This window comes from Kutzneria chonburiensis (assembly GCF_028622115.1).
In the GTDB taxonomy this organism is placed as follows: Bacteria; Actinomycetota; Actinomycetes; order Mycobacteriales; family Pseudonocardiaceae; genus Kutzneria; species Kutzneria chonburiensis.
In genome coordinates, this window is sequence record NZ_CP097263.1 from 9022307 (window position 1) to 9134652 (window position 112346).

At 69.5% G+C, this 112346-nt stretch carries 111 protein-coding genes and 3 pseudogenes (2 of these 114 running past the window's edge); 63 read left to right on the forward strand and 51 right to left on the reverse strand.

Translation table 11 applies throughout. From position 1 onward, the window contains the following. The 3 genes from M3Q35_RS41975 to M3Q35_RS41985 all read left to right on the forward strand — a co-directional run. Positions 1-1477, forward strand: the 3' portion of a protein-coding gene (locus M3Q35_RS41975; protein WP_273944681.1) for an FGGY-family carbohydrate kinase. The gene continues 8 nt to the left of window position 1, outside the view; 1477 of the gene's 1485 nt are visible here — the last part of the coding sequence; its start codon lies off the left edge, out of view; the stop codon is at positions 1475-1477. Between the two features lie 294 nt (positions 1478-1771). After that, on the forward strand, positions 1772-2839 hold the full coding sequence (locus M3Q35_RS41980; protein ID WP_273938144.1) for an MAB_1171c family putative transporter: 1068 nt from the start codon (positions 1772-1774) through the stop codon (positions 2837-2839). Between the two features lie 148 nt (positions 2840-2987). Continuing rightward, positions 2988-3656, forward strand: a complete 669-nt coding sequence (locus tag M3Q35_RS41985) for a DUF4232 domain-containing protein (RefSeq protein WP_273938145.1) — start codon at positions 2988-2990, stop codon at positions 3654-3656. Positions 3657-3736: 80 nt separating this feature from the next. On the opposite strand, the gene M3Q35_RS41990 is transcribed toward M3Q35_RS41985, so the two are convergent. The 3 genes from M3Q35_RS41990 to M3Q35_RS42000 are packed head-to-tail and all read right to left on the reverse strand — an operon-like array spanning position 3737 to position 7202. Then, positions 3737-5173 (reverse strand): benzaldehyde dehydrogenase, encoded by a 1437-nt coding sequence (locus tag M3Q35_RS41990; RefSeq protein WP_273938146.1) that lies wholly within the window; start codon positions 5171-5173, stop codon positions 3737-3739. Continuing rightward, positions 5173-5604, reverse strand: coding sequence for a hypothetical protein (locus tag M3Q35_RS41995; protein WP_273938147.1), 432 nt, complete (start codon positions 5602-5604; stop codon positions 5173-5175). Before M3Q35_RS41995 ends, M3Q35_RS41990 begins: the two co-directional genes overlap by 1 nt. Continuing rightward, on the reverse strand, positions 5601-7202 hold the full coding sequence (locus tag M3Q35_RS42000; protein WP_273938148.1) for a GMC family oxidoreductase: 1602 nt from the start codon (positions 7200-7202) through the stop codon (positions 5601-5603). The genes M3Q35_RS41995 and M3Q35_RS42000 overlap by 4 nt, the downstream gene beginning before the upstream one ends. Before the next feature lie 317 nt (positions 7203-7519). Here M3Q35_RS42000 and M3Q35_RS42005 point away from each other — a divergent pair, with 317 nt between their 5' ends. Beyond that, positions 7520-9010, forward strand: coding sequence for a glycoside hydrolase family 28 protein (locus M3Q35_RS42005; RefSeq protein WP_273938149.1), 1491 nt, complete (start codon positions 7520-7522; stop codon positions 9008-9010). A 155-nt stretch (positions 9011-9165) separates the two neighbouring features. On the opposite strand, the gene M3Q35_RS42010 is transcribed toward M3Q35_RS42005, so the two are convergent. Next, positions 9166-9597, reverse strand: a complete 432-nt coding sequence (locus tag M3Q35_RS42010; RefSeq protein WP_273944683.1) for a nitroreductase family deazaflavin-dependent oxidoreductase — start codon at positions 9595-9597, stop codon at positions 9166-9168. Between the two features lie 125 nt (positions 9598-9722). On the opposite strand from M3Q35_RS42010, the gene M3Q35_RS42015 reads away from it, so the two are divergent. From M3Q35_RS42015 to M3Q35_RS42065, 11 genes are all read left to right on the forward strand, one after another. Next, positions 9723-10424 carry a TetR/AcrR family transcriptional regulator gene (locus tag M3Q35_RS42015; RefSeq protein WP_273938150.1) on the forward strand — a complete coding sequence of 234 codons (702 nt, stop codon included), beginning with the start codon at positions 9723-9725 and terminating at the stop codon, positions 10422-10424. Then, the gene (locus M3Q35_RS42020; protein ID WP_273938151.1) at positions 10421-10813 is read left to right on the forward strand and encodes a TIGR03668 family PPOX class F420-dependent oxidoreductase; all 393 of its coding nucleotides are present in this window, start codon (positions 10421-10423) and stop codon (positions 10811-10813) included. Before M3Q35_RS42015 ends, M3Q35_RS42020 begins: the two co-directional genes overlap by 4 nt. A 365-nt stretch (positions 10814-11178) precedes the next feature. Beyond that, positions 11179-11775 carry a helix-turn-helix transcriptional regulator gene (locus tag M3Q35_RS42025; protein WP_273938152.1) on the forward strand — a complete coding sequence of 199 codons (597 nt, stop codon included), beginning with the start codon at positions 11179-11181 and terminating at the stop codon, positions 11773-11775. Positions 11776-12062: 287 nt separating this feature from the next. Further along, positions 12063-13289 carry a class I SAM-dependent methyltransferase gene (locus tag M3Q35_RS42030; RefSeq protein WP_273938153.1) on the forward strand — a complete coding sequence of 409 codons (1227 nt, stop codon included), beginning with the start codon at positions 12063-12065 and terminating at the stop codon, positions 13287-13289. Further along, on the forward strand, positions 13286-14062 hold the full coding sequence (locus M3Q35_RS42035) for a sugar phosphate nucleotidyltransferase (protein WP_273938154.1): 777 nt from the start codon (positions 13286-13288) through the stop codon (positions 14060-14062). The genes M3Q35_RS42030 and M3Q35_RS42035 overlap by 4 nt, the downstream gene beginning before the upstream one ends. Beyond that, a complete protein-coding gene (locus M3Q35_RS42040; RefSeq protein WP_273938155.1) occupies positions 14059-14709 on the forward strand; it encodes a PIG-L deacetylase family protein in 651 nt (216 codons plus the stop codon). Before M3Q35_RS42035 ends, M3Q35_RS42040 begins: the two co-directional genes overlap by 4 nt. Positions 14710-14714: 5 nt before the next feature. Next, positions 14715-15740 carry an NAD-dependent epimerase/dehydratase family protein gene (locus tag M3Q35_RS42045; protein WP_273938156.1) on the forward strand — a complete coding sequence of 342 codons (1026 nt, stop codon included), beginning with the start codon at positions 14715-14717 and terminating at the stop codon, positions 15738-15740. After that, entirely contained in the window at positions 15737-16990 is a 1254-nt protein-coding gene (locus M3Q35_RS42050) for a DUF4910 domain-containing protein (RefSeq protein ID WP_273938158.1), read from the forward strand. Before M3Q35_RS42045 ends, M3Q35_RS42050 begins: the two co-directional genes overlap by 4 nt. 8 nt (positions 16991-16998) lie before the next feature. Next, positions 16999-17994, forward strand: a complete 996-nt coding sequence (locus M3Q35_RS42055) for a hypothetical protein (RefSeq protein ID WP_273938159.1) — start codon at positions 16999-17001, stop codon at positions 17992-17994. Beyond that, positions 17981-19447, forward strand: coding sequence for an oligosaccharide flippase family protein (locus tag M3Q35_RS42060; protein WP_273938160.1), 1467 nt, complete (start codon positions 17981-17983; stop codon positions 19445-19447). The genes M3Q35_RS42055 and M3Q35_RS42060 overlap by 14 nt, the downstream gene beginning before the upstream one ends. Before the next feature lie 13 nt (positions 19448-19460). After that, entirely contained in the window at positions 19461-20339 is an 879-nt protein-coding gene (locus tag M3Q35_RS42065; RefSeq protein ID WP_273938161.1) for a glycosyltransferase family 2 protein, read from the forward strand. A 221-nt stretch (positions 20340-20560) separates the two neighbouring features. Here M3Q35_RS42065 and M3Q35_RS42070 read toward each other — a convergent pair whose 3' ends face one another. Beyond that, positions 20561-21694, reverse strand: coding sequence for an acyltransferase family protein (locus tag M3Q35_RS42070; protein ID WP_273938162.1), 1134 nt, complete (start codon positions 21692-21694; stop codon positions 20561-20563). A 177-nt stretch (positions 21695-21871) separates the two neighbouring features. On the opposite strand from M3Q35_RS42070, the gene M3Q35_RS42075 reads away from it, so the two are divergent. From M3Q35_RS42075 to M3Q35_RS42085, 3 genes are read left to right on the forward strand one after another with little or no spacing between them, the layout of a single operon-like run. Continuing rightward, positions 21872-22660: a hypothetical protein gene (locus M3Q35_RS42075; protein WP_273938163.1), complete on the forward strand. Its 789-nt coding sequence runs from the start codon at positions 21872-21874 to the stop codon at positions 22658-22660. Positions 22661-22666: 6 nt separating this feature from the next. Next, on the forward strand, positions 22667-23371 hold the full coding sequence (locus M3Q35_RS42080; RefSeq protein ID WP_273938164.1) for a YveK family protein: 705 nt from the start codon (positions 22667-22669) through the stop codon (positions 23369-23371). A gap of 1 nt (position 23372) precedes the next feature. Continuing rightward, positions 23373-24785 (forward strand): O-antigen ligase family protein, encoded by a 1413-nt coding sequence (locus M3Q35_RS42085; RefSeq protein ID WP_273938165.1) that lies wholly within the window; start codon positions 23373-23375, stop codon positions 24783-24785. An 87-nt stretch (positions 24786-24872) separates the two neighbouring features. On the opposite strand, the gene M3Q35_RS42090 is transcribed toward M3Q35_RS42085, so the two are convergent. Next, positions 24873-25565, reverse strand: coding sequence for a right-handed parallel beta-helix repeat-containing protein (locus M3Q35_RS42090; RefSeq protein ID WP_273938166.1), 693 nt, complete (start codon positions 25563-25565; stop codon positions 24873-24875). Positions 25566-25671: 106 nt separating this feature from the next. On the opposite strand from M3Q35_RS42090, the gene M3Q35_RS42095 reads away from it, so the two are divergent. Beyond that, on the forward strand, positions 25672-25938 hold the full coding sequence (locus tag M3Q35_RS42095) for a hypothetical protein (protein WP_273938167.1): 267 nt from the start codon (positions 25672-25674) through the stop codon (positions 25936-25938). On the opposite strand, the gene M3Q35_RS42100 is transcribed toward M3Q35_RS42095, so the two are convergent. From M3Q35_RS42100 to M3Q35_RS42140, 9 genes are all read right to left on the reverse strand, one after another. Beyond that, on the reverse strand, positions 25871-26419 hold the full coding sequence (locus M3Q35_RS42100) for a dTDP-4-dehydrorhamnose 3,5-epimerase family protein (RefSeq protein WP_273938168.1): 549 nt from the start codon (positions 26417-26419) through the stop codon (positions 25871-25873). The genes M3Q35_RS42095 and M3Q35_RS42100 overlap by 68 nt on opposite strands. A gap of 11 nt (positions 26420-26430) precedes the next feature. Then, the gene (locus M3Q35_RS42105) at positions 26431-27246 is read right to left on the reverse strand and encodes a glycosyltransferase family 2 protein (protein WP_273938169.1); all 816 of its coding nucleotides are present in this window, start codon (positions 27244-27246) and stop codon (positions 26431-26433) included. Positions 27247-27297: 51 nt separating this feature from the next. Further along, a complete protein-coding gene (locus M3Q35_RS42110; RefSeq protein WP_273938170.1) occupies positions 27298-28476 on the reverse strand; it encodes a glycosyltransferase family 4 protein in 1179 nt (392 codons plus the stop codon). After that, entirely contained in the window at positions 28466-29797 is a 1332-nt protein-coding gene (locus tag M3Q35_RS42115) for a nucleotide sugar dehydrogenase (RefSeq protein ID WP_273938171.1), read from the reverse strand. The genes M3Q35_RS42110 and M3Q35_RS42115 overlap by 11 nt, the downstream gene beginning before the upstream one ends. A 65-nt stretch (positions 29798-29862) precedes the next feature. Further along, complete coding sequence (locus M3Q35_RS42120) at positions 29863-30912, reverse strand: GNAT family N-acetyltransferase (protein WP_273938172.1); 1050 nt, start codon at positions 30910-30912, stop codon at positions 29863-29865. Continuing rightward, positions 30912-31826, reverse strand: a complete 915-nt coding sequence (locus tag M3Q35_RS42125) for a glycosyltransferase family 2 protein (RefSeq protein WP_273938173.1) — start codon at positions 31824-31826, stop codon at positions 30912-30914. Before M3Q35_RS42125 ends, M3Q35_RS42120 begins: the two co-directional genes overlap by 1 nt. A gap of 52 nt (positions 31827-31878) precedes the next feature. Beyond that, a complete protein-coding gene (locus M3Q35_RS42130; protein ID WP_273938174.1) occupies positions 31879-32547 on the reverse strand; it encodes a polysaccharide deacetylase family protein in 669 nt (222 codons plus the stop codon). A 67-nt stretch (positions 32548-32614) separates the two neighbouring features. After that, complete coding sequence (locus M3Q35_RS42135; protein ID WP_273938175.1) at positions 32615-33526, reverse strand: NAD-dependent epimerase/dehydratase family protein; 912 nt, start codon at positions 33524-33526, stop codon at positions 32615-32617. Between the two features lies 1 nt (position 33527). Beyond that, a complete protein-coding gene (locus tag M3Q35_RS42140) occupies positions 33528-35021 on the reverse strand; it encodes a sugar transferase (RefSeq protein WP_273938176.1) in 1494 nt (497 codons plus the stop codon). Positions 35022-35471: 450 nt separating this feature from the next. Here M3Q35_RS42140 and M3Q35_RS42145 point away from each other — a divergent pair, with 450 nt between their 5' ends. After that, positions 35472-36464, forward strand: a complete 993-nt coding sequence (locus M3Q35_RS42145; protein WP_273938177.1) for a glycosyltransferase — start codon at positions 35472-35474, stop codon at positions 36462-36464. Here the strand turns inward: M3Q35_RS42145 and M3Q35_RS42150 are convergent. The 3 genes from M3Q35_RS42150 to M3Q35_RS42160 form a co-directional block, all read right to left on the reverse strand. Continuing rightward, positions 36455-36640 (reverse strand): hotdog domain-containing protein, encoded by a 186-nt coding sequence (locus M3Q35_RS42150; RefSeq protein ID WP_379794579.1) that lies wholly within the window; start codon positions 36638-36640, stop codon positions 36455-36457. The two genes, M3Q35_RS42145 and M3Q35_RS42150, sit on opposite strands and share 10 nt — an antisense overlap. Positions 36641-36646: 6 nt before the next feature. Next, the gene (locus tag M3Q35_RS42155; protein WP_273938178.1) at positions 36647-37771 is read right to left on the reverse strand and encodes a PucR family transcriptional regulator; all 1125 of its coding nucleotides are present in this window, start codon (positions 37769-37771) and stop codon (positions 36647-36649) included. 127 nt (positions 37772-37898) lie between these two features. After that, complete coding sequence (locus M3Q35_RS42160) at positions 37899-39110, reverse strand: DUF6801 domain-containing protein (RefSeq protein WP_273944684.1); 1212 nt, start codon at positions 39108-39110, stop codon at positions 37899-37901. Between the two features lie 198 nt (positions 39111-39308). Between M3Q35_RS42160 and M3Q35_RS42165 the strand changes: the two genes are divergently transcribed. From M3Q35_RS42165 to M3Q35_RS42240, 16 genes are all read left to right on the forward strand, one after another. After that, positions 39309-40055 (forward strand): DUF427 domain-containing protein, encoded by a 747-nt coding sequence (locus M3Q35_RS42165; RefSeq protein ID WP_273938179.1) that lies wholly within the window; start codon positions 39309-39311, stop codon positions 40053-40055. A gap of 47 nt (positions 40056-40102) precedes the next feature. Continuing rightward, positions 40103-41233, forward strand: coding sequence for an outer membrane protein assembly factor BamB family protein (locus tag M3Q35_RS42170; RefSeq protein ID WP_273938180.1), 1131 nt, complete (start codon positions 40103-40105; stop codon positions 41231-41233). Between the two features lie 84 nt (positions 41234-41317). Then, positions 41318-41797 carry a hypothetical protein gene (locus M3Q35_RS42175; RefSeq protein ID WP_273938182.1) on the forward strand — a complete coding sequence of 160 codons (480 nt, stop codon included), beginning with the start codon at positions 41318-41320 and terminating at the stop codon, positions 41795-41797. A 144-nt stretch (positions 41798-41941) separates the two neighbouring features. After that, positions 41942-42610: a hypothetical protein gene (locus M3Q35_RS42180; protein ID WP_273938183.1), complete on the forward strand. Its 669-nt coding sequence runs from the start codon at positions 41942-41944 to the stop codon at positions 42608-42610. Further along, positions 42610-43566: an ABC transporter ATP-binding protein gene (locus M3Q35_RS42185; protein ID WP_273938184.1), complete on the forward strand. Its 957-nt coding sequence runs from the start codon at positions 42610-42612 to the stop codon at positions 43564-43566. The genes M3Q35_RS42180 and M3Q35_RS42185 overlap by 1 nt, the downstream gene beginning before the upstream one ends. Before the next feature lie 58 nt (positions 43567-43624). Next, positions 43625-44374 (forward strand): MlaE family ABC transporter permease, encoded by a 750-nt coding sequence (locus M3Q35_RS42190; RefSeq protein ID WP_273938185.1) that lies wholly within the window; start codon positions 43625-43627, stop codon positions 44372-44374. Further along, positions 44374-45159, forward strand: coding sequence for an MlaE family ABC transporter permease (locus M3Q35_RS42195; protein ID WP_273938186.1), 786 nt, complete (start codon positions 44374-44376; stop codon positions 45157-45159). The genes M3Q35_RS42190 and M3Q35_RS42195 overlap by 1 nt, the downstream gene beginning before the upstream one ends. Continuing rightward, entirely contained in the window at positions 45156-46295 is a 1140-nt protein-coding gene (locus M3Q35_RS42200; RefSeq protein ID WP_273938187.1) for an MCE family protein, read from the forward strand. Before M3Q35_RS42195 ends, M3Q35_RS42200 begins: the two co-directional genes overlap by 4 nt. Then, a complete protein-coding gene (locus M3Q35_RS42205) occupies positions 46292-47308 on the forward strand; it encodes an MCE family protein (RefSeq protein WP_273938188.1) in 1017 nt (338 codons plus the stop codon). Before M3Q35_RS42200 ends, M3Q35_RS42205 begins: the two co-directional genes overlap by 4 nt. Then, complete coding sequence (locus M3Q35_RS42210) at positions 47305-48291, forward strand: MCE family protein (protein ID WP_273938189.1); 987 nt, start codon at positions 47305-47307, stop codon at positions 48289-48291. The genes M3Q35_RS42205 and M3Q35_RS42210 overlap by 4 nt, the downstream gene beginning before the upstream one ends. Next, positions 48291-49262: an MCE family protein gene (locus M3Q35_RS42215; protein WP_273938190.1), complete on the forward strand. Its 972-nt coding sequence runs from the start codon at positions 48291-48293 to the stop codon at positions 49260-49262. The genes M3Q35_RS42210 and M3Q35_RS42215 overlap by 1 nt, the downstream gene beginning before the upstream one ends. After that, positions 49262-50257 carry an MCE family protein gene (locus M3Q35_RS42220; RefSeq protein ID WP_273938191.1) on the forward strand — a complete coding sequence of 332 codons (996 nt, stop codon included), beginning with the start codon at positions 49262-49264 and terminating at the stop codon, positions 50255-50257. The genes M3Q35_RS42215 and M3Q35_RS42220 overlap by 1 nt, the downstream gene beginning before the upstream one ends. Continuing rightward, positions 50257-51345 (forward strand): MCE family protein, encoded by a 1089-nt coding sequence (locus M3Q35_RS42225; RefSeq protein WP_273938193.1) that lies wholly within the window; start codon positions 50257-50259, stop codon positions 51343-51345. Before M3Q35_RS42220 ends, M3Q35_RS42225 begins: the two co-directional genes overlap by 1 nt. A gap of 8 nt (positions 51346-51353) precedes the next feature. Then, positions 51354-51833, forward strand: coding sequence for a hypothetical protein (locus M3Q35_RS42230; RefSeq protein ID WP_273938194.1), 480 nt, complete (start codon positions 51354-51356; stop codon positions 51831-51833). Continuing rightward, the gene (locus tag M3Q35_RS42235) at positions 51830-52318 is read left to right on the forward strand and encodes a hypothetical protein (RefSeq protein ID WP_273938195.1); all 489 of its coding nucleotides are present in this window, start codon (positions 51830-51832) and stop codon (positions 52316-52318) included. Before M3Q35_RS42230 ends, M3Q35_RS42235 begins: the two co-directional genes overlap by 4 nt. A gap of 43 nt (positions 52319-52361) precedes the next feature. Then, a complete protein-coding gene (locus M3Q35_RS42240; RefSeq protein ID WP_273938196.1) occupies positions 52362-54170 on the forward strand; it encodes a long-chain-acyl-CoA synthetase in 1809 nt (602 codons plus the stop codon). On the opposite strand, the gene M3Q35_RS42245 is transcribed toward M3Q35_RS42240, so the two are convergent. Then, positions 54167-55039, reverse strand: coding sequence for a DUF4436 family protein (locus M3Q35_RS42245; RefSeq protein WP_273938197.1), 873 nt, complete (start codon positions 55037-55039; stop codon positions 54167-54169). The genes M3Q35_RS42240 and M3Q35_RS42245 overlap by 4 nt on opposite strands. A 380-nt stretch (positions 55040-55419) precedes the next feature. Here M3Q35_RS42245 and M3Q35_RS42250 point away from each other — a divergent pair, with 380 nt between their 5' ends. Beyond that, positions 55420-55686, forward strand: coding sequence for a hypothetical protein (locus M3Q35_RS42250; protein ID WP_273938198.1), 267 nt, complete (start codon positions 55420-55422; stop codon positions 55684-55686). Positions 55687-55955: 269 nt separating this feature from the next. Further along, complete coding sequence (locus M3Q35_RS42255) at positions 55956-57263, forward strand: hypothetical protein (protein WP_273938199.1); 1308 nt, start codon at positions 55956-55958, stop codon at positions 57261-57263. Positions 57264-57368: 105 nt separating this feature from the next. Here M3Q35_RS42255 and M3Q35_RS42260 read toward each other — a convergent pair whose 3' ends face one another. Genes M3Q35_RS42260 through M3Q35_RS42275 form a run of 4 tightly spaced genes read right to left on the reverse strand, consistent with a single transcriptional unit; the run spans position 57369 to position 63295 of the window. Then, positions 57369-60170, reverse strand: a complete 2802-nt coding sequence (locus M3Q35_RS42260) for a glycoside hydrolase family 2 TIM barrel-domain containing protein (RefSeq protein WP_273938200.1) — start codon at positions 60168-60170, stop codon at positions 57369-57371. Between the two features lie 4 nt (positions 60171-60174). Further along, positions 60175-61023, reverse strand: coding sequence for a carbohydrate ABC transporter permease (locus tag M3Q35_RS42265; RefSeq protein ID WP_273938201.1), 849 nt, complete (start codon positions 61021-61023; stop codon positions 60175-60177). Then, the gene (locus M3Q35_RS42270; RefSeq protein ID WP_273938202.1) at positions 61020-61958 is read right to left on the reverse strand and encodes a carbohydrate ABC transporter permease; all 939 of its coding nucleotides are present in this window, start codon (positions 61956-61958) and stop codon (positions 61020-61022) included. The genes M3Q35_RS42265 and M3Q35_RS42270 overlap by 4 nt, the downstream gene beginning before the upstream one ends. Continuing rightward, positions 61955-63295: an ABC transporter substrate-binding protein gene (locus M3Q35_RS42275; RefSeq protein ID WP_273938203.1), complete on the reverse strand. Its 1341-nt coding sequence runs from the start codon at positions 63293-63295 to the stop codon at positions 61955-61957. Before M3Q35_RS42275 ends, M3Q35_RS42270 begins: the two co-directional genes overlap by 4 nt. A gap of 102 nt (positions 63296-63397) precedes the next feature. Between M3Q35_RS42275 and M3Q35_RS42280 the strand changes: the two genes are divergently transcribed. Genes M3Q35_RS42280 through M3Q35_RS42290 form a run of 3 tightly spaced genes read left to right on the forward strand, consistent with a single transcriptional unit; the run spans position 63398 to position 66943 of the window. Then, on the forward strand, positions 63398-64555 hold the full coding sequence (locus tag M3Q35_RS42280) for an FAD-dependent monooxygenase (RefSeq protein ID WP_273938204.1): 1158 nt from the start codon (positions 63398-63400) through the stop codon (positions 64553-64555). Positions 64556-64596: 41 nt separating this feature from the next. Further along, on the forward strand, positions 64597-66039 hold the full coding sequence (locus tag M3Q35_RS42285) for a purine-cytosine permease family protein (RefSeq protein WP_273938205.1): 1443 nt from the start codon (positions 64597-64599) through the stop codon (positions 66037-66039). A gap of 10 nt (positions 66040-66049) precedes the next feature. Continuing rightward, positions 66050-66943 carry a 3-methyladenine DNA glycosylase gene (locus M3Q35_RS42290; protein ID WP_273944685.1) on the forward strand — a complete coding sequence of 298 codons (894 nt, stop codon included), beginning with the start codon at positions 66050-66052 and terminating at the stop codon, positions 66941-66943. Here the strand turns inward: M3Q35_RS42290 and M3Q35_RS42295 are convergent. From M3Q35_RS42295 to M3Q35_RS42310, 4 genes are all read right to left on the reverse strand, one after another. After that, on the reverse strand, positions 66885-69131 hold the full coding sequence (locus tag M3Q35_RS42295; RefSeq protein WP_273938206.1) for an ATP-binding protein: 2247 nt from the start codon (positions 69129-69131) through the stop codon (positions 66885-66887). The two genes, M3Q35_RS42290 and M3Q35_RS42295, sit on opposite strands and share 59 nt — an antisense overlap. A gap of 23 nt (positions 69132-69154) precedes the next feature. Then, positions 69155-70129, reverse strand: a complete 975-nt coding sequence (locus M3Q35_RS42300; protein WP_273938207.1) for a nucleoside hydrolase — start codon at positions 70127-70129, stop codon at positions 69155-69157. Between the two features lie 244 nt (positions 70130-70373). Then, a complete protein-coding gene (locus M3Q35_RS42305) occupies positions 70374-71024 on the reverse strand; it encodes an MSMEG_1061 family FMN-dependent PPOX-type flavoprotein (RefSeq protein WP_273938208.1) in 651 nt (216 codons plus the stop codon). 1 nt (position 71025) lies between these two features. After that, positions 71026-71943, reverse strand: a complete 918-nt coding sequence (locus tag M3Q35_RS42310) for a PDR/VanB family oxidoreductase (protein ID WP_273938209.1) — start codon at positions 71941-71943, stop codon at positions 71026-71028. Positions 71944-72031: 88 nt separating this feature from the next. On the opposite strand from M3Q35_RS42310, the gene M3Q35_RS42315 reads away from it, so the two are divergent. Further along, positions 72032-72631 (forward strand): TetR/AcrR family transcriptional regulator C-terminal domain-containing protein, encoded by a 600-nt coding sequence (locus M3Q35_RS42315; protein ID WP_273938210.1) that lies wholly within the window; start codon positions 72032-72034, stop codon positions 72629-72631. On the opposite strand, the gene M3Q35_RS42320 is transcribed toward M3Q35_RS42315, so the two are convergent. Both M3Q35_RS42320 and M3Q35_RS42325 read right to left on the reverse strand, forming a co-directional pair. Continuing rightward, positions 72614-74350, reverse strand: a complete 1737-nt coding sequence (locus M3Q35_RS42320) for a pyruvate dehydrogenase (RefSeq protein ID WP_273938212.1) — start codon at positions 74348-74350, stop codon at positions 72614-72616. The genes M3Q35_RS42315 and M3Q35_RS42320 overlap by 18 nt on opposite strands. Positions 74351-74490: 140 nt before the next feature. After that, positions 74491-74832 (reverse strand): histone-like nucleoid-structuring protein Lsr2, encoded by a 342-nt coding sequence (locus M3Q35_RS42325; RefSeq protein WP_273938213.1) that lies wholly within the window; start codon positions 74830-74832, stop codon positions 74491-74493. A 339-nt stretch (positions 74833-75171) separates the two neighbouring features. Here M3Q35_RS42325 and M3Q35_RS42330 point away from each other — a divergent pair, with 339 nt between their 5' ends. Further along, the gene (locus M3Q35_RS42330; protein WP_273938214.1) at positions 75172-76608 is read left to right on the forward strand and encodes an MFS transporter; all 1437 of its coding nucleotides are present in this window, start codon (positions 75172-75174) and stop codon (positions 76606-76608) included. On the opposite strand, the gene M3Q35_RS42335 is transcribed toward M3Q35_RS42330, so the two are convergent. After that, positions 76605-78068 (reverse strand): cellulose binding domain-containing protein, encoded by a 1464-nt coding sequence (locus M3Q35_RS42335; protein WP_273938215.1) that lies wholly within the window; start codon positions 78066-78068, stop codon positions 76605-76607. The two genes, M3Q35_RS42330 and M3Q35_RS42335, sit on opposite strands and share 4 nt — an antisense overlap. Before the next feature lie 149 nt (positions 78069-78217). Then, a complete protein-coding gene (locus tag M3Q35_RS42340) occupies positions 78218-78664 on the reverse strand; it encodes a MarR family winged helix-turn-helix transcriptional regulator (protein ID WP_273938216.1) in 447 nt (148 codons plus the stop codon). A gap of 71 nt (positions 78665-78735) precedes the next feature. Between M3Q35_RS42340 and M3Q35_RS42345 the strand changes: the two genes are divergently transcribed. Beyond that, positions 78736-79545 carry an SDR family oxidoreductase gene (locus M3Q35_RS42345; RefSeq protein WP_273938217.1) on the forward strand — a complete coding sequence of 270 codons (810 nt, stop codon included), beginning with the start codon at positions 78736-78738 and terminating at the stop codon, positions 79543-79545. Here the strand turns inward: M3Q35_RS42345 and M3Q35_RS42350 are convergent. The 6 genes and pseudogenes from M3Q35_RS42350 to M3Q35_RS42375 form a co-directional block, all read right to left on the reverse strand. Then, on the reverse strand, positions 79530-80741 hold the full coding sequence (locus tag M3Q35_RS42350) for a sensor histidine kinase (protein WP_273944686.1): 1212 nt from the start codon (positions 80739-80741) through the stop codon (positions 79530-79532). The genes M3Q35_RS42345 and M3Q35_RS42350 overlap by 16 nt on opposite strands. 212 nt (positions 80742-80953) lie before the next feature. Next, positions 80954-81642: pseudogene (locus M3Q35_RS42355) on the reverse strand (response regulator). Positions 81643-81671: 29 nt separating this feature from the next. Next, entirely contained in the window at positions 81672-82196 is a 525-nt protein-coding gene (locus M3Q35_RS42360; protein ID WP_273938218.1) for a D-alanyl-D-alanine carboxypeptidase family protein, read from the reverse strand. Between the two features lie 84 nt (positions 82197-82280). After that, the gene (locus M3Q35_RS42365; RefSeq protein WP_273938219.1) at positions 82281-82448 is read right to left on the reverse strand and encodes a hypothetical protein; all 168 of its coding nucleotides are present in this window, start codon (positions 82446-82448) and stop codon (positions 82281-82283) included. Continuing rightward, positions 82441-83433, reverse strand: coding sequence for a GlxA family transcriptional regulator (locus M3Q35_RS42370; protein WP_273938220.1), 993 nt, complete (start codon positions 83431-83433; stop codon positions 82441-82443). Before M3Q35_RS42370 ends, M3Q35_RS42365 begins: the two co-directional genes overlap by 8 nt. A 4-nt stretch (positions 83434-83437) precedes the next feature. Beyond that, positions 83438-83848 carry a hypothetical protein gene (locus tag M3Q35_RS42375; protein ID WP_273938221.1) on the reverse strand — a complete coding sequence of 137 codons (411 nt, stop codon included), beginning with the start codon at positions 83846-83848 and terminating at the stop codon, positions 83438-83440. A 117-nt stretch (positions 83849-83965) separates the two neighbouring features. Between M3Q35_RS42375 and M3Q35_RS42380 the strand changes: the two genes are divergently transcribed. Together M3Q35_RS42380 and M3Q35_RS42385 are read left to right on the forward strand one after the other, a co-directional pair. After that, entirely contained in the window at positions 83966-84523 is a 558-nt protein-coding gene (locus tag M3Q35_RS42380) for a CGNR zinc finger domain-containing protein (RefSeq protein WP_273938222.1), read from the forward strand. Positions 84524-84604: 81 nt separating this feature from the next. After that, positions 84605-85039: a VOC family protein gene (locus M3Q35_RS42385; RefSeq protein WP_273938223.1), complete on the forward strand. Its 435-nt coding sequence runs from the start codon at positions 84605-84607 to the stop codon at positions 85037-85039. Here the strand turns inward: M3Q35_RS42385 and M3Q35_RS42390 are convergent, their stop codons facing one another. The 3 genes from M3Q35_RS42390 to M3Q35_RS42400 all read right to left on the reverse strand — a co-directional run bounded on the left by M3Q35_RS42390 (position 85040) and on the right by M3Q35_RS42400 (position 86891). Then, positions 85040-85456, reverse strand: coding sequence for an SsgA family sporulation/cell division regulator (locus M3Q35_RS42390; protein WP_273938224.1), 417 nt, complete (start codon positions 85454-85456; stop codon positions 85040-85042). 157 nt (positions 85457-85613) lie between these two features. Then, on the reverse strand, positions 85614-86399 hold the full coding sequence (locus tag M3Q35_RS42395) for an alpha/beta hydrolase family protein (protein ID WP_273938225.1): 786 nt from the start codon (positions 86397-86399) through the stop codon (positions 85614-85616). Between the two features lie 3 nt (positions 86400-86402). Then, positions 86403-86891, reverse strand: a complete 489-nt coding sequence (locus M3Q35_RS42400; protein ID WP_273938226.1) for a CGNR zinc finger domain-containing protein — start codon at positions 86889-86891, stop codon at positions 86403-86405. Positions 86892-86983: 92 nt separating this feature from the next. Between M3Q35_RS42400 and M3Q35_RS42405 the strand changes: the two genes are divergently transcribed. After that, positions 86984-87913, forward strand: a complete 930-nt coding sequence (locus tag M3Q35_RS42405) for an NAD-dependent epimerase/dehydratase family protein (protein WP_273938227.1) — start codon at positions 86984-86986, stop codon at positions 87911-87913. A gap of 15 nt (positions 87914-87928) precedes the next feature. Here the strand turns inward: M3Q35_RS42405 and M3Q35_RS42410 are convergent, their stop codons facing one another. The 4 genes from M3Q35_RS42410 to M3Q35_RS42425 are packed head-to-tail and all read right to left on the reverse strand — an operon-like array spanning position 87929 to position 91834. Beyond that, positions 87929-89128: an ABC transporter permease gene (locus tag M3Q35_RS42410; RefSeq protein ID WP_273938228.1), complete on the reverse strand. Its 1200-nt coding sequence runs from the start codon at positions 89126-89128 to the stop codon at positions 87929-87931. Beyond that, the gene (locus M3Q35_RS42415) at positions 89119-89790 is read right to left on the reverse strand and encodes an ABC transporter ATP-binding protein (RefSeq protein WP_273938230.1); all 672 of its coding nucleotides are present in this window, start codon (positions 89788-89790) and stop codon (positions 89119-89121) included. Before M3Q35_RS42415 ends, M3Q35_RS42410 begins: the two co-directional genes overlap by 10 nt. Next, positions 89787-90938, reverse strand: a complete 1152-nt coding sequence (locus M3Q35_RS42420; protein ID WP_273938231.1) for a peptidoglycan-binding domain-containing protein — start codon at positions 90936-90938, stop codon at positions 89787-89789. Before M3Q35_RS42420 ends, M3Q35_RS42415 begins: the two co-directional genes overlap by 4 nt. Further along, positions 90938-91834: a hypothetical protein gene (locus tag M3Q35_RS42425; protein WP_273938232.1), complete on the reverse strand. Its 897-nt coding sequence runs from the start codon at positions 91832-91834 to the stop codon at positions 90938-90940. Before M3Q35_RS42425 ends, M3Q35_RS42420 begins: the two co-directional genes overlap by 1 nt. A 71-nt stretch (positions 91835-91905) precedes the next feature. Here M3Q35_RS42425 and M3Q35_RS42430 point away from each other — a divergent pair, with 71 nt between their 5' ends. The 3 genes from M3Q35_RS42430 (at position 91906) to M3Q35_RS42440 (ending at position 94353) form a co-directional block, all read left to right on the forward strand. After that, a complete protein-coding gene (locus M3Q35_RS42430) occupies positions 91906-92400 on the forward strand; it encodes a SigE family RNA polymerase sigma factor (protein ID WP_273938233.1) in 495 nt (164 codons plus the stop codon). Then, positions 92397-93083: a hypothetical protein gene (locus M3Q35_RS42435; RefSeq protein ID WP_273938234.1), complete on the forward strand. Its 687-nt coding sequence runs from the start codon at positions 92397-92399 to the stop codon at positions 93081-93083. The genes M3Q35_RS42430 and M3Q35_RS42435 overlap by 4 nt, the downstream gene beginning before the upstream one ends. A 112-nt stretch (positions 93084-93195) precedes the next feature. Further along, positions 93196-94353, forward strand: a complete 1158-nt coding sequence (locus M3Q35_RS42440) for a chymotrypsin family serine protease (RefSeq protein ID WP_273938235.1) — start codon at positions 93196-93198, stop codon at positions 94351-94353. Positions 94354-94390: 37 nt separating this feature from the next. Here the strand turns inward: M3Q35_RS42440 and lexA are convergent, their stop codons facing one another. Continuing rightward, positions 94391-95056: a transcriptional repressor LexA gene (lexA, locus tag M3Q35_RS42445; RefSeq protein WP_273938236.1), complete on the reverse strand. Its 666-nt coding sequence runs from the start codon at positions 95054-95056 to the stop codon at positions 94391-94393. 135 nt (positions 95057-95191) lie between these two features. Between lexA and M3Q35_RS42450 the strand changes: the two genes are divergently transcribed. Beyond that, on the forward strand, positions 95192-96133 hold the full coding sequence (locus M3Q35_RS42450; protein WP_273944687.1) for an o-succinylbenzoate synthase: 942 nt from the start codon (positions 95192-95194) through the stop codon (positions 96131-96133). Here the strand turns inward: M3Q35_RS42450 and M3Q35_RS42455 are convergent. After that, entirely contained in the window at positions 96051-97235 is a 1185-nt protein-coding gene (locus tag M3Q35_RS42455) for an MFS transporter (RefSeq protein ID WP_273938237.1), read from the reverse strand. The two genes, M3Q35_RS42450 and M3Q35_RS42455, sit on opposite strands and share 83 nt — an antisense overlap. Positions 97236-97465: 230 nt before the next feature. Continuing rightward, positions 97466-99478, reverse strand: coding sequence for a PQQ-dependent sugar dehydrogenase (locus M3Q35_RS42460; protein ID WP_273944688.1), 2013 nt, complete (start codon positions 99476-99478; stop codon positions 97466-97468). A gap of 195 nt (positions 99479-99673) precedes the next feature. Here M3Q35_RS42460 and M3Q35_RS42465 point away from each other — a divergent pair, with 195 nt between their 5' ends. The 3 genes and pseudogenes from M3Q35_RS42465 to M3Q35_RS48670 all read left to right on the forward strand — a co-directional run bounded on the left by M3Q35_RS42465 (position 99674) and on the right by M3Q35_RS48670 (position 101072). After that, positions 99674-100276, forward strand: coding sequence for a CGNR zinc finger domain-containing protein (locus tag M3Q35_RS42465; protein WP_273938238.1), 603 nt, complete (start codon positions 99674-99676; stop codon positions 100274-100276). A 113-nt stretch (positions 100277-100389) separates the two neighbouring features. Then, positions 100390-100527 (forward strand): annotated as a pseudogene (locus M3Q35_RS48665) (acyl-CoA thioesterase domain-containing protein); the annotation flags it as partial. 32 nt (positions 100528-100559) lie between these two features. After that, positions 100560-101072 (forward strand): thioesterase family protein, encoded by a 513-nt coding sequence (locus M3Q35_RS48670; protein ID WP_337960648.1) that lies wholly within the window; start codon positions 100560-100562, stop codon positions 101070-101072. Positions 101073-101075: 3 nt separating this feature from the next. On the opposite strand, the gene M3Q35_RS42475 is transcribed toward M3Q35_RS48670, so the two are convergent. Then, a complete protein-coding gene (locus M3Q35_RS42475) occupies positions 101076-101243 on the reverse strand; it encodes a hypothetical protein (RefSeq protein ID WP_273938240.1) in 168 nt (55 codons plus the stop codon). A 127-nt stretch (positions 101244-101370) separates the two neighbouring features. Between M3Q35_RS42475 and M3Q35_RS42480 the strand changes: the two genes are divergently transcribed. Further along, positions 101371-102552, forward strand: coding sequence for a sensor histidine kinase (locus M3Q35_RS42480; RefSeq protein WP_273938241.1), 1182 nt, complete (start codon positions 101371-101373; stop codon positions 102550-102552). Then, positions 102540-103193: a response regulator gene (locus tag M3Q35_RS42485; protein WP_273938242.1), complete on the forward strand. Its 654-nt coding sequence runs from the start codon at positions 102540-102542 to the stop codon at positions 103191-103193. Before M3Q35_RS42480 ends, M3Q35_RS42485 begins: the two co-directional genes overlap by 13 nt. Here M3Q35_RS42485 and M3Q35_RS42490 read toward each other — a convergent pair. The 3 genes and pseudogenes from M3Q35_RS42490 to M3Q35_RS48680 form a co-directional block, all read right to left on the reverse strand. Then, a complete protein-coding gene (locus M3Q35_RS42490) occupies positions 103163-104026 on the reverse strand; it encodes a CPBP family intramembrane glutamic endopeptidase (RefSeq protein ID WP_273938243.1) in 864 nt (287 codons plus the stop codon). The two genes, M3Q35_RS42485 and M3Q35_RS42490, sit on opposite strands and share 31 nt — an antisense overlap. A 68-nt stretch (positions 104027-104094) precedes the next feature. Then, complete coding sequence (locus tag M3Q35_RS48675) at positions 104095-104529, reverse strand: DUF6653 family protein (RefSeq protein WP_337960526.1); 435 nt, start codon at positions 104527-104529, stop codon at positions 104095-104097. A gap of 76 nt (positions 104530-104605) precedes the next feature. Further along, a pseudogene (locus tag M3Q35_RS48680) lies at positions 104606-105115 on the reverse strand (TetR/AcrR family transcriptional regulator); the annotation flags it as partial. Between the two features lie 286 nt (positions 105116-105401). Between M3Q35_RS48680 and M3Q35_RS42505 the strand changes: the two are divergent. The 7 genes from M3Q35_RS42505 to M3Q35_RS42535 form a co-directional block, all read left to right on the forward strand. After that, entirely contained in the window at positions 105402-105662 is a 261-nt protein-coding gene (locus M3Q35_RS42505; protein ID WP_273938246.1) for a hypothetical protein, read from the forward strand. Positions 105663-105706: 44 nt separating this feature from the next. Beyond that, the gene (locus tag M3Q35_RS42510; protein WP_273938247.1) at positions 105707-107200 is read left to right on the forward strand and encodes a GMC family oxidoreductase; all 1494 of its coding nucleotides are present in this window, start codon (positions 105707-105709) and stop codon (positions 107198-107200) included. A gap of 86 nt (positions 107201-107286) precedes the next feature. Next, on the forward strand, positions 107287-109998 hold the full coding sequence (locus M3Q35_RS42515; protein ID WP_273938249.1) for an AfsR/SARP family transcriptional regulator: 2712 nt from the start codon (positions 107287-107289) through the stop codon (positions 109996-109998). A 100-nt stretch (positions 109999-110098) separates the two neighbouring features. After that, positions 110099-110431, forward strand: coding sequence for a WXG100 family type VII secretion target (locus M3Q35_RS42520; protein ID WP_273938250.1), 333 nt, complete (start codon positions 110099-110101; stop codon positions 110429-110431). A gap of 26 nt (positions 110432-110457) precedes the next feature. Further along, positions 110458-110757 (forward strand): WXG100 family type VII secretion target, encoded by a 300-nt coding sequence (locus M3Q35_RS42525; protein WP_273938251.1) that lies wholly within the window; start codon positions 110458-110460, stop codon positions 110755-110757. A 3-nt stretch (positions 110758-110760) separates the two neighbouring features. Further along, positions 110761-111330, forward strand: coding sequence for a hypothetical protein (locus M3Q35_RS42530; protein ID WP_273938252.1), 570 nt, complete (start codon positions 110761-110763; stop codon positions 111328-111330). A 30-nt stretch (positions 111331-111360) separates the two neighbouring features. Further along, positions 111361-112346 carry the 5' end (the start) of a hypothetical protein gene (locus tag M3Q35_RS42535; RefSeq protein WP_273938253.1) on the forward strand. It continues 1300 nt past the right edge of the window, so only the first 986 of its 2286 coding nucleotides appear in the window; the start codon lies at positions 111361-111363; the stop codon falls past the right edge of the window.

Here is a 112346-nt window from a genome sequence, read left to right on the forward strand (position 1 = left end):
GGGGATCGACATCGGAACATCGGCATCCAAGGGAGTTCTGGTCAGGTCGGACGGCACAGTTCGGCACCGGGCCGGCCGTCCGCACGCCGTGTCGACGCCCGCGCCCGGGTGGTTCGAGCACGACGCCGAGGCGGTGTGGTGGCGTGACTTCGTCTCCATCGCCCAGGAGCTGGTTCTTGCCGCCGGCGGTGAGCCGTTGGACGGGTTGGCGGTGAGCGGGATCGGGCCTTGTCTGCTGCCCGCGTCTTCGGACGGGACTCCGCTGCGGCCGGCGATCCTGTACGGGGTCGACACGCGAGCCACCGCCGAGATCGCCGAGCTGACGGACCTGTTCGGCGGTGACGAGATTCTGCGGCGGGGTGGTTCGCCGCTGACAAGTCAGGCGGTGGGGCCGAAGCTGCGGTGGTTGGCCGTGAACGAGCCTCATGTCTGGGCTCGGACCCGGATGCTGCTGATGGCGTCGTCCTTCCTGGTGCACCGGCTGACCGGGCAGTACGTGCTCGACCACCATTCGGCCAGCCAGTGCTCGCCCTTGTACGACCTGGGTCGACGCGAGTGGGCTTCGGATTGGGCGGCCGTGGTCGCGCCGGGGTTGGAGTTGCCGTCGTTGGTGTGGCCGACGGAGGTGGTTGGGCAGGTGGGCGCGGCGGCGTCTGCTGCGACTGGGCTTCCGGTCGGGTTGCCGGTGACCGCCGGGACCATCGACGCCTGGGCCGAGTCGGTCAGCGTCGGCGTGCGCGCTCCCGGCGACGTAATGGTCATGTACGGAACGACCATGTTCCTGGTCCAGGTGGTCGACCAACCTCGACCGCATCCGGGTCTGTGGACCACTTCCGGCGTGTTTCCCGGCAGCAGCACGTTGGCCGCCGGCATGGCGACCTCCGGCGCTGTCACCGATTGGGTGCGGGGTTTGGTCGGCGGTTCGTTCGCCGATCTCGTTGCCCAGGCGGCAGATGTTCCCGCCGGCAGCCGTGGATTGCTTGTGCTGCCGTACTTCGCCGGCGAGCGGACGCCCCTCTTCGATCCCTCCGCTCGCGGCATGATTGCCGGCCTGACCCTCTCCCATGGCGCACCTGAACTGTACCGTGCAGTACTGGAGGGCATCGCTTACGGCGTTCGCCACAACCTGGAAACCATGACCTCCGCCGGCGGCTCCGCCCAGCGGCTCGTCGCCGTCGGCGGCGGCACCCAGGGCGGTCTCTGGACACAGATCGTCTCCGACGTCACCGGGCTACCCCAGCAGCTGACCCGCGAGTCCATCGGCGCTTGCCTCGGCAACGCCATGCTCGCCGCCGCTGCAGACGGGGTGGATGTCGCCGGCTGGAATCCGGTCGTACAGACCGTGGAGCCTTCGCCGGACGGTCCGTACGAGGAGTTCTACGCGCACTACACGTCGCTCTATCCGGCCACCTTGGACACCGCGCATTTCCTTGCGGGACAGCAACATCGAGCGGCGAGACAAGAACGGGCCGAGTGAAGGCCGGTCGGCTGTGGAGCGGGGGAGGGGTTGGCGGCTGCGCGCAGTGGGGAAGGTTGGCGGCTGCGGGGGTGGGTGGGGCGGCGTGGTTGGAGAGGCATTGGGGGCGCTGCTCCGGAGGGTGGGCAGCCGGGCTGGGGAAGCATGGGGGAGTTGGTTCGGCGGGTGGGTCGCCTGGCTAGGAGGGCATGGGGGAGCTGGTCCGGAGAGTGAGTCGGCCTGGGCCGTGTGTGGCGGCGGGCGGGGTTGCGCAATCGGACCGCGCCGGTCCGGCTTGTCCGGAATGATTCGCTCATGCTCGCACTGGTGCTCGTGACGATCGCGCTGTGGATCGGTGCGCTGGACAAGCTGTACCAGCTGTTCCTCGCGCCGGACGACCTGCCGCTGCGGGCGGTCGCGGGGTGTCTGGCGTGCCTGGCGGTGGTGCCGGTGCTGAACCTGCCGCCGGTGGTGGCGGTGATCGACACAGCCGGTGGTGGCCTGGCGAGGCTGCTGGTGAACCTGATGACGATGTCGGCCTCGTACTGGCTGCTGGCCTTCTTCCAGTACTCGGTGCGGGCGTCGCGGCGGTTCCAGACGGTGGCCTACGTCGCGGCGCTGGCCATTGTGGTTGGGGCGTGGTTGCTGGCGCCGGCGGCGGTTCGGTTGCAGCCGGCGGCGTTGTCCAGCGGGAATGACTGGCACTCGACGGTGTTCGTGGTTGTCGCTGTTGGATATATGGCATACGCGCTGGGACTGGCCATGCGGTGGGCGGTGATCTACGCGCGCGTCGCCCAGCGGGTGCAGCTCCGACGGGGGCTGCGGACCATGGCGGTCGGCCTGGCGTTCCTCATCGCGGGGTGTGCCTGCAAATGCGTGGTCGCCCTGCTGCAAGCGTTTGCGGGGGTTGACTGGGCGGTCGGCAACCTGGTGTACGTGAGCTGCGTGCTGGTCGGCAGCGTCCTGCTGGTCATCGGCGTTATGTATCCGGCTGTCACCGGCATGCTGGCCGCTGTGCCGGTCTGGCGGTGGCATCGCACGGCGTATCGGGAAATGGAGCCCCTGTGGCAGGCGCTGCACGAGGCGTTTCCCGATTTGGCGCTGCGTAGCGAAACCCTGCCTTGGTGGCGTGACCCGCTGCGCATTCGGCGTACTCACCGCGACTATTACCGCCGGGCCGTCGAAATTCGTGACGGCCTCGTGCAGCTCGGCCCCTACTATCCGCCGGCCGACGCCGACGACGCGGACGCGGTCAAGGCCGCGTTGCAGGCCAAGGCATCCGGTGCCCCCGCCGGTCCGCCGCGTCCCGCGCCCGCGGCCGGTGGCGACGACCTCGACTCAGACGTTCGGTGGCTGGTCAAGTTGTCCCGCGGACTCGGGTGACGTTCGGGAAATAAGATTGCCCTCGACGTTCCTGATCGCGACGTTGCTTCATGGTGATCCAGATCACGTCGAATGCACCCTTGGTGTTCTCGCGCATCTTTCTTTGTGAGACCGACAAATTCGCGAACACCATTTCGAGGGGCTGAGAATGAACATCACCGTGCAGGCGATCCGGCGGAGCGCGATGGCCGTTGCCGCGGTGGCGGCGGTGGGCGCGCTGGGTGCGTGCTCCGCTGGCGCTTCGGGCAGCGCGACCCCGCAGGCGGGTCCCGGCGGCAGCACCGTGGCCGCGAACAGCGGCGTCGGTCAGGGGTCTGACGGCGGGGCCCGCCAAAACGCCAGCACCCCCGGCACCGTGAGCACCAACGGCGGCGGTGCTGCCAACGGCGGCCACCCGAGTTGCACCGCGCTCAAGGTGTCGCAGACGTCTCCCGACGTGGTCAAGGGCAGCACCAGCCAGTGGCAGCTGCCGATCACCATGACCAACCAGGGCGGCACCGCCTGCACCGTGCAGGGCTTCCCCGGCGTCCGCCTCGACGGTTCCGACGGCACCAGCTGGGACCTCATCCGCACCAACGGAGCCGTCTCGCCGGTGCTGCTCAAGCCGGGTGAGCACGTCACCGCCGAGATTACCTACCTGACCGCCACTTCCCTCGGCTCGAGCGAGCCCGACACCGGCTGGCACGTCACCGGCTATGCGGTGACGCCGCCCAACACCACCAACACCCAGACCCTGCCTTGGCCCGACGCCCTCGGGCTGGTCAAGCAGGACGCCGCCACCCACCCCGGCACCTACGTCGGCCCCGTCCACAGCTGACGGTTCCCGCTACTCAACGTCGATCGCCAGCAGCGATCCCTTGGCAATCACCCTGGCCGGCGCAGCGGGATTGGCCGAGGTCAGAAGGGGTAGGCGGGTGGGGTGTCGCGGACGGTGACCCACTGCCACTGGGTGAACTCCTCCCAGTTGGCCTGGCCGCCGTAACGGCCGCCGTTGCCGGAAGCGCCGACGCCGCCGAAGGGGACGGCAGGGTCGTCGTTGATGGTGGAGTCGTTGACGTGCACCATGCCGGCCCGGAGGCGCTCGGCGAGTTTCCAACCGCGGAAAGGATCAGCGGTGATGACAGAAGCGGTGAGGCCGTAGCTGGTGGAGTTGGCCAGAGCGATGGCCTCCTCCTCGGTGTCGAAGATCGTCACGGGGGCGACGGGGCCGAAGATCTCGTCGGTGAAGGCGGGCATGGACGGCGTGACGCCGGCGAGAACGGTTGGGGCGTAGAACAAATCCTGGTAGGTGCCGCCGGTGCGGATGGAAGCGCCGGCGTCGGCCGATGCCCGCACGATGCGGTCGACGGTGGCCAACTGGGTGGCGTTGATGATCGGGCCGATCTGGGTGTCGGCCTCGGCCGGATCGCCGACCCTGAGGGCGGCGGCGCGGGCGGTCAGCCGGTCGAGATAGGCGTCGGCGATCCTGCGGTGCACGAGATGCCGGCCGGTGGTGAGGCAGATCTGGCCCTGGTGCAGGAAAGAACCCCAAGCGCCGACCGAACTGGCCTGGTCGGGATCGGCATCGGCGAGCACGATGGTGGCGTTGTTGCCGCCCAACTCCAACGACACCTTCTTGACGTGCCCGGCCGCGGTGGCGGCGACGATCTTGCCGGCGCGGGTGGAGCCGGTGAAGGAGATCATCGGCACGCGCGGGTCGGCGACCAGCGCCTGGCCGGCGTCGGCCTTGCCGGGCAACACTTCCAGCAGGCCCGGTGGCAGACCGGCCTCCTCGAACAGCCGGGCGATCAACGCACCGCCGTAGACCGAGGTCTGGTGATCAGGCTTGAGCAGCACGGAATTGCCGAGCGCCAACGCGGGGGCGACGGCCCGCATGGCCAGCACCAAAGGGAAGTTCCACGGGGTGATCACGCCGACCGCGCCGAACGGGATCCGCCGGCCGTAGCTCATCCGACCGGCGGCCGGCAGCAACTGGCCGTACGGCTCGGTGGCCAGGCCGGCGGCGGCAAGCAGCTCGCCGCGGCTGGAGTGCACCTCGTGCGTGGTCTTGCCGGCGATGCCGCCGCACTCCCGGATGCCCCAACGGACGAACTCGTCCTCGTGGTCGTGGATGAGCTGGGCCGCGCGCAGCAACACCTCGGCCCGTTCGGCTGGCGCCGTGTCGGCCCACTTCGGTTGTGCCACAACGCTTCGCGTCACGGCCTCGGCCACGTCGTCGGGGCTGGCCAGCCGGGTGCTGCCGAGCACCGCGCCGGTCGCCGGCTCGACGATGTCGATCTGTTCCCCGGTCAGCTCGCCGAACACGGACTTGTCGGACACGAGCAGATCGGCCATCACTGCCTCCGTGACAGGGAGTCGGGGTCTCGGTGCACCGGGCCGCGCTCGACCACCCGGTCCAGCAGTCCCTCGGCCAGGTAGGCCGGATGGTCCTCGGGACGTACGGGAACCGGCTGCTGCCCGGTGTAATTCAGCAAACGCCTGACCAAGCTGCTGGTGTAGTAGCCGCCGGAGACGATCTCCAGCAGCGCCTGGTGGGCGCGCGGGTCGAGGTCGGCCAACAGTCGCAGCGCCGGCGCGGGCTCGTGCTCGCCGGCCAGCGCCCAGGCCCGGTTCAGCGCGCGGGCCAGGTCCGGCCGTACGGCCAGCACCAGGTCCAACTGGCCGCCGGCGACACCGGCCTCGGTCGCCGCCGGCATGCCGTCACCCGCCGGGATCAACTCGTCGGCGACCCCGCCGAGCCAGCGCCGGAGGTTGTCGTCGGTCATCCGGGAATCCTTTGCTCGCGCCGGTTCTCGATCAGGTGCTCGGTGTTGCGCAGGGCGAGCGAGACGATCGTGCTCGTCGGGTTCACCGCGCCGGAGGTGACGAACACGCTGCCGTCGGCAATGTACAGGTTGGGCACGTCGTGCGCGCGACCCCAACCGTCCACAACGGACGTTGCCGGGTCGTCGCCCATCCGGGCCGTGCCCAGCAGATGCCAGCCGGAGAAGCGCATCAGCGACTCGACGGCCGTGCGCCGTGCGCCGGCCTCGGCGAAGGACTGCTGGGCCCGTTCGATGTTGAAGTCCAGCAGCCGCCGGGAGTTCTCGCCGACGCGGTAGGTCACCTTCGGTGCCGGGATGCCCGACGAGTCGGTCAGGCTGTCGTCGATCTCCACCCGGTTGGCCTCGTCCGGCAGGTCCTCGCCGAAGATGCACCAGCTCAGCGAGTGCCCGAGATGTCCGCGCACGTGAGCGTGATGATCCTTGCCCCACACGGAGTTTCCCGCGCGGGAGGGCAGTGCCGCGTTGAGCGGACCGCCGGTCGGGGCCAGGCTCCACTTGGCGCCGCGCACGAAATCCCGGTCGGGATCGGTCTCGTAGTACTCGTAGCTGACGATCTTCGCGCCGACGTGGCCGCCGGCGTCGACCGGCTCGTCGAAGTAGCCGGTGACGTTGGCGAACGGGTGCACCATCAGGCGTTTGCCGACCAGACCGCTGGAATTGGCCAGCCCGTCGGGGAAACGCGGCGACGCGGAGTTGAGCAGGATCCGCGCCGTGCCGACGGAATTCGCCGCCAGGACAACGACATCGGCCTTGATGACGTGCCAGCGTCCTTCGGTGTCAACGTATTCGGCACCGATGGCCAGGCCCCTGGCGTCGGTCAGGATGCGGGAGACGCGAGCGCCGGTGATCAGCCGCGCGCCGGCCTTGATCGCGTTCGGCCAGTGCGTGACGTCCGTCGACGCCTTCGCGCCCTCCGGGCAGCCCTGCATGCAGGAACCGTAGTGCGCACAGGCGTTTCGGCCCTGATAGGGGCGGGACAGCACGGCGTTGGGGGCCGGCCACCAGTGCCACTTGAGCCGGTCGTGCGCGCGGGCCATGCGCAGCGCCCCGTCGCCGATCGGCAGCGGTGGCAACGGAAACTCCGCGCCCGGCGGCAGCGCGGTGTCGCCGGCCAGGCCCGAGACGCCGAAGGCGCGATCGGTGCGTTCGTAGAACGGCTGGAGGTCGCGATAGCTGAGCGGCCAGTCGTCGCCGACGCCGTCCAGTGAGCGGGTGCGGAAGTCCGAGGGCAGCAGGCGCGGCCAGTCCGCCGCGTAGAGCACCATGCTGCCGCCGACGCCGTTGTACATCAGGGTGGCGATGTCCGAGCCGGTCTCGTTGACCGGGTAGTCCTCGGGCTTGCCGCGCAGCGTCGGGTTGCCGCCCCAGCCGCCGCGCGCCTCCAGTTCGTAGGTCGGCCGCAGCGCCGGGAAGTCGGTTCGATCGGGCCAGTGTCCCTGCTCCAGACAGACCACGTCGAAGCCGGCATCGGCCAGCGCGCCGGTGACCACGCCGCCGGACGCCCCGGCCCCCACCACAAGCACATCCGCGTGTTCCACGATCCCCCCACCTGCATGGGAAAGCGCTTTCCCTGCAACCTATCCCGCCGTCGGAGCGACGGCAAGGTGTGCACCCCAGGCTATCGCCGACCAAGGTTCCCGAACGCGCAGTCTTCACCCCCGCGAGTCCCGCTCTCCGACAGGGTGAGTTGCGGTTTCGGGCAGAACCGAGCTCGGAGTCTCGGTTCTGCCCGAAACCGTATTTCGGTGTGCCGGAGAGCGGGACTCGCGGGGGTTGACGTGGGTGGGGTGCGCTCCTACGCTGGCGAAGCCGCCGCGATGTAAACGTTTACATTCCTCGTCCCTGGGAGGACAGCGTGCGCTACGCAGCGTTGCGGAGGTCGGCCCTGCTGCCGATGGTCGCGGTGGCCGGCATCGTCGTGTTCTGCGCCGGAGGCGCCGCGGCGGCCACGGTCCAGCCGCACGCGAGCACCTACAACGTCAAGGACTACGGCGCGAAGGCGGACGGCAGGAGCAATGCCGCGCCGGCGATCGACAAGGCGATCAGCGCGGCCAACGCGGCCGGCGGTGGCACGGTGGAGTTCCCGGCCGGCGGCTACCTGTCGGCGGGCACGGTGCACCTGAAGAGCAACGTGACCATCCAGCTGGACGCGGGCTCGACGATCACGGGCTCGGCCGACGGCTACGACAAGCCGGAGTCCAACCCCAACGACAAGTACCAGGACTACGGCCACAGCCACTTCCACAACGCGATGTTCTACGGCGACGGCGTCGACCACGTGAGCTTCACCGGCTCCGGCACCATCGACGGCGGCGGCCACCTGATCACCGGCAACCCGAAGTCGGGCCAGGCGGACAAGATCCTCTCGATCACCCGCTGCACCAACCTCACCCTCTCGGGCATCACCCTCAAGCGCGGCGGGCACTTCGCGGCGCTGATCAACGGGTGCGACCACGTGGTGTCGGACCACCTGACGATCTCCACGGCGGGCGACCGCGACGGCTGGAACATCATCAGCACCACCAACGTGACGATCACCAACATCAACGACGCGGCCAATGACGACGCGCTGGTGTTCAAGAGCGACTGGGCGCTGGGCAAGACGCTGCCCAACGGGCACGTCACGGTCACCAACGCCAACCTGTCGGCCGGCTGCTGCAACGCGCTGATGTTCGGTTCCGAGACGTGCGGCGACTTCACCGACTACCAGTTCTCGCACATCAAGATCACCGGCGCCGGCAAGTCGGGGCTGGGCCTGGTGTCCATGGACGGCGCGCACATCAGCAACGTGCACTACGACGACATCACCATGTCCAACACCCAGTCGCCGATCATGCAGAAGATCGGCACCCGCAAGCGCTGCGGCGGCAGCCCCGGCGTCGGCAGCATCAGCGACATCCACTACAGCAACATCACCGGCACCAAGGCCGGCAAGTTCAGCCCGACGCTGTGGGGCGAGTCCGGGCACGCGATCAGCAACATCACCTTCGACAACGTGCACCTGGACCTGCCCGGCGGCAGCGGCGCGGTGTCGAGCGGGGTGCCGAGCAACAGCGGCACCGACTACAACCCCAACAGCATCGGCACCCGGCCGGCGTACGGCTTCTACCTGCACAACGTCGCCGGCATCACCTTCCACAACAGCGGCTTCACGCTCGACAAGTCCGACGCGCGGCCGGCGATCATTGCCAACGCCGCCAGCGGACTGACCCTGGACAACGTGACGGCCGAGGCCGGCAAGGCGAGCTACGACCTCGGACTCCAGCAGGTGTCCGGCTACTGCCTGTCGGGCGGCACCAAGCTCCGCGTCAACAACTCGGGTTCTACCGAAAAGTGCGCCAGCTGATCCATTTATTGCACGCGGCAAGGCGGCGTTGCGCGCATTCGATGCGGGCAACGCCGCCTTGCCGGCTATTCACGGCCAAACGGTTTAGATATGTGAACAATGGTGAAGATGAACGCAAGGCGAACTGCGGTTGAAGCGTGGGGTATTGGCGCTGGTCAGAGGCGGAAGACCGGGAAACCGGGGGCGATGGCCAGCAGCTCCTCGTCGGTCGAGGTGTGGTCGATGTTCTCGAAGAAGGCGCCGACCTCGAACTTCCAGCGCTTGATGTAGGCGCGCAGCACGGGCGGCTTGTCGGCGTCGGCCAGCTCGGTGGGCGTGATGGTCTCGACGCGACGGCCGAGGCGCAGCTCGCCGGCGCCGGCGGCCCGCATGTTGCGGACCCACTGGGTGTGGCCGCGCGGGGCGACCAGGTAGCGGACGCCGTCGACGGTCAGCAGGTTGACCGGGTTGGTCCGCCACTCCCCGGACTTGCGGCCACGCACGGCCAGCACCCGGCTGCCCCACACCGAGAAGCCCATGCGGGTGAGGAGGGAGACGACCTCGTTGAACGCGTTGGTCGAGCGCTTGGGCTTGATGTAGCGGGTCATGGTGGTCATCTGCCTTCTCCGATTCGAGAGCGGTGCTCTGTGTTGAGAACAGTGAACACGGAGCGGGCGTCCAAGTCAAGAGCAGTGCTCTCACATGGGGTCACTGCTCTGGTAAGCTGCGCAGCGTGAACGCAGCGAAGACGGCGCGTGATCGCGCGAGGGCGGAGCTGACGGCGGAGATCAAGGACGAGGCCCGCCGGCAGCTGGTGACGGCCGGGGCGGACAGCCTGTCGCTGCGGGCGGTGGCCCGCGAGCTCGGCATGGTCAGTTCGGCCATCTACCGCTACTTCCCGAGCCGGGAAGAGCTGCTCACCGCCTTGATAATCGACGCATATCGAGCGCTCGGCGAAGCGGCGACCGCGGCTGACCAGCGGCTTCCCGACAAGGACCTGCGCGGGCGGTGGCAGGCGGTGTGCCATTCGGTGCGTGACTGGGCCCGGGCCAACCGGCACGAATACGCCCTGATCTACGGATCGCCGGTGCCGGGCTACAAGGCCCCGGAGGCGACGATCGTCGAGGCCCAGAAGGTGCCGCTGATCATGGTGCGGGTGCTCAGGGCGGCCTGGGCCGAAGGCACGCTGCGCCCGACCCGCGACTCCGGCGTGCTCTCCGACGGCCTGGCCGAGCAGTGCCGGGCGCTGGCCGAGGTGATCGCGCCGGAACTGCCGCCGGAGGTGCTGGCCCGGGCCATCGTGGCCTGGACACAGCTGTTCGGGATGATCAGTTTCGAGCTGTTCGGCCAGCTCGTGGGCAGTGTCGACCCCTCGGACGAGTTCTTCGCGTACGCCGTGGACGTGCTGGCCGACCTGGTCGGCATGCCGTCATGAGCCTGGCCCGCTTCGCGCAGGCCCGGGTCGCGCGCCTGGCCACGGCCGACCGGGAAGGCCGGCCGCACCTGGTGCCGGTGACCTTCGCCGTGCACGAGGACGTGGTGGTGATAGCGGTCGACCACAAGCCCAAGACCACCACCAACCTGCGGCGGCTCCGCAATATCGCGGAGAACGAGCAGGTCAGCCTGCTTGTCGATCATTACGACGAGGACTGGCGGCAGCTGTGGTGGGTCCGCGTCGACGGCATCGCGCGAATCCTGTCCGGCGATGGGCAAATCGAGCCGATCGGGTGGCTGCGGGCGAAGTACGAGCAGTACCGCGACCGCCCGCCGCAGGGCCCGGTGATCGAGATCAGGGTGCGCAAGGTCGTGGACTGGCACGGCTGAAGCCCATTCCCGGCCTATTTGTGACAAGCGCCACTGACGTCGGGGATATGTGACGCGGTACCCGCCGAACGGCGGTTATCGGGGCTGTCGCGCATTGCGAAACGCGTTGCGTGTACGTCGAACGGCGTTCGACAAGTGGACCCACGGGGCCGCCACCAGCGCCCATGCTTCGGTGAAGATCATCAAGGGTGTCCGGGAATGCGTGCCGATGTGGCACTGGACCGGCGGATTCGGTCGAAGTCGCCGGGTCTGGCCCGATCCCGCTCCAGCCGTCTCGACGTCTCTATAGACGTCGCTGTGAACAACTTCTGGAGACGGGGGAGTTACCTCTTTCATACCGTGAAGCAAGTCGGTCGGGAGGACCCATGGCGCGGGTGAGGGTGTTCGTTCAAGCGGGGGATCCGATCTCCGCGGTCGGTCTGGCCAGTTACATCAGGGCGCAGCCGGGCATGTTGGTGGTGCCGAGCCGATTGCCGGCCGACGCCGATGTGGCGCTCACGGTCACCGACCGGGTCAACGCCGATTTCATCGGCGCGCTGACCAAGGCCGCGCAGGCGGCGCCGCTGCCCACGGTGGTGGCGACCGACAACGTCGACCCCGAGCAGGCGCCGTCGCTGCACCGGTGTCGCGTCGTCGCGCTGCTGCCGCGCTCGGCGGCGACCAGCAGCCGGCTGGCCAGCGCGGTGCTCGAGGCGGCCGGTGGCGGCGCGGTGCCGAGCCTGGCCGAGCAGGCCGAGAACCTGCGCCGGGAGATCGCCGGGCCGGACGGCGCGATGCTGGCCCCGCGTGAGCTGACCGTGTTGCAGCTGATGGCCGACGGGCACGACACGCCCGAGATCGCCGACATCATGGCCTGCTCGGACCGGATGGTGAAGAGCATCATCCTGAGTGCGACCAAGCGCTTCAACGTGCACAACCGGGTGCACGCCGTGGCCTGCGCGCTGCGCGCCGGCCTCATCTAGAACACGAGCACTGCTCGACTCTCGCGGCGGACGTCGCGCGCGGTCTCCACTCGGTCCCGCCACGCCGAGTGGGGTCCCCGTGTGACGTCCGTTTCGCGTATCCGGACCCCGCACGGGCTCGTTGGTTCAAACGAAGGTGTCGAAGGGCTACGCCGAACGGGCTAGTGGTTGGCGTGGCGGGATGTTCCCCACTCCCGTGCCCCGGTAACACCGGGTGTGCGAGCAGCGAATCAGGGTACGGCGACGCCGTCGGCGTCGCGCTCGATTTCTCGCGGGGAGCGTGGCGGATGACGGTCTGTCGGCTGTGTGGCTCGACCAGCCTGGAGGGCGTGGTCGATCTCGGCGCCACCCCGCCGTGCGAGCGGTTCCTCACCGCGGAGCAGCTCGACGAGCCGGAAGTGACCTACCCGCTGCACCTGCGGGTGTGCACCCAGTGCTGGCTGGCCCAGATCCCGCCGCTGATCACTCCCGAGGACACCTTCACCGAGTACGCGTACTTCTCGTCCTACTCGACGTCCTGGGTGGAGCACGCCAGGACCTTCGTGGACGGCGCGGTCGAGCGGCTGGGGCTCAACGCCGACTCCTTCGTGGTCGAGGTGGCCAGCAACGACGGGTATCTGCTGCAACACGTGGTGTCGCGCTGGATCCGGTGTCTCGGCGTGGAACCCTCGGTGAACGTCGGCCAGGCGGCGCGGGACAAGGGCGTGCCGACGCTGACCGCCTTCCTCACCCCGGAGTCCGGTGCTCAGGTCCGTGATGAACACGGGCCGGCGAACCTGGTCGTGGCCAACAACGTCTACGCCCACATCCCGGACGTCATCGGCTTCACCAAGGGACTGCGCAACCTGGTCGCCGACGACGGCTGGGTGTCCATCGAGGTGCAGCACCTGCTGACCCTGATGGAGCTCAACCAGTACGACACCATCTACCACGAGCACTTCCAGTACTACACGGTGGCCTCCGCGCAGCGCGCGCTGGCCAGCGGCGGACTGTCCGTTGTGGACGTCGAGCTGGTGCCGACGCACGGCGGCTCGATCCGGCTGTGGGCCCGGCCGACCGAGGTCGCCGGCGAGCCCAGCGCCCGTGTGCACGACGTGCTGGCCCGGGAGAAGGCGGCCGGTCTGCACGAGTTGTCCGGCTACACCGAATTCGCCGCCCGCGTGGCGAAGGTGCGCCGCGACCTGTTGGCCTTCCTGACCAAGGCCGCCGCCGAGGGCAAGACGGTCGTCGGCTACGGCGCGCCGGGCAAGGGCAACACGCTGCTCAACCACTGCGGCATCCGGCCCGACCTGCTGGCGTACACGGTGGACCGCAACCCGTACAAGCACGGGCGGTTCACGCCCGGCACCCGGATCCCGATCCTGCCGCCCGAGCGGATCGCCGAGGACCGCCCGGACTACGTGCTGGTGCTGCCCTGGAACCTGCGCGACGAGCTGATCGAGCAGTTGGCCTACGTCCGCGAATGGGGCGGCAGCCTGGTCTTCCCCATCCCCGAACTCGAGGTGAAGTCGTGAAGGTCGTCCTGTTCTGCGGCGGGCACGGGATGCGGATGCGCACCGGCACCGCGGCGGACGTGCCCAAGCCGATGCAGCTGGTCGGGCCGAGACCGCTGATCTGGCACGTGATGCGCTACTACGCGCACTTCGGGCACACCGAGTTCGTCCTCTGCCTCGGCTACGGCGCCCACCACATCAAGGACTTCTTCCTCAACTACGAGGAGACCACGTCCAACGACTTCGTGCTCTCCCGCGGCAAGGTCGAGCTGCTGTCCACCGACATCTCCGACTGGAAGATCTCGTTCGTGCAGACCGGGATCGAGTCGCCGATCGGCGAGCGGCTGCGCCGGGTGCGGGATTTCCTCGACGGTGACGAGATGTTCCTGGCCAACTACGCCGACGTGCTGACCGACGCGCCGCTGCCGGAGATCGTCAGCCGGTTCGAGCAGTCCGACGCGGGCGCGTCGATGATGGTCGTGCCGCCGCCCGGCAGCTTCCACTGCGTCGAGCTCGGCGCGTCCGGCATGGTCTCGGGAATCACCCCGGTCAACGACATGCCGCTGTGGTCCAACGGCGGTTATTTCGTGCTGCGCCAGGAGGTTTTCGACCACATCCCGGAGGGCGGCGACCTGGTCGCCGACGGCTGTGTCGCGCTGGCCAAGCAGGGCCGGCTGATGGCCTACCCGCATCGCGGCTACTGGAAGCCGACCGACACCGTCAAGGAGCGGGTGGCGTTGGACGAGGCGTACTCGCGCGGCGAGCGGCCCTGGGCGTTGTGGGAAAGGGAATGATCGCACTCTCGACCGGACGCCCGCGCCGGATCGCCCTGCTCGCCGCCCACTGTGACGACATCGCGATCGGCGCGGGCGGCAGTCTGCTGACGTTGTGCCGGGCCGATCCCGGCGTGCGGGTCGAGGCGTTGATCCTGACCGGCGGCGGCACGCATCGTGAGGACGAGGAGCACGCGGCACTGGCGGCCTTCTGCCCGGACGCGGATCTCCGTGTGACGGTGGGAAAGCTGCCCGACGGCCGGCTGCCGGCGCACTGGGAAGAGGCCAAGACCGCGGTCGAGGAGCTGCGGTCGCGGATCGACCCGGAGCTGATCTTCGCGCCGAATCCCGGTGACGCGCACCAGGATCACCGTGGGCTGGCCGAGCTGGTGCCGCAGGTGTTCCGCGATCCGCTGATCCTGGGCTACGAGATCGTCAAGTGGGACGGGGACATGGGCCGGCCGTCGGTGTACCAGCCGCTGGCCGATTCCGTCGCCGAGGACAAGGTCCGGCTGCTGCACGAGCACTACGCGTCGCAGCGGGACAAGCCCTGGTACGACCGGGAGGCCTTTCTCGGCCTCGCCCGGATCCGGGGCATCGAGTGCAAGGCCCGGTACGCGGAAGCGTTCCACTGCAACAAGTTGACTCTCGACCTGGCTGGAGGATGACCCGGATGCGCGTGCTGCTGACCGGACACCAGGGTTACCTGGGCACCGTGATGGCCCCGGTGCTGGCCGAGGCCGGGCACGAGGTGATCGGCCTCGACTCCGGCCTGTTCGCGGACTGCGTGCTCGGCCCGACGCCGGCCGATCCGACCGGTATCGCGGTCGACCTCCGTGACGTCACGGCCGAACACCTGTCCACTGTGGACGCCGTGGTGCACATGGCGGCGCTGTCCAACGACCCGCTGGGGTCGTTGGCGCCGCAGCTGACGTACGACATCAACCACCACGCCTCGGTGCACCTGGCGCGGCTGGCCAAGGACGCCGGCGTCAAGCGTTACCTCTACGCCTCAACGTGTTCGGTGTACGGCGCATCCGGAGGTGACGGTCTCGTCGACGAGGACGCGCCGCTGCGACCGGTGACGCCGTACGCGGAGTCCAAGGTGCGCGTCGAGGACGACGTCGCCGAGCTGGCCGACGACGACTTCACGCCGGTGTACATGCGCAATGCCACCGCTTTCGGCTTCTCGCCGCGGCTGCGGGCCGACATCGTGCTGAACAACCTGGTCGGGCACGCGCACCTGACCGGCCAGGTCCGGGTGCTGTCCGACGGCACGCCGTGGCGGCCGCTCGTGCACGCCAAGGACATCGCGGCGGCCTTCGCCTGTGCGCTGGTCGCGCCCAAGGAAGCCGTGCACAACAAGGCGTTCAACGTCGGCACCGAGCTGAACAACCTGACCGTGGCCGAGATCGCCGGCGAGGTGATCGAGGCGGTGCCCGGCTCCAAGCTGGTGATCACCGGCGAGGCCGGCGCCGACCCGCGCTCCTACCGGGTCGACTTCGCCCGGATCCGGGCGGCCATGCCGGACTTCCACGCCGCGTGGTCGGTCAAGGACGGCGCGGTCGAGCTGTACGAGGCGTACCAGAAGTTCGGGCTGACCGAGCCCGACTTCAAGCAGCGCTTCACCCGGCTGGCCCGGCTGTCCGACCGCTCGGCCGAGGGCAGCCTCGGCCCGGACATGCGGCCGGTGCGATGAAGGAGCTGGTCGAACGGCTGTACCCGGTGTGCCGCAGCATCACCGGGAACGGCCTGCGGCGGACCTTGGAGATCATCGGCGAGCAGGTGGAGCTGGCCGTCTCCGAGGTGCCGACCGGTACCCAGGTGCTGGACTGGACCGTGCCGCGGGAGTGGAACATCCGGGACGCCTGGGTGAAGGACGCCGGCGGGCGCAAGGTGATCGACTTCGCCGAGCACAACCTGCACATCGTCGGCTACAGCACGCCCGTGCACGCCACGATGTCGTTGGCCGAGCTGCGCGAGCACCTGCACACGCTGCCCGAGCAGCCCGACCTGATCCCGTACCGGACCAGCTACTACAGCGAGACGTGGGGCTTCTGCCTGCGGCACGACGTGCTGGAGTCGTTGCCGGACGGGGACTACGAGGTCTTCATCGACTCCACTTTGGACGATGGCAGCCTGAGCTACGGCGAGCACGTGGTGCCGGGCGAGCTGACCGACGAGTTCATCGTGTCCTGCCACATCTGCCATCCCTCGCTGGCCAACGACAACATGGCCGGCGTCGCGGTGGCCGTCGAGCTGGCCACACGGCTGGCTGAGACGAAACCTCGGTATACCTACAGGTTCATCTTCGCGCCGGGCACGATCGGCGCGATCACCTGGCTGGCCCGCAACTTCGATCGCGTCGACCGGGTGCGCGGCGGATTCACGCTGGCCTGCGCCGGCGACCGCGGTTCGCTGACGTACAAGCGAAGCCGGCGCGGCGACGCGCCCGTGGACCGGGCCATGGAGCACGTGCTGCGGGAGTCGGGCCGCGAGCACAAGGTGATCGACTTCTCGCCCTACGGCTACGACGAGCGGCAGTACTGCTCGCCCGGCTTCAACCTCGGCGTCGGCAGCCTGACCAGGACGCCGTACGCCGGCTACCCCGAGTACCACACCTCCGGCGACAACCCCGACTTCGTCACCGAGGAGTCGATGACCGACACGCTGGACACGCTGTGGGCGGCGGTGGGCGTGCTGGAGCGCGACCGCCGCTACGTGAACCTCAGCCCGTACGGCGAGCCGCAACTCGGCCGCCGCGGGCTGTACGAGTCGCTCGGCGGACGCAGTGACACGAAACAGGCCCAGATGGCGATGTTGTGGGTGCTCAACCTGTCCGACGGCGAGCACAGCCTGCTGGACATCGCCCACCGAGCCGGAATTCCGTTCGCCACGGTCGCGGACGCCGCCGACGCCCTGCGGGGCGCCGGCCTGGTGAAGGAGTGACACCGAAGATGACCCAGTCCGTGACCACCGCCCCCACCCTCGGCTTACGCGTCGGCGACCTGGTCGAGGTGCGTGGCATCGAGGAGATCCTGGCCACCCTGGACAGCCGGGGCGAGCTGGACAACCTGCCGTTCATGCCGGAGATGGTCCGGTTCTGCGGCCAGCGCATGACCGTGCACAAGGTGGCGCACAAGCTGTGCGACACCATCAGCCGCAGCGGCATCCGTAAGATGGAGAACTCCGTCCACCTGGCCGGCGCCCGCTGCGACGGCTCCGCCCACGGCGGCTGCCAGACCGCGTGTTCCATGTACTGGAAGGAAGCCTGGCTCAAGAAGGTCGAGCCGGGGACTCCGCTGCCGGTGGCGGACAAGCCGTCCGGCCGGATCGACCTGCCGCTGCTGGTGGAGAACACCCACAAGGCCCCGGCGGCTGACGGCGGTGAGCGCTTCTCCTGCCAGGCCACCGAGTTGCTTCGGGCCGCGCCGACCTGCCTGCCGTTCCGCGACCTCGGCCAGTACGTGGACGACGTGAAGTCCGGCAACGTCACCGCCTGGGCGTCGTTCAAGGCGTTCGGGGTGTCGCTGTTCAACCGCGTGCAGGACGTCAGCCGGCAGAAGCTGCCGCGCAAGCTGTGGTTCAAGGAAGGCCTGCGCTGGGGCTTCATCAAGGGCCAGCCCGGCAAGAAGACGCCGACCGCGCACCTGGACCTGCAACCCGGCGAACTGGTGCGGGTCAAGAGCAAGGAAGCCATCCTGGCCACGCTCAACGAGGACATGCTCAACCGGGGCATGGGCTTCGAGATCGAGATGGCCCGCTACTGCGGCCAGACCGCCCGGGTGCAGGCGCGCGTCGACAAGTGCATCGACGAGAAGACCGGCGAGCTGCTGACCATGAAGAGCCCGTGCATCGTGCTCGAGGACATCGTCTGCGCCGGGGTCTACAACTCGAGCTGCCCGCGCGAGTTCGTGCCGTTCTGGCGGGAGATCTGGCTTGAGCGAGTCTGAGTCACCACCGGAGGCCGTCGGCACGATCGGTCGCAAGGCCGGTCGGGGCCTGCGCTGGAGCCTGGTCGGCAACCTGGGCACCAAGCTCGGCTCGTTCACCATCGGGCTGATCCTGGCCCGGCTGCTGGTGCCGGCCGACTTCGGCATCTTCGCCGTCGCCGCGGCGGCGACCGCCTTCGTCATGCACGTCAACGACATCGGCGTGATCGCCGCCGGCGTGCAGTGGCGCGGCAAGCTGGAGGACATGGCCCCGACGGGCACGTCGATCGCCATTGCCTTCAGCAGCCTGGTGTACGCGGCGTTCTTCTTCGGCGCGCCGGCCTTCGCCACGCTGTCCGGCACGCCCGACGCAGCGCCGGTGGTGCGGCTGCTGACGCTCGTGATCATCGTGGACGGCATCACCTCCTGCCGCGCCGCCGCGTTGATGCGGCGGTTCGAGCAGGACCGGCTGACCAAGGCGACGATGATCGGCACGGCGGTCAACTTCGTGGTCGCGGTGCCGCTGGCGTTCGCCGGGGCCGGTGCGTACAGCTTCGCCGGAGGGCAGGTGGCCAGCTCGATCGTCACCGGGATCCTGGTGTGGCGCATGGGCGCGTTGCCGTTCAAGCTGGCGTTCGACCGCGAGATCGCGGTGAAGCTGTTCAAGTTCGGCATTCCGCTGGCGGCCAGCCTCGGCGTGGAGTCGGTGCTGCTCAACGCCGACTACGTGATCGTCGGCAACGTGCTCGGCGCGACCGCGCTGGGCTGGTATCTGTTGGCGTTCAACGTCTCCAACTGGGTGCCGGGCCTGGTCGGCACGGCCGTGCGTTATGTCTCCATCCCGAGTTTCTCCCGGCTGGCCGAGCAGGAACCCGAGGCGTTGGCCGCCGGCGTGCGCCGATCGGTGCCGGTGCTGGTGTCGGCGATCCTGCCGGTGGCCGTGCTGATGGCGATCCTGGCCCCGTACATGGTGGTCTTCCTGTACGGCGATCAGTGGGGTCCGTCGGCCGCGGTGCTGCGGTTCCTGACCGTGCTGATGGTGGTGCGGATGCTGACGTCGCTGGCGTTCGACATCCTGACCTCGTTGGGCGCCACCAGGTCCACGGTGTGGCTGAACGCCGGCTGGGCCGTCGTGCTGATCCCGGCGCTGTGGTTCGGCACCCACCTGGACAACATCCGTGGCGCCGCCATCGCCCACAGCATCGTCGCCGTCGCGGTGGCGCTGCCACTGGCGATCATCGCTCTGCACCGGGCCGGCGTTCCGTTGTTGCCGGTGCTGCCCGCGCTGATCCGGCCGGCCGTCGGGGCCGCGCTGTGCGCCGCCGTGACGTTCGTGGTGGTGCGGTTGGTCAGCGGCGGCGCGTTCCTGCACCTGTTCGTGCCCGGTGTGGTCGGGATGCTGGTGTTCGTGCTGACGGTCGTGCCGGTCGAGCAGTTCCGGCAGTTACGGACGCGGCTGGTCCGCGCGCGCTGAGTGAGGAGTGGTCATGCCGCTGGTGTCCGTGGGGCTGCCGGTCTACAACGGGGTCGAACGCATCGAGGCCGTCGTGCGATCGGTGCTCGGCCAGGACCACGCCGACCTGGAGTTGGTGATCAGCGACAACGCGTCCACCGACGGCACCGAGGAGCTGTGCCGGTCGCTGGCCGCCGAGGACTCGCGTGTGGTCTACCACCGCAATCCGCTGAACGTGGGGCTGCTCAACAACTTCGTCGGGGCACTACGGCTGGCCCGCGGCGAGTTCTTCCGCTGGGTCGGCGACGACGACTGGCTGGCGCCCAACTGCGTGTCCCGCGGCCTTGACGCGTTCTATGACGACCCGCGGCTGATCCTGGTCACCAGCCAGGTCGACTACACCGGGCCCGACGGCGTCACCTCGACGATGCCCTATACCAGTACGGCGTTCCGGTCTTCGGACCCTGTTGTCCGGCTGACCGAGATGCTGCGGCTGCTCAACACCAGCCACCTGATGATCGACCCGCTGTACGGCATGGTGCGGCGGGAGCCGGTGGTGGCCATCGAGCGGCGGAACATGCTGCGCGAGGACGAGGTCTACGCGACCAAGCTGGCGCTGGCCGGGCCGTGGGGGCATGTGCCCGAGGTGTTGGCCAAGCGGCACTGGAAGCACGAGACGCCGGCCATCCTGGCCCGGCGGCTGGACGTGCCGTCCTGGCAGGCCCACTTCGCGACCACCTTGCAGTGCCGGGAAATGGTCCGCTGGGTGCAGGCTTCCGCCGAGCTGTCCGAGGAGCAGCGCCGCCGGGCCGTGCTGGAGATCGGCAAGATGTACGCCCGCCGCCAGCGAATCGTCGCCACCCGCCGCGCCCGCAAACTCGTCCGCATCGCCCGCGACCTGGTACCCCGTTAACCCTCCACGCTAACCCGCCTCCCCCACCCCGGCCAGCCCCCTTCCTTGGGAAGGGGGCTTTCCCACACTCGGAGTGGAGTAATTCCGCGTTGATCATGGGGGGATGTCAGGAAGGGCCCCTTACTGACGTTGAACGTCAGGATCGGTCCCTTGATCTTGGTGGGGTGTCAGGAAGGGGTCCTTCCTGACGTTCAACGCGAGGATCGGTCCCTTGATCTTGGCTAGTCGGCGGCCGGGACCGGTTCCGGGGTCTTGGGGGCCATGGCCGCCTTGAGGGCGGCCCAGCTGCGGTGCTTGACGAACGGGATCTCGAAGATGGCCGCGAAGCCCCGGGCGAAGGCGACCGTCACCGGCACGCAGATGAGCAGCATCACGCCGAACGCGCCGAGCCCGGTGCCGAACAGTGGGCCGACGACGAAGGTGTAGGCCACCACGACGATCGGCGCGTGGGTCAGATACAGGCTGTAGGAGAACGACCCCAGACTGCGCACGGGCCGGGTGTCGAGCAGACGCACCAACGGCTTCGGCTGACGGGTGGCCACGGCGACGAGCAACAGCGCGACCGCCGGGCCGGCGGCGAGGTCGACCCAGATGAAGTTCTTGGTCGTCCAGACGGGGCCGGCGATGGCTATCAACGCGATCACCGGCACCATGGCGGCGAACGACCACCACTGCCAGTGCACGCGCTGCCACTTTGCGCTTGCCTGAACGATTCCGGCGGCCGCCACACCCGCCGCGAACAGGGCGGCGAACTGCGGCGTGAACCGCATCAGAGCGTCCACAACGGACACGTGCGGCGCCAGCAGGCCGATCAGCACCACGATTCCCGTTGTCACGCCCAGCATCACCGTCGCGCCGGCCCGGCGCAGGGCCAGCAGCATGAGCGGGAACACGAAGTACAGCTGGGCCTCGACGGCAATGGACCAGAAAGCGCCGTTCGGGCTGGGTGAGCCGAACACGTCCTGCAACAGGAATCCGTACAGCAGAACGGACTTTCCGGTCGGCACGCCCTCGCCGGGCTGCGGCGCCAGCGTCCAGGCGACGAGGAGGCTGAACAACAGCGCCGGCCAGTACGGCGGCAGGATGCGCCAGGCCCGTCGGCGGGCGAACTTGGCCAGGCTGTCCAGCCGCCAGCCGTTGCGGGCCGGCGACACGGCCAGCGAGAAACCGGACAGCACGATGAACACCACCACGGCAAAGTGCCCGTACAGCAGGAAACCCGTCCAAGCGGGCGCGTGCGTCTCGGGGAAGCCGGGAAACGCCATCAGGTAGCTGTGGTGCAGCACCACGAACAGCGCCGCCAGTCCCCGGATGCCGTCCAGCCCGATCAGCCGCGGGCGGGCAGGTGTGTCCATGCCCCACACATCGCGTCCGCGCCCGCCCGCGTAACCACACCCTGGGAGCAACCGCCGTTAGGCCGAACGGCCCAGTCTGTAACGACAAATCCCAGGTCGTCGATTGTTCGGATGCTGGCGGTCGCCGTGACCGGCGCTCACGGAACGGGGCATGGGCCTATGGAATTCTGGAAGTCCATGTGGGTTCTGATGCGCCGTCGCTACGTCGGCCCGCCGGTCGTGCTACTGGCGGTGCTGGCCGCCGCCGTCACGTTCATCCTGGTGCCGACCCACTACGTGTCACGGTCCTTCATGGTGCTGGCCACCCCGGCCGGCGGTGGCACGCTCTCGCTGGACCCGAGCAAGCCCACCGGCCTGACCAACCCGCTGCTGAACTTCAACGACGGCCTCAAGACCACCACCGGCATCCTGATCCAGGCCATGAACACGCCTCAGGAACTGGCCGACCTCGGCGCCGGGCCGCACAGCTCGACCACGGTCGTGATCAACGACGGCACCAGCAGTCCCGATCTGCTCAGCAGCAGCCAGAACGGCCCGTTCGTGTACGTGGAGGGCGAAAGCACCACGCCCGAGGCGGCCAGCGAGGTCGTGAAGAAGGCTCAGGACAAGCTCCGCTCCGAGCTCATCGACCGGCAGAAGGCGCTGAACGCGCCGCCCATCACCTACCTGTCGATGGTCGACGTGATCTCGCCGACCACGCCCGTCACCAAGATGACGCTGAAACTTCAGCTCACCGGTGTGGCCCTGCTCGCGGTGCTCCTGCTCGGTCTCGGCGGCGCGTACGCCCGTGACCGGATGCGGGAGTCGCGCAAGATGCGGGCGCCGGACACGGTGGCCGAGCTCACTCGCTCTCCCGGCGAGCTCGACCCGCCGACCGTGCGGATCGCCCGGGCCAAGGACAAAGCGGTGCTGACCGTGCGCGGCACGCTGACCGACGGTCCCGACGTTCCACATGAGACGGTGTAGCCGCACATGGACTTCTGGCAGACGCTGCTCGTCCTGTTCCGGCGCTGGTACGTGGCCGTGCCGGCGTTCCTGGTCGCGGTCGGCGCCGCGGCCGGGATATACATGACGATCCCCGTCACGTACACCTCCACCGCCGTGCTGGTGCTCGACCAGCCGCTGGCCGGCGGCAGCCTGCCGGCGCTGCCGACCGACAAGGGCACCGTCACCAATCCTTTGCTCAACTTCGACCAGGGCCTGAACAACGCCGCCGCCATCGTCATCCAGGCGTTGAACACGCCGGAGGTCGCGCTGGCTCTCGGTGCGTCGCCGACCGGTGACCCGTCGTACAAGGTGACCAACGGCAGCACCAACCAGCAGGAGCAGATCGTCGCCGGGCCGTTCGTGTTCGTGGAGGGCGACAGCCGCAATGCCCAGGCGGCGCAGGACATCGCCAAGCGCTGCGTCGAGCGGGTCAAGCAGGAGCTGGCCAGCCGGCAGAAGGCGCTGAACGCGCCGGAGCAGACGTACATCACCGTCGACGTCGCCGTGCAGCCGACGACCCCGGTTGCCCAGCGCGGCAACAAGACCCGGGCCGCTGCCGTGGCCGTCGTGATGGGGGTCGTGGCCGCTCTGTGGGCCGCGTATTCGTTCGAGAGCTACTACCAGGCACGGCGGCGCAAGGGCGGTTCCGCGCTCGAGCAGTCGCTCGTGCCCGCGTCGAGCGGCGCCTGACATGTCCACGGATTTCCTGCCCGGGAAGAAGACGCGGACGATGGCCGACGGGGCCACGCTCGTCTGCATCTTCGTCACCGTGCTGATGCTCATTCCCGCTCGGGCCGTCTTCAAAGGCATTCCGCTGTCGTTGACGCCGGGCAATGTCGCCGCGCTGTTCGCCGGCATCTGCTGGGTCTGCGCCCAGCTCACGTTGACCCTCGGCATGGCCAAAGGGCGAACTCCGGTCCGTACCGGTATTTTCGTCTATGCCATCGCCGTGTTCTTCTCCTACGGCTACGCCAATTTCGGTCCGCTGCCCCAGGACGAGGTCAAGCTGTCCGACCACGCCATCGTGTTGGTCGCCGGCAACTGCGCCGTGGCCTTGATGATGAACGACGGCGTGCGCAGCCTGCTCCGCCTCGACCGGGTGCTGAAGGCCGCTGTCGTCTGCGGCACCGGTGTGGCTCTCGTCGGCTGTTGTCAGTTCATTCTCAAACTCGACCTCACCCAGTACATGGTGTTGCCCGGTTTGCGTTTCACCTCCGACGACGGTTTCGTCGAGACCCGGGAGGCCTTGGCCCGGGTTGCCGGCACCACCGGCCATCCCATCGAGTTCGGCGTGCTGTGCGCCATGTTGCTGCCGCTCGCCGCCCATTTCGCCTTTCAGGCCAAGGGGCGTGGCGAGCCCGTGCTGCGGTGGTGGGTCTGCTGCGGCATCATCGCCGCCGGTCTGATGTTCTCCATCTCCCGCTCCGCCGTGCTCGGCATCGGCGCCGCCGGTCTCGTGCTTTTCCTCGGCTGGCCCGCGAAGCGCCGTTGGTACACCCTGCTCGTCGGCCTCGTTTTCCTCGGCATCATGAAGGTGACCGTGCCGAGCCTGTTGGGCGCGTTGTACAACCTGTTCGCCAACATCGGCAACGACAGCAGCATTTCCCACCGTACCTACGCTTCCGCCGTCGCCGCCAAGCAGATCAGCCTGCATCCCCTGTTCGGGCACGGCCCCGGCACCTGGTACGCCGGCAAGCACGAGGTTTTCGACAACCAGTACATCCTGTCCACCGTCGAGACCGGTTTCGTCGGCGTGGCCGCTTTCGCCAGCATCTTCTTGTGCGCCTTCTATTCCGCGCTACGGGCCCGCTATCTGAGCAAGGACCCCGGCGCCCGCGATCTGGCCTTGACCTTGTGCGCCAGCCTGATCGCACCGTTGATCGGGTCCGCCACCTTCGACCTGACCGCCTTCGCCACCGTCACCGGGTTGACCTTCATCCTCATCGGCGCCACCGGATCACTGCTGCGGACCGCCAAGCAGCTCGCGCCGCACGAGGACCAGTTCGGTGTCCTGTACTGGCTCCGGTACCGCTGGGCGTGGCTGCGTGATGTGCTGGTGCGCCGGCGACGGCACGAGGCAGTGGAAGAGCCCAGCCTCAGTTAGAACGGCGGCGACCAGCCCACCTGATGAGCCGGTGAGTAGCCGGGCGGGGATCTCACCGCCCGGCTACTCACCGGCTCAGATCGGGCCTCAGCCGTGGCAGGCCAGGGGGCCGACCGTGGACGTGACGTTGTAGTTGCCGTCGATGGTGACCAAGCTGTTGTCGGACCACTGGATGGTGCCGCAGTCGGACTCGACCGGCCCGTAGATCCAGGACTTGTCGACCATGCGGTTGCCGCGCACGACAACGGTTCCGCCGGCGCCCTTGACCTGGATCGAGTAGGTGCCGCCGGCGACCAGGTTGTTGGTGACCGAGACGGTGTTGGTCAGGTCGGTGAGGAAGATGGGGGCGGTGATGTCCTTGGCGTCGCGCTGATCCAGGGTGTTGTGGTCGAGCACGAGATTGTGCCCGCCCTGGTAGCTCTGGATGCCGTCGGAATGGTCCCCGGGATTGGAGCACAGGTGCACGTACGAGTCATGGATCTCGATGTCGTTGCCGGAATCCCGGAAACCGTCGCCATGGTTGCGGATGAGCACCCCACGGGCGTAGAAGCTGCCCTCGCCGACACCGGGCTGGGAGTCGCAGCCGGAGGCGGGGCCGACGGTGGAATCGAGAATGGTGTACGAGTAGTCGACATTCTCGTACTCGTCGGTGACGAAACCGTCGATCTGGCTGTTGCGCACGGTCACGTTGTGCGCGGTGATGAGCAGGTTGCCGGGAATGTGCATGCCGTCGAGCACGGCCCCGTCCTGGCTCACGCGATAGGCGTCGCCGGAATTCATGGTGACGGAGGAAAGCTTGGTGCCGGGCGGAACTCCGGTGCACGCGGGCGTGGGGAAGGCGGCGCAGCGGCCGCCGCCGGAACGGCCGGGCGGTGGGGGAGCGGGCTTGGACGAGCTCGCCGGCTTCGACGAAGAAGTGGCGGAGGTCGAGGAACTGGACGACGTCGTGCTGGAAGCAGCCGTGGTGCTGCTGACGGTCGTGTCGCTCGGGGTGGTGCTCACCGGATCGGCCACGGGTGTCGACCCGGTGCAGGCTGTCAGCAACATCGCCGCCACCCCGACAACGGCGATGGGTAAGGCATGTCTCATGGTGATCGCTCCAAAGTGGTCAGCAGCTGCGCCCACGAACCGGCGCCGGCATCGCGCGGGCTGACGACCGAAACCGGTTGCGGCCAGTCGATGGCCAGGTCGGTGTCGTCGTAGCGGACGGCGATGTCCTCGGCGGGGTCGTGCTCGCGGTCGATCCGATAGCAGACGTCGGCCAGGTCGGTCAGCGCCTGGAAGCCGTGCAGCAGGCCCGGCGGAACATATAGCGTCGCGAAGGTCTCGTCGTCGAGCCGGAACGACTCGATTCGCCCGAACGTGGGCGAGGAAGGCCGGGCGTCGACGAGCACGTCGTGCACGGCCCCACGGGCGCAGCGCACGAGCTTGGCCTCACCACGGCCACCGCGGCCGTGCAGGCCGCGAACGGTGCCCTGACGAGACCGGGACTGGCTGTCCTGAAGGAAATCGCCGACACCGTGCTTCTCGCCGATGGCCAGGTCGTAGGTCCGGGTGAACAGGCCCCGGTCGTCCCGGTGCGGCGTGGGCACGAACAGCAGCACGCCCGCGATACCGGCCTCTTCCACACGCATTCCAGGTCCCGTCAACGGGTGCTCGCGTCGGCCGCCCAGTCCACCTCGGCCTTACGGCGCGCGAGGAACTTGTCGACCACGAGCACGGTGAGATAGCACGCGGCGTCCACAAGGGACACCGAACGCCGGGTGATGAGCGAACCGAGGGAGCTCAACCGGAGCCGCCCCTCCGTCGGAGGCCGGCCAAGGGCGGCCAGCTCCCGGTTGCCCTGCCGGACCCGCTTGCGGCGGCGCAGATGGGCCCGCACGGTCCGGGCCGGCCGCACCACGGACTCGGCCGACGGCACGACGACCCGCTCCAGCGGCGTGAACGACCGGTGCACCCAGCCGTCGTCGGAGATGACGTCGGGCAGCGGGAACGCCTTGGCGTGACCGTCCTTGGACAGCACGTACACGCCGACGCCGGCCAGCACGCGGCTCGGCGCAATCAACCGATCGTGTACCCGGTGCACCCGCCGAGCGATGCGGCTGGCGCCGGAAAGGTCCCACCGCGGCACCGGGGCGCAGGCCAGCACGCCGGGCCGTTGCAGGGCGGACACGAGCTCCCGCACGGACTGCGTGCTCAGCTCGATGTCGGCGTCCAGGTACACCCGCGGGAAGTCACGGCAGGTGTCGTCGCCGAGACGCAGGGCATGCGCCTTGCCGCCATAAGGGGTCTCCACCACGCGCACGCCGTACTGCCGGGCCACGGCGGCGGTGTCGTCCGTGCAGGCGTTGGGCACGACGACAACGTCGAACTCGTCCTCGTCGGCGTCCGCGAGAAGCGTGCTCAGGCAGCGCCCGAGCACGGCCTCCTCGTTGTGGGCGGGGATGACAACACTGGTCATGGTGGTTCCACGGTGGTCACCGAAGCGGCGTCAGTCAAGCCGGGGGTCGGCTCAGGTCAGTGCCGCAGCGTACGCCGCCAGCAGCGCCTTGCGGGAGTTCTCCCACGACAGTGGACCGGCCACCCTGGCCCGCCCCAGCTCGCCCATGCGCTTGCGCTCGGCCGGGTCGTCGAGCAGCTTGACCACGAGCCGGGCGAACTCGGACTCGTCGTTGGCCGCGGCGTACACGGCCGCCTCGTCGGCCGACACCCGCGCCTCGACCAGGTCGAAGGACACGATCGGCTTGGCCATCGCCATGTACTCCATGATCTTGTTCATGGTGGACACGTCGTTGAGCGGGTTGAGCGGGTCCGGCGCGAGGCAGACGTCCGCGGCCGACAGGTAGCGCAGCAGGTCGGCGTCGCTGACCCGGCCGGTGAACTCGACGAGGTCGTCGAGGCCGAGCTCGTGGGACAGCGCGACCATCTGGTCGAAGGTGTCGCCGCCGCCCATGAACACCGCATGCCAGTCGGTGCGGCCGAGCTCGTCACGCATGCGGGCCAGCGAGCGCAGCGCATAGTCCACGCCGTCCTGCGGGCCCATCACACCCAAGTAGCACAACAGGTGTGGCTTGCCCTTCTTGAGCTCGTCCTCGGCCGGCACCTCGTGGAAACGCTCGACGGCCGGCGCGCTGCGGACCACGAAAACCTTGTCCGGGCTCATGCCGCCGCGCTTGAGGGCCACCTGCCGGTAGCTCTCGTTGGTCGAGATGACCACGTCGGCCGCGCGGTACGTGGACTGCTCCAGCCGAACCACGCCGCGGTACAGGAAGTCCTCGCCGCGGTCGAACCGCGACAGGTACAGCTCCGGCACCAGGTCGTGCTGGTCGAAGACGAACTTGGCGCCGCCGCGCTTGAGCCAGCGCGCCACCAGGAACAGCAGGTCCGGCGGGTTGCAGGCGTGCACGACGTCGACCGGCCCGATCTTGCGGGCTAATCGGAAGGTGTGCCACACCGCCGCCGAGTACTCGAACAGGTAGCCCTTGGGGCCGCCGGTCGCCGCCTTGAGCGGATACCGGTGGATCTTGACCCCGTCGATCTCGGCGTACGGTTCCCGGTCCTGTTTCGTCCCCTGTGGACAGATGACGTGCACGTCCCAGCCGGCGTCGCGCAGGGCCTTGCTCTCCTGCCACACGCGTCGGTCGAACGGGACGGACAGGTTCTCCACCAGGATGAGTGCTTTACCAGCCAAGGCCCACGTATCCAGGTCGGTCCCGGCGCTGCTCGGCGTCGGGAAGGCGGACGAGATCGACGATCACACGCTCGCCCACAGTGTTGAATTCCTCGGGGTCGAGCGCGGCCAGGACGGCGTCGTCCCGGCACCCGATGACACAGACTTCGGCGTGCGCCATGACATCGGAGACGGAGTTGGACAGCAGCTCGCCCAGATGCGGCAGCCGGCCCTCGATGTACTCGCGGTTGGCCCCCATCAGCCGCGACAGCGTCACGTTCGCGTCGTAGATGCGGAGGTCGTACCCCTTGCCCAGCAGCCGTTCGGCCAGCTCGACCAGCGGGCTCTCCCGCAGGTCGTCGGTGCCCGGCTTGAACGAGAGGCCGAAGAGGCCGATTCGTCTTCGCCCGGTCGCGGCGATGAACTCGAAGGCCCGCTTGAGGTGTTCCTCGTTGGACGGCAGCACGTGCGACAGCAGCGGCACCGAGACATCGGCCCGCCGGGCCGCGTAGACCAGGCCGCGCAGGTCCTTGGGCAGGCACGAGCCGCCGAAGGCGAAGCCGGGGCGCAGATAGGCCGGGCTGACGTTGAGCTTTCGGTCGGCCAGGAACACGTCCATCACCTGGTGCGAGTCCACGTTGAGGGCGCGGGCCACCGAGCCGAGCTCATTGGCGAAGGCGATCTTGAGGCCGTGGAAGGCGTTGTCCGCGTACTTGGTCATCTCGGCCACCGGCACCGGCACCCGGAACACCTCGCCCGGCAGGCCCTCGTACAGCGCGGCCACCACGTCGCCGCTGGCCGGGTCGAACTCGCCGATCACGGTCTTGGGCGGGTCGAAGAAGTCGCGGACACTGGTGCCCTCGCGCAGGAACTCCGGGTTCACCGCGACGCCGAAGTCGACGCCGGCGGTCAGGCCGGAGGACTTCTCCAGTATCGGCAGCAACAGGTCGAGGCAGGTGCCCGGCAGCATGGTGCTGCGGAAGACGATGGTGTGCCGGGTGTTCTTCAGGGCCAGCGCGGCGCCGATCTCCTCGGACACCCGCTCCAGGTAGGTGGTGGCCAGACTGCCGTTGGGCGCCGATGGGGTTCCCACACAGATGAGGGACACGTCGCTGTCGGCGATCGCGTCGGCCACGTCGGTGGTCGCCCGCAACGCGCCGCTGGCAACGACTTCCGCCGTCAGCTCGCCGATACGCTCCTCGACCACCGGGGCCTTGCCCGAGGCGATCAGGTCCACCTTGACCTGGTTGACGTCCACGCCGACCACGCGGTGCCCCTGTCCGGCAAGACATGCCGCCGAGACACACCCCACATAGCCGAGCCCGAACACGCTGATCTTCATCTGCGATGCCTCCATCGCGCTCGAACGTGCGCGCGCCCCTTTGATCGGGGGAGGCTGCCGACCCGTTACCTGTTCAGCTTGCGTAACCCTCGCACCACTCGGCGCAATCCCGGTGCCAGGGCTGAGTTCTTGGCCGTCGCTACCATGTGCTCGCCCAGTTTGCGCAGGGCCAGCCGGCTGGAACTACGGGTGACGATTCCTTGACACACGGTGGATTCGCCGGTCTTGGCCCGGCGCTTGTACTCGTCGTCGCCCCGGCCCAGATCGATCCGCTCGATGCCCAGCGCCGGCGCGGCGATGATGAGTTCGCGCAGCAGCATCCAGCCAGGGGCCAGTTTTCCGTGCTCGGGGGCGTAGACCGGAAACCACCAGTGCAGCACGGAATCCGCGCGGATGCCGAAGTGAGCCGCGATCAGCTGGTCGCCGGCGTGCAGTGTGGACAGTATGCCGCCGAAGGAGCGCTCACGGGTGTGCAGCAGGCGGCGCACCAGATCGAGCCGATCCGGCTCGGCGAAGAAGTCCCTTGCGCCGGTTGCCCGATACTGGTCGCGTTTGAGTTCGACCAGTTGGCCCAACAGGTTCTCGTCGACCACGTCGACCTGGAACTTGACCGGCCCCAGCTCGCGTTCGGCCTTCGAGGTCCGCCGCCGGGCCTGGGACATGTTGTCCCGCCCCGATTTCGTCGCCCGACCGAGGTATCCGTCCAAGCCGCCGCTGACGTCCACGTACGGCGACACCCGCCGTGACCGGATCCACGGCTCGAACTCGCCGAGCCCGTCCACGAGATGGTCGAACTCGAAGGCCTTCACGCCGCCGGAGAGCAAACCCAATGGCGAGAAGGACTCTCCGGCCGGCCCGATCGGCCCCTGGAAGTCGGCGCCGGGCCACCCGACCGGCCGCAGCGTCGATCCCTCAAGGTGACCGGGCAGCAACGCTCGGATCTCGCCGGCCTTGTCCTCGTCCACCGCGACGTGCACGGTGCGTCCGCTCGCGTGCACGGCGGCGGCGAAACCCGGGTGGAAGTACGGACTGTCCAACGCCGGGTTGCCGGCCCGGAACCGGTGCCAGGCCTCAAGTTCGCGCTGCCCCAGCGCGTCGAACGTCAACCAGCGCATCAGCTGGCCAGGGTCTGGATGCGGCGGGACGGCCGGAGCAACGCGGCGACAGAGGCCTTCGCGGTCGGCCGGCCGGCCAATGCCCGAGCGGATTCGCCCAGCACCACGGCCATGTAGTAGGCCAGCGCCGGCATGAAACCGCGGCGGCGGCGGAACAGCCGGACCCGGTTGACCGTCAACAGCGCGGCCAGCATGGGATTCGTGTCGGCGTCGCCGCCGATGTGCTCGACCACCGCGCTCGGCTCGTACCACAGCGACCAGCCGCGATCGGCCGCCCGGAGCGCGAACTCCGTCTCCTCGCTGTAAAGGAGGAAAGACTCGTCCCATGGTCCGGTCTGCAACAGGGCGTTCACGGAGATGAGCATCGCCGCCCCGGTGGCCCACGCCGCCGGCGCCGCCCGCTCGTACTCACGGGGATCGGTGACCAGCTCACCGAGAGTGCCGATACGGCCGGCGCGGGTGCCGCCGATCACCGCTTCGGCCAGCGCTCTACCCACAGTGGGCTTGCGCCGCAAGGAAGGCTGCAGAGTTCCATCCGGATTGACCAACCGCGGCACCGCAATGCCGCGCCCAGGCACTGTGAGTACTTCTTGCAGGGTGGCCAACCCGCCGCGCGACAACCGGCAGTCAGGATTGATGACCAGTACGGAGTCGAGCGTGGCCAGGTCCAGCTCGTTGACGCCGGCGTTGATGCCGGCGGCGTAGCCGGCGTTGCGACCGATTTGGACGGTGCGCACCGGTAGCTCGGTGAACGAGGCGGCCAGCTCGAGGGTGCCGTCGCGGGAGGCGTTGTCGACCACGACAACGTCGGTGAGCTCGACCCCCTCGGCGCCGGCCGGCAGCGAGCGCAGGCAGTCGCCCAGCACGGGCGCGCTGTTGTACGTCACGACCACGATCGCGGTCCGAGCCTTCATGTGCACGTCATCGTGCCCAGCTCAGCCCGTGTTACCGTTGCGGCCCAACGGGTCAACCCCGTAGTCGCTTCACCACACGGGCGGCCTGCCGACGGACGCGCAGGGGCAGCGTCGGCTTCCCGGTGAGCACCTCGTGGGCCCAGGCCGCCTGGACGTCGTGGTGCAGGCTGTTGCGGGCCTGGAGCCAGGAGTCGCCACTGGCGCGGCCACCGTCGCTGGTGTAGACGCGGTGCACGCCGGCCAATCGCAGGCGCCGCAGCACATGCCGGTCGTAGGAGCCGAACGGGATGGCCACCTCGGTGATCGGATCCCCGGTCAGCTTGCCCAGCACCCGGCTGGCGTGGGCGATCTCCTCGACGGCCTGCTCGTCGGTCAGCCGCCGCCAGTCGCGGTGAGCCCAGCCGTGCGAGCCGATCCGCATGCCGGACCCTTGCAACTCGCGGACGTCGGAGCGGTCGAGCCGGCCGGGTTCGCCCAGAAGCCCGGCCAGCACGAAGAAATCCGCCGTCAGTCCGCGTTCCACCAGTCGGGGCAGCGCGATCTCCACATCGGAGGCGTTGCCGTCGTCGAAGGTGATCCGGACGTCGGGCCGGCCCATGGCCGCGTCGAGCACCTGCTCGAACTGCTCGACGCTGACCCAGGTCTTGTCCTCGTCCGGCTCCATCGCCCGTTCCGTCGGCCCGATCCCGTGCACGGTGAGGTTGACCACCGACTGAGACATGACCGTCCCCACCTCCAGCGCGACTGTCCTGGTTCGAGGGGAATATCGGACGTAACGCCTGAATTCGTTACAGGATAGAGGAATACCAGTCGGCTGTCCGGCGTAGCCCCGTCTCCAACGAGGTACGCGGATGCCAGCCCAGCAGTTCACCGGCCGGCCCGATATCGGCCACTTGCGGACGGTCCAGCGGACGGTCCGCGACGGCGCCGTAGCGTGGCTGCTGGTGCGCCCCGATGATCTTCGCCAACAGTTCTATGGTGTCCCTGATGGACAACTGGGTGCCGGACGCGATGTCGAACTCCCGGCCCGGCGCCTGCTCGGACAGCGCGGCGGCCAGGAAGGCGTCGACCACGTCGTCGACGTAGACCCAGTCCACCAGACGGGTGCCGCTGGTCAGCTCCGGCGACTCCCCGCGGAGCAATGCCGTTGTCACATACGGGATCAGCTTGCGCAGATCCTTCTGCCCCGGCCCGTACACCATGCCTATACGCAGCGTCGTCACCGGCACGTCCCACAGTTCGTGGAACATCCGGGCGTAACCGGAGACGGCCCATTTCGCCACGGCGTAGGGGGAACACGCCACCGCGGCCCCGTCTTCCGGCCTCGGCTCCTCCACGGATCCGGCCAGCACCACCCGGCCGGCCGGCGCCGCCGAGGCGACGGCGGTCAGCAGGTTCACCGCGCTGTCCAGATTGCTGGCCAGCGTCGGGCGCACCAGCCGCACCTCGCGGGCGCCGGTGACCTCGCTGGCCAGATGGAACACGACTTCCGGTTCCGCGGCCTCGACCACGGAGCTCACCTTGTCCGCGTCGCACAGATCGGCCACGTGCCAGGTCTCCCCGGCCGACACGTGCTCCTGGACCTGCCGGCTCACCGCGTGCACCACCGCGCCGAGTCCGGTCAGCCGTTTCACCAGATGGGAACCGATGAACCCGGTCGCCCCGGTCACCAGTGCCCTGACCCCCAGCCAGCCGGCCACCTCAGTACGCCCCCTGACCGCTGAAGACCGCACGCACGGTCTTCCACAGGATGATCGCGTCCAGGGCCAGTGACCAGTCCTCGACGTAGCGAAGGTCCAGCCGCAGCGCCTCTTCCCACGGCAGGTCGCTGCGGCCGCTGATCTGCCACAGCCCGGTCAGGCCCGGCTTGACCAGCAGCCGTCGTCCCGCGTCGGAGCCGTACTGCTCGACCTCGTGCGGCAGCGGCGGCCGCGGCCCGACCAGCGACATCGCGCCGGTGAACACGTTGATCAGCTGCGGCAGCTCGTCCAGCGAGTACCGGCGCAGCAGTCGGCCCGGCCCGGTGACGCGCGGGTCCTGGCGCATCTTGAACAGCGGCCCGGCGCCCTGATTGCTGGCCCGCAGCTCGTTGAGCATCGTGTCGGCGTTGACCACCATGGTGCGGAACTTCCACATGGTGAACGGTTTTCCGCCCTGGCCGACCCGCTTCTGCTTGAACAGCACCGGACCGCCGTCGTCGGTCTTGACGATCACCGCGATGGCCAGCAGCACCGGCGCCAGCAGGGTCAGCAGGATCAGCGCGCCCAGCCGGTCGACGCAGTTCTTGATCACCCGCTTGGCGCGGCCGAAAGTGGGCGCCTGCACCCGCAGCAGCGGCAGGCCGACCACGCCGGACACGTGCAGCCGCGGCCCGGCCAGCTCCATCAGCACCGGCGCGACGACCAGCTCCGACTCGGTGTCCTCCAGCTCCCAGGCCAGCCGTTGCAGCTGGCGCGGCGTCCAATATGGATCCGCGGACACCGCGACGACCCGATAGCCACCCGGTTGTGCCCGTTCGGTCAGGTCCCCGAGTGCGCCCACCACCGGCACACCGGCGACCTCCTGCGTGCCGTCGGTGCCGAAGCCGTCCGGCGTGCACACGGCCTCGACCCGCCAGCCGTTGTGCGGTTCCTTGCGGGTACGGGCGATCAGGTCGGCCGCCCACTCCACACTGCCCGCCGCCATCACCGGCAGCAGGCACTCGCCCTTGCCCCGCCGGCTGTGCAGCAGCCGGCGCAGCAGATAGCGGCCGGGGAACGCGATTGCCCCGACCGCCGGTACCACGAAGAACACCCATAACCGCAGATGTGTCAGCTCGAACGCGACGCCGGCCACCGACAGTGTCACCGCGGTCGCGACGAGCGCCTTGCCGAGTCTTCGGAACTCCTCGGCGCCCTGGCCCAGGATCTTGGGGTCCCAGGCCCGGTTGGCCGGCAGCGCGGCAACCACTATGAGTAGAGCGGCCACGCTGACCAGCCGCGGCAGCTGGCCGAGATAGTCGGGCAGCTCGCGTCCGATCAGGACGGTCGCCAGCAGGGTGGCCAGCGCGGTGGCCAGCACGTCGGACATGATCACGGCGGTGCGGTAGCGGCTCTCCCAGACCGCCAGCGGCGACCGGTGGTTGCGGTGCCGGCCATGGAAACGGGTGGACGTGACAGCCAGCAGGTGCGGTTGCTCGTGCGGCAGCAGTGCCATCCTCGGGGTCCCCCTCGGTTGCCCTCTCATCGACATTCCCTTGTGCAGGACCGACTGCGACGACCTCGCGCCGCCTTCGGCGCTACGTCAACTGTGGATGGATCTGGAGAACGAGGTGGACGTCCACGATCCTTCTCGGCTTTGGTGGCTGCCTCGTTACAGCGCCTGTTTCGCTTTGCTGGCAACACATCCCCGAGTGATCACTCACACGAGGGAACGGTTGGGCCGCCCGGCTCAGCGACATTGCTGCGTTTGCCGTAACAACCCTCGGGTCGATTACCGGCCGTGACAACAGGTCTGCCGGTGTGGTCGCGGATTGGGCTGAACGGCGGCATAACCCGGGCAGGGGCGGCGCAGTTGAACCGGGTGCGGCCCCACGGGGTCGTAACGTCGGGGCCCCGCGCTCGATGTGCGGGGCATCTGACGTCTCTAGTGGAGTGGAGTGCCGGTATGCGCGTCACCTTTGTGTGTCCGACACCGGTTGTCGGTGCGCAGGTGATCCAGGGATATGCCGACGAGTTGGCGGCCCGTGGCCACGAGATCAGTGTGGTCCGGCTGCGCGAGCGGGCGGGGCTGCGGGTGCCCGGCTGGTCGCGCAGGGGACGCGGACAGTCCTCGGTGCGGGTCGTGACGACCGCACGGCTGTCCCCGGACGTCGTGCCGGACGGGGATGTCGTGCTGGCGACCGATGCCAGCACGTCGAAGCTGCTGCCCGCGCTGTCCGGCCGCCATGGTCGGGCAGGGCAGCTGGTTCAGTCCCGTGAGCAGTGGGGGGCGGACCCTGAGCTACGGCTGGCCGTGCCCAAGATCGCCACGTCCGAGCGGCTCGCCGGCGTCCTGAGTGGACTCGGTGTGCCCAGCTCGGCCGTGACAGTCGTGTCCCAGGGGCTCAACCTCGCGGTCTTCCGGCCGCCACATCCGGCGCTACCGCGCGGGCACCGGGTGAGCGTGCCGGTCGGACCGGACTCCGGGGCGGCGACCGCGTTGGAGGCGTTGGAACGGACCAGGGCGCTGTTGCCCACCATGGAGGTCACCGCCTTCGGCGCCGGTCGCCGCCCGGAGCAGCTCCCCAGCTGGATCCGCTACCTCAGGTCGCTGCCCACCCACGAGCTGGTGCGCCAGGTGTACCAGCGCGACGCCGTCCACCTGGGCACCGCGGCCAGCGCCGCCCGGGCGATGGCGTGCGGCTCGGCGGTGGTCGGCGTCCGGGGCAGCGCGCTGTCGGACTTCGCCGAGCACGACCGGGACAGCCTGCTGGTCGAGCCGGGCGACGTGAACGGCACGGCCGAGGCGCTGGTCCGGCTGATGCTGGACCGCGAGCTGCGGACCCGGTTGGTGGCCGGTGGTTTCCGCACGGCGGCGACCATGGACAGCGCGGATTCGGCCGTGGCGCTGGAGAAGGCGCTGCACGGCTGGACCGAGGCCGTCGCGCCTCAGCTCTGAGCCTGGCGGCTCTGGCCCCGGAACTCCGCGATGACAACACCATCCGTTCTGGTGACTGTCACGTCGTAGATGCCGTTTCGGCCGAAGCGACCGCGTTCCGTTGCCCTTGCGACCAGTTCGTCGCCCAGCACGGCCGGCCGCAGGAACGTCACCTGACCCGACCGGGCGACGCTCACACTCCGTCAACCTTGCCGCAGGGCGATCTCCAGTTCCAGCCGGCGGGCCGGGTCGTGGATGCGGTCGCCGACCAGCTGGTCGATCTGGTGCATGCGATAGCGGACCGTCTGCGGGTGCACCTCCAGCCGGGCCGCGATCTCGTTGATGCCACCGCGCGTGTCCAGCCAGGCGAGCAGCGTGGCCTTCAGCCGCTCGCGCTGCTTGGGCGTGAGGTCGTCGAACGGGGCGAGGCTGCGCCGGCTCAGCTCGTCGAGCAGGAACTCGTCGGCGTGGAACAGCAGTGTGAGCAGATGGTCGTCACAGCGGACGATCGGGCCGTCGATGACGCCGCGTCGCGCGAGGACGACGGCGCGTCGCGCGAGCGTGAGGGACTGTCGGGCCTGGGCCAGCGGGACGGTCGGGCCGACGGCCAGGGGGCGAGCAAGGAGTCTGACCGCGCGGTCGGGGTCGGCGGTGAGCACGCAGCCGCCGTCGGAGAGGCAGCCCGGGAGGTGTGGCGCCTCGTCGACGAGCGCGATGGCCGCGGCCTGGCTCGGCAGCGGCCAGTCGGCGGCGATTGCTTGCGCCTCAATCGATTCCGTAGGGGCCGGCGGGTCGGCGAGGATGAGTCGTAGCAACTGGGCCCGTTGGCGCTCACCGCCCGCTGCGGCCTGACGCTGGGCCTCGGCGTAGCCCTCGACGGCCACTCGGCACAACTCGTCCACGTAGGCGAAGATCGCCTCGGCGGTCAGCAGCAGCACGTCCGGTGGGATGCCGAGCTCGCGGCCGGCCTTGGACAGGTTGCGCCAGGCGACGCGGGCCCCGACCCGGACCGCGGTCTGCATCGAATCGGTGGTGCGGCCCTCGGTGAACTCCACCCGGCCGACGTAGCGGAACCAGGCCGTCCACTCCGTGGACGACGCCTGCGGATTGCCGACGGATTCGAAGCAGTGCACGATCGCCCGCTCGACCCCGCCGACGAGCACCTGGCCGAACTTGCCGCGCAACGGCCGCGCGTAGGCGGGAACGGAGCGCTGGATCTCGTGCACCACCTCGCGGGCGAGCCGGCCGGCGTACGGGCGAAAACGCGCGCCGAGATGACCGGGCAGGCGGGCCCACAGCTGGCTCGCGTCATTGCGGACAGCCGTCATGGCCTCGACGATACGGTTACGTGTCAAAAACACTCCGAATTCTTGTCAGTTCTGGAGCAGTTTCTGCCGGCCTTCTATGGGTCGCTGACAAAGGGCCGCCTCTGGTGCGAGGCGGCCCTTCGCGTGATCAACTCGCTTTCAGCGTGAGATCGATCGTGTTGCCGGGGCCGGTGGCCAGCGCACTGATGAACGGCGTGAACAGGCCGCAGCCGCGCAGCGGCGCCAGCGCGTAGCTGCCGGACAGCGTGCCGCCCTTGAGCACGTCGAAACCGGGGCCGGAGGTCATCGTGACGACCGACGGCTTGCTGGTGCCGCAGGCCGCGGACCGGCTGATCGGCAGGCCGAACACGCTGATCAGCGGCATCTTCACGGCCAGCTCGGACCGCGCGTCCAGGGCCCCGTTGGCCACCGCGCCGGTGGTCTGGCCCTGCGGCTCGAAGGCGATCTTCGTGGTGACCGGGATGAAGCCGAAGATCGCGAACCGGGCGCTGGTCGGGTTGAGCGTGAGGTCAGCGGTGTAGCGGCTGGTGCCGAGGTCGAGCTTGGCCGTGATGCCGCCGCGGATCGCCACGTCCGTGTGCAGGCGCTTGATCTCCGAGCTGCCCTTGATCGAGTAGCTGTACGTGATGGTGCCGGGCGGCGCGGTCGTCGTGGTCGTCGGCTTGGTCGTGGTTGTCGTGGTGGTTGTCGTCGTTGTCGTTGTGGGTGGGGGAGTTGTGGTTGTGGTTGTTGTCGTCGGGGGAGTGGTGGTCGGCGGTGGGCCGTCCTTCGTCTGGAAGCTGATCAACTGGGCGTCCTGGCCCGGGTTGAGCGTGCAGTCCGAGGTGAACGTGCCGAGGCCGGTCGGCGTGCCGTCGGCCTTCTTCGGCGTCAGCGTGGTCGAGAAACCGCCGACCGACACGGTCGTGGTGCCGGCCTTGGTGATCGTCGCCGTCGGCACCGGGCCGGAGGCCACCGTGTCGAAGGCGCCGGAGTCCGGCACCGGGGTCGACGGGATCACCAGGCCCGGAATGGTGATGTCCAGCGGCGTGCCGGCCTCGTTCAACGTCACGCCGGCCTGCGCGGTGCCCTCGATCGTCTTGGCCCCGACCAACGCCAACCCCTGCGTGGCGGTGGGCGGAACCGTTGCCGTGGCCGAGAAGTCGGTCGTCACGAGGTCGCCGCCGACAGTGTCCGGAGTGGACATGGTCGCCCTGATCCGTACCTGGAGCGTCTGGTTGCCGATCAGCGGGAAGGGACAGGTGAACGCCAGTGTCTTGTCCACCGGGGTGCCTGCGGCCGCCGACACGCCCGCGCCGACGGCCAGGCCCGTCAGCACGAGCGCGGCCGCCGTGGCCACCCCCAATGTTCGATGATGCACAGCCGTCCTTCTTTCGTGTGGTCAACCGCGATGGGAGAACGCGTTTACCGGCGCGTGATCCGAAGCTAATGACGGCGGTTGTCGGCGGGCAAGGACAACCGGGAAAGTTGCGGTTAGCTGACATATTCGGTCAGGTGTGAATTGCTCATGCCGTGACAAGAACCTAGGCTCGGTCGCGTGACGCGCGACTACCCCTCAGCGCCCGTGCAGGCCGGCCACAGCGAGCCGGCGCCGCGCCGGGTGCGGGCTGTGCTGGCCGGCCGGACCGTCTTCGACACGCAGAATGCCCAGTACGTCTGGGAATGGCCGTTCTATCCGCAGTACTACATCCCCGTCGCCGACATCGATCCCGAGGTGCTGGTCGACGAGGACCACGTGCAGAAGCTGCGCCACGGCACCGCCCGGCGGCACGGCTTGCGCGTGGGTGACGTGAGCAAACCCAGCAGTGTCAGGGTGTTCGAGGACGGCCTGGTCAAGTTCGACTGGGACGCCCTTGATTCCTGGTTCGAGGAGGACGAGGAGATCTTCGTCCACCCGCGCAACCCGTACACGCGGGTCGACGCCCTGCGCTCCACCCGGACCGTCCGGGTCGAGCTGGACGGCGTGGTGCTGGCCGAATCCTCCTCGCCGGTCATGGTGTTCGAGACCGGGCTGCCCACCCGCTACTACCTCAACCGTACCGAGGTCGACTTCTCCCACCTGGAGCCGTCGGCCACCGAGACCGCCTGCCCGTACAAGGGGCGGACCACCGGCTACTGGTCGGTGCGGGTCGGGGACGCCGTGCACCCGGATCTGGCCTGGTGCTACGACTTCCCGACCCGGCAGCTGCTGCCCATCGCCGGTCTGGTCGCCTTCTACAACGAGAAGGTCGACATCTTCGTCGACGGCGTCGAGTTGGAGCGGCCGTCAACGCACTTCTCGTAGTGGTTCCGTAAGGGTTTGCGCGGCCGTTCCGCGGCTAGGGTTCAGTGGTGCGGAACGTGCTGCTGGCCATGGTTTTGCTGCTCGTCGGCGGCTGTGCGACTGCGCTCCCCTCGCAGTCGCCCGGCGCCGCGACGTGGTCGGCCTGGCCGGCGGCGCTGCACGACGCCCGGCACAGCGGTTCGTCCACAACGGACGGACCGGTGCGCGGGGTCGTTCGGTGGCAACGGCAGCTGGAAGGGCCCGTCACGCCGGGGCCGGTGATCGGTCCCGACGGGGTGGTCTACGCCTCCTCAACCGCCGGCATCCTGCACGCCGTGGATCCGGTGAGCGGCAAGGACCGCTGGACGTACGACTCGCACTACACCGGCGGCGGAGACCTCTCCGTGTCGCCGTTGGTGTTGCCCGGCGGCGACATCGTGTGGCCGACGCCGGGCAATCGGCTGCTGGTGTTGTCACCGGCCGGGGCATTGCTGTGGTCGGTCGTGCTGCCAGGGACGCCGACGTCGCCGGCCTCGGTCGACGGCAAGCGGGTGTACATCGGCGATCTTTCCGGCCACGTCAGTGCCATCGACGCCGACGCTCATCGTCTACTGTGGACTGCCACAGTGGGTCGGGTGTCGTATGGGTCCGTCGTCACCGACGGGTCCTTTGTCTACACGACCGCGGACGCCGGCGTCACCGCCGTCGACGCCGGCGGCGCGGTCCTATGGCAGCGGGATCCCGGCGACGACATCACCGAGGTGTCCGCCGGGCTGGCCGCCGACGGCACGGTGTTGTTGGGCACCAACGGATCCCGTGAGTGGGCCTATCATCCGGACGGGACGCCGGCGTGGAGCGTGCCCCGCTACATCACGTACTCGTCGCCGGTCGTGACGGGCAGCGGCCTGGCCTACGTCGGTGATCACGGCGGCACCGTGACCGCCTTCGACGTGCGGACCGGGGGCGTGGTGCGGTCGTATCGGCTCAACGGGGCCGAGATCTGGAGCTCCACCATCCTCGACTCCCGCTATCGCCTGTACTACGCCACCCAGGCCGGGCATGTCTACGGCCTGAACCCGGACGGCGGCCCGCTGTTCGACGTGAACGTCGGGGCGCCGGTCGACTCCTATCCTGCCCTGTCCGCCGACCATGCGCTGATCATCGGCTCCCGCAACGGGCTTCTCACCTCGATCGGCTAGGAATTCGCCGCTGCGGTTGTCCGTGGATGACAAATTCCGCCGCGCGCCTTGTCCGGTGGTTCGGGGCGGTCCGAAGCTGCCGGTATGCCACGCCTCGCGCCGCTGCTGAGTCTGTTGCTGATCGCCGCCTGTGCCGCGCCGCCACCGGCGCCCGACCCTGATGCCCCGGCGATCGCCTGGGCGGCAAAGGTGTGCGCCGGGATTCCGCAGATCACCGTGGCGCCGCAGGAGAACGCGGCTGACCTCGGGGCCTTCGTGCACACGTTGTCCGTGGCCCTCACGCAGGAGGCCGACGCGATCAGGGCCGCCGGGCCGCCGCCGGTCAGCGACGCCAAGACCATGGTCGACAAGGCGTTGGGCACGATCAACGCGGCGCAGGATTCCTTGCGCCAGGCCGGTTCCCGCCTGGCCCAGGTCCAGCCGGGTGACGCCGCCGGCCTGCAACAGGCGGTCGTCGACGTCAACGCGGGCATGACCGGGCTGGCCGACGCCGGCGACCCCAAGGCCACCCTCCGGCAGAACGCGACCCTCGACCGGGCGTTCGACAAGGCGGCCGGCTGCTGACTTTGTCGGTCCGACGCAATCGCCTTGGCCGGAAAATTGTGCGGCGTTGATAATTTCGCCCGGCCGGAGGGGAATTCCTTGTCGCGGCCCGTACCCGTGAGTAACGTCCGGCGGCAGTCAATTCTCATCGTCGATGGGGAATTCATGGCAAAGCGGTGGCTGGCGCTGGCCGTCCTGATCGGCTGCGCGATCGGCACGGGCTCGTCGGCGAACGCGGTGCCGGCCGCGCCGCCGGCGCAGCCGGCCGACAACCCGCCGATGCCGGTGCACTACCGTGTGGACACCACGACCAGGGTGGCCAAGCTCGGCTCGGACCTGGTCGTCGGGCCGGGTCGGCTGGACGGCCAGTTCGTGATCGTGCCGGGCAGCAACCCGCTGCGGGTGGAGATCACCGGCGACCTGAAGCTGCCACCGGCCGACAGCTACTTCGTGACGTTCGGCTTCATGCCGGCCACCGCGACGATCACCGTCACCTCCACCGCCCCGGTGCAGTCGGTGCTGCAGAACGGAACCCTCACCGCGACCACCCGGCTGACGTTCGCGCTGAGCAACTCCAAGGTGCACGGGGTGCCGCTGGACGTCGGCCCGAACTGCCGCACCGACGAGGTGTCGATCGTCCAGAGTGGACCGTTCATCAGCCCGCTGTCCACCGGCACCGTCGCCGGCACGTTCACGATCCCGCCCTTCCGCCACTGCGGTGTGACGGAGAACCTCGATCCGCTGTTCACCGGCCTGGTCTCGGGCCCCGGCAACACGTTGCGCACGGTGCTGACCTTCCTCTGCGGCGGCACCGCGACCTGCGAGGAGCGCTGATGGGTGTGCAGATCGAGGTGGAGGGGCTGGCCAAGTCCTTCGGCCGGCAGACCATCTGGCAGGACGTGTCGCTGACCGTGCCGGCCGGTGAGCTCAGTGTCCTGTTGGGACCGTCGGGCACCGGGAAGTCCGTGTTCCTCAAGTGCCTTGTCGGCCTGCTGCGGCCGGAGCGGGGTCGGATCATCGTCAACGGCGTCGACCTGTGCCGCTGCACCGAGGCCGAGCGCTACCGGCTGCGCAAGCTGTTCGGCGTGCTGTTCCAGGACGGCGCGCTGTTCGGTTCGATGACCGTGTACGACAACATCGCTTTCCCGCTGCGGGAGCACACCCGCAAGACCGAGGCCGAGATCCGTCGCATCGTCGCCGACAAGACCGAGCTCGTCGGCCTGGCCGGGGCCGAGCACAAGCTGCCCGGCGAGATCTCCGGCGGCATGCGCAAGCGGGCCGGTCTGGCCCGGGCCCTCGTGCTCGACCCGGAGATCATCCTGTGCGACGAACCCGACTCCGGCCTCGACCCCGTCCGCACCGCCTACCTGAGCCAGCTGCTCGTCGACCTGAACGCTCAGGTGGACGCGACCATCCTGATCGTCACGCACAACATCAGCGTGGCCCGCACCGTGCCCGACAACCTCGGCATGCTCTACCGGCGGCGGCTGGTCGGCTTCGGCCCCCGCGAGATCCTGCTGACCAGCGAGGAACCGGTCGTCGCCCAGTTCCTCGGCGGCCACCGCCACGGCCCGATAGGTATGAGCGAGGAGCGGGACGCCGTCCTCGGCCATGCGGAAACCGCATGGCCGACGACCCTGCCCGACCTCGTGCCGCAGCTCGAGCCGAGCCCCGGACTACCCGTGCGCCAGGCGATCGGACGTCGCCAGGAGCGCGTGCGCACCCTGCTCCCCACCCTGTCCGAGGCGGCACGGCACCACGTGCTTTCGCATTGGGGCGTGCCCCGATGACGGCGGTGAGGCGGTTGTCCGCGGTGGGCCAGGTGCTTGCCCATCAGGGCGTGCCCCGATGACCGCCGTTGGCCAGATGTTCGCGCTGGGCCTTGAGGTCCTGCGCCAACTGCTGCGCCGTCCCTTCCAGTACCGGGAGCTGGTCGAGCAGTTCTGGTTCGTGGCCAGCGTTTCCATCCTGCCGTCCATGCTGGTGTCGATCCCGTTCGGCGCGGTGATCGGGCTGGAGCTGGGTTCGCTGACCTCGCAGATCGGGGCCGAATCGTTCGACGGGGCGGCGAGTGTGCTGGCGGTGGTGCAGCAGGCCAGCCCGATCGTCACGACGCTGATCATCGCCGGCGCGGGTGGCTCGGCGATCTGCGCCGATCTGGGGTCGCGGACCATTCGCGAGGAGATCGACGCGATGGAGGTGCTGGGGGTCTCGCCCGTGCACCGCCTGGTCGTGCCGCGGGTGTTGGCGGCGACGTCGGTCGCGGTGCTGCTCAACGGAATGGTCAGCGTGGTCGGGGTGGCCGGCGGCTACTTCTTCAACGTGGTCCTGCAGGGCGGGACGCCGGGCGCGTACGTGGCCAGCTTCGCGGCGCTGGCCCAGCTGCCGGACCTGTGGGTGAGCGAGCTGAAAGCGATGATCTTCGGCTTCCTGGCCGGCGTGGTGGCGTCCTACCGCGGACTGCATCCCCGTGGCGGCCCGAAAGGCGTTGGCGACGCGGTGAACCAGTCGGTGGTCATCACGTTCCTGTTGCTGTTCCTGGTGAACGCCGTGATCACCGCGGTGTACCTGCGCATCGTGCCGGCGAAGGGAATGTGATGGAGGCCCTCGGCGACCAGCTGCTGTTCTTCCTCCGCGCGCTGGCGGCGATCCCGTTCGCGGTGCGGCGGTACTTCAAGGAGGTCGTCCGGCTGCTGGCCGAGGTCGGCTTCGGCTCCGGCGCGCTCGCGGTGATCGGCGGCACCGTCGGCGTGATGGTCGGCATGACCGTGTTCACCGGTGTTGTCGTTGGCCTGCAAGGATATTCGGCGCTGAACCAGATCGGTGTGGCCGCCTTCTCCGGCTTCATGTCGGCCTACTTCAACACGCGCGAGATCGCCCCGCTGGTGGCCGGCCTGGCCCTGTCGGCGACGGTCGGCTCCGGCTTCACGGCCCAGCTCGGCGCGATGCGGATCGCCGAGGAGGTGGACGCGCTGGAGGTGATCGCCGTGCGCAGCCTGCCCTATCTGGTCAGCACCAGGGTGGTCGCCGGCTTTGTCGCCGTGGTTCCGTTGTACGCCATCGGGTTGCTGTGCTCGTACCTGGCGTCGCGCGAGATCACCGTGGTGTTCTACGGCCAGTCGGCCGGCACCTACGACCACTACTTCGGCCTGTTCCTGCCGCCCTACGACGTCCTCTACTCGTTCGGCAAGGTGCTGGTGTTCAGCGTGGTCGTGATGCTGGTGCACTGCTACTTCGGCTATCGCGCGACCGGCGGCCCGGCTGGTGTCGGCATCGCGGTCGGGCGGGCCGTGCGCACCACCATCGTCGCGGTGAGCATGCTGGACTTCTTCCTCAGCCTGGCCATCTGGGGCGCCACCACCACGGTGAAGGTGGCGGGATGAAGAAGCTGGCCGGCGCGGTCTACCTGACGATCATGGCCGTGGTCGTGGCGCTGTCGGTTGCCGTCTACCGCAAGGACTTCACCTCGGCGGCGATGGTCACGCTGCGAACCGACCACGTTGGCAACCAGCTGCACCTGGCGGCCGAGGTCAAGCTGCGCGGCGTGGTCGTCGGCGAAGTCAGGGACGTGCGAACCAACGGTTCCGGCGCGGAGATCTCGCTGGCCCTACGGCCGGACGAGATCGGCCGGATCCCGCGGGACGTCACCGCTCGCCTGCTGCCGAAGACGTTGTTCGGCGAGCGCTACGTGGATCTCGTCGCCGGCCGGCCCGGTCCGCCGCTGGCCGACGGCGACGTGATCGGGCAGGACCGGTCGGCGACGGCGGTCGAGGTGGAGAAGGTCGTGGGCGACCTGATGCCGATGCTCCAGGCCGTGCAGCCGCAGAAGCTGTCGTCCATCCTCAGCACTCTGGCGGGGGCTCTGGCCGGGCGCGGCGGGGCGCTCGGCCAGACCTTGACCTGGCTCGGCGGCGACGTCGACCAGTTCACCCCGCACCTCGACGAATTCACCGCCGGTATGCGGGAACTGGCTCAGGTGACCGACAACTACAGCCGGATCGCGCCCGCTGTCGTGCAGGCGCTGTCCGATCTGACGACCACCAGCCGGACCATCGCCGACCAGCGGGCCAACCTGGCCAGCCTGTTCCAGAACCTCACCACCGGATCCCAGGACCTGGAGACCTTCCTGCGACGTAACGGTGACAACGTTATTCGGCTGTCCCAGGCCAGCGTGCCCACGCTGAGCCTGCTGGCCCAGTACTCGCCGGAGTACCCGTGCATGCTGCGGGCGCTGACCGCCTTCGCGCCGGAGATGGACCGGGTGCTGGGCCGGGGCAGCAGCGAACCCGGCCTGCACGTGACCGTGAACGTCCAGCCGGGCAAGGGAAAGTACGTGCCCGGCCGGGACGCTCCGGTCTACGACGATGTCGGCGGACCGTCCTGCTATCCCGTGACCGCCGCGCCCAATTCCGTGCAGGAGAACAACTTCATCGGCGCGTTGCTGGGCCGGGACGTGCCCAGCTGGGGCAGCGTGCTCGTCGGCCCGCTCTACCGGGGCACGGAGGTGACGGTCGGATGAGGAGCCTCAAGGTCCCGCTGCTCAAAGGCTCGGCCTTTGTGCTGGTCACCGGCTTGGCCACGGTCGCGCTGGGCGTCGCCATCGCCAATCCGGGCACCGGCACCCAAGTGAACTACACCGCACAGTTCACCAACGCCATCGCGCTGTCCGTCGGCGACGACGTGCGCATCGCCGGCGTCAAGGTTGGCCAGGTCGAGCGCATCTCCATCGCCCAGCGGCGTGTCGCCGAGGTGGAGTTCTCCGTGCAACAAGACCATCCCTTGCCAGCTTCTGTCACCGCCGCGATCAAGTACCGCAATCTCGTCGGTCAGCGTTACGTCTCCCTGGGCCAGGGCCCCGGCGACCCCAACCAGGTCCTGCCACCCGGTGGGCAGATCCCGTTGGCCCGCACCGCCCCCGCGCTCGATCTCACCGCTTTGCTCAACGGGTTCAAGCCGTTGCTGCGGGCGCTGTCACCCGGCGACGTCAACCAGATGGCCGGCGAGATCGTGCAGGTGCTCCAGGGCGAGGGCGGCACCGTGGACGACCTGCTCGCCCACACCGCTTCCCTCACCTCGACGCTGGCGCAGCGGGACCAGGTCATCGGCGACGTCGTCACGCACCTCAACGCCGTGTTGGCGCAGGTCAACACCCATGACGACCAGCTTTCCTCCCTGGTCACCACCACTCAGCAGCTCGTCACCGGCCTCGCCGCCGACCGTGGCTCCCTCGGCGACGCCATCAGCGGTCTGTCCGGTCTCGCCGACGCCACCACCCAGCTGCTCGCCCAGGGCCGGCAGCCGCTCAAGGACGACATCACCCAGCTCGGCGGCGTCGCCGCCAACCTCGCCGCGAACTCCGGCCTGGTCGAGCAGTTCCTCACCACCCTGCCGACCAAGCTCGACGCCCTCGGCCGCACGGCGTCCTACGGCTCGTGGCTCAACTTCTTCCTGTGTTCGGCCACCACCGACGCCCCTGCCCCGCCTGGCGGCGCGACACCGGGAATCCCCGTGACGGCAGGGAGGTGCCGATGAAGCGCAGCTTCCTGGAACTCAACCCGGTCATCGTCGCCGTGGTCGGCGTGACCGTCACCGCTCTCGTCGCGGCCGGCGTCTTCTTCGCCGACGAGCTGCCGTTCGGGACCACGGCCTATGCCGCCTACTTCAGCGAGGCCGCGGGCCTGAAGCCGTCGGACGAGGTGGCGGTGGCCGGCGTCAAGGTGGGGGAGGTGACCGCCGTGCGGCTGGAGGGCGACCAGGTGCGGGTTGGTTTCCGGGTTTGGGACGCATGGATCGGGGACGGCACGACCGCGTCGATCGAGATCAAGACGTTGCTGGGGCAGAAATACCTGGAGCTCGACCCGAAGGGCAACGCGGACCAGGATCCGGCCGCGGTGATCCCCCGGCAGCGAACCGCCGCCCCGTATGACGTGGTCGCCGCATTCGACGACCTGGCCGGCACGGTCACACAGATCGACACCGGCCGCCTGGCGCAGAGCTTCGGCGTGCTGGCCGACACCTTCCGCAACGCCCCCGACGAGATCAGGGCCACCGTCGACGGCCTGTCCGGCCTGGCCAAGACGATCTCTTCGCGGGACGAGGAGCTGCGGCAGCTGTTGGCCGGCACCGCCAAGATCGGCCGCACGCTGGCCGACCGTGACACGCAGTTCCAGCGTCTGATCAGCGACGGCGCGCTCCTCCTCCAGGAGGTCAAGCAGCGCCGCCAGGCCATCGGCGCCCTGCTCACCGGCAGCGTCGCACTGGCCGCGCAGCTGAGGGGACTCGTCGCCGACAACTCCACCCAACTCGGTCCGACGCTGGCCCAGCTCGACGAGGTAGCCGCCGTGTTGCAACGCAACCAGCAGAACCTCGGTAAGGGCCTATCCCTACTCGGCCCTTACTACCGTCTGCTCGACAACGCCATGGGCAACGGCCGCTGGATCGACACCTACCTGTGCGGCCTGGTCCCGGCCACCCCGGGCCGGGACTGTGCCCCGCCGGGCGGGAGGGGGAACTGATGAACCAGCTGATGAGCATTCTCCTGGTCGTTGCCAGCACGGTGTTCGGGCCGCTGTCGACGAACGAGCCGTTGCGTGTGACGGCGTACTTCACGGAGGCGGTGGGGGTGTACGCGGGGTCGGACGTGCGGGTGCTGGGAGTGAAGGTGGGCACCGTCGATGAGGTGCGGCCGGCGGGAACGCAGGTCAGGGTGCGGCTGACAGTTGAGCCGGGAGTGAGCATCCCCGTGCAGGCCAAGGCGGTGATCATGGCGCCGAGTCTGGTGTCGGACCGGTTCGTGCAGCTGGCTCCGGCGTACACGAGCGGACCGGTGCTGCCGCAGGACTCGACGATCGGCGAGGACAACACGGCGACGCCGGTGGAGCTGGACCAGCTGTACGGCAGCCTGAACCAGCTTGCGACGGCGCTGGGCCCGAACGGGGCGAACACTGACGGGGCCCTGTCCGACCTGGTCAGGACGGGTGCGGCGGTGCTGGACGGCAACGGGGCCAAGCTCAACGACACGATCCGGCAGCTGGGTGCGGCGGCCGGCACGTTGGCCGGCTCCAAGGACGACTTCACCGGCACGGTCGACACCCTCCAGAAGTTCACGGCGATGCTCGCCGGCAGCGACAACCAGGTGCGGGACGTGACCGATCGGCTGGGCGAGGTGTCGGCCTTCCTGGCCCAGGATCGCGACGACCTCGGGGCGGCGCTGCGCGAGCTGGCCGGGGCGCTGGCCGTGGTGAAGCAGTTCATCCAGGACAACCGGAGCCGGCTGGCGTCCACTGTGGACAAACTGGCCCAGGTGAGTCAGGTGCTGGCCAAGGAGCAGGCCTCGCTGGACGAGGCCTTGAAGGTGGCGCCGCTGGCCCTGGGCAACGTGCTGAACGCCTACGACCCGGCGACGAAGACGCTGTCCGGCCGGGCCAACATCCGCGAGTTCGCGCCGGGGGAGCAACCGGTGCTGCCGCTGCCGGGGGTGGGGTGATGGGGAAGCTTTCCGTGGTGGCCGGGCGATCGCTCGGGGCTCGCGTGCGGTCCGCCGCTGCCGCTGCCGGGCGGCCGCGCAAATACCTCCTCCTTTCCGTCCTCCTGCTTGTAACGGCCTGTGCGTTACCGGGCGGGGCGGATGTGGGGAGCCGGCCGTATCGCGTGACGGCGCAGTTCGGGGACGTGCTGGACCTGGTGCCGCAAGCGGCGGTGCGGGTGAACGACGTGCCGGTGGGTCGGGTGGATGCCATCAGGCTGGCGCCGGACGGGTGGACGGCGCTGGTGTCGATGACGGTGAACGGAGACGTCAGACTGCCGGCTGATGCGCATGCCTATCTGAGGCAGTCGAGCCTGCTGGGGGAGAAGTACGTCGAGCTGGCGGGTAGCCCGTCGGGCAGGCAGCTGGTTGACGGGGCGAACATCCCGCTCAGCCGCACGAACCGGAACCCACAGGTGGAAGAGGTGCTGGGGGCGCTGTCGATGGTGCTGAACGGGGGCGGGGTGGCCCAGCTGCAGACGATCACGCAGCAGGTGAACCTGGCCTTGGGCGGCAACGAGAACAACGTCCGCGACCTGCTGTCCAAAGTGGACGATGTGGTCAAGAATCTGGACAGTCACAAGGGTGACATCGTCAAGGCGCTGGACGGGATGGCGAAGCTGGCCAAGACGCTGGACGAGCACAAAGGGCAGATCACGGGGGCGATCGACGGGCTGACGCCGGGGATTGCCGTGCTGGCCCAACAGAAAGACAGTCTGACGGCCATGGTGGATGCCCTGGACCGGCTCTCGAAGACGGCGGTGGACGTGGTGAATCGCAGCCGGGATGACCTCGTGGCCGACCTGAAGGCGCTGCAACCGACGTTGCAGCAACTGGCGAAAGCGGGCGACAACCTGCCGAAGGCGTTGCAGGTGCTGGTGACCTTCCCCTTCACCGACCAGGTGCTCAACGACATCAAGGGCGACTACCTCAACGTCTATCTGAAGGACCACTGATGCTGACGCACGGAGTCCGGCTCAAGGTGGCGGCGTTCCTGCTGGTCGGCCTGACGGCGGTGGCCTTCGTCGCGGCCCGCTATGTCGGCCTGTTCGGCACGGGCGGCTACACCGTCACCATGAAGCTGGCGGACGCCGGCGGCATCTTCCCCAACGCCGAAGTGACCTACCGTGGCGTCCCGATCGGCCGGGTCCACACGGTCAGCCTCAGTGACGACGGCGTGGACGTGGCGCTGAACCTCGATCAGTACGACATCCCAACGGATATCGACGCGGTCGTGGCCAATCGGTCGGCGGTCGGCGAGCAGTACGTGGACCTGCGCCCCAAGCGCCCGGACGGTCCAACGCTGCATGACGGATCGGTGATCCCGCAGCAGGCGACCAAGGTCCCGCTGCCCGTGCAGACCCTGCTGACGAACATCGACAGCCTGGTCCAGAGCGTGCCCGAAGACCGGCTGACCACCCTGGTCGACGAGCTCGACACGGCCACCCACGGCACGACCACGGATCTGCAAACCCTGCTGGACAGCACGCATTCCTTCGTCGACGCGGCCACGCAACACATGCCCCAGCTGACCCAGCTGGTCGCGGACTCGACCACGGTCCTGCACACCCAGAACGACGAAGCCCAAGCCCTCACGCAGTTCGGCGTCAACACCAAGCTCATCGCCGACCAGCTGACCGCCTCCGACGCCGATCTGCGCAGCCTGATCGGCACCGTGCCGCAGCTGTCGACGCAGGTCAGCCAGCTGATCAGGGACACCGATCCGAGCCTGGGCGTGCTGATCGCCAACCTGCTGACGACCTCGACCGTGGCCCTCGGCCGGCACGACGCCATCCAACAGCTGCTGATCTCGGCCCCGCCGGCGATCGCCGCTGGCACCAGCGCGGTCGTCAACGGCACGGCCAACTTCGGGCTGTCGCTGACCTTCTTCGACCCGATCGGCTGCACTGCCGGCTACGACGGCACCAACCGCAAGAGCGGCCTCGACACCAACACAACCCCGCTGAACACGCAGGCTCGCTGCACGCTGCCGCCGAGCTCGGGCACGGGCGTCCGCGGCGCCCAGAACGCCCCGAACGGATAGGAGCCGAGATGAAGATCGTGGTGATCCTGGCGGCGGTGTTCGCCGCGTGGGGCGGCTGGTCCTGGTGGAGCGCCGCCCACGACGACGCCCGGCTGTTCACGCTGGACCGGCAGGCCGTCACGCAGGCCGCCCAGCACGACATCGCCACGCTGAACACCCTCGACTACCGCAAGATCGACGACGGCCTGAAGTCCTGGCTGGCCGTCTCCACCGGCACCCTGCACGACCAGCTGGTGCAAACCGGTACGGACAGCCGGAAACAGTTGGAACAAGCCAAAACCGTCACCACGGCGCAGGTCATGGACACCGCCGTCACGGCGCTGGACCAGCGCGCCGGCACGGCGAAGCTGATCGCCGCCGTGCAGCTGGACGTCACGCCGGCAACCGGCCAGAAAACGTCCAAGCGCACCAGGTTCCAGGCCGACCTCACGCGAACCGCCCAAGGCTGGCAGGTCAGCGCCCTCGCCCCGGTGCAGGTGCAGTCATGAAGTACCTCATCGCAGCGGCGATTGCCTTGGTAGCACTGGGAAGCTGGTTCCGTATCGAGGCGACCGGCCTGTGGGACGATCCGGCGACGGCCAACCAGGCGCTCGTCGACCCGGCGGCCACCAGCAAGGTCATCGGGGACGTGAACTCGGCGCTGGGCAAGGTGTTCTCCTATCGCTACGACAACACCGCCGCCACCGAACAGGCGGCCAGGCAGAACCTCAAGGGCAACGCGGAGAACCAGTACAACGACCTGTTCGCGCAGGTGAAGCAGCAGGCCCCGGCGCAGAAGCTGATGCTCACGACCACGGTGGTGGACAGCGGCGTGACCCTGCTCCAGGGCGATCACGCCCAGCTGCTGGTGTTCCTGGACCAGTCCGCGACCCGCGGCGACACCAATCAGAGCAGCGTTGCGGCCGCGGAACTCACCGTGACGGCCCAGCGGCAGGGCGACCACTGGGTGATCACCGACCTGCGAACGAAGTAGCGAACCGTTGTCCCAATACCTACCGGTCGGTAGCATGGCGGCAATGAGCGCGACGGAGCAGTCTGCGGCCCATCGGATCGGCCTGGCCGACGTGGTGCGGGCGCTGCCCGCCATGGCGCTGGACGCGCCCAGCCTGCTGCACGGCGCGATCGGGCTGGCCACCATCGGCCCGACCAGCCGCGACTCGGTCGGCCACGTGTTCCAGCGGGCCGCGCACCGCCACCCGGACCGGCCGTTCCTGCGCTTCGAGGACACCGAGCTGTCCTACGGCCAGGCCAATCTCTGGGTGAACCGCTACGCGGCGGTGCTCAACGCCCACGGCGTGCGGCCCGGCAGCACGGTCGGCATCCTGGCCGAGAACCGCCCGGAGACCTTGCTGGCGGCGCTGGCGGTCGTCAAGCTCGGTGCCACCGCCGGCATGCTCAACCACCACCAGCGCGGCGATGTGTTGAACCACAGCCAGAAGCTGCTCGACAGCACCGTGCTGATCGTCGGCAGCGAGTGCCTTGACGCACTGAAGTCCGTGCCGGACAACGAGATTCGTGGCACGGTGCTGTGTCTGCCGGAAGGCGACGAGGCGCCGGAAGGCTACCTGGACCTGGACGAGGCGGCGATCAGCGCCGACGACCACGACCCGGTGCAGACGCCGCTGATCCACGCGCGGGACAAGGCGTTCTACGTCTTCACCTCCGGCACCACCGGCCTGCCCAAGGCCAGCTCCATGAGCCATTTCCGGTGGCTCAAGGCGATGACCGGCCTCGGTCACCTCGGCGTCCGGCTCACCTCCGGCGACACGCTGTACTGCTGCCTTCCCCTGTACCACAACAACGCGCTGACCGTGTCGCTGTCGTCGGTGCTCGGCGCGGGCGCGACTTTCGCGCTGGGCCGCAACTTCTCGGCCTCGCGGTTCTGGGACGACATCCAGCGCACCCGGGCCACCGCGTTCTGCTACATCGGCGAGCTCTGCCGGTACCTGCTCAACCAGCCCGTACGCGCCAACGAGCGCACGCACCGCGTCCGCGTCATGGTCGGCAACGGGCTGCGGCCGGAGATCTGGGACGAGTTCACCCAGCGCTTCGGCATCGGGCGGGTGGCCGAGTTCTACGGGGCCAGCGAGTGCAACCTGGCCTTCATCAACGCCTTCAACATCGACCGCACGGCCGGGATGTGCCCGTTGCCGTTCGCCGTCGTCGCCTTCGACGCCGACACCGGGCAGCCGGCCCGCGGCGCCGACGGCCACCTGCGCAAGGTCGGTGCGGGCCAGGTCGGCCTGCTGATCACCAAGGTCACCGACCGGGCCCCGTTCGACGGCTACACCGATGCCGACGCCACCGAGAAGAAGTTGGTGCGCAACGGTTTCCGCCGCGGCGACTGCTGGTTCAACACCGGCGACCTGGTCCGTGACCAGGGGTGGAACCACGTGGCCTTCGTCGACCGGCTGGGCGACACCTTCCGGTGGAAGGGCGAGAACGTGGCCACCACCGAGGTCGAGGGCGCGTTGGACGAGTGGCCGGCGATCGAGCAGGCCGTGGTGTACGGCGTCGAGGTGCCGGGTGCGGACGGCCGGGCCGGGATGGCCGCCGTCAAGCTGCGCGACGGCGCCGAACTCGACGGGCCCGGCCTGGCCCGGCACCTCGCGAAACGCCTGCCCGGCTACGCGATTCCCTTGTTCCTCCGGGTGATCGACGAGGTCGAGCAGACGTCCACGTTCAAGAGCCGCAAGGTGGCGCTGCGCGAGCAGGGCTACACCGACGGCGGCCCGGTGCACGTGCTGGCCGATCGCGACACCGGCTACGTGCCGGCCTACGAGGGCTACGCCACCGAGGTCGCCGCCGGGCGGATTCGGGTCTAGGCGGCGGCTTCGGCCTTCTTGCGCAGCTCGACCCGGTAGCCGACGACGACCGTGCAGATCAGCGACAGCGAGATCAGCGCCTCGGCGATGAAGAACGCGGCGAAGTCGACGACCGAGCCGATCGGTGGGTTGCCGGGGACGGCGTTGCGCAGCGGCACCAAGGCGAACAGCAGCGCGCCCATGAAGCTCATGGACGGCCAGAGCAGGCCGTGCCGGCCGGTGATGGCGAAGGTCGCGGCGATCACGGCGGCGATGCTCAGGCACCACATGAACGCCATGATGAACAGGGCGAAGGCGAACATGCCGACCGTGCGGCTGGTGTCGGCGGAGAAGCTCAGCACGCCGTCGTCGACCTTGGTGGCGCCGGGGTGGATGCCGAAGAACGTGTCGCCGCTGGCGAAGGTCACCGCGACCGGCGCGGCCTCGCCGTTGCTCTCGGCCAGGAAGGCGAAGTCGACCTTGTAGCTGTCGAACGGGTAGTCGGTGATGACGCCGTCGGACAGCGGCACCTGCACGTCGTTGATGCCCGGGTTCTTGCCGGCCTTGAAGGTCAGCGTGTCGCCCTTGATCGCGGCCAGGTGCAGCGTGACGTCCTTGGCCGGCGCGCCGTCGGAGTCGGCGTAGCGGCCCTTGGGGTCGATGCTGACCTGGGCCGAGAGCGTTTGGCTCTGCGGGTCGAGCTTCTGCACGTAGAACAGCACGTCGACGCGGTCGGCCGGGCCGGCGTCGCCCAGCACGGTCTCGGTCTGGCTCTGTGCGCGCTCCGCGAAGTACACGCTCAGGCTGGCCGCGGTGACCACCACGAGCACCACCGGCGCCACGATCCACAGCCAGCGCCGACGCGGCCGGGCCGCGGTCTCCTCGCTCATTGTCCGCCCTTTCGAGGTCGCGCTTCATCGCACCTGGTGGCCGGTGAAGGCGGAGAACAGGGCGGAGAAGCAGGGAAAATTACCCGCGCCGTCCTCACGCCATCAGTGACGGCCGGGGCCGGAACGGTCATGCCGCGCCAAGCCTGGCCATCGCTGAGCGGTGAGCCCGGGAGCAGGGGGAAAAGCCTTGCCGGATAGTGGCCAGGGCTGTCCGGAAAGTCAAGGACCGTTGGGAGCGCGGGCAATTCGCTTTGCCCGTCCATTCTGGACGATCCAGATACGTGACCCGCCTCACCTCACTGATGCGTGCAAGTGGCACGCAAGTGGGCTACCGTTGCTGATGCGTGCAGATGGCACGCACTGTGAACCGAGGAGGAGTCATGGGCAACCAGCCCGTCAAGCCGGAAGATGTGCTGCCCGACGGGGCCGAGGGCACCGAATTCGGCGGTGAATACGTGCGCAAGGGCTCAGTCGCGGCGTTCATCGGCAACGTGCGGGCGCTGGCCGAAGTGGAGTCGAGCGGTGCTCAGCGTGATGCGATCGTGGGGCAGTTGCGGGAGTTGAAGCCCGCTCTGGTCCGCATCGGCGTGCTCGACGTGTTCGAGATCCGCGATCCCGAGGTGCGCGCGCTGGTCGACGGCCTGTGATCCGGGCCACTGAACCGTGAGTTCGTGCCAACTCGGACGGACGACCGGACGGTTTTGCCGACGCCCCCGTTATGGAATGCCTACAGTGGTTGTCGGGGGAAAACCACGTTGAGAGAAGGCATTTCATGGTGGGCGTTGCCATGGGCGCTGCCGTTTATTCCCGGCCGCGACAGAAAACGGGTGACACCGGCACGGTGTTCATCTCGTATTTACCTTTCCAGCGGCGTGCCGGCCGCGGCGCGGCGCGGTGAGCCGTCGTGAGCCAGTGTATGGACACCCTCGTCGGCCTGACCGTCGCCGAGGCCGTCGAGTATCGCTCCGAGATCGAGAATGCCCCGGCTGAGCAGGGGTTCTACCGGCTGAGGCAGGCCAGGGTGGCCGTCGTCGGCGAGGGGCCGGCGCTCGGCACGGTGCTGCGCGCCGGCCTTGGCAGCGGCTGGCGGCAGACCCGGGTCTTCACCACCGGTTCCGTGCCGGAATACGCATTGCGCGACGAATTTCAACACGTCTTGACCGATCAGGTCGACCGAATCGACGCGCATCTCGCGGAGACCGATCTGGTCGTGCACGTATCGTCCGATTTCGCCGAGCTGATCGAGATGGGCCGGCGCTGCCGGGCCGCGAACGTGTCGTTGACCCAGGTCTTCATTCGCGACCGCGACGCCTGGATAACGCCTGTTCACGCCCCCGGCGGGCGGCCGACCGAAGCCGCGTGGCGGCGGTTGGTGCCGGAGGACGAACCGGCCGTATTGCCCAAGCGGGTGCCGGGCGCATTGATGGCCGCGGCGTATGAGGGCCGGTTGGACAAAGCGGGCGCTGTGTTCGAAGTCAAGGTCGAGGTTGAGGCGGTGACCGCCGCGCTGATCGGGGCGCAGGTGTCGCTGACCTGCTTCCGCTACCTCACCGGCACGACGCCGACCACCGAGCCGACGCTGCTGCGGCTGGACCGGGACACGCTGGAGATCACCGAGCACCGTTACCAGTGGGGCGGCCCGGTCGGGGCCGCGCCGTCGGCCGAGCCGCTGACGCCCGGTGAACTCCTGGACCGGCTGCCGGCATTCGTGGATCGACACGTCGGCCTGCTCTCCGCCGTCGAGCAGGCCGGCGTCGTCAGCTGGGCGACCGTGGCCGATCCGTTGCGGCGTTGGCCGGCGCACCGGGTGTTGGCCTGGGCCAATGATGCCGAGACCGCCAAGGTGCGGGCCGTGCTCGCGGCGATGGCGAGCTACGGCGCGTTGGCCGCCGGCCGGGGTTGGGCCTGGGGCACGGATCTCATCACCGGCGCTCGCCGCCGGGTGTTTCTGGACCAGTCCACCCCGCATGCCGAAGTCGGCGTGGCCGCCGGCCTGTGCTGGGACGACGCCGTCGCCGCCGGCTTGCAGGCACACCACGAGCAGCACGTGGATCCCATGACGCCCGTGAGGCGTTGGGTAGACGACACCACACCGTCCGATGTGGACGACCTGGCCAAGACGCTGGCCACCGCGACCGGGCGGACGCCGGTCGCCGTGCCGCTCGACGCCGACCCGGCCGCCGCCCGACTGCTGCCCTTCGTCACACAGATCGTGCTGGTCTGACGAAGCGGGTCATTCCTCGACTCGGGGCTTGAGGAATGACCCGCTCCATACGCTTGGAAGGGGGCCTTCCTACACTCGGAGTGTAGGAAGGCCCCCTTCCAAGCTTCAGGCTTTGAACACGAGGGTGAAGGTGTGGGAGGCTGGGTAGTTGGCGTACTGGGGGAGGACGTCGGGGCCGCAGGCGGCGGAGCCGAGGCCGTGCTGGGCGTTGTCGACGAAGAGGTGGACGCGGTCGCTGGCCGAGAGCTCGTGGGGATGAGCGGCGGCGGCGATCTGCTGGGGGGTGTGGCGGGAGAGGCTGAAGCCGGGACGGTGGCCGGTGCGGTCGGGGACGGTGTCGATGCGCAGGCGGCCGTCCAGGTCCAGCGACCGCAGGTCCGGGCGGTGGCCGGTCTCCTGGGGCTTGGAGTAGATGACGTTCAGGTCGTCGACGGAACTGTCGAAACGGCCTACGCGCGCGGCGGTGGAACTGTCCGAATAGGACTCCAAGGGGCCGGTGCCGAACCACGAGACCTGGTCGACGGTCGGCAGTTCGAAGCGAACGCCGAGACGGGGCCAGGTGCAGTCCCAACCCTGGCTGGGCACGGCGTCGACCGTCAACGCGACACCGTCGGCGACGCCGAACCAGTGGTAGGTGACCTCGATGCAGCGGCCGGCGGTGGCGGCGGCGACCCGCACCGAGACCTGCACGGAATCATCGGTGATCTCGACATGCCGGATTCGATGTTCCAACCGGTCGAGGCCCCGCTCGTTCCACAGCCAGCCGCCGGCCCGGATGTCGTTGTCCGTGGGGGCGCGGAAAAGCTCCAGCCGTGGGCCGGAGATCTCCACGTCTCCGATGCGCAGCAACGAACCCGTGCGGGGATCGAAGACTGCGCCGCCGAGACCGCCAACCGGCGCCAGGGAAACGCGCTCCGGGGCGGACAGCTTGTACTGGCGGAAGCCGACGACGTGGCCGGAAACCGCTTCCACGGTCAGCCAGGTCTCGCCGGAGACCGCGACGTCCAACGCCTCGGGCGGCAGCTCGAAAAGGCCGGAACCGCCGGGCGGCACCGGATTGAGCTCGATCTCGTCCGTGCCGACCTCGACCCCGTCGACCGTGCGGGTCCACGTGAACCGAACGGCCGAGGTGTCGATGTAGTGGTAGCGGCTGCGTAGCGTGCCGGGCTCGTCGCCGAAGACGATGGGCGCGATCACGGCGGCGTACTCGGCCAGGCCCGGTGACGGCGTACCGTCGGGCAGCACCATGCCGTCCATCACGAAGTTGCCGTCGTGCACGACCTCGCCGAAATCGCCGCCGTAGGCGTAGAACGGGGTGCCGTCGGCGGTCTTGGTGAGAATGCCGTGATCACGCCATTCCCAGATGAAACCGCCGTGCAGCCGCGGATACTGCTCGTAGACGGCCTGGTAGTCGGCCAGGCTGCCAGGTCCGTTGCCCATGGCGTGCCCGTACTCGCAGTGCACGAACGGCCGATTCCGTTGCCGCACGGCCTCTTCCGGCCGCAGGTTGCCCTCGGACGCGTTGCCGGTGGTGGCGATGACCGCCAGTTCCGCGAACGTGGCGTACATGCGGGAGTGCATGTCGGTGTACGCACTGGCGTGATCCCGCTCGAAGTGCACGGGGCGGCCGGGATCGCGTTGGTGCGTCCACTGGGCCATCGCGGCCATGTTGCGGCCGGTGGCGCATTCGTTGCCCAGCGACCAGATCACGATCGACGGATGGTTCTTGTCCCGCTCGACGGTCCGCTGCATGCGGTCCAGGAACTGGTCCCGCCAGCGCACGTCCTCGGACGGATTGTCCACAATGGAGTCGTCGAACTCGAAGCCGTGCGTCTCCAGGTCGCACTCCAGCATGACCCACAGGCCGAGCTCGTCGCACAGCTCCAGCACCCGCGGATCCGGCGGATAGTGGCTGGTCCGGATGGCGTTGATGTTGTGCTGCTTCATCAGGAGGAGGTCCCGGCGCACGTAGTCGGCGTCGAACACCCGGCCCAACACGGGATGCGTCTCGTGCCGGTTCACGCCGTAGAACATCACCTTGCGACCGTTGACCAGGAACTGGTCACCTTCAATTGCCACGGTGCGGAAGCCGAGTCGCAAGTGGACGGTCTCGTCGGCCGAGGACACGGTGCACGCGTAGAGATGCGGAGACTCGGCGCACCACGGCTCGACCGCGCCGACGGTGAGTGGCGCGACCTCGGCGGCCGACTGCCACGTCACCGAGACGTCGAGATCCGGCACGGACAGGGTGATCGGGAACGTGCCGGTCACCTCCGGGCGGATGACCCCGCTGCCGCCCGAAAACTCGGCCTGCACCCACACGTCGTCGATACGCTTCGACGGCCGGCCCAGCAGGGTGACGTCACGGAAGATGCCGGGCAGCCACCACTGGTCCTGGTCCTCGAGGTAGGTCGCGGCCGACCACTGGTGCACCCGCACCAGCAACGCGTTCTCGCCCGGGACAACAAGATCCGTCACGTCGAACTCGGTGGGCAGCCGGCTGCCCTTGCCCACGCCGACCTCGGACCCGTTGAGCCACACCTTGTACGTCGATTCGACGCCGTCGAACCGCAGCACGTACCGGTCGATGTCCCACGAAGGCAACGTGAACGTCCGGAAGTGGTCGCCGGTCGGGTTCTCGTCAGGCACGTACGGCGGGTCGACCGGGAACGGGTACTTGATGTTGGTGTAGATCGGCCGGCCGTAGCGGCCGTCGCCGTGCAGCACCCAGTGCGACGGGACCGGCAAGATGTCCCAATCGGACGGATCCTCGATCGGCGCATCGGCATACGGCCACAGCTTGAACTTCCAGTCACCGTTCAGTGACAGAACGGGAGCACTGGACCGCACCCACGAGCGTGGCGGCAGCCGGTTCGATCCGGGGGAGAAGTCCTCGTAGTACGTCACGCCATCAACCCTTCACAGAACCATCTGTCAGGCCGCCGCGCCAGTACCGCTGCAAGAAGATCATGGCGATGGCCAGTGGGATGACCGACACCAGCAGGCCGCCGACGGTCAGCTCGTAGAACTGCGGCGACCGGTCGACCTGGCTGCGCCAGGCGTTCAGCCCCAGCGTGATCGGGTACAGCTTGTCGTCGGCCAGCATGATCAGCGGCAGCAGGAAGTTGTTCCAGATGCCCACCAGCTGGAACAGGAACACGGTGACCAGCGCCGGGGCCATGCTGCGCAGTACCAGGGAGTGGAAGATCCGCAGCTCGCCGGCCCCGTCCAGCCGGCCAGACTCCAGCACCGAGTCGTCGACGGTGGCCTGCGCGTAGATCCGGCACAGGTAGAAGCCGAACGGCGAGACCATCGCCGGCAGCAGCACACCCCAGTACGTGTTGGTCAGCCCCAGCTTGCTGAACAACAGGAACAGCGGCAGCGCGGTCGCGGTGCTGGGCACCAGCACGCCGCCGAGCACGGTGCCGAACACCAGGTTGCGGCCCGGGAAGTCGTACTTGGCGATGGCGTAGCCGCCGGCCGCGGCCAGGTAGGTCGCGACCAGCGCGCCGACGCCGGCGTAGATCACGCTGTTGAGCAGCCAGCGCAGGTAGATCCCGTCGGAGGCGGTGAACACCTCGACCACGTTGTGCCACAGCTGCATGGTGCGCCCGAACCAGAAGCCGGGCGTGGTGAACAGGTCGCCGGACGACTTGGTCGCGGCCACCACCACCCAGTACACCGGCACCAGGAAGTAGATCGCGACGACGGTCAGCAGGCCGGTGACCACGATGGCCCAGCCGGTGTTCCTGCCGGTCATGACCGTCCCTTCCGGTTGGTCCAGGCCAGAAAGCCGAACGACAGCACGAAGGCGGCGATCGCGATGATCACGGCCTCGGCCGAGGCGACGCCGTAGTCGTTGTAGGCGAAGGCGTTGTTGTAGGCGCTCAGGTTGGGCGTGTACTCGGTGACGATGGCCGGCGCGACCGTCTTGAGCACCAACGGTTCTACGAACAGCTGGAGTGTGCCGATGATGGAGAACACGACGCTGAGGATGAGCGCCGGCCGGATCAGCGGCAGCTGGATGGACGCGGCGATGCGCAGCGGCGAGGCACCGTCCACTTTGGCCGCCTCGTAGATCTCGGACGGGATGGACTTCAGCTGGGCCACGATGACCAACATGTTGTAGCCGGTGTACGTCCACGTGACGATGTTGGCGATGGACCACAGCACCGAGTTCGGGCCGAGGAAGTCGATGTCCAGTCCGACCAGCTTGCCCACGTCGATGATCGGGCTCAGGCCGGGCACGTACAGGAACGACCACAGGATGGTGGCGATCACGCCGGGAATACCGTACGGCAGGAAGTAGGCGGCGCGGAAGAACGACGGCCAGCGCGCGGAGGCCGACTCCAGCAGCAGGGCCAGCGCGGTGGCGAACACCGTCATCACCGGCACCTGCACGACGCCGAACAGCAGCACCCGGCCGATCGCGCCGAGGAAGTTGCTGTCGCTCAGCGCTTCCACGTAGTTGGCGAAGCCGGCGAAGCCGCCGGTCACGCCCTTCTCGCCGAACAGACCGGCCCGGTTGATGTGGGTGAAGCTCTGCACCACGGCCAGGATCACCGGCACCAGCACGGTCAGCGCGAACAGGGCCAGGAACGGGGCCAGCAGGATCCACGGCGCGCCAAGCAGTTTCCGGCGATGGCGTTGCGGAGCGTTGGTCTTCACCGTGGTCCGCTCGAGAGTCGCGGTCACTTCGCCTCCAGCACGGTGAGACCGATCTGCCGCATGGTGTCCACGGTGGTCTTCTGGGTGAGGTGCAGGCTGTCCACAAGGGACTGCCCGGCGGTGATCTTGCGCCGGAAGTTGTCGGACAGCGCGTTCAGGGTGCGCTGGGTGATCGGACCCCAGTGCCAGTCCTTGGGCTGTTCCTTGGCCGCCGGCACGAAGATCTCGGTGTTGTAGTTCTGCCCGCTGAAGAACTCGCTGGGCTGCTGCCGCTGCGCGCCGATGTAGTCACGCGACGGCGACCAGCCGATGCCGCAGTACTTGATCAGCGCGTCGATCGCCTCCGGGCTGGTGGTCATCCACACCGCGAAGTCCAGCGCCTCCTTGGGATGCCGGCTGTTGGCCAGCACCGCCGCGCTCGACCCGCCCAGCGCGGTCGAGCCGGAACCGGTTGGCCACTTGGGCATCGGCGCCACCCGCCACTTGCCCTTGCCGGTGCCGATCGTCTCCACCAGTGCGTCGCCCCAGGACGCGCCGGTCAGCGCGGCGATCTGGCCGTTGCCGGCGGCGGCCGTCCAGCCCGGGCTGTACGGGTCGTAGCCGGTCTGCACGTAGCCGCCGTCGATGGCCTTGTCGAAGAACCGGGCCGCGGCCAGGGTGGCGTCGTCGGTCAGGTTGACGATCCAGCCGTTCTCGGTCGGCGTGAACCACTTCCCGCCGGCCTGCGCGGCGTACGCCATGAACGGCGACGCGTCGGCCACCGAGAAGGCTTCCAGGCACACGCCGGGATCCTGCTTGTGCAGCTCCTGGGCCAACGTGGCCCATTCGTCCCAAGTGGATGGTGGCTGGCCGCCGACCTTGGCCAGCACCTCGGGTTGGTAGTACCAGGCCATCGGGCCGGTGTCCTGCGGGATGGCGAACACGCCGCCGTTGAAGGTGACCTGATCCCACGCGGCCTCGTCGTAGCGCGACCGGTACTGCTCGGCCCCGTACCGGGCCAGGTCGACCAGGCCGCCGACCAGCATGAACTCCGGCACGCTGCGCAGCTCGACCTGGGCCAGGTCGGGGCCGCCGCCCGCGGCCAGCGCCGAGTACATCTTCTGGTAGCCGCCGCTGTTGCCGCCGAGGCTGAACACCGCCTGGACCTGCACGTTCGGGTTGCGGGCGTTCCAGATGTCGGCGACCTTCTGCAGGTCCTTGAGCCAGGCCCAGTAGGTCAGCGTGATCTTCTCGCCCGGCCCGGCGGCGGGGATCGTCGGCTCGGCGTTGACCGGATTCGCGCCCGGCGGCGCGCAGCCGGCCAGCGCGGCCGCCCCCAGCGCGCCCAGCCCGAGTCCCAGCAGCCGACGGCGTCCGATGGTCACCCGGAGCCCCCTTTCGATCACGCGGCGGCGGCGAATTTGTTCACACAATCATAGATTTGGCTCTCGTACCACCACGAACAGTGCCGGTACGATCACTGATCCATGACCAGGGTGCTGATCATCGGGGGCGGTGTCGCCGGACCGGCGACGGCGCTGGCACTGCACAAGGCCGGCATCGACGTCGGGGTGTACGAGGCCTACCCGGTCGGCGGTGACGACGTCGGGGCCTTCCTGACCATCATGAACAACGGCATGGACGCGCTCGCGGCGGTGGACGCGGCCGGCGCCGTCGAAGCGGTCTCCTTTCCCGCCACGACAGTGGAATTCCTCAGCGGCAGCGGCCAGGTACTTGGCCGGCAGCACATTGCCGGCCAGCTCGAGACCGGCCACGACCCGCGGACCATGCGCCGCTCGTCGCTCTATCGGGCGCTGACCGAACAGGCACGCCGTCGCGGCATTCCGGTCGTCAACGGCAAGCGCCTCACAGACGCCGTGCCCGAGGGCGAACGGATCAGGGCCGTCTTCGAGGACGGCTCAACTGAGCTCGGTGACGTGCTGGTCGGGGCCGACGGCATTCACTCGCGCGTGCGGACGTTGATCGACCCGGCCGCGCCGGAACCGCGCTACACCGGGCTGAACATCCTGTACGGCTACACCGACGACACGACGCTGCCGCTGTCCACCGACGCGTACCGCATGATCCAGGGCAAGCGGGCCTTCTTCGGCTACACGACCTCCCCGCAGGGCGAGACGTTCTGGTTCGCCCGGCTGCCCGCCCCGGAACTGACCCGCGACGCCATCGCCGGCACGACGATCGACGGCTGGCGGCGCCGCGCCGCCGAGTTCTTCATCGCCGACACCACGCCGTCGCGGCGGATCATCGAGGCCACCTGGCACGAGATCATCGGCGGCAACGCCTATGACGTGCCGTCCACGCCGATCTGGCATCGCGGCGCGATGGTGCTGGTCGGCGACGCCGCGCACGCCGCGTCCCCGGCGGCCGGCCAGGGCGCGTCGATGGCGCTGGAGGACTCCGTCATCTTGGCCAAGTGCCTGCGGGACCGGCCACGGGACGAGGCCTTCGCGGCGTACGAGCGGATCCGCCGGGAACGGGTCGAGCGCCTGGTCGCGACCAGCGCCAACGACGGCGCGACCCAGGACAGCGGTGACGAGGTCCTGTCCGAGCAGTTGAACGACCGGCAACAGTCCCGCGCCTGGTTGTACGCACACCACATCGAGTGGGCGGAAACCGTGGCCTGACCCGCTACGGTGAAACCGGCCGAGTGAACGGGGAGACACGGATGGTGACCGTCGAGGCGTCTGGTGTCGAGCAGCGGGGCATCGAGCACGTGCCGGACGAGGAGCGCTACGGCACGCCGCGCCGCCAGTTCTGGGTGTGGTCGGCGGCCAACCTGAGCATGCTGCCGGTCGGCTACGGCCTGCTGGTGGTGGCCATCGGGCTGAACTGGTGGCAGGCCATGCTGGCCGTGGTCATCGGCATCTGCCTGTCGTATCCGCTGGTCGGCGCGGTCGCCGTCGCCGGAACGCGCGGCGGTGCGCCGGCGATGATGCTGAGCCGGGCGTCGTTCGGCGTGCTGGGCAGCCGGCTGCCGACCCTGATCACCTGGTTCACCGTGGTCGGCTGGGAGACCGTCAGCGTCGCGCTCGGCGCGCTGGCCACCCGGACCGTCCTCGAACGGCTGTCACCCGGTCTGGGGAACACCGGCATGGTGGCGGTGGCCTTCGCGGTGATCGCCATCGGCACGATCGTGCTCGGCGTGTACGGCTATCACGTGATCCAGCGGGTGCAGCGCTGGCTGACCCTGATCACGGCCGTGGTCACAGTGGTCTACCTGATCGTGGTTCTGCCCCGCCTGCACTTCGACCTGTCCGGCGGGCACGCCGGCTCGGCCGTGACGCTGCTCGGCGGCATCGTGCTGGTGATGGCCGGCACCGGCCTCGGCTGGCTGGCCGCCGGCGCCGACTACTCCCGCTACCTGCCGCGAAGCACGCCCAAGCGCAGCATTCTGGGCTGGACCGCGGCCGGCGGCGGCGTCACGCAGGGCCTGCTGGTGCTGGTCGGCGTGCTGCTGTCGACCAGCGACCCGTCGCTGGCCGCGGCGGTGTCGCGGGACCCGATCGGCGCGCTGGCCGCGCAGGCCCCGACCTGGTTCCTGGTGCCGTACCTGATCAGCGTGATCCTCAGCGTCACCGCGGCCGGCGCGGTCGACCTCTACTCGTCCGGCCTGGTGCTCCAGGCCATCGGCGTCCGGCTGCCGCGGCCGGTGACCGCCGGCATCGACGGGGTGCTGATGATCGTCGGCGGCGTCTACATCGTGTTCGTGGCGCCGACCTTCGCCGCCGTGTTCATCGCGTTCCTGCTGATCAGCGGCGTGGCCGCGGCGGCGTGGGCCGCGGTCTTCCTGGTCGACCTGTGGCTGCACCGCCGCGACGGCTACGACACCGCCGCCCTGGACGACGCCGACGGCCGCTACGGGCGGTTCAACTGGGCCGGCATCGGGTCCATGGTCATCGGCACCGTCGTCGGCCTCGGCCTGGTCACCTCGGCCGACCCGCAGCTGGCCGTGATCACCGGGTTCCTGCTGCCGGACAGCATCGCCCACAGCCCGCTGGCCATCACCAACCTGGGCATCGTGCTGGGTTTCCTGCTCTCCGGCCTGCTCTACGCGGCGCTGACGGTCCGGACCAGGACCGCGGCGCGGGAAGCGGTTGACGTACCGTAGTCGGGTGGACGTGACGACGGTGCTGAGCGAGCCCGAGTGGCGGGCCCGGCAGCGTGCGCACGTCGACCGGGTCCGCCGCTGGACGCAGCCGCACCGGGAACGCGGTCTGGCCAAGGAAAAGCACCCGGTGCACGACTTCCTGTTCACGTACTACTCGCAGCGGCCGGGCCGGCTGGAGCGCTGGCATCCCGGCCTCAACACCGTGCTGGCCGGGGATGCCGACGAATTCCTGGCCTACAAGGGTTATCACCGGGTCGCCGACGGCGTGACGCTGGATCCGGCCGCCTGCACCGAACCCCGGGTCCGCACCGCCGAGTTCTACCTGGCGCTGCTGGGCGCGACGGTGTCGCGGCCGCCACGGCTGAACTGCTTCGGGCTGCACGAGTGGGCCATGGTGTACCGGCAGACGCCGGAACAGGTCCGGCACTTCGGCTGGCCGCTTCGATTGGGACACCAGGGAACCGACGAGCTGGTCGAGTCCTCGCAGGTCCGATGTGGACACTTCGACGCGTTCCGCTTCTTCACGCCGCCGGCCCGCCCGCGCAACGCGCTCCAGCCGACCCGGGAATCGCAGGTCGAGCTGGAGCAGCCGGGGTGCCTGCACGGCAACATGGACCTGTACAAGACGGCCTACAAGCTGGAGCCGTACGTGCCGTCGGAGCTGGTGGCCGACTGCTTCGAGCTGGCCCTGGCCATCCGCGAGCTGGACATGAAGGCCAGCCCGTACGACCTGTCGGAGCTGGGCTACGAGCCGGTGCGGATCGAGTCGCCGGCCGGCCGGGCCGAGTACGCGCGTATGCAGTCGGACTTCGCCGAGCGGTCGAAACCGTTGCGGGACAGGCTGATCAGCTGTTGCCGGGATGTGCTGCGGTGGCGGGAAGAACACCAGCCAGCAGCTCCCTGACCGACCGGCTGCCGGTGGTGTCGTCGAGCTCGTCGTAGAGCGCGAGGGCCTGCTGCCAGGAGGCGCGGGCGTCGTCCCGCCGGCCGAGCTCGGTCAGCACGTCGCCGCGGCGGGTCAACGCCTCGGCCTCGGCCCACCGGTCCCGCAGCTCCTTGCTCGTCAGCACGGTGTCGTCCAGCAGCACCAACGCGTGCGGCAGATCCTTGCGCAGCAGGTGGATCTCGACCATCTTGCGCAGCACGTGGACCTGGCCCTCCAGCGAGGCGATGTCGGCCATCATGCCCAGCGCCAGCCCGCACAGGGCCAGGCCGCCGTCGAGGTCGCCGCGCAGCCGCAGCACGTCGCCCCGGGTCATCAGGCACAGCGCCTGCCCCTGAATGTCCTTGTACTGCACGAAGATCTGCGTCGCCCGGTCGGCGAACTCCTGGGCCCGCCGGTCGTCACGCAGGTCGGCGGCCAGGAAGGCCGAGCCGGCCAGCGCCCAGGCCAGGCCGTAGCGATCGTCCACATCGGACCGCAGCCGGCGGGCCTCGGCGTACAGGCGGTTGGCCATGGCCAGCTCGCCCATCCGCCGGTAGCCCTCGGCCAGGTTGGTCACCACCCAGCCCTCGGCCGCCCGGTCGCCCAGGTGTTGCGCGGCCTGCCGGGCCAGCTCGTGGCTGCGGATCCACACCGTCCACGGCCGCCGCTGCAACAGGTACGTCCACAGCACGACCGGCAGCTGCCAGGCCAGCTTGTAGTGCCCGTGGTCCATGGCCAGCTGGATGATCGGCACGAAGTTGGGCAGCTCGGCGTCGCACCAGCGCAACGCGTCCAGCGCACCGGCGTCGTCGGCGGTCCAGCCCAGCGGGTGCACGCCGCGCGGCAGCTCGTCCTTGGCCATCGGGTCGAAGCGGAACGGGGCCAGCACGTGGGTGGCCGCCGTCGCCGAGTGCAGGTACCAACTGGCCAGCCGGTACACCGCTGCCGGGGTGTCGGTGACCTCGCGGTCGGCCAGCTCGGCGGCGTAGTCGCGGATCAGGTCGTGGAACGTGTAGCGGTCGCGGCCGACGGCCCGCAGCAGGTGGGCGTGGGTCAGCCGGGCCGTCGCGCGGCGGGCGAAGGTGTGGGGCATGCCGGCGAAGGCGGCCACGGCCCGGCCGCTGATCTGCGGGCCGGGGTGCAGACCGAGCAGCGGGAACAGCCGCGCGGCGTCCGGATCGAGGCGGCGCAGCGACCAGGAGAAGATCGTGCGCACGTCGGCGTCTTCGACGCCGAGCACGTCGAGACGCTCGGAATCCAGCTCGGTGACCAGGTCGCGCAGGTCGTAGTCCGGGGTCGTGACGGCCCGTTCGGCGGCGACCCGCAGGGCCAGCGGCAGCCGTCCGCACCGGGCGGCCAGCGACGCCAGCGCCGCCGGCTCGCGGTCGGCCCGCTCCCGGCCCAGCACCGTGGTCAGCAGGGCCAGCGACTCGTCCTCGGACATCGGGCCCAGCGTCAGCCGGTGCGGGCTGGCCCGCAGGGTCAGGCCGGACAGCCGCTCCCGGCTGGTGATGATCACCGCGCACCGGGCGGTGCCCGGCAGCAGCGGCTCGATCTGGGCGAAGTCGGCCGCGTTGTCCAGCACGATCAGCATCCGGCGCTCGGCCAGCGCCGACCGGTACAGCGCCGCCAGCTGCTCGACGTCGGCCGTGCCGGCGGCCGGCACGCCGAGCGAGCGCAGCAGGTCGGCCAGCACCTCGTCGGGCCGGGCCGGGCGGTCGTGCGGGCTGTGTCCGCGCAGGTCGGCGTAGAGCTGGCCGTCGGGGAAGCGGGGGATGGCCTTGTGCGCGAAGTGCAGCGCCAGCGTGGTCTTGCCGGCGCCCGGCGGGCCGTCAACGGCGATGATCAGCGGCACCCGGCTGTCGGTCGGGCGTTCCAGGGCCGCGGTCAGGTCCCGGATCTCCGGCTCACGGCCGACGAAACCGCTCATGGCCAGCGGCAGCTGGGCCGGGCGCGGCAGCTGGTCGACGGTCAGCACGGCCAGCAGCGAGCCGTTCGCGCCGAGGGCGACGTCCAGCGTGCGGGCCATGTCGACCGAGGGCAGCCGGCCGTTCTCGATCTTGCTCAGGTAGCCGGGAGTGATCCGGGCGAGGTCGGCCAGGCCGCGCAGCGACAGCGCGTGTCGGGTGCGTAGCGCCCGCACGTGCCGGCCGAAGCTCTCTGACATGCCCTACCCCGGAACCGAGGGTATTACACATACCGCCCCAGACCGGCGATGTCTGTAAGCAGTTCGGCCAGGATCCGGCCTGTGTCGGCGGCCACAGCCACCGCCACCGGGCGGCGTTTCGGCAGCTCCGTGCCCGGTAGCGGCACCGGGCGGCGGTCGATCAGGGTCGCCCCGCGCAGGTATCCGTGCAGCTCCACGACGACTTCGTGCCGTTCGTACTCGGCCAGGTCGGGGTTGACGGCGATGGCCGCGGCCACCGGGTCGTACAGCAGCATGCCCGGACCGCCGTACTCCACGGCCAGCGTGCCGGCGTAGAAGTCGAGGTACTGCTTGTGCCAGGCCGTCAGGGCCTTGGCCACGGGATTGTCGATCCGGGCCAGCTCGGCGATCCAGGTCTCGTCGGCCCAGGCCGGGGCCACCGCGTCGATCGGCACCACGGTGAGCGTGAAGCCGGCGGCCAGCACCTGCTCAGCCGCTTCCGGGTCGTGCCAGGCATTGGGCTCCTGGGCCACGCCGACCGTGCCGGGCAGCGTGAAGACGCCGCCCATCCAGACCACGTCCCTGACCAGAGTCGGCAGGTCAGGGGCCAGTTGGAGGGCCCTGGCGACATTGGTCAGCGGACCTAACGCCAAGACCGTTACTTCGCCCGGGTGCTGCCGGGCCAGCCGGACGATCTGCTCGGCGGCCGTCTCGTCGATCGGCCTGGTTGTCGGCGGCGGGCCGGCGTTGCCGCCGAGGCCGTCGTCACCGTGCACGATCTGGCCCGACATCATCTCCGGCCCGACCAGCGGTTTCGCCTCGCCGATCGCCACCGGCACGCTCAGGCCGAGCAGCTCGGTGATCCGCAGCGCGTTGTCCGCCCCCGGCGCCGGCGGCAGGTTGCCGTGCACCGTGCCGATGCCGAGGACGCGGCAGTCGCCCCTTTTCGCCCGGGCGAGCAGGCCGACGAGCGCGAACGCGTCGTCGACGCCGGGATCGGTGTCCACCACGATGAGCACGGGGGCGATTATGGGAGCCCTTTCGGGCGGACCGGGGTGTTTCCTGGGTTGGCAACGGCCAACCCCTGGCCAGCGTGACCGTTGTCTCCCCATAGTTGACGTACCGGGGATTTCGGGAGTCCCGGACCCGCTGGTCGAGGGGAGCGGCGGGTCCGGGGCCCTCTTTTCTGTCACATGCGGTCCGGATGTGCCTCTGGGAGGCAAGTATGACGCGCATGTGACATTCGAATGTGGCGGTGGGCGGTTAGAAGAGGCGGGTGCGGTACTCCTGGGCGGCGAGGGTGGCCAGGGTGTCGGGAGCCAGGCCGGCGGCCGCCAGCTTCGGGCCCATGTCGGCGATGGCCAGCTGGTAGTAGTCCCCGCCGGTGAGCAGCGCGTCGGCCAGCTCCAGGTTCGGGTCCCACAGGTGCGACCGGATCAGCGCCTTGCCGCACTGGAAGTACACCTCCCGCACGCGGACCACCGTGGCCAGCAGCGCCGGCTTGCCGCCGGCCGACAGCTGCCCGAGCAGGTCGGGGTCGTCGGTGACGAAGGCGTCGCCGTTGATCCGCAGCGTCTCGGTCACGCCCGGCACCAGCATGATCAGGCCGACGCCGGGCCGGTCCATCAGGTTGGTGAAGGTGTCGATGCCGCGGTTGCCCGGCCGGTCCGGGATGGCGATCGTCCACGGGTCGAGCACCCTGACCGAGCCCGGCGGGTCGCCCTTGGGGCTGGCGTCCACGCCGCCGTCCGCGCCGACCGAGGCCAGCACGAAAAACGTGCTGTGGCCGATGAAGCGGTGCGCGAACTCGGTGATGTGGTCGGTCTTCTTGTCGGCGATGAACGCCGGCGGGTAGCCGACGATCTCCCGGATCCGGGCCATGTCGATCGGCTGGTACTCGTCGGCCGCGGTCATCTCACACGTCCAGGGTGAGCCGGGGGCCGGCGCAGCGGGACACGCACGGGAACATGCGGTCGCCGGCCTGCTGCTCGGCCTCGGACAGGATGTCGTCACGGTGATCGGGCCGGCCGCCCAGCACCCGTACCTGGCAGGTGCCGCAGATGCCTTCCCTGCACGCGCCTTCGACCGGTATTCCGTTGTCCTGCAAGACTTCCAGCACGGTCCGATCGGCCGGCACGGTCAGCGTCCGGTCCGAGCGGGCGCAGACCACCTCGAACTCGTGGTTGGGCCGGGCAGGCTTGGGGCGGGCGGCGAAGCGCTCCACGTGCAGGGCTTCGGTCGGCCAGTCGCGCATCGCGTCCTCGACGCCGGCCAGCAGCGACTCCGGTCCGCAGGCATAAACGGCCGTGTCGGTTCGCGGTTCGGCCAGGAGTTTCTTCAGCGACAGGCGGTTTCCGTCGGTGAACAGCTCACTGTGTCCGTTGTGGACGGACAATTCGTCCTGAAAGGCCAGTGAACCGCTGGTTCGGCCGCAATAGGCCAGCCGCCACGGCCGACGGCCGAGCTGGTTGATCATCGGCAGGATCGGTGTGATGCCGATGCCGCCGGCGATGAACAGGTGCCGATCGGCGTCGACCAGCGGGAAGTTGTTGCGCGGCTGACCGATCCGGAGTTTCTGACCCGGGCGCAGGAAGCTGTGCACGTACTCCGACCCGCCGCGGCTGCGCCTTTCCCGCAGCACGGCGATCCGGTAGCCGCCGAGGTCCTTGGGTGACCCGCACAGCGAGTACTGCCTAATCAGGCCGGTCGGCAGCTCGATGCCGACGTGAGCCCCCGGCCGCCACGGCGGCAGCGGCCCGCCGTCCGGGTCGGTCAGTCGCACCGACACCACCCCGTCGGCCTCCAGTCGCAACTGGTGAACGAGCGCGATCATCGTGTCACCACCTCTTGAACACGGATCAAGGGACCTGTTCCGAGTACACTTGAACACGGATCAAGAGGCAATGTGACGGGAGCCACAGGTGGACCGGGAGCAGGTGGTCGAGGCCGGCCTGGCGCTGCTGGACGAGGTCGGGCTGGACGGGCTGACCATGCGCAAAGTGGCCGAGCGGCTGGGCGTGCAGCTCAACACCGTGTACTGGCACGTCGCCGGCAAGCCCCAGCTGCTGGCGGCGCTGGCCGATCGCATCGTGGCCGGTTGCGCGGCGGAGCCGCTGCCGGAGCCATGGCGGGAACGCGTCGAAACCCTGGCCCGCAGGCTCCGGAAGGCGATGCTCGCCCACCGTGACGGCGGCCGGGTGGTCGCCGGTCGGTACGTGATCGGCACGCACACTTTGGCGTTCGGTGAAAAAGCCGTGGGGGCGCTGCTCGACGCCGGCCAACCGCCTCGCGAAGCGGCCTGGGCGACGTGGACGATCGGCTACTACATCTTCGGCCTCGTCCAGGAAGAGCAGGCGGCCCCGGAGGCCGACCTCGCGGCGATGGCCGAATCGGCCGATCCCGAGCGGTACCCGGCGATGGCCGCCACCGTCCCGCACCACCTCCCGACCGACTTCGACGCCCGGTTCGAATTCGGCCTGAAGATGGTGCTGGACGGGCTGCCGTCAGGGACGGGGGATTGACCGCAGGTTGCTCCGGGCGAGGTCGATCATCCGGCCGACGCCGCCGTCCAACACGGTCCGCGTCGCGGCGAGGGCGAAGCCGCGGACCTGGGCGGCGGTGATGTGCGGGGGAATGGACAGCGCGTTGGGGTCGGTGCGCACGTCGACCAGGAACGGCCCGGGGGAGGCCAGCGCGGTCGACAGAACGGAGCGCAACTGCGCCGGATCGTCCACGACCTCGGCCGGGACGCCGCACGCGCGGGCGATGGCGGCCAGGTCGGAGACGCCGTGGTCGGTCTCGAACGACGGATAGCCGGCGACCATCATCTCCAGCCGGATCATGCCGAGAGACCCGTTGTTGAAGGCGATGATCTTGACCGGCACGTTGCGCTCGCGAACGGTGCGCAACTCGCCCAGCAGCATGGTCAACCCGCCGTCGCCGGACATGGAGACGACCTGCCGACCGGGCTGGGCATGGGCGGCGCCGATGGCGTGCGGCAGGGCGTTGGCCATGGTGCCGTGCCGGAACGAGCCGATGATCCGCCGCCGCCCGTTGGGCGTCAGGTAGCGCGCGGCCCACACGTTGCACATGCCGGTGTCGACGGTGATCACGGCGTCGTCGGCGACCAGCTCGTCCAGCACGGCGGCCACGTACTCGGGGTGCACCGGCCGCAGCTTCTCGACCCGGGCGGTGTAGGCCGACACGACCTTCTCCAGCGCCTCGGCGTGCTTGCGCAGCATCTTGTCCAGGAACGACCGATCGGTCTTCTGCCGCACCATCGGCAGCACGGCCCGCAGCGTCGCGCCGACATCGCCCTCGACGCCGAGCTCGAGCCGGGTCCGCCGACCGAGCCGGGCGGCGTCGCGATCGACCTGCACGGTCCGGGCCTGCGGCAGGAAGGTGTCGTACGGGAAGTCGGTGCCGAGCAGGATCAGCAGATCGGACTCGTGCGTGGCCTCGTAGCACGCGCCGTAGCCGAGCAGCCCGCTCATGCCCACGTCGTACGGGTTGTCGTACTGGATCCACTCCTTGCCGCCGAGCGAATGCCCGATCGGCGAATGCACACGGGCCGCCAGCTCCAGCACCTCGGCCCGGGCGTCCCGAACGCCGGCCCCGACGAACAGGCTGACCGTCGAGGCCGCATTGATCTTGGCGGCGAGCTGGTCAACCGCCTCGGACGCCGGCACGGCCACGGCCCGCGTCTCCACGATGTGACTGCTGCCGGTCGGATGGGCCGCCGGCTCGGCGGTCAGGTCGCCGGGCAGCACGAGCACAGCGACGCCCTGCTTGGCCAGCGCCGTCTGAATGGCGATCCGCTGCATCCGGGGCAGCTGCTCGGGCCGTGACACCAACTCGCAGTAATCGCTGCACTCCAGAAACAGGTGCTGCGGATGCGTCTCCTGAAAGTAGTTGGTGCCGATCTGCGTCGACGGAATGTGCGACGCGATGGCCAGCACCGGTGCGCCGCTGCGATGCGCGTCGTACAGGCCCTGGATCAGATGCGTGTTGCCCGGCCCGCAACTGCCGGCGCAGACCGCCAGCCGCCCGGTCAGCTGCGCCTCGGCCGCCGCTGCCAGCGCCGCCGCCTCCTCGTTGTGGACGTGGACCCATTCCACGTCTTCGGTTCGGCGAATGGCGTCGGCGATCGGATTCAGGCTGTCGCCGACCAGTCCGTACACCCGGCGCACGCCGGCCTGCCTGAGCACCTCGATGAGCTGGTCGGCGACGGTCTGAGCCATGGGCACCCTTCCCCGGTCGATGTGGTGCGACTCACCATTGGCCGGTCGCACGTCACCGCCGAATCTAGTGCCGGACACGCCGATGGCGCCCGTAGAAGTACGGGCGCCATCGTTGGCCTTGCCTATTCGTTCAGCGTGTTTCAGCTGCCGTGGGCGGCCTGGAACTTGGCCACCAGCTCGGCCGGGATGCGGCCGCGGTCGGAGATCTTCTCCCCCTGGCTGCGGGCCCACTCGCGAATCGCCTGGTTCTGCGCGCGGTCGCCGCCCGCCTTCACCGCGGTGGTGCTGCCGCCCCGCTGCTTGCGGCCACCGACACGCTGCGCCTTCTCGACGAACGCCGTCAGGCCTTCGCGGAGCTTCTTCGCGTTGTCCTCGGACAGGTCGATGGTGTACTCGACACCGTCGAGACCGAAGGACACGCTCTCGTTGGCCTCACCGCCATCGAGGTCGTCGATCAGCTGGACGATGGTCTTCTGTGCCATGGACGTTTCTCCGTCTGGGTCGGAACGTGGCGTAATACTCGCTGTCAAAGAGGCGTGCCCCGTCGACGCGACTGCGGCCAGTCTAGTCGATACTCCGCACAAAATGACTCACCGACTCGAAACCAAATTGAGCGGCTAACCGGGTGGGGTCGGTCACGGCCGACCGGCCGATCGGGCAGGAGTTGTCAAGAGGTCGGTCCGCCCTGGTACGCCGAACAGACCAGCGATGACAGTTGTCGTTGCCGTTTCTTCACCGGATCAGGTGGCGTTAGGTCCGGATTCGGTCCACGCCCCGGGATTGCGGCGCGATGCGAGCCCGCCTTGACCGGGGAGGATGCGGTGGTGAGCGAACCCGATCCGCACCGGTGGAAAGCGCTGGCGGTCAGTCTCGCCGCCGGCTTCATGAGCCTGCTCGACGTGAGCATCGTGAACGTGGCGCTGCCGTCGGTGCAGAACGGTCTCGGCGCAACGGCCGGATCCGTGCAGTGGATCGTGTCCGGATATGCGCTGACGTTCGGGTTGTCGCTGGTCGCCGGCGGCCGGTTGGGTGACGTGCTCGGCCGCCGCGTCATGTTCCTCGTCGCATTGACGGCATTTGTGCTGACCAGCGCGTTGGCCGGGGCGGCGCCGAACGAGGCGTTCCTGATCGGCGCCCGACTCATGCAGGGACTGGCCGCCGGCTTGCTCACACCGCAGAACTCGGGCCTGATCCAGGATCTGTTCCGCGGCGCCGAACGTGGCAAGGCGTTCGGCCTGCTCGGCGCGACGATCGGCATTTCCACCGCGACCGGACCGGTGCTCGGCGGCCTGATCCTGGCCGCGTTCGGCGACGAGACCGGCTGGCGCTGGGTGTTCTACGTCAACGTCCCGGTCGGTGTGCTGGCCTTCGTGTTGGCCTTGCGCTGGCTGCCGAAGGCCGATCGCGGCCGAGTCGCATTGCGACACGAGATCGACCACATCGGCGCGTTCCTGCTCGGTGTCACCGTGCTCACCCTGTTGCTGCCGATCGTGCGGACCGAGAGTGGTTCGGCCGGCTGGTGGTGGCTATTGGCCGTGCTCACGCCGGTTTTCGGGGTGCTGTTCGTGCGGTGGGAGCGGCGGGTCTCGGCCCGTGGCGGCAAGCCGCTGCTCGACCTGCGCCTGTTCACCGAGGTTTCCGGCTACTCGTCCGGTTTGCTGCTCGGATCGGTCTACTTCTGCGGGTTCGCCGGCATTTTCCTGGTGATGTCGCTGTTCCTCCAGAAGGGTTTGCACTACACACCGTTGCAGTCGGGACTCACCGTGACACCGTTCGCCGTCGGTTCCTCGATCATGGCGGCGGTGGCCGGCCGGCTGGTTTCCCGGCTGGGTCGCAAGGTGACGGTGGCCGGGCTCGGTCTCATCACGATTGGTCTGGCCGCGGTCGCGGTGGTCGTGCTACTGGTGCCGCAAGGCGTGATTGGCGGCGCGATCGCGCTGCCATTGCTGGTGGCCGGAATCGGCGGTGGCGCGGTCATCTCGCCCAACACCACGTTGACGCTGGAATGCGTGCCGAACCGGATCGCCGGGGTGGCTGGTGGTGCGTTGCAGACCGGTCAGCGGATCGGCACCGCGATCGGCACCGCGGTGCTCGCCACCGTCTTCTACTCGGCCACACAGCGCGGTTTTCCGGCCGCTGTGTCCACGACGTTGTGGTGCGCCATCGGATTCATGCTCGTGGCAATAGTCATCGCCGTGTACGAACTGCGGCGCACCACGGCCGGCCGGGCCTCGGCCCGGCCGGCCGCCGGCGATTAGGGCGTCACTGCGATGGTGGTCAGGCCCTTCACCGCATTGGTGACGGTGTTCGAGGCGTAGACCACGTTCGGGGTGCCGGCGCACTTCGACACCGATGTCACGTTGATGGCGTACTGCCCGACCCCGCCCAGATCGGAAACGTTGTTCCGCCACACGTTTCCGCAGCCGCTCGGGAACGACGGCGTGGTGCTCACGTTGTGCGTCTGGTAGCCGTCGGCGAACACGCCGGGGCCGGCGAACGTGCCCGTGTTCCCGTCGATGGTGTAGCCGGTGCCCTTCACGTCCACCCACGAGTCGGCCGAGTTCTCACCGGAGATGCCCTGGCCGTCGAAAGTGTTGCCGCTGATGAGACCGCCGGTCGTGCCCTCCTTGACGTCGATCAGCTCGGCGGCGATGTTCGGACCCAGATGATTGCCCACCACCTGCACCCGGTCGCCGCGGTCGGCCCCGTCGGTGTTGCCGTAGCAGGGCCAGTTCGACACCGCGGATCCGATGTAGACACCCTCGCCGTAGCCCGGCTGCACCAGGCCGGTGTCGGTGACGGTGGAGTTGCGCACCACGGAATCGGCCGAGGAGCGCCGGAAGTGGATGGCCTCCTCGTCGATGCGCTTCACCGTCACGCCGTCGATGACCGTGTGCGGCGAATTGTCGACGACAATGCCCTTCTTGGAGTCGGTGACGGAGAAGCCGCCGAGGTTCCAGTAGGGCGCGTCGAACAGCCAGAGGCCGTAGCCGGAGTCGTAGCCGGCGGTCGGCCGGGCGCAGTCCGGCGGGTCGCCGGCCGGGCCGTCGTTGATCAGCACGGCGTCGGCCGGACCGGTCAGGGTGATCGGATTCGCCGCCGTGCCGGGTCGTTGCGTGATGAAGGACCCGTGATACGTCCCGGACGCCAGCTTGATCACCTGGCCCGGTTCGGCGCTGCCGAGGGCGGCGATCAGCTCGGCCGCCGTGCTCACGTTCACCGTCGGTCCGCTCGGCGGCGTCGTGGTCGTGGTGGTCGTCGTGGTGGTCGTTGTCGTGGTGGTGGTGGTGGTGGTGGTCGTCGTGGTCGGGCCGCCGGCGCAGTCCGCGCCGTTGAGCCGGCAGCCGGTCGGTGTGGCCAGTCCGCTCACGCCGAACCCGGCGCTGGTGCTCGCGCCCGGCTTGATCACGCCGTTGTAGCTGACGTTGGCCAGCTTGTAGTGCTGGCCGGTGTGGGTCAGCGTGGCGTTCCACGCCTTCGTCACCGTGGTGCCGCTCGGCAGGTCGAACTCGACCACCCAGGTGCTGCTGGCCGCCGTGCCGCCGTTGGCGATCGTGTAGCTGCCGTTGTAGCCGTTGTTCCAGGTCGAGGTCTGGCTGAATTGCGCCGTCAACAGGGGAGCCTGTGGCGCCGTGGCGTCGGCCGGGTTGGCCACCACCAGCAGTCCGGTCACTATGCCGACCGACGCCAGCGGCGCCAGCAGTCTTGTTCGGAACACGCGAGTACCTCCGAAATGCAGGGCGGGGTGCTCGCAGTATCAAGTCGGGTTGACGTGGCGGCAATGGGCGGAACGGGTAACTCCATGTACGTGAATAAGGAAAGCGCAAAGCCTTTCCTGTACACATTTCCTGCCGACAAAACCGCAGGTCAGGACGTCTCTTCGCGGATCGCCTGCTCGTAGGCCCGCAGTGTGGCGACGAACAGTTCCCGTTCGTCGGACGTGAGTGGGGCCAACGCCTTTCGCCACGCGTTCGCGCTGCCGGACAGCCAGGCGTGCACGGCTTCCCGGTGCTTCTCGGCGATGCTGACGATGGTGCGGCGACGGTCGGCCGGATCCTCGGCGCGGTCCAGCACGCCCTGTCGGCTCAGGTCGCCGACCATCAGGCTGGCCGTCGTCGGCGCGACCTCCAGCCGGGCGGCCAGTTCGTTGACCGTCAGCGGTCCGTCGCACTGGAGCGAGGCCAGCAGCGCGATGTGTCGTGGTGCCAGCGCGAAGTCGCGCAGCTCGGCCGGCAGCGGCAGCTTCTTGGCCCGTGACACCAGTCGCGGCATGAGCAGCACCAGTTCCCGCAGGCCGGCCTCCACCGTTGACATACCTTTGACTCCAAACTAGCTTTGCTTGCAAAGCCAATATGTCTCGACGGCTCATCGTAGGGGAGCAGCACATGACCGTCCTCGTCACGGGCGCGCGCGGCCGCATCGCGCAGGCCTTCATCACCCGCCTGACCAGCGCCGGAACGCCGTTCCGGGTGGCAAGCAGCCGTCCGGAGCCGGGGGAGGTGCGGCTCGATCTCCGTACCGGCGAGGGCCTGGCCGAGGCGCTCGACGGCATCGACCAGGTGCTGCTCTACACCCAGCCTGACGGCGTCGAGGCGTTTCTCCAGGCAGCGCAGGGGATTCGGCACGTCGTCCAGGTGTCGTCGGCCGCCGTGGTCACCGGCCGCGGTTCGATCGCCGAACGGCACAAGGCGGTCGAGGACGCGCTGCTGAACTCCGGCCTGCCGACCACCGTGCTGCGTCCCGGGGCGTTCGCCGGGAACACCCTGCGCTGGGCGGAATCCATCCGTTCGACGTCCACAGTGGAGTTCGCCTACCCGGACGCCCGGTACGCGCCGATCCACGAGGACGACATCGCGGCCGTCGCCCAGACGGTGCTCGAGTCCGGCAAGCACGTCGGCGATGCGCTGACGCTGACCGGGCCCGAGGCGTTGAGCTACCGGCAGCAGGTGGCCATCCTGGCCGAGGTGCTGGACCGGCCGATCTCGGTGGTCGAGCTGAGCCGGCAGCAGGCGGTCGACCAGCGGCCGTCGTTCATCCCGGCCGAGGTGATGGCCGAGCTGCTGGACACCGACGCCGGCTACGTCGGCAGCCCGCCGCTGCTCACCGACACCGTCGCGGCGGTGACCGGTGCACCGGCCCAGGACTTCCGTCGCTGGGCCACCGATCACCGGGCGGCGTTTCAGGGGACCAGCTGACCGCTGTAGTGGCTGACCTCGCCGGGCGTCCGCGGCACCACGAGCGTGAACTCCGCGCCGCCGGGACCGGCCACGTCGATACGGCCGCCGTGCAGGACGGCGTTCTCGTAGGCGATGGCCAGGCCGAGGCCGCTGCCCTCGCTGCGACGGGAGCGGTCGCCGCGGACGAAGCGGTCGAACACCTTGGCGGCCAACTCGGGTGGCAGGCCGGGGCCGTGGTCGCGGACGATGACGCGGGCCTCGGACGGGGAGCGGCCGTCGATGGTGACGGTGATCGGCGCGGCGCCGTGGTGCAAGGCGTTGCTGACCAGGTTGCGGACGATGGTGTGCAGCCGGCGGGGATCGCCGACCACGACGCCGTCGCCGTCGAGGCGGACCGGGATGTCGGCGGCCACCATCTCCACCACGTCCACGCAGAGTGCTTGCAGGTCAACGGGTTCGGGCCGGAACTCGGCGGCGCCGGCGTCGAACCGGGACATCTCCAGCAGGTCGTCGACAAGCGCACTGAGCCGGCGGGACTGGGTGGCGATGAGCTCGGCCGAACGATCGCGGTCGGGCCCGTCGAGACCGTCACTGGCGGCGATCAGCACGGCCATCGGCGTGCGCAGGTCGTGCGCGACGTCGGCGACGAACTGGCGCTGCTGCTCGTCCTTGCGGCGCAGCTCCTCGATGGACTCGCCGAGCCGCCGGGCCATGGCGTTGAACTCGCCGGCCAGGTCGGCGAACTCGTCCCGGCCCTGCACCGGCAGCCGGGTCTCGAGGTCGCCGGTGCCGAGCCGGCGGGCGGCCCCGGCGGCGACCCGGACCCGGCGCTGGATGCGCCGCGCGGCCAGCAGCCCGAGGCCGCTGCCGACCACGATGACCAGCACGGCGGCGGCGCTGAGCTCCAGCCGGATCTTGGCCAGCTCGTGGTCGACCTGCGCGGTGCTGTAGTACTCGACCAGCAGCATGTTCGGCTCGGTCTGCCCGACGAAGACCAGTTGCAGACTGCCCTGGTAGGTGCCCTCGTAATTGATCGGATCGAGCTTCGCCTGCGCCCTCTCGACCTGCTCCTTGGGGATCACCGCGGGGGTGCCGGCAATCGAGTGGTAGCCGTCACCGTCCAGTGTGGACTGTGGGCCGGTGGCCGGGTTGAGGTTGACGATGGACCATTCCAGCGCCAGCCGGCCGTGCAGATAGTCGGCAGCACCGTCCACTTTGGATCCCTCCGGGGCGGCGGCGTGCACCAGCCACTGGTGGATCTGCTGGGCGTCCGACTGGAAGTCGGCCGACGCGGCCTTCTCGAAGCGGTCCCGGATCTCGTTGAACTGCAACTGGTACGACAGGTAGGCCATGGTGCCGGTGGCGGCGACCGTGATGGCGACGACCGACAGCACGATCGACGTGCGCAGGCCGGGATGCCAGCGCCTCACGGCTTGACCAGGCGGTAGCCGAGCCCCTCGCGGTGCGCAGCAGCGTCGGGTTGCCCGGGTCCGGCTCGATCTTGGCCCGCAGCCGGGCCACGGCCGCGTCGACCAGCCGCGAGTCGCCGGCGAAACCGTAGTCCCAGACCCGCTTGAGCAGCGTCTGCCGGGACAGCACCTGCCCGGCGTGGTCGGCGAACTCCAGCAGCAGCCGCATCTCCGTGGAGGTCAGGTGCAGCTCGTCGCCGTCCTTCGTGACGATCATGGCCTCGGCGTCGATGGTCAGGTCGCCGAACGTGTGCACGGCGTGCTGTGGCGCCGCGCTGGTCGACGTGCGGCGCAGGATGGTCTTCACACGGGCGTCGAGCACCCGCGGCTCGGCCGGCTTGACCACGTAGTCGTCGGCCCCGCCCTCCAGACCCACCACCATGTCCACCGGGTCGCCACGGGCGGTCAGCAGCACCACGGGAACCGTCGACCTGGCCCGGATCTTGCGACACACCTCGAAGCCGTCGATACCCGGCAGCATCACGTCCAGCAGCACCAGGTCGGTCGGCGTGCGCTGCTCGAACAGCTGCTCCAGCGCCAGCTCGCCGGTGTCCGCCACGGTCACCTCGTGGCCCAGCGCGGTCAGCGCCCGGGCCAGGGCCTCGGCCAGCACGGTGTCGTCCTCGACGAGCAACAGCTGGGCCACCGTGCCTCCTTCGTTCGGATACACAGTGGTTAGCACGAACGGCGTACCGGCGCTGCGCCGGGATGCGGCTGGCGGGCCGGCGGCGTGGCGCACAGCTCGAAGTGCCAGGGCTCGTTGTCGTAGCGGCGGTACAGGTTGTGCCTGCCCCCGTTGCGCTCCAGCCAGGCCGCGCCCTCGCACGGGCGGACGTCCAGCGCCAGGCCCTGCACGTGGCTGGACTCGTGCGGCGGCAGCACCCACTTGCGGGCCTCGTGGTGCGAGCCGGTTCCGCGCACCGCCTCCTTGTACAGCCGGTACTGCTCGGCCGCGTCCCGATGACCCGAGGTCAGCCCGATCAGCTGGCCGTCCCGCCAGAACGCCTCGGTGCGCGCCGTCTCGAAGGCACACCGCGTCGCCGGGTGCAGGCCGGCCAGCGACTCGCGCGGGAACCGCAGGCCCAGCGCCCACTGGGCGGCGTGATGACGGCCCGCGCCCCGGTGCCGCAGCGCCACCACCGGCAGGAACACGCGAGCCAGTGCCTTGGTCGCGACTTCGAGCAGGATCGTTCGGGTCATACGGACAATCGTGGCCAGCACGTGTGCTGGCTCCGACTTAGGAGTGTCACGGCTGTGTGACAGTCCTCGGCGGCCGCTGCCCGGTCAGGCGCTGTAGCGGATCATCCACTCGGTGTCCGGGTCGACGCCGGTGAACTCGAACCGCTCCGGCGGCACGATCTCCACCGTGTGGTCGGCCGGCACGCGCGCCGGCAGCGTGCCGAAGCGCTCGCGGCGGACGGCGGCGGCTTCGGTGTCGGTGAGCTCAGCCATGACTGCCTCCCTGTTTCCCCGCCGGCCGGAACTTGGCCCGGTAGCCCCGGGCCGAGATGCCGACGTGCCTGGTGAAGTTGCGGCGAAGGGACTCCGGCGAGCCGAAGCCCACCATCACCGCGATGTCGGCCACCGCGTGGTCGGTGGTCTCGAGCAGGGTCTTGGCCCGGGCCACCCGTTCCCGGGCGACCCAGTCGAAGATGCTCGTGCCGGTGGCCTGGCGGAACTTGCGCACCAGACTCCGTTCGCTCACGTGGGCCCGTGCCGCCAGCTGGTTCAACGTGAGCGGCTGGTGCACGTGTTCCCGCAGCCAGCTGAGAAAATCCGGCATCAGCCGGCCGCTCGGGTCCCGGGTGGACGGGTCGCGGTGCGGCGCGATCAGCAGCCGGCCGATCGCTTCCGCGTAGGCGTCGCCGATGTCCAGCGACAGCAGGTGCAGCGCGATGTCCGCTGTGGACAGTGCGCCGCCGCACGTGTGGATGTTGCCGTCGTCCACGAAGACGCGGTCGATTTCCAGCTGGGTGAAGGGAAACTCCTGGCGGAAGGCCGCGGAGTAGAGCCAGTGGGTGGTCGCCCGGCGGCCGTCGAGCACACCGGCACGACCGAGCAGGAACGTGCCGCCGCACAGCCCGACCATCCGTGCGCCGCCGTGGAAAGCGGCCCGCAGCAAGGACAACAGCACTCGGCTGCGTGGCGCGAACGGGTTCTCGACGCTGGGCACCAGCACCGTGTCGGCGGTGAGCAGAGCGTCCATCGGGGCCAGGTCGCCCAGGTCGACGCCGCCGGGTAACGGCTGCCGGCGGCGCTCGCCGCACAGCACCACCTGGTAGCGCCCGGTCAGGTCGCCGGCGCCGGGGAACGGGCGGCGGCCAAACACCTGCTGCACCACGGCCACCTCCAGCGGCACCGAGTCCGGCAGCACCGGCACCGCGATCACGTGCCGGTCGCGGCCACGGGACAGCGGCGGTGACTTGACGGGGTGCATCGGCTCAGGCCGCGGCGACGAGGGCGTCGCGCATGATCTGGAGCTGGCCGTGGTGCTGGACGACGTCGGTGTAGACGTGCAGCAGCGCGCCGGCCGTGTCGGTGTCCTCGCGGGCCGCGGCGACATCCTTGGCCAGCTGGGCCACGGTCTCGTGGACCCGGTCGAGCAGCGGCGCGACCGGCCCGGATGCGGTGAACTCGGCGTCCCGGTCGCGGTGGGCCGGGCGGCCGGAGACGACCTCGCCGACCCAGTAGCCGATCGCGCCGAGGCTGTGGTTGAGCACCGCGTACGGCGTGTTCGCGCCGGGCAGCGACATGCGGTGGTTGGCCCGGTCGTCGCCCAGCTCGGCGACGATGTCGGCCATTCCGTTGAGCGCGTTGGCGAAGAAGTCGAGGTACTGCTCCCGTGTGAACACTGACGTCTCCAGTCGGCACCGGTCGGACCGGTGCTGGATTCGCCTGCGACTATTACGCACCGGTTAGAACGGTGCGCAGCATTGCACGGCGTCCGCGCACCTGTCAAACTGGTGCGCATGGTTCACCGCTTCCCGTGCGACCACCCGGCGCTCGACTTCGTCGGCACCCTCCGCGGCCGCCGCAACGACGACCCGCTGGAGATGCTCGACCGGCCCGCCGCCCTCGACGCCTGGTACCGGGAGTCCAAGACCTTCGACGCCGGTCCGCCGGCCGGTCCGAACGACCTGATCGACGCGATCGCCCTGCGTGAGGCCATTTACGCCCTGGTCGCGACCCGTCTGTTCGGCGAACCCCGGCGCCCGGCCGACGTCGACCTGCTCAACGAGTTCGCCCGCTCGGCCCCGGTCGCCCCGCAGCTGACGCCGGCCGGCCGGCACATCGACGCCACCCCCGCGCAAGCGCTTGCCACCGTCGCCCGGGCGGCCGTCGACCTGCTCGGCGGTCCGGACGTCGAGCTGCTCAAGGAGTGCCAGCGGCCCGAGTGCAACCAGGTCTTCATCGACCGCTCCCGCGGTTTCCGCCGGGAATGGTGCTCGATGACGACGTGTGGAAACAAGGTGAAAGGCGCGACCTATCGCGCCCGGCAACGCGGGAATCTGGCCCCGGCGACCTGACCGGAACGGCCGCGCGGGTCACCGTGTGCGGCAATGCCGAAGTCGGCGCGTCGGCGGTCGGCGGCCAGTAGGGTGCACCCCATGGCGTCCGTACGACAGGTTCAGATCACTTTCGACTGCGCAGACCCCGAGCGTGTGGCTCGCTTCTGGTGCGAGGTGCTGGGGTACGTCGTGCCGCCGCCGCCCGCGGGCTTCGACAGCTGGGCCGATTTCGACAAATCGCTGCCGGCCGAGCATCAGGGGTCGGCGTTCGCCTGCAACGACCCGGACAAGGTCGGTCCGCGGCTCTACTTCCAGCACGTGCCCGAGGGCAAGACCGCCAAGAACCGGGTGCACATCGACGTCCGCGCCGCCCCGGGGCTGACCGGGGCCGAGCGCCTCGCCGCACTCGAGGCCGAGCGCGACCGGCTCGTCGCCATCGGCGCGACCTGCACGCAGGTGCTGGTGTCCGACGACCTCAACGAGTCGTGCATCAACATGCTGGACATCGAGGGCAACGAGTTCTGCCTCGACTGATCAGTTGCCGGTGGCCAGCCTGGCCAGTTCGGCGTCGAAGTCGACGTGGTCCCACTCGGTGCCGGGCGGGACCTGCTCGTAGCTCAGGTCGAGGAAGGCCGCCAGCTCCTCGGCCGAGGTCTCCATGACGGCCGCCCCGTCCGGCGTGGTCAGCACCAGCAGCACGGTGTCCGAGTCGACCACCGGGTTGACGTGCAGGTCGCCGTCGCCGGTCGGCGCGAGCAGGCCGTCGGCCAGCAGGTCACGGGCGAAGATCCAGTCGATGTCGCCCTGGCCGTGGTGGAAGGTCGCGGTCACCGCGTACGGGTCGGTGGGGTCGTAGCGCAGTTCGGTGGGCACCGGGACGGGGCCGCCGAGCATGCCCCGCAGACCCACGGTGATGCCGACCTCGACGGTGACGGGTGCTGCGTTGTTCATGGCCGTGGTTCCTTCCGCTCGTGGGCCTCTGGTGGTGAGACGTCCCAGGCGGGCGGACGGAACGCGAGTGCGCTTCAAATCACGCGTCGGAGTGAGAGCTGGGTCTCGCTTGTCGACCCTGGGTGACGGCGTGACGGCGGTGGGTGATGGGCCGAGGTCAGCCGGTCGGACGACTGTCCGCCGGGCTGAACGCGTAGCGGGGCGCCCAGGCGGCCAGCACCGAGGCGGCGAAGGTGGCGTCGGCCTGCCGGGTCAGCAGGTGGTCGGCGCCGTCGATGGCGATGAACGACTTGGGGTGCCGCGCGGTGTCGAAGATCCGCCGGGCGTGGTCGACACCGACCAGCTCGTCCACCGGCGAGTGCATCACCAGCAGCGCGGCGTCCAGCTCGGCGATGCACCTGGCCTGCGGCTGGGCCGCCACATCGGCCAGGAAACTGGCCCGCACGCGGAACTTCCGCCCGCCCAGCACCACATCGGCCTCGCCGTCGCGCTCGATGTCGTCGCGCCGGTCGCCCAGCAGGTGCAGCACGTGCTCGGGGTCGGCCGGCGCGCCGATCGTCGCCACCGCCCGCGCCTCGGGAATCCGGTGCCGCGCGGCCAACACCGCCGCCCCGCCGAGCGAATGCCCGATCAGCAGCGTCGGGGCCGCGTACGTGGTCCGCAGGTGATCGGCGGCCAGCACGAGATCCTCGATGTTGGACGAGAAGTCGGTGTTGCCGAAGTCGCCACCGGAGCCGCCGAGACCGGTGAAGTCGAAGCGCAGCACCGCGATGTCGTACGCGGTGAGCGCCTTGCAGATCCGGGACGCCGCCAGCACGTCCTTGCTGCACGTGAAGCAGTGCGCGAACAGCGCGTAGGCACAGGGCGTGTCGTCCGGCAGCTCCAGCCGGGCCGCGAGCGGCGTCCCCTGCGACCCGGTGAACTCGGTCTTCGCACTGTGCATCGGTCAGTCCTGACGGTGGCGCTGGTAGTGGCGGGCCACCCGCGCCCGGTTTCCGCAGTTGGGCGAGCACCACTCGCGGCGCGTGTGTTCCTTGACGAAGTACAGCACGCAGTTCGGCGCGAGACAGGCGCGCAGCCGGCCGCGCTCCGGGCCGGCAAGCAATTCGACCCCCAAGGTCGCGATCACCCCGGCCACGGGTCCGTGCAGCGTGCGTTCCGGCGGGCCGTCGGCCGGCCAGGACAGTCGGGTAACGGCCTGCTCGGCCAGCACATTGACGGTGGCCAGCGCCGCCACGCGCGACATCGGATCCAGCGGTTGGCGAGGATCGTCGGTGGCGTCGGCCGCCAGCCGGCGCAGCGCGCGGCGCAGGGTGCGCAGCTGCTCAAGGTCGACCGGCCCGTCCAGGCCAGCCGCCGTCGGCCAGTCGCCGTCGAGGACGTCGGCGTCGGGGCGGATCGTGTTCATCAGCTCAACCGGCAGTGGTTCCGGCACTCGGTGAACCTAGCACACCGCTAATGGAACGACCGGATGCTAACCATTTGGCCCCTGTCGGTGGTCGCCGGTCACGAGCACAATCGGCTGCCATGCAGGTGCTGGTCACAGGGGCTTTCGGCAACATCGGTTCGAGCGCCGCCGCGCAGCTTCGCGCGCAGGGTCATGAGGTGCGGCTGTTGGACGTGCCGACCAGGGCCAATCTCCGTCGCGCCCAGGGCTGCTCCGATGTCGTGTGGGCCGACATCCGCGATGCCGACGCCGTGCAGCGGGCCGTCCGTGACCAGGACGTCGTCGTGCACCTGGCCGGCTTGATCCCGCCCCAGGTGGCCGAGAACCCGGAGCTCGCCCGTGCGGTGAACGTCGGCGGCACCGAGAACGTGCTCGAAGCCGTTGCCCGCCACCGCTCCCGCATCATCTTCGCGTCCACTTTGGACGTCTACGGCCACACCCAGCACCTTGCCCCGCCACGTCGCGTCGACGAGCCCACCGCGCCGACCGACGAGTACTCCGGTCACAAGATCCGTTGCGAGGAGCTGGTCCGCCGGTCGTCACAACCGTGGGCCATCTACCGCTTCGGCGACGTCCCGCCCAACGAGACCCGCCGCCCGCACCCCATCATGTTCGCCATTCCCCTCGACAACCGCATCGAGCTCGTGCACCGCGACGACGCCGGCCTCGCCGTCGCCAACGGCGTCACCGCCGACATCTGGGGCCGCACCTGGCTCATCGGCGGCGGCGCCGGCTGCCAGGTCCGCTACCGCGACATGCTCGGCCGCGCCCTCGACGCCTTCGGCCTCGGTGCCCTCCCCGAGTCCGCTTTCAGCACCGACCCCTATTGCACCGACTGGCTCGACACCGCCGAGAGCCAGCGGGTCCTCCAGTTCCAGCGGCACTCCTTCGAGGACATCATGTCCTACGTCGTCGAGTACTCCCGTCCGCCACTGGCCGCCCGCCTCGTGCTGCCCCTGGTCCGTCCTTTGGCCCGCCGTCACATCCTCAAGCTCTCCCCGCACTTCTAGCTGCGCACCAGGTGGTCAGGTCCCCGATCGCAGGGCGTCCACCGGTTCCAGGCGGGCGGCGCGCAGAGCTGGGTAGAGGCCGGCGAGCAGGCCGACGGCGGCGCCGGCGATGGGGGCGCCGGCGGCCAGGGACAAGTCGAGCACGGGCGTCCACCCGTTCAAAGCCGAGATGACGACCACGGCGACGATGCCGGCGCTGGTGCCGATGACGCCGCCGATCAGGCCGACCGTCCCCGACTCGACCAAGAACTGGGCGGCGATGTGCCGGCGGCGGGCGCCTAAAGCGCGGCGTAGGCCGATCTCGCCGATGCGTTCCATGACGGTCACCAGCGTGACGTTGGCGATGCCGATGGCGCCGACGACCAGGGAAACCAAGCCGAGGACGACGAAGAGGCCGTTGACGTCGTGCTCGACGCCGCCGCGCAAGGTGGCCGGATCGGGCGGGGCGAGAACCTGGAGCTGGCTGTGGTCGTTGGGGCTCAAGGCGATCGGGGCCTGCCGGGCGATCAGTGGTGCGGCGCCGAGGTCGGTGCGGATCAAGACCTTGGTCGGCGGGCCGATCTTGAGGCGGTCGGCGGCGGCGGTGTAAGGCAGGATCACGGAGGCGTCCAAAGCGTGGTCCAGGTCCAGACCGGACGAACCGAGGATGCCGATGACGGTGAAAGCCTGCCCGTTGACGAACACGGCCGGCTGGTCGTCGACCCGGGTGATGCCGAGCAGTTTGGCCGCAGTGGCACCGAGAACGGCGACGCGGTCGTGCCGGGACACGTGCCCGGCGTCGAAGAACCGGCCCTGGGCAACGGAACCGTTGACGACCTCGGGCAGACCGGCGGTCGCGGCGACGACGGGCAACGCCCGGTCGCTGACGACGTCGGGGTCGTGCAGCTCATTGGCCCGCACCGCGGGATTGCTGGCTGAGTCCATTTCGGACACCGAAGCGGCGGCATGGACACCGTTGAGGCGCAGGAGATCGGCCAGGCCGGTCCACGCGACCAATGGCGGACCCGCGGCGTTCGAGGGAACGGTGACCGTGATGCCGGTCGCGCTGACGGCATCGAAACGGCCGGCGATCTGGTTGCCAGCGGTGGCGGCGACGCCGAGCGTGATCACCAAGGTGGTGATGCCGATGAAGGTGCCGAGCATGGTCAACGCGGTCCGCACGGGCCGCGAGGCGACGCCGGCCAAGGCCTCGTCGCCGAGGTCGATCAGTCGCACAGCCGGCCGTCCTCGATCCGCACCCGGCGCTGCGCGCGCCGGCTGACCTGCTCGTCATGGGTGATCACGATCAGCGTGACGCCGTCGGCGGCCAGCTCGTCGAACAGGTCCAACACGCCGGAAGTGTTGGCCCGGTCCAGGTTTCCGGTCGGCTCGTCACACAGCAGCAAGGCCGGGCGGCCCAGCAGGGCACGGGCGATGGCCACCCGCTGCCGTTCACCGCCGGACAGCTTGTCCGGACGGAAATCCTTGCGGTGAGCCAAACCGACCTGCTCCAACGCCTGGGCCGCCCGCTCCGAACGATGTTTGCGGTCGGCGGACCCGTACAACTCGGCCATGGCCACGTTGTCCACCGCGCTGCGGTACGACAGCAGATGGAACGACTGGAAGACGAAGCCGATCCGGCTGCCCCGCAGGGAAGTCCGCTGCCGGTCACTCAGCCCCGCGGTCTCGACGCCGTCAAGGCGATAACTGCCCGAGGTCGGACGATCCAGCAGCCCCAACGTGTTCAGCAACGTCGACTTCCCGGAGCCGGACGCGCCGACGATCGACACGTACTCGCCGCGCCGCACGGTCAACCGCACATCACTCAACGCCTCCACCGGCGGACCGGCCGGGAACACCCGGCCAACCCCGTCCAGCTCGATGACCACGTCGGTCACTTGCTGCCCACCACCACTCGTGCGCCCGCGACGAGTCCCGTCCCGGACACCTCGACCAGGCCGTTGGCGGTCAGCCCGACCCGCACGGGCACGTCGTGCACCGCGCCGTCCTTGTCCTGCACCTGCACCCGCGTCGACCCGTCCTGGCTGGTCGCCACGGCCGCGACGGGCACCACCAGCACTTCGCCATTGGTCTTGCCGACCTCGATATCGATCTTCGCCGCCTTGGTGGCGTACGCCGCCAGCGCGGCCGGATCGACCGCGGTCAACCGCATCGGTGTTGCGTCCGAAGTGGACTGCTGTTGTTGTTGCTGCTGTGGTTGCTGCTGGTTCTGCGGCGGCGCGGGCTGATCGGTGACCGGCGGCGCGGCGTCCTTGCCCAGCGCGTCGACCTTGGCCGCCATGGTGGTGCCGTCGGGCAGCGTGAGCTTGGCGCTCATGCCGGTCCGCACGAACTGCGCGTCGGCCGACGGCAGCGTGCTCTGGATGTTCACCGTGCTGTTGGTGACGGTCCCGATCTGGCCGCTCGCCGTCGCGCCGGCCCGGGTCGTGACGGTGTCCACCCGCACCGGAAGCGTTGGCAGGAAAAGGATCTCGCCCGACGGCACGGTGGTCTTGTCGGCCTCGGCCTGCGGCTCGTAGCCGGTGTGCTCGTACCAGCGCTTGACCTGGATCTGGGTGGCCACGTCGAACGTCCCGTTGCTCAGATGCCCGTAGCCGAGCGCGGTCAGCGCCTGCTGGAGCTGCCGGACGTCGTCGCCCTTCATGCCGTCCGACAGCGTCCGGTACATCGGAACCTGGCCCGGCAGCAGGAAAACCGGCCGGCCGCTGACCTCGAGCAGCCGCTGCCCGGAACCGACGGTCGCGCCGACCGCCGGCGCCCGCGTGACCAGCTGCGTGGTGGCCCCGCCGACCGTGCCGGTCAGCGTCAGCGGCGTCGCGCCGGTGTAGCTGATCGTGCCCTGCGCGGTGATCGTGCTGGCCAGGGCCTGTTTGACCACGGCTACCGTGATCAACGAAGCCGGCGGCGGCTGGTGCGCGGCGGCCGCGTCGGCCGGGGAGGTGATCTGCGCGCCGACGGCCCAACCGGCCGCGCCGGTGGCCAGCGCCGCGCAGACCACCAGCAGCATCACCCGCCTCGGCCGCATCAGCCGACGCCGTTCTGCAGCAGCTTCTCCACGAACGGCTTGGCCGCCACCTCATACGCCTTGCCGCACTCCAGGTCGTCGAGGGAGATCTGGATCTCCTTGGCCAGACCCTGCTTCTTGTCGGCCACCGGATGGTCGCTGTGCTCCTGCTGCACCAGCTGTTCCAGCGTGCGCTCGATGACGCCGGGCTTGGTGCTGGGCACCGAGTAGCCGTGCTGCTGAAGACAACTGCCGTAGGCCTGGGCCGCGTTGAGCACCGCCGCATTGGTGGTGAACTCCTGCTCGGCCTGGGCTCCGGCCGCCTGAGCGGCCGGATCGGTGGTGACGTTCGCATTGGTGCCGATCTGCGGGGTGATCTTGGCCGCGCAGCCGCCCATCTTGTAGTCCTTCTTGTCGCCGGGCTGCCGCGCCTCCCGGGAGCCGCCGTCGTAGGCCTGGTCGTAGGCCAGCTGGCGGGCCGGGTCCAGCGCGGCGCGGATGGCGTTGTTGGGGTTCTGGTCCGGGGAGTAGGTCTGCACCACGTTGGGGTCGTTCGGGTACACGTCGGACGCGTAGTTGGAGCCATAGCCGTACTTCTGGCGGTATGTCTTCAACACGTCGTACGGCACGGTCGCCGGGTCCTTGCCGGCGACGTTGCCGGCCGGCCGGGTGTAGTGCTGCGGATGCGGCACGTACTGGAAGCCGGCGGCCTTCATGCAGTCGGCCATCAGGTTCTCGAACTTGATGGAGTCGGCCTCGGCCCGCCCCTCCGGCGTGTTGGTGTCCGGGCCGGCCTGCGTCGGCGCGGCTGCCGACGGGCCGGTGGTCGAGGGGCCCGCCGACGGGGCGCCGCCGCAGCCGGCCAGCAGCGCACCGAGGCCGAGCACTGCCGCGACAGCCCTTATCGTGGTGGTCATGTCGGGTTCGACGAGTGGTGCTCCGGAAAGGTTGAGGCAACCTGTGCCGGGGGTCGGGCGTCGGAGCGGTCATGGCCCGAGGTGACGTGGAGTTCGTGGAGTTCGTGGAGGCCAGCACCGGGCGGCTGCAGCACGCCGCCTACCTGCTGACCGGCGACCGCCACCAGGCCGAGGACGACGTGCAGACCGTGCTGGTGCGGGTGTACACGGCGTGGTCCCGGATCCGGCGGCAGGACCCGTTCGCCTATGCCCGCAAGGTGCTGGCCAACCTGGTCATCGACCGCTGGCGGCGACCGTTCCGCGAGGACGCCACCGAAGAGCTGCCCGAACGGCCGGCCCCCGGCGATTTCGTCGACGGCGTGGCCACACAGGAGTGGCTGATGCGGGCGCTCGGCCGGCTGTCGGCGCGGGAGCGGGCCATTGTCGTGCTGCGCCACTTCTGGGACCTGTCCGAGGCCGATGTGGCCGTCGAGCTGGGGGTTTCCGTCGGCACCGTGAAGAGCACGGCGTCGCGGGCACTGGCCAAGATGCGGCTGTCCGACGACCTGGCGGAGCGTGTGTCGTGAGTGACATCGACCGGCTCCGGGACGCCATGGCCGAGCCGCCGCCGCCTTTCTCCCCGGTCGACATCGAGCGTGTCATGACCCTCGGCAGCCGTCGCCGGGCCCGACGACGGCTGCTCACCGGGGCTGCCGTCCTGTCGGCGTTCCTCGTCGTGGCCGGCACGGTGGTCGGTGTCCAGATCTTCCGCGGAACCCAGGTCCCGGCCAGCATCTCGGTGGCCGCCCCGCCACGGGCCACGCTCGAGGTGCGGCCGTTCGGGACCATTGTGGACACCGGCGTCGTCGACAACCAGGGCCACGCGGTCCTGTACTTCGCCCGCGCCGCCGGAACGACCAGGTACCAGCTCGTCCTCGCGCACAAGGCGGCCGACGGCACCATCACCCCCGTCTCCGCCGAGGACGCCGACTTCACCGCCGGCGGCTTCCAGGGCGTGGCCACCGGCCATCCCGTCAGCTTCCTGCCGCTGTACGGCTACTTCACCGGCTCCGTCCGCCAGTTCAAGGCCACCTACCAGGGCGACGAGCTGGCGGTGTTCGACCGGGCCGTGCCCGAGCTCAACGTCACCCTGTTCTGGGCCGCGCCCAAGTCCAGCGCCGAGGACATCAGCATGTCCAGCGTCGTCCAGCTCGCCGCCTTCGACGCCGCCGGCAACCTGCTGGCCAACGGCAGCGGTCCCGGGCGCTGACCGCCGCCGCCTGGCGACGGCCGTCGGGATCCCGAAGCCGTCGGGCAACAAGCCCTGTCAGTGCGGCCGGCTTGTCTGTTTTCACCGGTTCGGCGACGTTAGCGTCCCTCGCATGACACGACTACTGGCAATCCTGTTGTCCTGTATGGGAATACTGGTGCTGACGGCATCGGTGGCGCCGGCCGCGCCGCTGGTCGACGCCGCCGCCCAGCAGTCCTGGGCACTGGCCAACCACGTGATCGGAATGTCGGCCGACGAGGCCGGCCACGTCACAGCGGCGGTGTCGAGCGAGGCGGCGCTGCCGGCCACCGCGCCGTTCGCCGTGCGCCACAGCTCGCAGACCGCGGCCGACCTCGACGCGACGCAGGCCAAGCTGATCGCCTTCCACGACAAGCATCCCCAGTACGGCATGGGCTTCTACTACGACGCGGCCAAGGACGCGACCGTGGTCAGCGGCACCGTGCCGGACTCGTTGGCCGGGGAGCTGCGGGCCACCGGCAAGGTCGAGCTGGACACCTCGCCGGCGGACAAGATGACCGAGGACATCGGCCACGCGCCGGCCGAGCCGGCCGGCGTCGCCGCGTGCGCACGGAACAACGACTGCGGGCCGAACCACTTCGGCGGTGCGAACATCAACAACCGCTATGGCACGTGCACCGCCGGCTTCTCCATGCGTGACACCGACGGCGGCACGTACTCGGTCACCGCGGGCCACTGCGGCGGTATCAACACGCACTGGAACTCGGGTCAGCACGAATACGGCACCACCACCGCCCGCCCGCCGTTCCCGCGCTACGACATGGCCAAGATCCGCTGCGACTGCGGCGGCTACGCCGGCCAGATCTGGACCAGCGCCAACACCACCCGGTACGTGTCGGTGGCCTGGAATCCGGGCACCGGCTTCATCCACTCCAGCGGCGTGTGCGTCGCCGGCGGTGTCACGGTCAGCGAGAGCTGCTTCGCCAGCATCGTCAGCACCTCGGCCGTGTTCTGCCCCAACCTCGACCCGGACCTGCCGCCGTCCTCGCAGTGCACGACCAACCTCATCCAGTACGCCCGCACGGACGGTGCGCAGATGACCCAGGGCGGCGACTCGGGGGCGGCGATCTACGACCTCGACCCGCACGGACACGGCACCGCCGAGATCGTCGGCATGCACGTCGGCCGGCACCAGGGCGTCCGTAACGGCCACCTGTTCCACACCGGCTACGCGGAGCGGTACGCGGCCATCCAGGCCCAGTTCCGCGGCGGCATCAACACCACGCCGTGAACGGCAGGGGCGGATCGGCCCGGATCCGCCCCTGTTCTCACACCGAGCGCAGCACCGAGGCCACCACGCCGAGCACCTCGGCCCGGTCGCCGTCGATCACGGCGTAGGCCGGATTCCGCGGCTCGAGATAGACGTGGCCGTTTTGCTTCTTGTAAACCTTCACCGTGGCTTCACCGTCGATCATGGCCGCCACGATCTGCCCGGAATGGGCCTCCTGCTGCTTGCGGATGATGACGATGTCGCCGTCGCAGATGGCGGCGTCGACCATCGAGTCACCGCGGACCCGCAGGCCGAATACGGTGCCGCGGCCGGTCAGTTCCCGAGGCAGCGTCAGAATGTCGTCGACGTGTTCCTCGGCCGTGATGGGAATACCGGCGGCGATGTCGCCGACCACCGGCACACTCACCGCGCCGTCGCCGTGCTCACGGCTCTTGGCGCTGCCGCGCAGGAAGTCCCGCACGTCGATGGGCCGCGAGACCGAGGGGCTGCGCCGCAGGTAGCCCTTCTCCTCCAACGCCGCGAGGTGTTTCGACACCGAGGAGTTGGACTTCAGGCCGACCCGGTCGGCGATCTCCCGCGTGCTCGGCGCATAGCCGAACTCGACCACCCACTCCGTGATCGTGGCCAGGATCTTCACCTGCCGCTCCGGCAGCGACTCCACGTCCATGTCCTGGAACGGGTCGAAATCGGTGTATGCGGTCACCGGTTGATCATAGGACGGGCGCTATTCACCGAATCCGGCGGATCCCCCATTCGCCCGGTGAATCCGCTCACGCGTTCGAAACGTTAAGGTGGAACCGTGCCGAGCTTCGACGACGTGCGGTTTTTCGCCATCCCGATGACGACCCGGTTCCGTGGCATCACGGTGCGGGAAGGGGCGGTGCTGCGTGGCCCGAACGGCTGGGGCGAGTTCTGCCCGTTCGACGACTACGACGACGCGGTGGCCGCCACCTGGCTGGCCACGGCGGTGGAGCAGTGCACACGGGGCTGGCCGGCGCCGGTGCGGGACCTGATTCCGATCAACTGCACGGTGCCGGTGGTGGATCCGGTGCGGGCGCACGAGATCGTGGCGAAGTCGGGCTGTGGCACGGCCAAGGTCAAGGTGGCCGACCATCCGGCGTCGCTGGGCGAGGACATGGCCCGGCTGGAGGCGGTCCGGGACGCGCTCGGCCCCGACGGCCGGATCCGGATCGACGCCAACGCGGTATGGGACGTCGACACGGCGGTGCACCACATCCGGGAGATGGCGCGGGCGGCCGGTGGCCTGGAGTACGTGGAGCAGCCGTGCCGGACCATCGAGGAGCTGGCGGCGGTGCGGCGCAAGGTGGACGTGCGCATCGCGGCCGACGAGTCCATCCGTCGGGCCGACAACCCGCTCAAGGTCGCGGTGGCCGGCGCGGCCGACGTCGCCGTGATCAAGTGCACCCCGCTGGGCGGGGTGCGGCGGGCGATGCAGGTGGCCGAGGCCACGAGCCTGCCGGTGGTGGTCTCCTCGGCGTTGGAGACGAGCGTGGGTCTGGCCGCGCAGCTGGCGCTGGCCGGGGCCTTGCCGGAGCTGGATTTCGCTTGTGGGCTGGGCACTCTGTCGCTGCTCGACGGGGACATCGTGCGGGATTCGTTCGCGGTCGTGGACGGCTTCCTGCCGGTTCCGACGCAGCCGCCGACGCCGGATCCCGAGCTGTTGGACCGTTACGCCCTCACCGGGGAGCGCTTGACCTGGTGGCAGCGGCGGCTGGACCGCGTGTTGGGGCTGCAAGGACGGCCGCCGGCAGCGCCGTGACGGCCAGGCCCAGTCCGAGAGTGGCGACGGCCGGCCAGCCGCCGAGCACCCACAGCTGCGAGCCGAGGGCGAGGCCGACGGAGATGCCCAGGTAGCGGATGAAGAAGTAGAGCGTGTTCAACCGGTTGTGGTGGGCGGCGTCCAGTCCGAAGAGGACGGACTGGTTCACCACCTGGTTGCCCCACACGCCGATGTCCAGCAGCACAGTGCCGATCACCAGCCAACCGATCCACAATGGACCAACGGCCAGCGCGGCCCAGCCCAGTACCAGCACGAAGACCAGCGCCGACTGACCGACCCGTGGCCCCAGTCGGTCGGTCAGCCGTCCGGCCAGCGGCGACGCCAGCGCACTGGCCGCCGCCACCAGCCCGAACAGGCCGGCAACGGCCGGTCCGAGGCCGAAGTCGTGCAGCAGCAGGAACGGCAGTGTGTTCCAGAACGCGCCGAATGCTGCCCCGACCAGCACGCCAGCCGCGCAGACCCGCAGCACCCGGCCGGTCAGCAACCTCGGCAGCGTGCGCAGCAGATCCGGATACCTGATCGTCGACCGGGCCGGCACGCTCGGCAGCATCCGCAGCAGCACCAGGGTCACCACGACCATGATCGCCACCGAGCACCAGTACACCGCCCGCCACCCGAGCCATTCGCCGATCGCTCCCGCGTAGGCCCGCGATGCCAGCAGTCCGACCAGCAGGCCGCCCTGGAGAATGCCGACCACGTGCCCGCTGCGCTCCCCGCCGTTCAGCGCCACCCCCAGCGGCAGCACCACCTGGGGAATCGCCGTGAACAGCCCGATCAGGAAACCGGCTGCCGCCAGCCACCCCACCGACGGCGCCACCGCCGCCCCGACCAGCGCCAGCGTGGTCGCGGCCATCATGGCCAGGATCAGCGGCCGGCGGTCGCGGATGTCGCCCAGCGGCACCAGCAACAAGATGCCCGCCGCGCAGCCGAGCTGCGTGGTGGTCGGCACGATGCCCGCGACGCCTTCGCCGATCCGCAGGTCGGCGGCCACTTCGCCGAGTACCGGCTGGACCAGGTAGAGATTGGACGCCGTGACAGCGCACGTTGCGGCCAGCACGGCGGTCAGGCGACGAGTGAGCACGTGACGTGAATCTAGCAGTATTGTTGGCGCCGCCTCCGGCGTCGCGGCTCGGCCCCTCGTGACCCCTGCCTCGCCCTTGCCGGATATCGACCGCCGCATCGGCGCAGGTGGTGGGGCGCGTCGCTAGCGGCGGCCGAAATCCGCCAACCGGGCGAAGCAGGGGCGGGGCCGAGCGATCTAGGGGTTGGCAACGCCGGGTCCGTCAAGGTGGACCCGGCGGAGCCGTCAAGCTAACCCAGTGACACGTGGAAGATCTGGTCGTTGCTGTTGTGCGGGGTGCTGTCCTTGTCGCCGTTGTTGGACGTCGTCAGCCAGATGCCGCCGTCCGGCGCGGGCTCGACGGTGCGCAGCCGGCCGTAGGTGCCGTCGAAGAACACCTGCACGTTGGTCAGGCTGTCGCCGCTGATCACCTCGCGGTAGAGCCGGGTCCCACGCTCGCAGGCGACGTAGAGCACGTCACGGACGATGGTGATGCCGCTGCACGAACCCTGGGCCACCGGATAGGTGTGCTTGGGCTTGATGAAGCCGGCGGTGCCGCAGGTACCCGAGGTTCCCTCACACGACGGCCAACCGTAGTTGCCGCCCTTGGTGATCAGGTTGGTCTCGTCCATGATGCTGTTGCCGAATTCCTGCTCCCACAACCGGCCCTGCGAGTCGAACGCCAGCCCCTGCACGTTGCGGTGCCCGTAGCTCCACACCGCGTTGTGGAACGGGTTGTCGGCCGGGATGCTGCCGTCGGGGTTGATCCGCAGCACCTTTCCGTTGAGGCTGCTGGTGTTCTGCGCGTTGTCGCCGTTCTGTGCGTCGCCGGTGCCGGCGTAGAGGTACTTGCCGTCGGGGCTGAACCGCAGCCGGCCGCCGTTGTGGAACTTGTTGCGGGCGATGCCGGAGAGCAGGACCTGCTCGGTCGAGGTTTGCAAGGCGTCGGCCGTCGGGTCGTACTTGATCCGCACGATCCGGTTGTCCGACGGGGAAGTGTGCATGATGTAGAGCCAGTGGTCGGACGAGAAGCCGGCCGGGTTGATCTCCAGCCCGGTGAGGCCGCCCTCGCCGTCGGTGCTCTGCACGTTGGGCACGGTGCCGATGACCTTCTTGGCCCCGGTCTTGGGGTTCAGGTGCACGATGTCGTGCACGTCCCGCTCGTTGAACAGGATGGTGCCGTCGGGCAGCGTGACCAGACCCCACACGACGTCGTCGCTGGCCCCGACCTGCGTGACGGTGCAGACCGGCTGCGTGCAGGAACCGTTGGGGGTGGTCACATCCAGCACCGCCGACGGGTCGCTGACGTTCTTGTTCGCATCGGCTGCGGTGACCTGGAGGTGATAGGTCGTGTTGGGGCTCAACGCACTCAGCTGCGCACTCGGTGCGGCGCCGCTGGACGACCCGATGGCCACCGGCGAGCCGTTGACCACGTTGTACACCGTGTAGCCGGTGACGCCCACGTTGTCCGTGGAGGCGGTCCAGGCCAGGCCGATGCTGGTGCTGGTCACCGACGTCGTGTGCACGTTGGTCGGCGCGGAGGGCGGCGTGTGGTCGTCCGACGGCGGCGTGGTGACCGACAGCGTGGGGCTGGGCTGCGAGACGTTGCCGGCGGCGTCACGGGCGTTGACGTAGAAGCCGTAGTTGGTGCTCGGGCTCAAGCCGCTGCACGTGCCGGTGAGTGTGGTGACCTGCGCGCACAGCTGGCCGTCGTGGTAGACGTCGTACCCGACGACGCCGACGTTGTCCGTGGCCGCCGGCCACTGGATGGTGACACTGCTGGACGTGCTGCTGACCAGCGTCGGGGTGCCGGGCGCGGTCGGCGCGGTGGTGTCGCCGCCGGTGCCGTAGACCTGGAACTCGTCCAGCGAATAGCCCTTGCTGGCGTCGGTCCGGCAGCGCTGGGTGCCGTACACCCGGACGTAGCGGCCGGTTCCGGACAGGCCGGTCAGGTCCTCCACGCCACCCTGGCCGGACGTGGTGGTGTGGATCGCCGTCCAGTTGGTCGTGTCGGGGGAGACCTCGACCCGGTACGCCTTGGCGCACGAGGCGTCCCAGGTCAGCTTCACCTCGTGCACGGCGTAGGCGGCGCCGAGGTCGACGTAGATCCACGACGGGTCGATGTTCGCCGCGCTGGCCCACCGGGTGGCGGTGTTGCCGTCGACCGCGTTCGCCGGCTGGCAGCAGCCGCCGGACGAGGAGGCGACGACGGGTTTTCCCTGTGACAGCAACGTGTCCGCCGCCGAAGCCGGCGTTGCCGCCATGGTCACGGCGACCAGCGCCGCCACCACGACGGCGAGGAGTCTCGTTCTGGGCACGGCCCGCACCTTCCACTTGTGTCCATCGATGGCGCGGCGGCGGGGATGAAAACGTTTACACCAGCACGTCAATGTACGAGTGCGGCCGGTGCTCGTCAACCGGCCTTGCCATGACACTAGCTAAGTGCATACGCTAGTGTCATGACCACCACACGGTGGGCCGCGACCGAGCGCGTCGACGGCCTGGTCCCGGCGCCCGGCGGCCTCGGGTTCGTGCAGGATCTGCTGAACACCTGCTCGGACGGCCTGCCCGAGCGCTGGCACCGGCACGACGAGCTGCTGGGCGACCTGGCCTCGGCCCGGACGTGGCTGGCCGGCGCGGTGCCGGCGCTGGCCGAGCACCGCGGCCCGCTGGTCGCACCGCGACTGGCCGCGACGGACCTCGAACCGCTGCTGGCGCTACGCGAACAGCTGCGCGGCCTGGTCACCGGTGAGACGGCTGTGGACGGTCTGGTCGGCACGGCGGCCGTCGAGGTGGTCCCGGGACCGTCCTTCGCGCTGCGGCCGGCCGGCGACGGCTGGCGCTGGATCGCCTCCGCCGCGCTGGCCGAATGCTTCCTGGCCCAGGAGAACGGGACCTGGCGTCGCCTCAAGGCCTGCCGCAATCCCCACTGCGTGGCCACGTTCTACGACCACACCCGCAACAACAACGGCGTCTGGCACAGCGTGCGGACCTGCGGCAACCCGGCCAACCTCCGGGCGTCGCGGGCCCGCAGACGGGCCGCCGAAGGGATCGGATCATGACCACGTTTGCCGATGTGACCGCCGTTTCGGCGATGGCCCCGTTCGAGTTCAAGGCCGACATCAGTCCACGATGGACGATCGTCGGCCACCCCAACGGCGGCTACCTGCTGGCCATGATCGGCCGGGCCGTGACCGAGCTCAGCGCGCACCCGCACGTGCTCGCGGCCAGCGCGCACTTCCTGCGTTCGCCCGAGCCCGGGCCGGCGCGGATCGAGGTGGAGCCGTTGCGCGCCGGCCGATCCACCAGCCAGCTGCGAGGCCGGTTGCTGGTCGACGACAAGCCGTGCGTGGAGGCCACCTTCACCCTCGGCACTCTCGCGCCGAACTCCGAGCCGGCCTGGCAGAGGGGCCTGCCCGACCCGGCCATGACCGACCCCGCGGCGGCGATCCGGCTGCCCGCGGTCACGCCGGGTGGGCAGCCGGCCGCGATGATGGCCGAGGCCGACGTGCGCCTCGATCCCGACAGCCACCAGGTTTTCGCCGGCACGCCGAGCGGCCGTGGCGAGATCAGGGCTGGCTCGCGCTGCCCGGCGGCGTGGCGTTCGACCCGATTTCCCTGCTGTACGCGGTGGACGCGTTTCCGCCGGCCACGTTCGACATCGCCACGACCGGTTGGGTGGCCACCCTGGAGCTCACGGCGTACGTGCGGGCGCTGCCGGCGCCCGGACCGTTGCGGGTGGTGAGCAAGGCCCGGCTGGTCGACGGACCCTGGGTCGATCAGGCCTGTGACGTGTGGGACAGCACCGGACGGCTGGTGGTGCAGGCGATCCAGCTCGCCGGCGTGCGGCTGCCGTGATCCTCACGCCCGGCGGCGTCGGTGATCCACGACCAACGCCGTGGCAAAGCCCAGCGTGAGCAGTCCGAAGCCGATGCCGACGAGCACGTGCAGGCCGGACGCTGACATCACGACGTTGCCCACGGCGCTGATCAGGAGCAGGACCCAGAGAACGATGCGTGTGGTGGTCATGTCTCGACCGTAGGCAGCCGGTGGGTCGCGATCGATCCCGTGAGCGGGAGAGTTCGAGGTACAGCAGGCTGTACTTCCGCGCCTTCGGCGTGGCCGCGGGCGGTGCGGGTGGCTTATCGTCCGGGACATGCCCACCCGATCGGCCCGCGCGGTGCTGGACGCGCTGGAACACCTCGCCGGCGGCCTCGGCACCGCGTTGCTGGCCGTGGTTGCGCTGGTCTGGCTGTCGGCCAGCGCCGCGTTGTGCCTGGTCGGAGTCGGTTTCCTGCTGCTGCCGGAGGCGCTGCGCATCGTCCACGTGGTGGCCGAGCGGGAGCGGGCCCGACTGTCCCGCCGCGGACGGGAGATCATCGGTCCGGTGCCGCTGCGGCGGGAACTGGGCTGGCTGGTCTGCCACGCCACCGTCGGGTTCGTGCTCGGGGCCGCCGCGCTGACGCTGCCGGTCGACGTCCTGCACGACACCTCGCTGCCGCTGTGGTGGCAGTTCGTGCCGCCGGCGGCCGCCCAGCCGGCGCAGGGGTTCTTCACGGTGACGAGCTGGGGCGACGCGTTCTTGGCCTGCCTCACCGGGTTGGCGGCGCTGGTGGTCATGTTCGTGCTGCTGCCGCCGATGGCGCGCTGGCAGTCGTGGCCGGGAATCCGCCTGCTGTCAGCAGATCACGAACCCGATCTCGCGCTGCGCGTTGCCCAACTGACGGCGACGCGCGCTGCGGCCCTGGACGCGCACGCGGCCGAGCTGCGGCGGATCGAGCGGTCGCTGCATGACGGCACGCAGAACCGGCTGGTCGCGGTGACCGTGCTGATCGGGGCCGCGCAGCGGTCATTGACTCGGGATCCGTTGGCCAGCAAGGAGATTCTCGACCGCGCGCAGGATGCCGCCGAGCAGGCGCTGGCCGAGCTGCGCGGCGTCGTGCGCAGCATCCTGCCGCCCGTCCTGGCCGACCGCAGCCTGCCGGACGCCTTGACCGCGCTGGCCGCCGCCTGCCCGGTGCCCTGCCGTCTCGACGCCGAGCTGCCCGACCGCTGTGCGGCGTCCGTGGAGGCGACGGCGTATTTCGTGGTGGCCGAGGCGTTGACCAACGTCGCCCGGCACAGCCAGGCCTCTTCCGCGACCATCTTCCTGCGCCGCAAGGATGACCGGCTGTTCGTGGAGATCACCGACGACGGCGTCGGCGGGGCCGGCGAGGACGGTGGCTCCGGGCTGTTGGGCATCCGCCGCCGCGTCGAGGCCCACGACGGCGACTTCACGCTGACCAGCCCCGCTGGGGGACCGACCGTGGTGACTGTGAGCCTGCCATGCGGATTGTGATCGCCGAAGACGACTCGCTGCTGCGCGAGGGACTGGCCTTGCTGCTCAAGGCCGAAGGCCTTGACGTGGTGGCGACCGTGGCCAATGCCGAGGACTTCCTTGCCGCCGTTGACGAGCACATGCCCGATGTGGCCATTGTGGACGTCCGCATGCCGCCGACCCACACCGACGAGGGCATCGTGGCGGCGGTCGAGGCCCGTCGACGGCAGCCCGGATTGGCCGTGCTTGTGTTGTCGGCGTACGTGGAGCAGGCGTTCGCCACCGACCTGTTCACCACCGGCGGCGCGCGGCTGGGCTATCTGCTCAAGGAACGCGTTGGCCGGGTGGAGGAATTCCTCGACGCGCTGCGGCGGGTGGCCGGCGGCGGCACGGCGATCGACCCGGAAGTCGTTGCCCAGCTGATGGTTCGTCCTGACACCCGGCTGGCTCGGCTCAGCGCCCGCGAGCGGGACGTGCTGGCGCTGATGGCCGAGGGGCTGGGCAACAGCGCCATCGCCGAGCGGCTGGTCGTCACGGATGGGGCCGTGCACAAGCACATTCGCAGCATCTTCGCCAAACTGGAGCTCGCGCCGACCGACAGTGCCGACCGGCGCGTCACGGCGGTGTTGCGCTACCTCAGGGCGACGACCGGTGCGCGATAGCCCAGGCGGCCGCGGGTCACCGCCAGCAGCACGACGCAGATCGTGGCCGAGCCGAGCAGGAAGGCGTGCGAGGTGGCCTGGATCGGCAGCGTCGGGAACATCTCCGACCAGGCGATGGAGAAGAAGTTGTTCACGCTGGTGTGCAACAGCATGGCGATCGGCAGGCTTTCCCCGGAGCGGTTGAACACCCACGTCATGATGATGCTGAAGGTGACGCAGGTGGCCACGAACTCGACCGGCGTGAGCCAGGTCCAGTGCGGCCAGTTGCCCCAGTCGGAGAAGAACAGCGGCAGGTGCCAGACGCCCCACAGCGGGCCGAGGACCAGCGTGCCGCCGAGCGGGCCGAACCGCTCTTGCAGGCGCGGCAAGGCGAAGTCGCGCCAGCCGGGCTCCTCGGCCAGTCCGGTGGTGATCATCTGCAACACCAGGCCGGGCACGTACGCGATCAGCGTGGCCATCGCCGGCAGCATTGGTCCCCGGTCGGTCAACGCGACCGAGGCCACAGTCAATACCGCCGGCACCGCGACGACAACGCCGACGTACCAACGCCAGTTGACCCGCCAGTTGGCCAGCCGGCCGACCCAGCGGCGCAGTCCTGGCCGGCCGTCGGCCACCCTGGTCACCACGTAGGCGGAGAAGATCGGGCCGAGGTACGCGCCCGGCAGCACGCCGGCGAACTGGCTGGTGCCGAGCAGCTCCGGGAAGCGGAAGTGCAGCAGCCCCAGGCCGTTCTCGGACAGGACGTACGGCGTCCAGGCCGCCCAGCTGAGCAGGTTGGCCAGTGCGAAGAACCAGATCAGCGGCCGGCGGCGGATGTTCTCGGTGATTGTCACCGGGAGAGCACACCAGTCTGAGACCCGGCGGTCATTCCCGTGCACACCCGAAACCCGGGTACAGCAGGCTATACCGTGTCGTCGTACACGCGAACCAGGCGGTCGATACGCCATAACTGCGCCAGCACCACCAGCGTCGCCCCGAACACCGTCGGCCAGACGTCCAGCGCGATCAGGCCCCACGCCACCAGCGCGATGCCGGCCGCACCGGGAATGACCAGCAGCCGCAGCGCGCGTCGGTTCTCGGCGCTCAGGGAATCCCGCTGCCGCAACCAGATCTGCTCACCGTAGATGCCTTTCGACGCCCAGCTGGTCGGAACGTCCACCGCCGGGAACGCCCCCGGGTTCACGACCAGCCACAGCACCACCGCCGCCAGCGGGGCCAGTGACCACCAGCCGATCCAGTCCCGACTCCAGATCGCCAGCAGCAGCAACGGAATCGCCGCGAACCGGGTCCACACGCTCCACGGGTTGGCGTGCCGCCGCCAGGTCTCGTCCTTCATGCCGTACCCCTTCGAACAGGCCGCCCATCAGCACCTCGGCGATCACCACGCCCAGCCGCTCCAGGCCGTCCGGGCCGAACGGGTCGACCCCGAGATGACGGCCGAGTTGGTTGTGCAGCGCGAAGCCGCCCAGCTCCATGCAGACCAGCACCACCGCCCGCAGCCTCGGATCATCGACCGGCCGCGCACCCCGTTCGGCCAGCGTCCGCTCGGTCACGGCCACCATCTCGTCGAACATCTCCGCCGTCTCCGCCGGCCGCTCCACCATGGCCCGGGCCAGATAGCTCAGCGTCGGCCCGTTGTCCTCCGCCTCGCGGGCCGCCGCCATGGCGTGGGCATCGCACGCCTCGATCAGGCCCTGCTTGGACCCGTAGTGGTGCACCACCAGCGCCGCCGACACCTTGGCGTCGGCCGCGATGCGCCGCACCGGCGTCCCCGCGAACCCGTCCCGGCCGAACCGCAGCAGCGCCGCATCCCGGATTCGGGCCCGCGCCTTCAGGTCGTCGCTCGAGTGCATGACCCCAGGCTCGCCCCGCCCCGGCCCGACCGTCAACTTGTTCAGGAAGTTGAACAAGCGTTCAGCCATGACCAAACCGAAGTCCGAGGGTCCGGCAAAGCATCGGAATAGCGCCGACTCTGGCCGGATGTGCGCGCGGCCACACCGCCCACCGCCAGTGCGGTCTCAATGCCGCAAACCGGGCACTGCTACACCTCGGTCTGAAACCAGCACTCCACGGTGCCATTCGCGCCGTGGATGGGTGAGGCCTGGGCGAACGGGCAGACCGCGCGATATCGGCGGTCGGACAAGGTGAGCATCCGTCGGCTCGGGGCCTTACCGTCGAAGCCTGGGTGCTGATGGGAAAGGCGTGCCGATGGCCACTTTCGACGAACGGGAGAGGCGGGCGCTGGGTGGGCTGCTGGCGCGCGACCAACAGGCGCGTGAGGCGAGGCCGGACCAGGCGCTGGAGCGCCCGGGGCTGAGCTTCGCGGAGTTCTTCGACATGCTGGTGGCGGGGTACGCGGACCGGCTGGCGCTGGGGGAGCGGGCGACGGAGGCGAGTTCGCCCAGCCGGCCGACGTCGAACCGGGGCTGCCGGCCGGCGAGGACATTCCCCATCTCACCATCGAGTTGATCCGCACGTACGCCGCTGATCTCGGCCTGAACTGAGGAGCGACCATGGACTACGACTACGTGGTGATCGGGGCCGGATCGGCCGGTTGCGTGGTGGCGGCCCGACTGCTGGCCCGTACGGACGCGAGGGTGCTGGTGATCGAGGCCGGCGCCGGTCGGGCCGATGCCCCGACCATCACGAACCCCTCGCGGTGGGTGGAAAACCTCGGCTCCGAGTACGACTGGCAGTACTCGTACGAGCCGAGCCCGCACGTCGCCGGGCGCAGGATTCCGTTGGCCCGTGGCAAGGTCGTCGGCGGCTCCGGCAGCATCAACGCGACCGCCTGGGTCCGTGGCAACCGGCACGACTTCGACGGCTGGGCCGCGATGGGCAACGAGGGCTGGGAGTACGACTCCGTGCTGCCGCTGTTCAAACGCTCCGAGGACTGGGAGGACGGCGAGACCGACCATCACGGGGCCGGCGGACCGATACCGGTCGAGCGGGTCAAGGACCTGCACCCGGCGGCGTCGGCGCTGATCGACAGCGGCATCAGCCTCGGCCTGCCCTACCTCGACGACTACAACGTCCCGGAGCCGTTCGGGGTCGGGCCGCTCTCGCTCAACGTCCGCGACGGGATGCGCAAGAGCCCGTGGGACGGCTACCTCGGGCCACTGCAAGACAATCCGCGGCTGACCCTGCGCAGCGGGGCCCGGGCACGGCTGCTGACGTTCGCCGGGACGCGGTGCACCGGCGTCGAATACGAGTGGCAGGGCCAAATCCACACCGCCACGGCGTCGTCGGAGGTGATCCTCTGCGCCGGCGCGATCGACAGCCCACGGCTGCTGCTGAACTCCGGCATCGGCCCCGCCGACGAGCTGTCGGCGCTCGGCATCCACGTCCTCGCCGACCTGCCCGTCGGTCGTAACCTCCAGGACCACCCGCTCCTGGGCGGTTTCTGCTTCGAGACCGAGGAACTGCCGCCGGTGAGCGGCAATCTCTCCGGCAGCAGCCTGTTCTGGCGGAGCCGCCCGGAGTTCGTCGTCCCGGACATCATGCTCGTCTCCATGCAGGTCCCTTACCTCACAGCGGAACTGGCGCAGGAGTATCCGCCGCCGGCGCACGGTATCGCGCTGCTGCCAGGCCTGATGCGCCCGCAGAGCCGGGGCTACGTAAGGCTTCGAGCCGTGGACGGGCCGCTGGAGATCCAGTCGAACTTCCTGGCTGCGCAGGCAGATGTGGAAGCCCTCCTGGCGGCCGTCGAGCTGTGCACCGAGCTGGCCGTGGAACCGGCCTACCGCAAGCTGATCCGCTCGTGGGTCGCGCCTGCGCGGCGAATGTCCAGGGATGAGGCCGTTTCCTTCATTCGCACGGCGTGCTCCAGCTACTTCCACCCCGTCGGCACGTGCGCCATGGGCACCGTGGTCGACTCGCGGCTCGAAGTGCACGGCATCGACGGTCTGCGCGTCGCCGACGCCTCGGTCATGCCGACGATCACCTCGGCCAACACGCACGCCCCGACCATCATGATCGCCGAGGCCGCCGCCGATTTTCTGAGCTGACCACCGGGGTGGACAGGCGGGTGGCGACTGTGGCACGGTTTATCGAAGGGGAGCTGGGGAAATAGCTGATCGGCGGGGCGCGATTCGTGGGCGAGGGGTGGAGGTTCCGCCTGCTGGGGCCGCTGGAGGTCCGGCACGACGGCACGGTGCTGCCGATCGCCGCGGCCAAACAGCGGGTCCTGATCGCCGTGCTGGCGCTGGCCGGCGGCGAGCCGGTGCCGGCGGAGCGCCTGATCGAGTGCCTGTGGGGCGACGAGCCGCCGATCACGGCCCGCAACACCCTGAAGAACTACGTGCTGCGACTGCGCCGAACGTTCCAAGTGGACAGTGGCCTGCTGGCCACGTCCGCGGCCGGCTACCGGCTGGACATCGACCGCGATGCCGTTGACGTGCATCGATTTCAGGATGCGATCAAGACGGCCAAACATGACGAAGCCTCACTGGACGAGGCTCTGGCTCTGTGGCAGGGACAGCCGCTGGCCGACGTGCCGAGTGACGTGCTGCACCGCGAAGTGGTGCCGGGCCTGATGGCGCTGAGGCTGGCCGCCCGGGAACATCGGGTCGACCTCGACCTGAACCGCGGCCGGCACCGCGAACTGGTCGACGAACTCCTGGTGCTGGCCACCGAAAACCCGCTGCGGGAAGGCATCTGGGCCCGGCTGATGCTGGCCCTGTACCGCAGCGGCCGACCGGCCGAGGCCTTGGACGCCTATCGCCGGGCCGGCGAGGTGTTGGCCGAGGAACTCGGCGTCGACCCTGGGCCGGAGCTGAAGAAGCTGCACCAGGCCGTGTTGACCAGAGATCCGGCGCTGACGATCACCGGGAAGCGCGCGACCGTCCCACGCCAACTCCCGGCCGCCACCGCGCATTTCGTTGGCCGCAACGCCGAATTGGCCGGCCTCAGCGCCCGGCTGCCGGCCACGCCATTGATGGTGATCTCGGCCATCGCCGGTACCGCGGGCGTCGGCAAGACCACGCTGGCCGTGCACTGGGGCCACCAGCACGCGGACCGGTTCCCCGACGGCCAGCTGTACGTCAACCTGCGCGGATTCGGCGGCACGCCGGTGCAACCGGCCACCGCGGTCCGGGGATTCCTGACCGCACTGGGCCAGGCGAACGTGCCAACCGAGCCGGACGACCAGTTCGCGCTCTACCGCTCGCTGCTGGCCGAGCGGCGCATGCTCGTCGTACTGGACAACGCCCGTGACGCCGACCAGGTGCGGCCGTTGCTGCCCGGCACCGCCGGCTGCGTCGTGCTCGTGACCAGCCGCGATCAGCTCGCCGGGCTGGTCGCGCTGGACGGCGCCGTGCCGCTGACCCTCGACCTGTTCACCCACGACGAGGCCCGCGACATGCTGGTCCGCCGCCTGGGCGACCGCGTCGAACACGAGCAGGCCGCGGTCGACGAGCTGATCGAGGCCTGCGCGCGGCTGCCGATCGCGTTGAACATCGTTGCCGCGCAAGCGGTCCTGAACCCGACCCGGCCGCTGGCCGCGCTGGCCGAGGAACTGCGCGACGCCCGCCGCCGGCTGGACGTCCTCGGTTCCGTGGCCGACGTGCGGACAGTGTTCTCCTGGTCGTACCAGGCCCTCAGTGCTGAAGCGGCCCGCGTGTTCCGGCTGCTGGGTCTGCACCCAGGCCCGGACATCGGCCGTGACGCGGCCGCCGACCTGGCTGCCCTGGACCTCGACCGCACCGACGCGGCCCTGGCCGAGCTGACCCGGGCACACCTCGTCACCGAGCACGCCGGCCGGCACACCATGCACGACCTGCTCCGCTCGTACGCCGCTGACCAGGCCAGGGACGACGACCGGCCGGCGGCCCTGCGGCGGGTCGTCGACTACTACCTGCACACTGCGCATGCCGCCGACCGCGCCATGGACCCGCACCGCCGGCTGGCCCAGTTCGACCCGCCCGGCCCGGACACGCATCCCACGCCGATACCGGACGCGGCGGCCGCGATGACCTGGTTCGACGCCGAGGACCTCAACCTGGTGGCCGCCCAGCAGTTGGCCGTCGACCACGGTTGGCACGGAGCGGTCTGGCAGCTGGCCTGGGAGGTCAGCGGCTACCACCTGCGGCGGGGCCGCCGCCACGACCGCGTCGCCATGTGGCGCGCGGCGGCCGATGCCGCCGAGCAGCTGGGCGATCCGATCGTCCGGCTTCGCGTGCTGCGCCTGCTCGGCCGCGCCTACGCCGACGTCGGCCGGCACGAGGAGGCCCGCGAGCAGCTGGAGCTGGCGCTGGCCGTCGCCGAGCAGGCACACGACCTCGAACAGCAGGCCCATACCCACGTCACGCTGGCGATCGCCGGCGAGCGGCACGCCGACTACCGCTGGTCGCTGACCCACGCCCTACAGGCCTGCCAACTCTTCGAGCAGATCGACCGGCCGGTGTGGAAGGCCGACGCGCTCAACCTGGCCGGCTGGATGTCGGCCAAGCTCGGCGAGTACGACGCCACCTACGACTACTGCGGCGAATCCCTGACGATCTACCGCGACCGCGGCGACACCGAGGCCGAGGCGACCGTGCTGGACAGCCTCGCCTTGGCCTACCGCCTCGACGGCCGGCACCGCGAGTCCGTCGACCACTACCAGCAGGCCCTCGTGCTGTTCCGCCGCCACGGCGTGACCAACGAGATCGCGCAGGCCCTCGACAACATGGCCCAGGCCCACCTGGCCCTCGGCGAGCGCGAGCAGGCCCGCGCCGCCTGGCAGGAAGCGCTCGAGGTGTACCGGCGTCAGGACGACGTCCAGAACGCCGATCTCATCCAGGAACGGCTCGACGCCCTCTGGTGAGGGGTCTCCCTAGAACGGCCCGTTCCGGCCGCTGAACAGCCGCGCCGCCGCGATCGTGAAGCCAGACTCGCTGCAAAGCCCCATTCGCAGAGGAGCAGGCGTGGCTTCGTACGACGGCTCGAACGTAGACACCGATGCGATGCGCGGTGGCGCGCGGACCATCTCCACCACGAGCAACCAGATCCAGGGTGTGCGCACGAAGGTCGACCACACCATGCAGGACCTGTTCGTCAGCTGGCAGTCGGACGCGGCGGTGGTGTTCCAGGACGCCATGGGGGCGTTCGACCAGACCGTGCAGTCGATCATGGTCAGGTTGAACCGGCTGTCCGAGGACGTGGTCAACGCGGCACAGCAGTACGACCACCGGGACCAGGACAACACCTCGGGCGCCCGCAACGCGGCCGGCGCCATCGGTGGCCTGTCCAACTTCTGATCCCCACGGCGACAAGGACAAAACCCATGGCACTCGGCCAGTTCCAGATCAGCTTCCAGTCCATGCAGGAGACCGTCGAGCGGGCCAAGCAGCAGTCCAACGAGATCAGCGAGCTGCTGGCCGCGATGAAGACCGAGGTCGACAAGCACCGGGCGCACTGGGTCGGCTCCGCCGCCGACTCGTTCCAGCAGGCCTACGACGACTGTCACCAGAAGGCGCTCGTGCTGCCGCAGGCGCTCGACGCGGCCGGCCGGACCCTGGCCGCCATCAACGAAGGCACCTCGGACACGGAGTCGGCCAACGCCAAGCGGTTCGGGCCGCAGTAGCCGATGAACGGCAACGAGCCCACCAAATCCGTGCAGCAGCAGGAGCAGGAGAACAAGCGGCAGGAGCAGCAGGACGCCGACCACAACAAGAAGTTCGAGCAGTACAAGGGCGACGGCTCGCAGGCCAAGCCGCTGGACATGCGCTCCGACGGCAACAAGCACGACGACCCGCCCAAGGTGCCCGGCACCGACCCGGCCCACCCGGGCAAGGGCGACACCGCGGTCAACACCGCGGCGATGGCCCGGTTCGCCTGGAACATGGGGATTCTGGCCAACACGGTGAGCGCGGTGAACAAGAGCCTGGTGCCGGCGGTCTACGTCAAGCCCGGCGCGTTCCTCACGGCCAAAGCCAAGGTGCAGAAGCCGGTCGGCACGGTGGGCGACAACCTCGTCACGGCCACCGAGAAGATCCACACGATGCTGCTGGACGTCATCGACGACGTGGGCAAGACGCTGCTGGCCTACGAGAAGGCCGACGAGCTCAACAAGATGACCGCCGACAAGTACAACGAGCTGTTCAACCAGTCCGGCGGCGACCTGGACAACGTCAAGTGGGGCGGCTCCGGCAGCTGAGGCGGCGGCCCGGCGGCGGATTGAGGGAAGATGACGGACGACGGCAGCAAGACCAAGCCCACCGGGACGACGACGCACTCCGACGGCGGGGTGTGGCCGGACGGGGACGACGGCAAGGCGACCATGGACCCGGCCGACCGGGGCAAGGATTTCGCCGGCCTTGACTGGAAATCGATCGAGGCGCTCGTCCTCGGCGGCGGCGCCCTGCCCAAGGGGCAGGGCGCCGACACCGTGACCTACGTCGATCCGCAGACCCTGGTGAACTCGGCCGCGGTCCTCAGGAGCGCCTACCTGAACCTGCACATGGTGGCCCGGTCCATTGCCGACCAGACCAACGCGCTGGCCGGCGAGGACGGATCGTGGAAGGGGCCGGCCGCCGCCCGGTTCCGGGTCATGATGCTGAACCTGTCACACAAGGTCGACGCCGTGGCCAACGTGATCGTGGACGCCAAGAACGGCCACGACGTGCCGGAGCAGCTGCTCGACCTCGGCGGCTGGCTGGTGTGGGCGCAGAACGAGCTGCGCAACATCGACTACTTCTACGCCAAGCAGATCTGGGACCTCGGCAGCGAGTACCGGCTCGACGGCAACCGGGCGTTCATCTCCAAGAAGCCCGAGGTGGTCGAGATGATGACCAACGACATGCGCAAGGTCGGCGACCAGCTGGCCACCCACTACTACGACCACTTCGTGCTGCCGGGCTTCAGCAATCCCAAGGCATTGCCGGAGCCGACGCCGGAACCGCCCGGCGGCGGCGACAAAGGCGGCAAGGGCGGCGACAAGTACGACGCCAACGTGCCCAAGCCGCAACCCCAGCCGACGCCGTTCCACTACGCCCCGCCGAACCTCAAGAACAACCCGGACTACAAGCCCGGGCCGCCGCCCGGGGACCACAAGACGGATCCACCGCCGAAGTACCAGACGGACCCGCCGCCCCACTACAAGACCGATCCGCCACCGGGGTACCAGGGCGGGCCGCCGCCGGTCAACCAGCAGCAGCCGCCGGCGATCCAGCA

Excerpts from the sequence above, each read along its gene's own strand:
- M3Q35_RS42130 (WP_273938174.1), bottom strand. The coding sequence starts at position 32,547 with ATGTCTCAGTCGGTGGTCAACCTCACCGTGCACGGGATCGGGCCGACG.
- M3Q35_RS41990 (WP_273938146.1), bottom strand. The coding sequence starts at position 5,173 with ATGGCCGATCTGCTCGTGTCCGACAAGTCCGTGTTCGGCGAGCTGACC.
- M3Q35_RS42250 (WP_273938198.1), top strand. The coding sequence starts at position 55,420 with ATGGGCAACCAGCCCGTCAAGCCGGAAGATGTGCTGCCCGACGGGGCC.
- M3Q35_RS42200 (WP_273938187.1), top strand. The coding sequence starts at position 45,156 with ATGAAGAAGCTGGCCGGCGCGGTCTACCTGACGATCATGGCCGTGGTC.
- M3Q35_RS42370 (WP_273938220.1), bottom strand. The coding sequence starts at position 83,433 with ATGCACCCCGTCAAGTCACCGCCGCTGTCCCGTGGCCGCGACCGGCAC.
- M3Q35_RS42180 (WP_273938183.1), top strand. The coding sequence starts at position 41,942 with ATGGCAAAGCGGTGGCTGGCGCTGGCCGTCCTGATCGGCTGCGCGATC.
- M3Q35_RS42175 (WP_273938182.1), top strand. The coding sequence starts at position 41,318 with ATGCCACGCCTCGCGCCGCTGCTGAGTCTGTTGCTGATCGCCGCCTGT.
- M3Q35_RS42255 (WP_273938199.1), top strand. The coding sequence starts at position 55,956 with ATGGACACCCTCGTCGGCCTGACCGTCGCCGAGGCCGTCGAGTATCGC.
- M3Q35_RS42155 (WP_273938178.1), bottom strand. The coding sequence starts at position 37,771 with ATGACGGCTGTCCGCAATGACGCGAGCCAGCTGTGGGCCCGCCTGCCC.
- M3Q35_RS42525 (WP_273938251.1), top strand. The coding sequence starts at position 110,458 with ATGGCACTCGGCCAGTTCCAGATCAGCTTCCAGTCCATGCAGGAGACC.
- M3Q35_RS42240 (WP_273938196.1), top strand. The coding sequence starts at position 52,362 with ATGAGCGCGACGGAGCAGTCTGCGGCCCATCGGATCGGCCTGGCCGAC.
- M3Q35_RS42530 (WP_273938252.1), top strand. The coding sequence starts at position 110,761 with ATGAACGGCAACGAGCCCACCAAATCCGTGCAGCAGCAGGAGCAGGAG.
- M3Q35_RS42395 (WP_273938225.1), bottom strand. The coding sequence starts at position 86,399 with ATGCACAGTGCGAAGACCGAGTTCACCGGGTCGCAGGGGACGCCGCTC.
- M3Q35_RS48675 (WP_337960526.1), bottom strand. The coding sequence starts at position 104,529 with ATGAAGGACGAGACCTGGCGGCGGCACGCCAACCCGTGGAGCGTGTGG.
- M3Q35_RS42195 (WP_273938186.1), top strand. The coding sequence starts at position 44,374 with ATGGAGGCCCTCGGCGACCAGCTGCTGTTCTTCCTCCGCGCGCTGGCG.
- M3Q35_RS42485 (WP_273938242.1), top strand. The coding sequence starts at position 102,540 with ATGCGGATTGTGATCGCCGAAGACGACTCGCTGCTGCGCGAGGGACTG.
- M3Q35_RS42220 (WP_273938191.1), top strand. The coding sequence starts at position 49,262 with ATGGGGAAGCTTTCCGTGGTGGCCGGGCGATCGCTCGGGGCTCGCGTG.
- M3Q35_RS42265 (WP_273938201.1), bottom strand. The coding sequence starts at position 61,023 with ATGACCGGCAGGAACACCGGCTGGGCCATCGTGGTCACCGGCCTGCTG.
- M3Q35_RS41995 (WP_273938147.1), bottom strand. The coding sequence starts at position 5,604 with ATGACCGACGACAACCTCCGGCGCTGGCTCGGCGGGGTCGCCGACGAG.
- M3Q35_RS42025 (WP_273938152.1), top strand. The coding sequence starts at position 11,179 with ATGGCGCGGGTGAGGGTGTTCGTTCAAGCGGGGGATCCGATCTCCGCG.
- M3Q35_RS42140 (WP_273938176.1), bottom strand. The coding sequence starts at position 35,021 with ATGGCACTGCTGCCGCACGAGCAACCGCACCTGCTGGCTGTCACGTCC.
- M3Q35_RS41980 (WP_273938144.1), top strand. The coding sequence starts at position 1,772 with ATGCTCGCACTGGTGCTCGTGACGATCGCGCTGTGGATCGGTGCGCTG.
- M3Q35_RS42230 (WP_273938194.1), top strand. The coding sequence starts at position 51,354 with ATGAAGATCGTGGTGATCCTGGCGGCGGTGTTCGCCGCGTGGGGCGGC.
- M3Q35_RS42215 (WP_273938190.1), top strand. The coding sequence starts at position 48,291 with ATGAACCAGCTGATGAGCATTCTCCTGGTCGTTGCCAGCACGGTGTTC.
- M3Q35_RS42055 (WP_273938159.1), top strand. The coding sequence starts at position 16,999 with ATGACCCAGTCCGTGACCACCGCCCCCACCCTCGGCTTACGCGTCGGC.
- M3Q35_RS42390 (WP_273938224.1), bottom strand. The coding sequence starts at position 85,456 with ATGAACAACGCAGCACCCGTCACCGTCGAGGTCGGCATCACCGTGGGT.
- M3Q35_RS42425 (WP_273938232.1), bottom strand. The coding sequence starts at position 91,834 with ATGACCACCACGATAAGGGCTGTCGCGGCAGTGCTCGGCCTCGGTGCG.
- M3Q35_RS42105 (WP_273938169.1), bottom strand. The coding sequence starts at position 27,246 with ATGACCAGTGTTGTCATCCCCGCCCACAACGAGGAGGCCGTGCTCGGG.
- M3Q35_RS42050 (WP_273938158.1), top strand. The coding sequence starts at position 15,737 with ATGAAGGAGCTGGTCGAACGGCTGTACCCGGTGTGCCGCAGCATCACC.
- M3Q35_RS42085 (WP_273938165.1), top strand. The coding sequence starts at position 23,373 with ATGTCCACGGATTTCCTGCCCGGGAAGAAGACGCGGACGATGGCCGAC.
- M3Q35_RS42385 (WP_273938223.1), top strand. The coding sequence starts at position 84,605 with ATGGCGTCCGTACGACAGGTTCAGATCACTTTCGACTGCGCAGACCCC.
- M3Q35_RS42185 (WP_273938184.1), top strand. The coding sequence starts at position 42,610 with ATGGGTGTGCAGATCGAGGTGGAGGGGCTGGCCAAGTCCTTCGGCCGG.
- M3Q35_RS42280 (WP_273938204.1), top strand. The coding sequence starts at position 63,398 with ATGACCAGGGTGCTGATCATCGGGGGCGGTGTCGCCGGACCGGCGACG.
- M3Q35_RS42245 (WP_273938197.1), bottom strand. The coding sequence starts at position 55,039 with ATGAGCGAGGAGACCGCGGCCCGGCCGCGTCGGCGCTGGCTGTGGATC.
- M3Q35_RS42360 (WP_273938218.1), bottom strand. The coding sequence starts at position 82,196 with ATGACCCGAACGATCCTGCTCGAAGTCGCGACCAAGGCACTGGCTCGC.
- M3Q35_RS42190 (WP_273938185.1), top strand. The coding sequence starts at position 43,625 with ATGACCGCCGTTGGCCAGATGTTCGCGCTGGGCCTTGAGGTCCTGCGC.
- M3Q35_RS42310 (WP_273938209.1), bottom strand. The coding sequence starts at position 71,943 with ATGATCGCGCTCGTTCACCAGTTGCGACTGGAGGCCGACGGGGTGGTG.
- M3Q35_RS42285 (WP_273938205.1), top strand. The coding sequence starts at position 64,597 with ATGGTGACCGTCGAGGCGTCTGGTGTCGAGCAGCGGGGCATCGAGCAC.
- M3Q35_RS42460 (WP_273944688.1), bottom strand. The coding sequence starts at position 99,478 with ATGGCGGCAACGCCGGCTTCGGCGGCGGACACGTTGCTGTCACAGGGA.
- M3Q35_RS42120 (WP_273938172.1), bottom strand. The coding sequence starts at position 30,912 with ATGCGCTGGTTGACGTTCGACGCGCTGGGGCAGCGCGAACTTGAGGCC.
- M3Q35_RS42365 (WP_273938219.1), bottom strand. The coding sequence starts at position 82,448 with ATGGCTGAGCTCACCGACACCGAAGCCGCCGCCGTCCGCCGCGAGCGC.
- M3Q35_RS42295 (WP_273938206.1), bottom strand. The coding sequence starts at position 69,131 with ATGTCAGAGAGCTTCGGCCGGCACGTGCGGGCGCTACGCACCCGACAC.
- M3Q35_RS42090 (WP_273938166.1), bottom strand. The coding sequence starts at position 25,565 with ATGAATTCCGGCGACGCCTATCGCGTGAGCCAGGACGGGGCCGTGCTC.
- M3Q35_RS42210 (WP_273938189.1), top strand. The coding sequence starts at position 47,305 with ATGAAGCGCAGCTTCCTGGAACTCAACCCGGTCATCGTCGCCGTGGTC.
- M3Q35_RS42010 (WP_273944683.1), bottom strand. The coding sequence starts at position 9,597 with ATGACCCGCTACATCAAGCCCAAGCGCTCGACCAACGCGTTCAACGAG.
- M3Q35_RS42075 (WP_273938163.1), top strand. The coding sequence starts at position 21,872 with ATGTGGGTTCTGATGCGCCGTCGCTACGTCGGCCCGCCGGTCGTGCTA.
- M3Q35_RS42070 (WP_273938162.1), bottom strand. The coding sequence starts at position 21,694 with ATGGACACACCTGCCCGCCCGCGGCTGATCGGGCTGGACGGCATCCGG.
- M3Q35_RS42430 (WP_273938233.1), top strand. The coding sequence starts at position 91,906 with ATGGCCCGAGGTGACGTGGAGTTCGTGGAGTTCGTGGAGGCCAGCACC.
- M3Q35_RS42505 (WP_273938246.1), top strand. The coding sequence starts at position 105,402 with ATGGCCACTTTCGACGAACGGGAGAGGCGGGCGCTGGGTGGGCTGCTG.
- M3Q35_RS42450 (WP_273944687.1), top strand. The coding sequence starts at position 95,192 with ATGACGACCCGGTTCCGTGGCATCACGGTGCGGGAAGGGGCGGTGCTG.
- M3Q35_RS42510 (WP_273938247.1), top strand. The coding sequence starts at position 105,707 with ATGGACTACGACTACGTGGTGATCGGGGCCGGATCGGCCGGTTGCGTG.
- M3Q35_RS42225 (WP_273938193.1), top strand. The coding sequence starts at position 50,257 with ATGCTGACGCACGGAGTCCGGCTCAAGGTGGCGGCGTTCCTGCTGGTC.
- M3Q35_RS42040 (WP_273938155.1), top strand. The coding sequence starts at position 14,059 with ATGATCGCACTCTCGACCGGACGCCCGCGCCGGATCGCCCTGCTCGCC.
- M3Q35_RS42045 (WP_273938156.1), top strand. The coding sequence starts at position 14,715 with ATGCGCGTGCTGCTGACCGGACACCAGGGTTACCTGGGCACCGTGATG.
- M3Q35_RS42380 (WP_273938222.1), top strand. The coding sequence starts at position 83,966 with ATGGTTCACCGCTTCCCGTGCGACCACCCGGCGCTCGACTTCGTCGGC.
- M3Q35_RS42065 (WP_273938161.1), top strand. The coding sequence starts at position 19,461 with ATGCCGCTGGTGTCCGTGGGGCTGCCGGTCTACAACGGGGTCGAACGC.
- M3Q35_RS42475 (WP_273938240.1), bottom strand. The coding sequence starts at position 101,243 with ATGACCACCACACGCATCGTTCTCTGGGTCCTGCTCCTGATCAGCGCC.
- M3Q35_RS42440 (WP_273938235.1), top strand. The coding sequence starts at position 93,196 with ATGACACGACTACTGGCAATCCTGTTGTCCTGTATGGGAATACTGGTG.
- M3Q35_RS42465 (WP_273938238.1), top strand. The coding sequence starts at position 99,674 with ATGACCACCACACGGTGGGCCGCGACCGAGCGCGTCGACGGCCTGGTC.
- M3Q35_RS42080 (WP_273938164.1), top strand. The coding sequence starts at position 22,667 with ATGGACTTCTGGCAGACGCTGCTCGTCCTGTTCCGGCGCTGGTACGTG.
- M3Q35_RS42325 (WP_273938213.1), bottom strand. The coding sequence starts at position 74,832 with ATGGCACAGAAGACCATCGTCCAGCTGATCGACGACCTCGATGGCGGT.
- M3Q35_RS42420 (WP_273938231.1), bottom strand. The coding sequence starts at position 90,938 with ATGCGGCCGAGGCGGGTGATGCTGCTGGTGGTCTGCGCGGCGCTGGCC.
- M3Q35_RS42125 (WP_273938173.1), bottom strand. The coding sequence starts at position 31,826 with ATGAAGGCTCGGACCGCGATCGTGGTCGTGACGTACAACAGCGCGCCC.
- M3Q35_RS42205 (WP_273938188.1), top strand. The coding sequence starts at position 46,292 with ATGAGGAGCCTCAAGGTCCCGCTGCTCAAAGGCTCGGCCTTTGTGCTG.
- M3Q35_RS41985 (WP_273938145.1), top strand. The coding sequence starts at position 2,988 with ATGAACATCACCGTGCAGGCGATCCGGCGGAGCGCGATGGCCGTTGCC.
- M3Q35_RS42100 (WP_273938168.1), bottom strand. The coding sequence starts at position 26,419 with ATGCGTGTGGAAGAGGCCGGTATCGCGGGCGTGCTGCTGTTCGTGCCC.
- M3Q35_RS42020 (WP_273938151.1), top strand. The coding sequence starts at position 10,421 with ATGAGCCTGGCCCGCTTCGCGCAGGCCCGGGTCGCGCGCCTGGCCACG.
- M3Q35_RS42145 (WP_273938177.1), top strand. The coding sequence starts at position 35,472 with ATGCGCGTCACCTTTGTGTGTCCGACACCGGTTGTCGGTGCGCAGGTG.
- M3Q35_RS42030 (WP_273938153.1), top strand. The coding sequence starts at position 12,063 with ATGACGGTCTGTCGGCTGTGTGGCTCGACCAGCCTGGAGGGCGTGGTC.
- M3Q35_RS42405 (WP_273938227.1), top strand. The coding sequence starts at position 86,984 with ATGCAGGTGCTGGTCACAGGGGCTTTCGGCAACATCGGTTCGAGCGCC.
- M3Q35_RS42305 (WP_273938208.1), bottom strand. The coding sequence starts at position 71,024 with ATGACCGCGGCCGACGAGTACCAGCCGATCGACATGGCCCGGATCCGG.
- M3Q35_RS42320 (WP_273938212.1), bottom strand. The coding sequence starts at position 74,350 with ATGGCTCAGACCGTCGCCGACCAGCTCATCGAGGTGCTCAGGCAGGCC.
- M3Q35_RS42480 (WP_273938241.1), top strand. The coding sequence starts at position 101,371 with ATGCCCACCCGATCGGCCCGCGCGGTGCTGGACGCGCTGGAACACCTC.
- M3Q35_RS42345 (WP_273938217.1), top strand. The coding sequence starts at position 78,736 with ATGACCGTCCTCGTCACGGGCGCGCGCGGCCGCATCGCGCAGGCCTTC.
- M3Q35_RS42115 (WP_273938171.1), bottom strand. The coding sequence starts at position 29,797 with ATGAAGATCAGCGTGTTCGGGCTCGGCTATGTGGGGTGTGTCTCGGCG.
- M3Q35_RS42340 (WP_273938216.1), bottom strand. The coding sequence starts at position 78,664 with ATGTCAACGGTGGAGGCCGGCCTGCGGGAACTGGTGCTGCTCATGCCG.
- M3Q35_RS42235 (WP_273938195.1), top strand. The coding sequence starts at position 51,830 with ATGAAGTACCTCATCGCAGCGGCGATTGCCTTGGTAGCACTGGGAAGC.